At 38.9% G+C, this 115,343-nt stretch carries 78 protein-coding genes, 1 tRNA gene and 1 pseudogene (2 of these 80 running past the window's edge); 55 read left to right on the forward strand and 25 right to left on the reverse strand.

The window, feature by feature from the left end; translation table 11 throughout:
* The 7 genes from G0Q07_RS01760 to mnmA form a co-directional block, all read left to right on the forward strand.
* Positions 1 to 1,458 carry the final stretch of a DUF4175 family protein gene (locus G0Q07_RS01760; RefSeq protein ID WP_163344464.1) on the forward strand. The gene continues 1,830 nt to the left of window position 1, outside the view, so only the last 1,458 of its 3,288 coding nucleotides appear in the window; the start codon falls outside the window, past its left edge; the stop codon is at positions 1,456 to 1,458.
* Positions 1,448 to 1,858, forward strand: a complete 411-nt coding sequence (locus G0Q07_RS01765) for an ATP-binding protein (RefSeq protein ID WP_163344465.1) — start codon at positions 1,448 to 1,450, stop codon at positions 1,856 to 1,858. The genes G0Q07_RS01760 and G0Q07_RS01765 overlap by 11 nt, the downstream gene beginning before the upstream one ends.
* 92 nt (positions 1,859 to 1,950) lie before the next feature.
* Positions 1,951 to 2,388: an rRNA maturation RNase YbeY gene (gene ybeY / locus G0Q07_RS01770; RefSeq protein ID WP_163344466.1), complete on the forward strand. Its 438-nt coding sequence runs from the start codon at positions 1,951 to 1,953 to the stop codon at positions 2,386 to 2,388.
* Positions 2,385 to 4,265, forward strand: a complete 1,881-nt coding sequence (mnmG, locus tag G0Q07_RS01775) for a tRNA uridine-5-carboxymethylaminomethyl(34) synthesis enzyme MnmG (RefSeq protein ID WP_163344467.1) — start codon at positions 2,385 to 2,387, stop codon at positions 4,263 to 4,265. The genes ybeY and mnmG overlap by 4 nt, the downstream gene beginning before the upstream one ends.
* A gap of 27 nt (positions 4,266 to 4,292) precedes the next feature.
* Complete coding sequence (locus tag G0Q07_RS01780; protein ID WP_163344468.1) at positions 4,293 to 4,814, forward strand: adenine phosphoribosyltransferase; 522 nt, start codon at positions 4,293 to 4,295, stop codon at positions 4,812 to 4,814.
* Positions 4,815 to 6,641, forward strand: a complete 1,827-nt coding sequence (gene uvrC, locus G0Q07_RS01785) for an excinuclease ABC subunit UvrC (protein WP_203532650.1) — start codon at positions 4,815 to 4,817, stop codon at positions 6,639 to 6,641.
* On the forward strand, positions 6,634 to 7,683 hold the full coding sequence (mnmA, locus tag G0Q07_RS01790; protein ID WP_163344469.1) for a tRNA 2-thiouridine(34) synthase MnmA: 1,050 nt from the start codon (positions 6,634 to 6,636) through the stop codon (positions 7,681 to 7,683). The genes uvrC and mnmA overlap by 8 nt, the downstream gene beginning before the upstream one ends.
* Before the next feature lie 81 nt (positions 7,684 to 7,764).
* On the opposite strand, the gene rsgA is transcribed toward mnmA, so the two are convergent.
* The 8 genes from rsgA to G0Q07_RS01830 form a co-directional block, all read right to left on the reverse strand.
* Positions 7,765 to 8,715, reverse strand: a complete 951-nt coding sequence (rsgA, locus tag G0Q07_RS01795) for a ribosome small subunit-dependent GTPase A (protein ID WP_163344470.1) — start codon at positions 8,713 to 8,715, stop codon at positions 7,765 to 7,767.
* A gap of 177 nt (positions 8,716 to 8,892) precedes the next feature.
* Positions 8,893 to 9,921, reverse strand: a complete 1,029-nt coding sequence (tdh, locus tag G0Q07_RS01800; RefSeq protein ID WP_163344471.1) for an L-threonine 3-dehydrogenase — start codon at positions 9,919 to 9,921, stop codon at positions 8,893 to 8,895.
* A 198-nt stretch (positions 9,922 to 10,119) separates the two neighbouring features.
* The gene (locus tag G0Q07_RS01805) at positions 10,120 to 11,250 is read right to left on the reverse strand and encodes an ABC transporter permease (RefSeq protein ID WP_163344472.1); all 1,131 of its coding nucleotides are present in this window, start codon (positions 11,248 to 11,250) and stop codon (positions 10,120 to 10,122) included.
* A 123-nt stretch (positions 11,251 to 11,373) separates the two neighbouring features.
* Positions 11,374 to 11,718: a 30S ribosome-binding factor RbfA gene (gene rbfA, locus G0Q07_RS01810; protein WP_163344473.1), complete on the reverse strand. Its 345-nt coding sequence runs from the start codon at positions 11,716 to 11,718 to the stop codon at positions 11,374 to 11,376.
* Positions 11,719 to 11,914: 196 nt separating this feature from the next.
* Positions 11,915 to 13,435, reverse strand: coding sequence for an STN and carboxypeptidase regulatory-like domain-containing protein (locus G0Q07_RS01815; protein ID WP_163344474.1), 1,521 nt, complete (start codon positions 13,433 to 13,435; stop codon positions 11,915 to 11,917).
* Complete coding sequence (locus G0Q07_RS01820; protein WP_163344475.1) at positions 13,435 to 15,003, reverse strand: aspartyl protease family protein; 1,569 nt, start codon at positions 15,001 to 15,003, stop codon at positions 13,435 to 13,437. Before G0Q07_RS01820 ends, G0Q07_RS01815 begins: the two co-directional genes overlap by 1 nt.
* Positions 15,004 to 15,015: 12 nt before the next feature.
* Positions 15,016 to 16,059 (reverse strand): FecR family protein, encoded by a 1,044-nt coding sequence (locus G0Q07_RS01825; protein ID WP_163344476.1) that lies wholly within the window; start codon positions 16,057 to 16,059, stop codon positions 15,016 to 15,018.
* Between the two features lie 219 nt (positions 16,060 to 16,278).
* A complete protein-coding gene (locus tag G0Q07_RS01830) occupies positions 16,279 to 16,860 on the reverse strand; it encodes an RNA polymerase sigma-70 factor (RefSeq protein ID WP_163344477.1) in 582 nt (193 codons plus the stop codon).
* 144 nt (positions 16,861 to 17,004) lie between these two features.
* Here G0Q07_RS01830 and G0Q07_RS01835 point away from each other — a divergent pair, with 144 nt between their 5' ends.
* The 24 genes and pseudogenes from G0Q07_RS01835 (at position 17,005) to G0Q07_RS20175 (ending at position 42,464) form a co-directional block, all read left to right on the forward strand.
* Positions 17,005 to 18,384: an MFS transporter gene (locus tag G0Q07_RS01835; protein WP_163344478.1), complete on the forward strand. Its 1,380-nt coding sequence runs from the start codon at positions 17,005 to 17,007 to the stop codon at positions 18,382 to 18,384.
* Positions 18,385 to 18,445: 61 nt separating this feature from the next.
* Positions 18,446 to 18,529 (forward strand) — tRNA-Leu (locus G0Q07_RS01840).
* A gap of 282 nt (positions 18,530 to 18,811) precedes the next feature.
* Positions 18,812 to 19,648 (forward strand): site-specific integrase, encoded by an 837-nt coding sequence (locus G0Q07_RS01845; protein WP_163344479.1) that lies wholly within the window; start codon positions 18,812 to 18,814, stop codon positions 19,646 to 19,648.
* Positions 19,649 to 19,686: 38 nt separating this feature from the next.
* Entirely contained in the window at positions 19,687 to 20,007 is a 321-nt protein-coding gene (locus tag G0Q07_RS01850) for a site-specific integrase (RefSeq protein ID WP_246222963.1), read from the forward strand.
* Between the two features lie 75 nt (positions 20,008 to 20,082).
* Complete coding sequence (locus G0Q07_RS01855) at positions 20,083 to 21,234, forward strand: efflux RND transporter periplasmic adaptor subunit (RefSeq protein ID WP_163344480.1); 1,152 nt, start codon at positions 20,083 to 20,085, stop codon at positions 21,232 to 21,234.
* Positions 21,235 to 21,248: 14 nt separating this feature from the next.
* The gene (locus tag G0Q07_RS01860; protein WP_163344481.1) at positions 21,249 to 24,275 is read left to right on the forward strand and encodes an efflux RND transporter permease subunit; all 3,027 of its coding nucleotides are present in this window, start codon (positions 21,249 to 21,251) and stop codon (positions 24,273 to 24,275) included.
* 37 nt (positions 24,276 to 24,312) lie between these two features.
* Positions 24,313 to 25,566 carry a 6-bladed beta-propeller gene (locus tag G0Q07_RS01865; protein WP_163344482.1) on the forward strand — a complete coding sequence of 418 codons (1,254 nt, stop codon included), beginning with the start codon at positions 24,313 to 24,315 and terminating at the stop codon, positions 25,564 to 25,566.
* Between the two features lie 132 nt (positions 25,567 to 25,698).
* Complete coding sequence (locus G0Q07_RS01870; protein WP_163344483.1) at positions 25,699 to 26,841, forward strand: 6-bladed beta-propeller; 1,143 nt, start codon at positions 25,699 to 25,701, stop codon at positions 26,839 to 26,841.
* Positions 26,842 to 26,855: 14 nt separating this feature from the next.
* Complete coding sequence (locus G0Q07_RS01875; RefSeq protein ID WP_163344484.1) at positions 26,856 to 28,130, forward strand: 6-bladed beta-propeller; 1,275 nt, start codon at positions 26,856 to 26,858, stop codon at positions 28,128 to 28,130.
* 648 nt (positions 28,131 to 28,778) lie between these two features.
* The gene (locus G0Q07_RS01880) at positions 28,779 to 29,111 is read left to right on the forward strand and encodes a hypothetical protein (RefSeq protein WP_163344485.1); all 333 of its coding nucleotides are present in this window, start codon (positions 28,779 to 28,781) and stop codon (positions 29,109 to 29,111) included.
* Positions 29,112 to 29,168: 57 nt separating this feature from the next.
* Positions 29,169 to 30,308 carry a 6-bladed beta-propeller gene (locus G0Q07_RS01885; RefSeq protein ID WP_163344486.1) on the forward strand — a complete coding sequence of 380 codons (1,140 nt, stop codon included), beginning with the start codon at positions 29,169 to 29,171 and terminating at the stop codon, positions 30,306 to 30,308.
* A complete protein-coding gene (locus G0Q07_RS01890) occupies positions 30,301 to 30,882 on the forward strand; it encodes a hypothetical protein (RefSeq protein ID WP_163344487.1) in 582 nt (193 codons plus the stop codon). The genes G0Q07_RS01885 and G0Q07_RS01890 overlap by 8 nt, the downstream gene beginning before the upstream one ends.
* A gap of 182 nt (positions 30,883 to 31,064) precedes the next feature.
* The gene (locus tag G0Q07_RS01895) at positions 31,065 to 31,283 is read left to right on the forward strand and encodes an efflux RND transporter permease subunit (RefSeq protein WP_163344488.1); all 219 of its coding nucleotides are present in this window, start codon (positions 31,065 to 31,067) and stop codon (positions 31,281 to 31,283) included.
* A 427-nt stretch (positions 31,284 to 31,710) separates the two neighbouring features.
* Complete coding sequence (locus tag G0Q07_RS01900) at positions 31,711 to 31,908, forward strand: hypothetical protein (RefSeq protein WP_163344489.1); 198 nt, start codon at positions 31,711 to 31,713, stop codon at positions 31,906 to 31,908.
* 69 nt (positions 31,909 to 31,977) lie between these two features.
* Positions 31,978 to 33,141: a 6-bladed beta-propeller gene (locus G0Q07_RS01905; protein WP_163344490.1), complete on the forward strand. Its 1,164-nt coding sequence runs from the start codon at positions 31,978 to 31,980 to the stop codon at positions 33,139 to 33,141.
* 902 nt (positions 33,142 to 34,043) lie between these two features.
* The gene (locus tag G0Q07_RS01910) at positions 34,044 to 34,841 is read left to right on the forward strand and encodes an IS982 family transposase (RefSeq protein WP_163344491.1); all 798 of its coding nucleotides are present in this window, start codon (positions 34,044 to 34,046) and stop codon (positions 34,839 to 34,841) included.
* 60 nt (positions 34,842 to 34,901) lie between these two features.
* Positions 34,902 to 35,120, forward strand: a complete 219-nt coding sequence (locus tag G0Q07_RS01915) for an efflux RND transporter permease subunit (protein WP_163344488.1) — start codon at positions 34,902 to 34,904, stop codon at positions 35,118 to 35,120.
* 411 nt (positions 35,121 to 35,531) lie between these two features.
* Positions 35,532 to 35,729 (forward strand): hypothetical protein, encoded by a 198-nt coding sequence (locus G0Q07_RS01920; RefSeq protein WP_163344492.1) that lies wholly within the window; start codon positions 35,532 to 35,534, stop codon positions 35,727 to 35,729.
* 79 nt (positions 35,730 to 35,808) lie between these two features.
* Positions 35,809 to 36,852 carry a BF3164 family lipoprotein gene (locus G0Q07_RS01925; protein WP_163344493.1) on the forward strand — a complete coding sequence of 348 codons (1,044 nt, stop codon included), beginning with the start codon at positions 35,809 to 35,811 and terminating at the stop codon, positions 36,850 to 36,852.
* 251 nt (positions 36,853 to 37,103) lie between these two features.
* The gene (locus G0Q07_RS01930) at positions 37,104 to 37,613 is read left to right on the forward strand and encodes a hypothetical protein (RefSeq protein ID WP_163344494.1); all 510 of its coding nucleotides are present in this window, start codon (positions 37,104 to 37,106) and stop codon (positions 37,611 to 37,613) included.
* Between the two features lie 266 nt (positions 37,614 to 37,879).
* On the forward strand, positions 37,880 to 41,011 hold the full coding sequence (locus tag G0Q07_RS01935; RefSeq protein ID WP_163344495.1) for an efflux RND transporter permease subunit: 3,132 nt from the start codon (positions 37,880 to 37,882) through the stop codon (positions 41,009 to 41,011).
* Positions 41,012 to 41,225: 214 nt separating this feature from the next.
* Positions 41,226 to 41,570, forward strand: a complete 345-nt coding sequence (locus G0Q07_RS01940; protein WP_163344496.1) for a plasmid mobilization protein — start codon at positions 41,226 to 41,228, stop codon at positions 41,568 to 41,570.
* Between the two features lie 98 nt (positions 41,571 to 41,668).
* Positions 41,669 to 42,030 (forward strand): annotated as a pseudogene (locus G0Q07_RS20165) (relaxase/mobilization nuclease domain-containing protein).
* A gap of 83 nt (positions 42,031 to 42,113) precedes the next feature.
* On the forward strand, positions 42,114 to 42,464 hold the full coding sequence (locus tag G0Q07_RS20175; RefSeq protein ID WP_394366529.1) for a hypothetical protein: 351 nt from the start codon (positions 42,114 to 42,116) through the stop codon (positions 42,462 to 42,464).
* Positions 42,465 to 42,729: 265 nt separating this feature from the next.
* Here the strand turns inward: G0Q07_RS20175 and G0Q07_RS01950 are convergent, their stop codons facing one another.
* The 15 genes from G0Q07_RS01950 to G0Q07_RS02020 all read right to left on the reverse strand — a co-directional run bounded on the left by G0Q07_RS01950 (position 42,730) and on the right by G0Q07_RS02020 (position 71,343).
* On the reverse strand, positions 42,730 to 43,800 hold the full coding sequence (locus G0Q07_RS01950) for a sugar phosphate isomerase/epimerase family protein (RefSeq protein ID WP_163344497.1): 1,071 nt from the start codon (positions 43,798 to 43,800) through the stop codon (positions 42,730 to 42,732).
* 160 nt (positions 43,801 to 43,960) lie between these two features.
* Positions 43,961 to 45,577, reverse strand: coding sequence for a glycoside hydrolase family 43 protein (locus tag G0Q07_RS01955; RefSeq protein ID WP_246222964.1), 1,617 nt, complete (start codon positions 45,575 to 45,577; stop codon positions 43,961 to 43,963).
* 58 nt (positions 45,578 to 45,635) lie between these two features.
* On the reverse strand, positions 45,636 to 47,864 hold the full coding sequence (locus G0Q07_RS01960) for a DUF5916 domain-containing protein (protein ID WP_163344498.1): 2,229 nt from the start codon (positions 47,862 to 47,864) through the stop codon (positions 45,636 to 45,638).
* A gap of 190 nt (positions 47,865 to 48,054) precedes the next feature.
* Positions 48,055 to 50,394 carry a glycoside hydrolase family 3 protein gene (locus tag G0Q07_RS01965; RefSeq protein WP_163344499.1) on the reverse strand — a complete coding sequence of 780 codons (2,340 nt, stop codon included), beginning with the start codon at positions 50,392 to 50,394 and terminating at the stop codon, positions 48,055 to 48,057.
* 201 nt (positions 50,395 to 50,595) lie between these two features.
* Positions 50,596 to 53,097 (reverse strand): glycoside hydrolase family 3 N-terminal domain-containing protein, encoded by a 2,502-nt coding sequence (locus G0Q07_RS01970; protein ID WP_163344500.1) that lies wholly within the window; start codon positions 53,095 to 53,097, stop codon positions 50,596 to 50,598.
* Positions 53,098 to 53,254: 157 nt separating this feature from the next.
* Entirely contained in the window at positions 53,255 to 54,685 is a 1,431-nt protein-coding gene (locus tag G0Q07_RS01975) for a DUF1593 domain-containing protein (protein WP_163344501.1), read from the reverse strand.
* 701 nt (positions 54,686 to 55,386) lie between these two features.
* Positions 55,387 to 56,919, reverse strand: a complete 1,533-nt coding sequence (locus tag G0Q07_RS01980; RefSeq protein ID WP_163344502.1) for an alpha-N-arabinofuranosidase — start codon at positions 56,917 to 56,919, stop codon at positions 55,387 to 55,389.
* Between the two features lie 26 nt (positions 56,920 to 56,945).
* On the reverse strand, positions 56,946 to 58,556 hold the full coding sequence (locus G0Q07_RS01985) for an arabinan endo-1,5-alpha-L-arabinosidase (protein ID WP_246222965.1): 1,611 nt from the start codon (positions 58,554 to 58,556) through the stop codon (positions 56,946 to 56,948).
* 6 nt (positions 58,557 to 58,562) lie between these two features.
* A complete protein-coding gene (locus G0Q07_RS01990) occupies positions 58,563 to 60,128 on the reverse strand; it encodes an alpha-N-arabinofuranosidase (RefSeq protein ID WP_246222966.1) in 1,566 nt (521 codons plus the stop codon).
* A 47-nt stretch (positions 60,129 to 60,175) separates the two neighbouring features.
* Entirely contained in the window at positions 60,176 to 61,183 is a 1,008-nt protein-coding gene (locus tag G0Q07_RS01995; protein WP_163344504.1) for an arabinan endo-1,5-alpha-L-arabinosidase, read from the reverse strand.
* A gap of 13 nt (positions 61,184 to 61,196) precedes the next feature.
* Positions 61,197 to 62,195, reverse strand: a complete 999-nt coding sequence (locus G0Q07_RS02000; RefSeq protein WP_163344505.1) for a glycoside hydrolase family 43 protein — start codon at positions 62,193 to 62,195, stop codon at positions 61,197 to 61,199.
* A 69-nt stretch (positions 62,196 to 62,264) separates the two neighbouring features.
* Complete coding sequence (locus G0Q07_RS02005; protein WP_163344506.1) at positions 62,265 to 63,806, reverse strand: RagB/SusD family nutrient uptake outer membrane protein; 1,542 nt, start codon at positions 63,804 to 63,806, stop codon at positions 62,265 to 62,267.
* A gap of 21 nt (positions 63,807 to 63,827) precedes the next feature.
* Positions 63,828 to 66,917, reverse strand: coding sequence for a SusC/RagA family TonB-linked outer membrane protein (locus tag G0Q07_RS02010; protein WP_163344507.1), 3,090 nt, complete (start codon positions 66,915 to 66,917; stop codon positions 63,828 to 63,830).
* Between the two features lie 137 nt (positions 66,918 to 67,054).
* A complete protein-coding gene (locus G0Q07_RS02015) occupies positions 67,055 to 68,857 on the reverse strand; it encodes a hybrid sensor histidine kinase/response regulator transcription factor (protein ID WP_163344508.1) in 1,803 nt (600 codons plus the stop codon).
* 2 nt (positions 68,858 to 68,859) lie between these two features.
* Positions 68,860 to 71,343, reverse strand: coding sequence for a ligand-binding sensor domain-containing protein (locus G0Q07_RS02020; protein WP_163344509.1), 2,484 nt, complete (start codon positions 71,341 to 71,343; stop codon positions 68,860 to 68,862).
* Positions 71,344 to 71,517: 174 nt separating this feature from the next.
* Between G0Q07_RS02020 and G0Q07_RS02025 the strand changes: the two genes are divergently transcribed.
* The 9 genes from G0Q07_RS02025 to G0Q07_RS02065 all read left to right on the forward strand — a co-directional run bounded on the left by G0Q07_RS02025 (position 71,518) and on the right by G0Q07_RS02065 (position 86,015).
* Entirely contained in the window at positions 71,518 to 72,066 is a 549-nt protein-coding gene (locus tag G0Q07_RS02025) for an RNA polymerase sigma factor (RefSeq protein WP_163344510.1), read from the forward strand.
* Positions 72,067 to 72,204: 138 nt separating this feature from the next.
* Positions 72,205 to 73,200 (forward strand): FecR family protein, encoded by a 996-nt coding sequence (locus G0Q07_RS02030; RefSeq protein ID WP_163344511.1) that lies wholly within the window; start codon positions 72,205 to 72,207, stop codon positions 73,198 to 73,200.
* Positions 73,201 to 73,305: 105 nt separating this feature from the next.
* On the forward strand, positions 73,306 to 76,596 hold the full coding sequence (locus G0Q07_RS02035) for a TonB-dependent receptor (RefSeq protein ID WP_246222967.1): 3,291 nt from the start codon (positions 73,306 to 73,308) through the stop codon (positions 76,594 to 76,596).
* Positions 76,597 to 76,614: 18 nt separating this feature from the next.
* Positions 76,615 to 78,243, forward strand: a complete 1,629-nt coding sequence (locus G0Q07_RS02040) for a RagB/SusD family nutrient uptake outer membrane protein (RefSeq protein WP_163344512.1) — start codon at positions 76,615 to 76,617, stop codon at positions 78,241 to 78,243.
* A gap of 82 nt (positions 78,244 to 78,325) precedes the next feature.
* Positions 78,326 to 78,868, forward strand: a complete 543-nt coding sequence (locus tag G0Q07_RS02045) for a DUF6144 family protein (RefSeq protein ID WP_163344513.1) — start codon at positions 78,326 to 78,328, stop codon at positions 78,866 to 78,868.
* 143 nt (positions 78,869 to 79,011) lie between these two features.
* On the forward strand, positions 79,012 to 80,379 hold the full coding sequence (locus tag G0Q07_RS02050) for a glycoside hydrolase family 27 protein (protein WP_163344514.1): 1,368 nt from the start codon (positions 79,012 to 79,014) through the stop codon (positions 80,377 to 80,379).
* Positions 80,380 to 80,389: 10 nt separating this feature from the next.
* Positions 80,390 to 82,774, forward strand: coding sequence for a glycoside hydrolase family 127 protein (locus G0Q07_RS02055; RefSeq protein WP_163344515.1), 2,385 nt, complete (start codon positions 80,390 to 80,392; stop codon positions 82,772 to 82,774).
* Between the two features lie 81 nt (positions 82,775 to 82,855).
* Complete coding sequence (locus tag G0Q07_RS02060; RefSeq protein WP_163344516.1) at positions 82,856 to 85,441, forward strand: alpha-L-arabinofuranosidase C-terminal domain-containing protein; 2,586 nt, start codon at positions 82,856 to 82,858, stop codon at positions 85,439 to 85,441.
* Between the two features lie 163 nt (positions 85,442 to 85,604).
* The gene (locus G0Q07_RS02065) at positions 85,605 to 86,015 is read left to right on the forward strand and encodes a DoxX family protein (RefSeq protein ID WP_163344517.1); all 411 of its coding nucleotides are present in this window, start codon (positions 85,605 to 85,607) and stop codon (positions 86,013 to 86,015) included.
* Positions 86,016 to 86,030: 15 nt separating this feature from the next.
* Here the strand turns inward: G0Q07_RS02065 and G0Q07_RS02070 are convergent, their stop codons facing one another.
* Positions 86,031 to 87,383, reverse strand: coding sequence for a sensor histidine kinase (locus G0Q07_RS02070; protein WP_163344518.1), 1,353 nt, complete (start codon positions 87,381 to 87,383; stop codon positions 86,031 to 86,033).
* On the reverse strand, positions 87,380 to 88,765 hold the full coding sequence (locus G0Q07_RS02075) for a sigma-54-dependent transcriptional regulator (RefSeq protein WP_246222968.1): 1,386 nt from the start codon (positions 88,763 to 88,765) through the stop codon (positions 87,380 to 87,382). The genes G0Q07_RS02070 and G0Q07_RS02075 overlap by 4 nt, the downstream gene beginning before the upstream one ends.
* Before the next feature lie 268 nt (positions 88,766 to 89,033).
* On the opposite strand from G0Q07_RS02075, the gene G0Q07_RS02080 reads away from it, so the two are divergent.
* The 15 genes from G0Q07_RS02080 to G0Q07_RS02150 all read left to right on the forward strand — a co-directional run.
* Positions 89,034 to 90,401 (forward strand): TolC family protein, encoded by a 1,368-nt coding sequence (locus G0Q07_RS02080; protein ID WP_163344519.1) that lies wholly within the window; start codon positions 89,034 to 89,036, stop codon positions 90,399 to 90,401.
* 98 nt (positions 90,402 to 90,499) lie between these two features.
* Positions 90,500 to 91,750 (forward strand): efflux RND transporter periplasmic adaptor subunit, encoded by a 1,251-nt coding sequence (locus G0Q07_RS02085; protein WP_163344520.1) that lies wholly within the window; start codon positions 90,500 to 90,502, stop codon positions 91,748 to 91,750.
* Positions 91,751 to 91,920: 170 nt separating this feature from the next.
* Complete coding sequence (locus G0Q07_RS02090) at positions 91,921 to 92,619, forward strand: ABC transporter ATP-binding protein (RefSeq protein WP_163344521.1); 699 nt, start codon at positions 91,921 to 91,923, stop codon at positions 92,617 to 92,619.
* Between the two features lie 111 nt (positions 92,620 to 92,730).
* The gene (locus tag G0Q07_RS02095; RefSeq protein WP_163344522.1) at positions 92,731 to 95,091 is read left to right on the forward strand and encodes an ABC transporter permease; all 2,361 of its coding nucleotides are present in this window, start codon (positions 92,731 to 92,733) and stop codon (positions 95,089 to 95,091) included.
* A gap of 63 nt (positions 95,092 to 95,154) precedes the next feature.
* Complete coding sequence (locus G0Q07_RS02100) at positions 95,155 to 97,503, forward strand: ABC transporter permease (protein WP_163344523.1); 2,349 nt, start codon at positions 95,155 to 95,157, stop codon at positions 97,501 to 97,503.
* Between the two features lie 18 nt (positions 97,504 to 97,521).
* A complete protein-coding gene (locus G0Q07_RS02105; protein ID WP_163344524.1) occupies positions 97,522 to 99,921 on the forward strand; it encodes an ABC transporter permease in 2,400 nt (799 codons plus the stop codon).
* Positions 99,922 to 99,984: 63 nt separating this feature from the next.
* Positions 99,985 to 102,354 carry an ABC transporter permease gene (locus tag G0Q07_RS02110; protein ID WP_163344525.1) on the forward strand — a complete coding sequence of 790 codons (2,370 nt, stop codon included), beginning with the start codon at positions 99,985 to 99,987 and terminating at the stop codon, positions 102,352 to 102,354.
* Positions 102,355 to 102,629: 275 nt separating this feature from the next.
* A complete protein-coding gene (locus tag G0Q07_RS02115; RefSeq protein WP_163344526.1) occupies positions 102,630 to 105,038 on the forward strand; it encodes an ABC transporter permease in 2,409 nt (802 codons plus the stop codon).
* A gap of 77 nt (positions 105,039 to 105,115) precedes the next feature.
* Positions 105,116 to 107,440, forward strand: a complete 2,325-nt coding sequence (locus G0Q07_RS02120; RefSeq protein WP_163344527.1) for an ABC transporter permease — start codon at positions 105,116 to 105,118, stop codon at positions 107,438 to 107,440.
* Between the two features lie 20 nt (positions 107,441 to 107,460).
* Entirely contained in the window at positions 107,461 to 109,572 is a 2,112-nt protein-coding gene (locus G0Q07_RS02125; RefSeq protein WP_163344528.1) for an ABC transporter permease, read from the forward strand.
* Positions 109,530 to 109,835, forward strand: coding sequence for an ABC transporter permease (locus tag G0Q07_RS02130; RefSeq protein ID WP_163344529.1), 306 nt, complete (start codon positions 109,530 to 109,532; stop codon positions 109,833 to 109,835). Before G0Q07_RS02125 ends, G0Q07_RS02130 begins: the two co-directional genes overlap by 43 nt.
* Positions 109,836 to 109,993: 158 nt before the next feature.
* Positions 109,994 to 110,992: an SMP-30/gluconolactonase/LRE family protein gene (locus G0Q07_RS02135; protein ID WP_163344530.1), complete on the forward strand. Its 999-nt coding sequence runs from the start codon at positions 109,994 to 109,996 to the stop codon at positions 110,990 to 110,992.
* 350 nt (positions 110,993 to 111,342) lie between these two features.
* Positions 111,343 to 111,696 (forward strand): endonuclease domain-containing protein, encoded by a 354-nt coding sequence (locus G0Q07_RS02140; RefSeq protein WP_163344531.1) that lies wholly within the window; start codon positions 111,343 to 111,345, stop codon positions 111,694 to 111,696.
* A gap of 70 nt (positions 111,697 to 111,766) precedes the next feature.
* Positions 111,767 to 112,768, forward strand: coding sequence for a DUF4097 family beta strand repeat-containing protein (locus tag G0Q07_RS02145; RefSeq protein WP_163344532.1), 1,002 nt, complete (start codon positions 111,767 to 111,769; stop codon positions 112,766 to 112,768).
* Positions 112,769 to 113,103: 335 nt separating this feature from the next.
* Positions 113,104 to 115,343 carry the 5' portion of an ABC transporter permease gene (locus G0Q07_RS02150; RefSeq protein WP_163344533.1) on the forward strand. Its footprint extends 136 nt past the window's final position, so 2,240 of the gene's 2,376 nt are visible here — the first part of the coding sequence; it begins with the start codon at positions 113,104 to 113,106; the stop codon falls past the right edge of the window.

A 115,343-nucleotide genomic window follows, 5' to 3' on the forward strand; every position in this document is an offset into this window, starting at 1 on the left:
GCTGAAGAGTTTGACAGTAAAAAGTTGAACGAGTTGACGCGTGATATGAACGTGACAATGGATGATTTGCAGAAACAACTGGACAGAAATCTGGAGATGCTTAAAAAGTTCAAGGTAGAACAAAAATTACAGGAACTTGCGGACGAAATGAGCGAAATGGCCATGGAAGAAGAAAATATGGCTCAAGAGGTGAGCGAAGAGAAAAATTACGAAGAAACCAGCGAAAAAGTAAGTGAGCATCAGGAAAACATCAAGGATATTGAGAAGCGTTTAAAAGAAGCGCTGGAAATGAATAAGGAATTGGAGGAACCAATTGGTTTTGATGATTTTGACGAAGAATTTGATGAACTGGAAAAAAGTACTGAAGACAGTAAGGAAAATCTTGAAAAAAAGAATCGAAAAAAATCGAGTCAAAGCATTCAGAAAACCTCAGAGCAAATGAAAAATGCGGCTTTTGCCATGCAGCAGATGCTCGACATGAACAGTATGCAACAAAACCAGGAGAACATTCAAAACCTGAGACAGATTTTGAGTAACCTGGTATTGTTATCATTTAATCAGGAGGATGTTTTAAGGGGCTTAAGTGGAATAAGTGCAAAAGACCCGCGATTAACAGAACTGAATAGAGAACAAAAAAGGATTGAAGATCAGAGTAAAATTGTGAGAGACTCACTGTATACACTGGCTATGCGTACTCCACAAATTTCAAGTATGATTAATAACGAATTGGTGGATATGGAAATAAATCTTGCCAAATCGGGTGAACAACTGGAAGAGGCGCTATTTCCGCAAGCCAGAAGTAGTCAGCAATTTGTAATTACCGCAACAAATAATCTGGCACTTTTATTAAACGAATCATTGGAGCAGCTGGAGAAACAACAGGCCAACGCGCAACCGGGTGATCAGCAATGCGAAAATCCCGGACAGGGGAGTAGTGGTATGGGGGATTTAAAGGAATCATCTGAAAGTATAAAACAACAGTTGCAAAAGATGATTGAACAGATGAAAAACGGAAACTCGCAGGGTTTAAGCAAACAAATGGGACAGAGCCTTATGCAGCACGAAATGATGCAGCAAATGCTCCGCGATTTAATGAATAACGGCAATGTCGGAAGCCAGGCGCAGGAGACATTCAAACAAATTGACCAGATGCTGGAGGAAAACCGCAGAGAGTTGATGAATAAATCAATAAATGCGGAAACAATTGCACGTCAAAACCTTATAACTACCCGCTTACTGGAAGCTGAAAAGGCTGAAAATGAACGCGAATTTGAAGATAAACGCGAGTCGGAAAGTGCTGAAGATTTTTATAGTAACCCTGTTACGTTTTTTGAGTATAAAGAAAAGGAGAACTTTTCTATAGAATATTTGAATCGTAATTCGAATACATTAAATAATTTTTACAATAAAAAATATAAAAATTATCTAAACAAAATTGAACGCCAGAGTGAAGAATAAACCAACTAACATATTGGTAATAAAATCGATAAGCACAGAAATTAATAATGTTGAAAAATTTGTAAAGGCCATTTTCAATTATCATAATATACCAAAATCATGCTTTAATCCGGTCTTTTTATGTATTTCTGAGGCGATGACAAATTCTATTGTTCATGGAAACAAAGAAGATCATCAGAAAACAGTGGAGCTTAATATCGATTGTAAAAGTCACTTGATACAGGTACGAGTTACCGATGAAGGCGAAGGATTTGATATTGAAAAAGTTCCGGATCCAACACATACAGATAATCTGTTAAAAGAAACAGGACGAGGATTGCATATTATCAAAAGCATCGCACAAAATGTTAAATTTAATAGTAAGGGTAATAGCTTAAGTTTCGAAATTAGCTGTGATTGAAACGACTATTAAATATTTTTCTCAATTTTGCACATCATTAAAAAATACGGGAGTTAAATGTTACAAAACAGGACACTCTCAATTCTAATACGATGAAATCAATAGAATTTTATTTTGAAGATATTGAGCCAGTATCATTCCATGAACACTTTTTAAAAGAACAGGTTGAATCACTTATAATAAACGAAACATATAAGGTAGGAGAGCTAACAATTGTGTTTTGCTCCGATAAGTTTTTATTGGAGATGAATAAACAATATCTCGATCATGATTATTATACAGATATAATAACTTTTGATTACGTGGAGAAAAATGTAATTTCGGGCGATTTATTTATAAGTATAGACAGGGTGAATGAAAATGCAGAATACTATAAAATAGCGCAACTTAAAGAGTTGTATCGTGTTGTATTACATGGAGTTCTGCATTTAGTAGGGTACAAAGATAAAACGGATGATGAACAAGAGGAGATGACCAAAATGGAAGAGTTTTATCTTTCAAAAATTGATTTTAAAGAACTGAAGGTATGATGGAGAAATATGATGTAATTGTTGTTGGGGGAGGACATGCCGGATGCGAAGCAGCAACTGCAGCTGCAAACCTAGGATCAAAGACATTACTTATTACAATGGATATGACCAAGTATGGTCAGATGTCGTGTAATCCTGCTATGGGTGGAATTGCAAAGGGACAAATCGTACGCGAAATTGATGCATTGGGTGGTTATTCAGGTATTTTGGCCGATAAAACCACTATCCAGTTTCGAATGCTAAATAAGTCGAAGGGTCCTGCTATGTGGAGTCCACGCGCCCAAAACGACCGATTCAGGTTTGTTGAAGAATGGAGAAGTATTCTGGAAAATACCAACAATCTTGATTTATGGCAAGATGCGGTTATTCAATTGATAATAAAAGATAATAAGGTTAAAGGCGTTAAAACGAAAATAGGCATCGAATTTGAATCGAATACGGTTATATTGACAAATGGAACCTTTTTAAACGGTTTAATGCATATAGGGCAGGAAAAGCTTGCCGGAGGACGTATTGGAGAGGCGGCTTCATATAATATTTCTGAACAGTTGTTGGAGGCAGGTTTTACAACCGGAAGAATGAAAACCGGAACACCTGTACGTATTGATGGAAGAACCATTGATTTTTCAAAACTAACGGAACAAAAGGGCGATACAGAACATTATAAATTCTCGTATTTACCCGGTACAGAAACTCGGTTGAAACAGCGTTCCTGCTGGATTACACATACAAACTCAGAAGTACATAGCGAATTGCAAAAAGGTTTTGAACAGTCACCAATGTTCGATGGTACCATAGAAAGTACCGGGCCACGCTATTGTCCGAGTATCGAATCGAAATTGGTAACTTTTGCTGAAAAAGAAAAGCATCAGTTGTTTTTGGAACCGGAAGGTGAAAATACCATTGAATATTATCTTAATGGGTTTTCATCGTCATTACCATGGCAGATTCAGTTACAGGGATTACACAAAATTGCTGGACTGGAGAAGGCAAAAATATTTCGGCCGGGTTATGCAATTGAATATGATTATTTTGATCCGACGCAGTTAAATCATACCCTTGAAACAAAACTCATTGGTAATTTATTTTTCGCCGGCCAGATAAATGGAACAACCGGATATGAAGAAGCAGGTGCACAAGGAATAGTTGCCGGAATTAATGCGCATTTAAAAAGTGAAGGAAATAACGATACTTTTATTTTAAAACGGAACGAGGCTTATATTGGAGTTCTGATTGATGATCTTGTAACAAAAGGAGTGGACGAACCATACCGGATGTTTACAAGTAGGGCAGAATTTAGAATTCTGTTGAGACAAGACAATGCAGACATCCGTTTAACCGAAAAATCCCATAAATTGGGTCTTGCTTCGCTGGAACGTGTAAAATTACTGAAACAAAAAACGGGGCTAATTCATGAAATTATTGAATTCGGTAAAAACTTTTCAGTTAAGCCACGCTTTGTAAATCAGTTACTTACCGATAAAGGAACAACAGAATTAAAGCAAGGAGTAAAATTATACGACCTTATTTTGCGTCCTCAGATTTCAATATTTGATTTGATTGAAGTGATTACCCCGTTTAAAACGTTTCTCGAAAAGGTTCCTGTGGATAGAAAAATAGAAATTATTGAAGGAGCCGAAATTGTTATCAAATATGAAGGATATATTTCAAGAGAAAAATTATTGGCTGAAAAGTTAGATAAATTTGAAAATATAAATATTGAGGATAAGTTTAATTATAACGAATTGAAATCGATTTCTACTGAAGCACGTCAAAAGTTGGAAAAAATCAATCCAAAAACAATAGGACAGGCAAAACGAATTTCTGGCGTATCGCCATCCGATATAAACGTATTACTGGTGCTTTTAGGACGTTAGTGTTTCACGTGGAACAATTTTATAAAAATGAATTTAAAAAAAGAAATACGCGAAATTCCGGATTACCCAAAAGTTGGAATAAGCTTTAAAGATGTTACTTCGCTTTTTAAGAATAAAGAAGCATTACAGTTTGTTACTAATTCTATAGTGGATAATTTTAAAGAGAAGGGAATTACAAAGGTGGTGGGTCTTGAAGCAAGAGGCTTTGTTTTTGGTGGAGCAATTGCAAATAAGCTCGATGCCGGTTTTATTCCAATCAGGAAAAAAGGAAAATTGCCAGGTGCAGTTATAAGTGAGTCATATGAACTGGAGTATGGTATGGACAGCGTGGAAATGCATAGTGATGCGCTTGAGAAAGACGATGTAATATTGATTCATGATGATTTGTTGGCTACGGGAGGAACTGCTGTTGCTGCTCTTAACCTGGCAAAAAAATGTGGTGTTAAAACAATTTATTTCAGTTTTATTTGTGATCTCGAATTTATTGATACGCCAAACAAAACGATATTAAAAGAATACGAAACTCAGGTATTAGTAAAATATCAGTAATTGAAATACAAAACGGTAAATAAAAACATTGATCACTTAAAAACGCTTATTTCGGTGTTGCCGAATAAGCCCGGTATTTATCAGTATTTTGATCAGTCGAATACAATAATTTATATCGGAAAAGCAAAAAACCTGCGAAAGCGGGTTTCTTCGTATTTCACAAAAAATCACGATCACCGGAAAACAGCTTTATTGGTGCGGAACATTGCCGATATAAAGCACATGGTAGTTGAGAGTGAACAGGATGCTTTGTTGTTGGAAAATAACCTGATTAAAAAGTATCAGCCCCGCTATAATATTCGATTAAAGGATGACAAAAGCTATCCGTGGATATGTATAAAAAACGAGCCATTTCCACGCGTTTTTAAGACCAGAGATTTGATTCGTGACGGATCTAAATATTTTGGTCCGTACACATCTGTTTATACGGTAAGAACACTGCTCGATTTGTTTAAATCGGAATATAAATTGCGAACGTGTAATTACAATTTATCGCATGAAAATATTGCCTCCGGAAAGTATAAAGTGTGTCTGGAATATCATATTGGTAACTGTAAAGGACCTTGTGAAGGGCATATTTCAAATGAAGAATATGACCAGGGAATTGCCGATATAACTGATATTTTAAAAGGAAACATTACAGGTGTAATTAAGCACTTAGAGGGTATTATGGCTCAAATGTCGGATAATTTAAATTTTGAAGATGCACACGCCATTAAAGAGAAATACGATTCTTTGAAGCGATATCAGAGCCGCTCTACTGTTGTTTCGCCTGTAATAACAGATGTTGATGTTTATTCGATAGAAGAGGATGAAAACTTTGCCTTTATTAATTACTTGAAAATTATTAAAGGAGCCGTTATTCAGACCTTTACTTTAGAAATAAAAAAGGGTTTGGATGAGACTACTGAAGAACTCCTTTTAGCAGGAATTATTGAAATAAGGCAAAAGATATTTAGTAACGCCCGTGAGATTCTGGTGCCTTTTAAGCTAGAAAACGTTATAGATAATGTCAAGTTTAGAGTGCCACAAAGAGGGGAGAAGAAGCAGCTTTTAGATCTCTCAAAAAGAAATGCCAAGTATTTCAGGCTTGAAAAGGAGAAACAAGCGGTAATTAAAAACCCCAATATAAGAACAGATCGAATACTAAATACCATTAAAAATGACCTCCAGTTAAAGGAATTACCCGAGCGTATTGAATGTTTCGACAACAGTAATCTGCAAGGGACAAACCCTGTGGCGGCTTGTGTTGTTTTTAAAAACGCGAAACCTTTAAAGAAAGAATACCGACATTTTAATATTAAAACGGTAGAGGGACCTAACGATTTTGCTTCAATGGAGGAGGTGGTTTTCCGCCGTTATAAGCGCCTTAAAGAAGAAAACAAATCATTGCCACAGCTTATAGTTGTTGATGGCGGAAAAGGCCAACTATCGTCAACAATGAAAGCTATTGATAAACTGGAGCTGCGTGGAAAAATTTCCGTTATTGGAATTGCAAAACGTTTGGAAGAAATTTATTTTCCAGGAGATTCTGTACCCATTTATATCAATAAAAATTCTGAAACATTAAAGATTATTCAGCATTTAAGAGATGAAGCACATCGTTTTGGAATTACATTTCACAGGGATAAACGATCGAAAGTATTTATTTCTTCTGAATTGGGAAATATAAATGGAATAGGGGAGAAGACAACAGAGAAACTTTTAAAGGATTTCAAGTCAGTAAAACAGATAAAACTAAAAAAACTTGAAGCTTTAGAAGCATCGATTGGAAAAGCAAAAGCACGGGTTGTTTACGATTATTTCCAAAAACAAAAAGATGAATAAACGAGTTTTGCTTGGAATGAGCGGAGGAATCGATAGCTCTGTTTCTGCTATGTTATTGCAAGAGCAAAGTTATACTGTAATCGGAATTACTTTTCTTTTTAGCGGAACCGACGATCAAAATCATCATTTTTTGAAAGACGCAATCGCCTTAGCAGAGAGTTTAAAAATTAAACACATTACGGTTGATTTACGCAAGGAATTTGAAGAGCAGGTTGTAAGTTATTTTATCGATGAATATATAAAAGGGCGCACTCCATTTCCGTGTGCTTATTGCAATCCAAATCTAAAATTTAACTACCTCAATAAATACGCAATTGCAAACAATTGTGAAAATATTGCCACAGGACATTACGTGAAGACTGGATTTTATAAGCATAAAAAATATCTGTTTCAGGGTGAAGATCCGGAAAAAGATCAGTCATTTTTCTTATGGGGATTGCCACGAGAGATCGTCTATAAATTGATTTTTCCACTGGGAAATTATGAAAAAACTATGATTCGAGAAATAGCAAAGGAAAAAGGTTTTCTGTCGTTGTCGGAAAAAAAAGACAGTCTGGGAATATGTTTTATTGATGGTAATGACTACCGGAATTTTTTAAAAAACAGAGGCATAAAATCGCAACCCGGAAATTTTGTAGATGAAAATGGGAACGTTTTAGGACAGCATAAGGGAATTTTCAATTATACCATCGGACAACGACGCGGATTGGGTTTAAATATGAATTTTCCACTATTTGTGGCAGAATTTCGTCTAGATGACAATGAAATTGTGTTAGCAAAATATGATGATTTGTACTGTATTAAACTGCATATAGAAAATTATTATATTATTGATAATGAGGTTATTAAGTTGGGTATTGAATTAGTTGTTAAGGTACGTTACAGACTTCAGCAAACCCGCTGTAATTTGCATATTTTAAGCGACACTGTGGCTGAGGTCGAATTATTAGAACCTGAAGCAATGATAGCACCGGGTCAAACAGCAGTTTTTTATCATAATGACCGTTTGGTAGGAGGTGGATTTATTAAATCGGCAGAATAAATAAAATCTATCAAATTGTCAGATTCGATATCAAATACACGAATAGCTTAATTTTACGTTTTTAAGAAGCGTAAAAAGAAATTAAAATGCCGGACGATGTTTATCATCCTTTTCTAATAATCCCAAATAACTTCTGAAGCGGGAAGGAGCGATTTGATAATTTTCTACAGCCTCTTTTACGGCACAACCGGGTTCATGTGTGTGCGAACAATTATTGTATTGGCAGTGTTCCGAAAATTTAAATATCTCAACAAAATAGTGCGAAATTTCCCACGGTTCCATTTCTAAAACACCAAAGGCTTTTATTCCGGGAGTATCAATAATATAACCGCCAAAATCTAGCTTGAACAATTGGGAATGTGTAGTGGTATGTTTGCCGGTTTTGTGAGAATTGGAAACCTCCATCGTTTTCAAATTCAACCCCGGTTGAATAAGGTTGATGAGTGTTGATTTTCCAACACCACTATGGCCGTTTATAACATTGGTTTTATCTTTTAAAGCTTCTTTCAACGCATCAATACCGGTTCCTTCTTTTGCCGATGTTTTAAGACATTTATAGCCAATATTACGGTATATCTGCATCAAGAGGTCCATCTCTTCCGTTTCATTTTCATTGTAGCGATCTGCCTTGTTAAAAACTATCATTACCGGAATGCGATATGCCTCAGCCGAAGCCAGGTAGCGATCGATAAATGTTGTGGTGGTAACGGGGTATTGCATGGTTACCACCAGCACCGCCTGATCGATGTTGGCAGCAATAATGTGAGCCTGTTTTGAAAGATTAATGGAGCGGCGAATAATATAGTTTTTTCGCTCATGAATTGTTGTGATCAATCCAACCTGTGCTATGTTTTGGTCGGCAGACACGTTTTGGAGGGTAAATCCCACACGATCACCCACAGCAACAGGATTTGTATTCCTAATCCCCTCAATACGAAATTTGCCCTTTATTTTGCATTCGTAGGTATTTCCGTTTTCATCTTCCACGGTATACCAGCTGCCGGTCGATTTTATTACTAATCCTTCGTTCAAACTATTAAATTTTCTGCAAAGGTAGTTTTTCTGCTGTTTATCAGGAAATTTAGTGAAGAGCAAGCGAATTTTTCACGTGGAACAATGGTGAAACAGGTTGAAAAGTATGGCCAAAACAAACTTGGTGCTTTGAATAGTGATAACCTCACTCCTAGTGAGGTTATCACTAAAAGTTATTTATTCCCAGTCTAAGATTATCTTTCCACAATCACCGGATTCCATAATTTCGAAGGCTTTCTGATAATCGTTGGCTTTAAAACGGTGCGTAATGATGGGTGAAATATCGAGTCCCGAGGTAAGCATCATTTCCATGTGATACCAGGTTTCGTACATTTCGCGGCCATAAATTCCTTTAAGGGTTAATCCCTTAAAAATGAGTTTACTCCAATTAATTTGCGTACGTTTCGGTAACAGTCCGAGCAAGCTGATTTTGCCACCGTTGTACATGTGATTTACCATGTCGTTAAAGGCAACCGGCGATCCGGAGCATTCCAAACCAATATCGAAACCACTAACCATGTGATGTACTTTCATGGCTTCTTTTATGCTTTCTTTTGTAGGATCGATAACACGCGTAGCACCCATTTTTCGGGCCATATCGCGGCGGTATTTACTCAAATCGGTACCGATAATGTTGCGGGCTCCGGCAAACTTGCAAATAGCAGCAGCCATAGATCCAATTGGTCCACCAATTCCCGTAATTAGTACATCTTCGCCTAACATAGGAAAGGATAAAGCGGTGTGTGTGGCGTTTCCCAGCGGATCCATAATAGCCATCATTTCATCAGAAATTCGTGGATCGATGTGCAGCACATTTTTTGCCGGAACGGAAATATATTCAGCAAAACCACCATCACGGTTTACCCCAATTCCAATCGTATTATCGCAAATGTGTTGGCGCCCGCGGCGGCAATTTCTACAAAATCCACAAGAAATATGGCCCTCAACGGTAACACGTTCACCCACTTTTACACGGTCAACTTCCGAACCTACTTCTACCACAGTTCCCATGTATTCGTGCCCAATAGTCACCGGTGTTTTAATGGTTTGTTGTGCCCATTCGTCCCACTTGTAAATGTGCAAATCGGTGCCGCAAATAGCAGATTTTTGTACTTTTAAAAGAATATCGTTTGCTCCTGGTTTGGGCATCGGAACGTCTTCCATCCAAATGCCTTTTTCGGGTTTACTCTTTACAATTGCTTTCATTTGTTAGTATTTACATTTTTTAGCGATAACTCATGTAACTCGCTATAATCAAACCTTTGAGCACAAAATATTTTATAAGCTCGTTTCATCCAAATTAAACTTGTTGGTTGTTATCTGGTGCAAGTTAAAACAAAAATATTAGCGAAAATCTAAGGAAAGTCAGTTTTGAAACTTCATCAATTAGTTGATGTTTGAAGGTTATAACTGTTTGTTAGACATGAATTTAACGGGGTACCATGAAGCAATAAATCCAATAATTAAAACTGCAGAGAAAGCTAAAATGATATCGGTAAAAACGATGTGAACCGGGTAAGCAGAAATAACAAAAGAACCACCTGCTCCGGGCAATTTTACCAGCGTGAAAGTAATCTGTAGCCAGCAAACAAATACGCCTAAAATAGTGCCTAAAATACCACCGGCCAGTGAAATCAACCAGCCTTCGTAAAGAAAAATACGATTGATTTGTTTTATAGGAAGTCCCATACTACTAAGGATTGAAATGTCCTCTTTTTTATCAATATAAAGCATGGTTAAATTTCCGATCATATTCCCGGAAGCCAGCAGTAATATAAAAACCAGTATAAAATAAACGGCCCACTTTTCCGATTTCATGGTTTTAAAAACCAGGTCGTGTTGCTGTTCTTTGTTTTTCACGTGGAACCCGGTTCCCAGAATTTCCTTCAGTTTATTCTGGATATCGTAAACATCTGCTCCATCAGCAAGGGCAAGTTCAATTGCCGATATGTTATTTTCATTGTCAAAAAGTTCGGTTGCAAATTCTTTTGATACCAGCATATATTTGGCATCCACATCTTCAAGCACAGCAAAAACTGCCGATGGGAAAAGATAGTTGTGGTTAAAAGCTCGAGACGGATTCAGTGAAAGCTGTTTCCCCTTTTTGGGTACATAAACATGCAAGGGATCGAGAAAAGAAACTCCTACGCCAAGGTTATTGGCAATACCACGACCAACAACAGCGTAATCAATACCATCTTTTTCCAGATAGTATTCGCCTTCTATCAGCAGCTTATCAATATTGGTATAATCCGGGTAGTTATCGGGAACACCTTTTATTGTAGCTGCAAACTGGCGTTTTCCATAGCGTAACAAGGCAACCTCTTCAATTACCTCGGCATACGAAACCACATCCGGTAACGATTTAATCTGTTCAATATCAATGCTATCAGGATCAAACATTTTCCCTTCAACTGATGAGATTTTAATGTCGGGGTCAAAGTCGCTGTAGAACATTCCTATCAGATCAGTAAAGCCGTTTAATACCGAAACAATAATAATAATAGCCATGGTACCTACCACAATTCCGGACATCGAAATCCAAGAAATTATGTTAATTATGTTCTGCTTTTTTTTGGAGAACAAGTAACGTTTTGCTATGAAAAATGGTAAGTTCAAACGCTGTTGTTTTGTTTGAAAAACGAAAAATTTCGGAAACTATTTTTTCAGCAGCTGATCAATGTTGTCGATATAATCGAGGCTGTCGTCCAGGTAGAATTCCAGGTCAGGAATAACACGCAGGCTTTTTCCTGTTTTCCGGCCCAGTTCGCCACGCAGCAGTTTACTTGAAAGTTTTATTTCTTCAAGAATTTCGTTTCCAAATTCCGAAGGGAAAATACTTAGGTGAACACGTGCTATACCAAGATCTTTTGTAACACGAACGTTTGTTACACTAATGAGTTTGCCCGGGAAGCGTTCTTTATTTACTTTTAAAAGAATATCGGCCATTTCGCGTTGAATGAGCCTCGATATTTTATTCTGTCTTGTGCTGTATTGTTCCATTGTTTCTGATTATAAGCTTCAAAATTACTCAAAAACCTTGAAACAGAAAGATTAATACGAAAACTACATCAAAATGAGCCATATTCTTCGTTTCAAAATTTTACCGTAGCTCACGCTATGCCTCAACTTTTGGCCTTGTCAAAGCACAAAGCATCTAAAACAATTTAAGACTCATTTCGAAATAGAATTGGTATAATCAGTTGAACAGCGATTTTTTAAAAGCATTTCGCAGGCTTTCGTTGGGTTTAATGATATTGTAGTTTTCCCAGAAATCTTCGTCGTAGGTTCCCAGTACTTCCACAAAAATATCGTTTCGCTTAAAACGTTCGTTTTTGTTAAAACGCTTTAAATCGGTGGGTTGAATGTTGGTTATCAAGAGGTCGGAAACGCTGTGAAACTCCGAATTTATTCGGTCTCTTCTACTTCGAACCTTAAATTTAACCGATGCTTTTGCAGATGCCAAATGCCATTTTCCCTGGTATTGGCGGTAATTTACCTGGTAATGTACGTATGTTGGCCGCGCCTTAACTTTGCGGGGTTTCTTTTTTATCATAATCTCTTCAGCCTTTTTTAGGCCCGCCTTATTTAAATGATAATTGGCATGTACAAGTGCAAATGTTTCACGGTGAACATACATTTCTCCTTCAAAAGGAGGGTAAAATTCGTTGGACTCAGGTTTAAATTCGACTACGTAAACCGGTTGGTTTTCATACCAAATCACATCGCTTATCTGGTACTCATAAGCCTGCTCGTATTCTGGATTAATAAAGGTTTCAATGGTTTTTACGGCATCCAGCTCAGTGATAGTAAACGGCCCCCCCATTAATTTAAAATTCAGCCATTTAAAGGGTTGAACATCACGGCTTTTTCGGCCTTTTATCAATCGTACCAAATCGCCACGCGTAGTTCCAATATAAGGTGCTTTTAACACTTCCATTACTGCTTCTGAAACGCTTATATAGTTTTTATCCTGTTGAACAGTTTCGCGGTAAAAGGCGGTCATTAATTTGGTTGAAGGAGTGTAATTTTTCTTATAATTTGCCCGCATATTCACCAGAAGTTTTTCGGTGGTAACGGCCGTAACTTTTACTTCCTTTATTTTAATTGAAGCGGGATCAAGGATAAAAAGATCTTCATCGAGCAATTGATTAGCCGGAAACATTTTTTGCTCGTAACCCATGCACGAAATAACAATGGTATCGCGGATGTAGGACGGATGAACTTTTAGCAAAAACTCGCCATCAGTATTACTGATGGTACCAATTGGTTCTTTGAGTATGGAAACCGAGGCAAAAGGAACGGCGCGTCCTTTTCGGTTTTCAATTAATTTACCCGAAAGAAAAAAATATTTTACCGGCACTGTATCTTGTGCTGCCGTTAATACTTTTTCATCCGATTTGCGGGTAATTATTACCTGATTTTGCAACTCGTTAAAACGATAGTGAGTTGTATCGAGAAGTTGATTAAGAATAGTGTATAACGACTTGTTTTGTGCCGATATACTAACTTTTTGTTCGGTATTGATAATGGTAGCATCGTACGAAAAAAATACATTAGCCTGCCAACTGATCTGTTCTAAAATAAAATCGAGCGACTGATTGGTTTGATAAATGCTGATGCGGCGCTCGAAAATAGAGCCATCCTGCTGCTGGCCTTTTGTAGTAAAGGATAGCAACAGGATGGTTGATAATATGATCAGTAGCTTTACCGGCTGCATTAAAACATCTTTTTCAGATGAAAAGAAGTTTTAAATTCTTCTCCGTCTCGTAGTACTGTAAGTCTAATTTTTTTATTCTCGCGGCTTTGAAGCAGTAGATTAATATCGTTTAATTCGAGCGACTGGTGGTTACTGCTGTTAATACGAATAATCTGGTCGTTTTCCTGTAATCCGGCAATGTGTGCGGGCGAATTTTCACGTATATCGGCAATGGTGAAAATGGGTAATCCGGGCATTGGATTGGTAACTTCCATTCCGCTCATGTTGTAATTAAAATCTTCTTTAATATCATTATTTGGGCGCAATGTTAAACGCTTATTCCGGTAATCGATTGTAACATAGAATCGTCGTAAAATTTCTGCGCCAATTGTTCCGTTTCTGTCGTTTACCGAAATCAGGCTATCGATTTGTTTTGAATTTGGAAAGGCTACAATTGGTTTTGTCAATAAGCGCGGCCCAATCCAAATGGCATCAATTCTTCCTTTTGTTCCGTACAGGTCGCCGTTTAAACCACGGCCTAAAAATGTTTCAACATTCTTTTGTGGTAAATTAATTCGCTCGTCCGAATTTTCTGATAACCAAAGTGCATCGCTGGCACCGGTGTCAACCAGTAGTTTTACCGGAACTTCTTTCATTTCGTCGGTAACAATTGTTGTACGCACAAACGGTTTGTTTCCATCAAAATGCAATGGCATAATAATATCTTTTCGTCGGTCGCGGTATTTAAAATATTCCGGTTTGTACAAAGTCAGCTTTTCATTCAGGTAATCAACTTTTACAATGTAATCTTTAAACAGATTAAAGCCAATTAATCCGTGAACCGGAACTCCCAACATATGCGAAATCTGGAAGTTCTCGTCAATAATCATCTGCACCTCCTGGTTACGGGCTGTTAATCCGTCAATGTGCATAACGTTATTCCCTGAACGGTAGGCAGTTATCGATTCTCCTTCACCAAGTCCTTTTACCTTAACCGGCATCATGTAGTTCAAATTCAGTTTGTTAATAAACGGAAGCTCGGTAATTATAGGCTGGCGAACGCCGGTGTCGAGAATAAAATTCAGGGTATCTGAGTTGTTAATATTAACCGGAATGATAATTAAATTACTTGCCGATTTAAAGTTGATCGTGATGCGTTTATCGCGTGGGTTATCGAACAAAAAACCGCGGTTTGTGCTGGCAAATTGTTGCGTGGTATTTTCGTATTCCATACTTTCATCTATAGGAACGTAATCGCGCACTACCAGCAAGTTGTCTTCAATTTCAAAAAGCAAATAGAAATCTTTCATCAGTTTATCGAGCACATATTTTAAAGGCTTGTTCGATACGTTTAAACTGATTTTTTTATCTGCAACCATATCGGCGTTGTACGAGTAATCAATGTCCAGGTATTTACATATCTTTTCAATAACATCTGAAAGTGGCTCGTCTTCAGCATAAATACTGATGTTTTGATCGAGCGCCTGGCTCTTTGTATCCTGGGCAAAACTGGTGTTAGGTACCACTAACAAAGCCAGCAAGGCCATTAGAACGATAATTTTTATTTTATTCCATTTTATAGGTTTCATGACTTTTAAGCTTTACTGTTTGTTTGTACGGCTCATTAAAGTGTAATGTTTGCCTTCTACCGATAAATCCAGATCAAATGTGAGCCGAATTACATTTAGAACGAAATTAACCGGTTTTTGATCAAAATGACCTTCATATAGCAAGTCGTTTAGCTCCGGTTCCATCACGTCGATATCAATGTGGTAAGCTTTTTCAAGACATTCAACCACTTCGTGTAACGGAACAGTGTTAAAAATGAGGTCGTGTGTTTTCCAGGCCAGGAAATTAGGATCGCTGTTCACTGTTTTCATCAAATCAAGATTCGACAGATGCAGTGTTCCTTTTTCGCCCGGAGTTAAAAATACCTCGCGGCTTTCCATTTCAGGATTTTCGTTTTTACTGATTACCTGAACTTTACCTGTTTCAACAATAACCTCAACGGTTTCTGCCTCCGGGTATGCACTAACGTTAAAAGAGGTACCTAAAACTTTAACTTGTGCATTGCCGGCATTAATTACAAACGGTTTTTCGGGATTACGCTGAACATCGAAAAATGCTTCGCCAATGATGGTAACTTCGCGGGTACTGCCTTTAAACTTTTTCGGAAACAGCAGTTTCGAATCGTTGTTTAAAGTAACCACCGAGCCATCGGGTAAAACATATTCATTCAGCACCTGATCTTTGGCCGAGATCACCTCGCTGTAATAGGCCTTGTCCGAATTGCGGAAACCAAGGTAATATGCAACTGAACCCAATAAAAGCGCGATAACAACTATTGCAGCATATTTGTAGAATTTTGCAATAACCTCCTTTCTTGTTTTTTGTAGCTGAATAGATCGAGCTTTAGCAGGGCGTAATTGTGTATAAACAGATTTCCAGGCCGTTTCGTGATCAAACTTTTTTGCCTGGTAATGGGAATCCACTTTTTTGAGCATGTTTTTATACTGCTCAAACTCTGCCTGGTTTTTATCAGATTGACTGATCCAGGTCTCCACCTCGTCATTTTCCTGCGAACTGGTTTCGTTGTTTAAATATTTGGTAACCAGTTCCCAATCAAATTTTTCTATGTTCTCCATTTTTCCCATCTCGCTTTAATGACAATACACAATTAATTTACCCCTAAGTCGAAAATTAAAAAATTGTTCTATTCCGAATGAAAACTATTTTGACAAAAGGAAATGCTCTGATTTTCAGATCTTAAAATAGTTCACTATTCTCGCGTCCTAAAAATCCTGCGCTTTCCTTTTCTCTTTATATTTTTCATTCTCATAACGAAAATTTATTGAATTAATCGACTAAACTTTTTTTGTCCTGCTAACAAAAAAGTAGAAGATGAAGGTGTTATATTTGTTTAATTTATCTCGTAATGATTTGATTGCCAAACTCATTTGTGCCTCCACAGTTTTTATAGAAATATTTAGTTTTTCGGCAATTTCGCGGTATTTTAATCCTTCTTCGCGGCTAAGCCGGAATATTTCGCGACGTTTTTCCGGCAGTTCTTCAATGCTTTTGGCAATGTCGGCTGCCAGATTAACTTCTATATAATCGTTATTAAAGTTGCTCGATTCCGATTCGGAAATTACTTTTTGAGCATGTTGTAGCCTAATAATACTATGTTTAATATAATTCAGGCAAAGGTTTTTTACTGATCGGAACAGGTAGTTTTTCAGCGACGATTCAACAGAAAGCTCGGTCCGGCGTTCCCAAAACTTCACGAAAAAATCCTGAACGATTTCTTCGGCAGCAATATCGTCTTCAATAATTTTCGAGGCAAAGTTGCAAAGGTATCTGTAATACATTTTGAATAGCTTTTCAAAAGCTTTTTCATCGCCCTGCTGAATATTTTCGAATAGTTTGTTTTCTTCGAATGACTTCATGTACAAATAGTTCTATCGGTAGTTGCGAAGGTATGAAAAAGAAATTCTTTGCAAAAGATTAAAATTATGTTTACGAAATTAATATCATTTTGTGCTTTGGTTTAAGCTGCTATTTTTGCTGACCTTAATTATCATAGAACAAGCATGAAAAAGAAAGTAAAAGTGAAGTTCCCAAAAGCATTTTGGGTGGCTAATGCAGTGGAATTATTAGAGCGGGCTGCCTATTATGGAGTGTTTATTGTTATCACACTGTATTTGTCGCGTATATTAGGATTTAACGATTTTCAGGCGGCAATTCTGGCCGGATCGTTTTCTGCGGGGCTGTACCTGCTACCTACCTTTGCCGGTGCAATTGCCGATAAAATTGGTTTTAAAAAATCTTTGCTGATTGCTTTTTCGTTGCTTTCGATTGGTTACCTGTCGATGGGTGTATTGCCAACCATGCTCGAATCTTCAGGCTTGGTAGAATATACGAAAACTACACAGTTTAACGGACTCCGCGAGAGCAACTTAAAGTGGATTATTATTCCGATAATGCTTGTGATAATGATTGGCGGATCGTTTATCAAGTCGTGTATTACCGGAACAGTTGCCCGCGAAACTACCATAAAGACACGCGCCCAGGGCTATTCTATTTTTTATATGATGGTAAATATTGGTGCATTTTCGGGAAAAACCATTGTAAAGCCATTGCGCGATGCCATGGGAAATGAGGGGCTGGTAACGCTGAATTACTTTGCTGCAGGAATTACATTTTTAGCGGTAATTTTGGTAGCTATTTTTTATAAAGCCAGCCGGTCGCAGGGCGAAACGAAGAGTTTTACACAGATTCTTGATGCGCTGGTTAAGGTACTTTCCAATGCACGTTTAATAATTCTTATCCTTATTATTACCGGCTTTTGGATGGTACAGCATCAGTTGTATGCCACCATGCCTAAGTATGTATTACGGCTTGCGGGGGAAGGCAGTGCTATTTCGTGGTTTGCCAACGTAAACCCGCTGGTGGTTTTTCTTACCGTAGGTTTTGTAACTCAGCTTATGCGTAATAAAACCTCGCTGTTTTCGATGACCGTCGGGATGTTTATTATGCCTGTTTCTGCACTGTGCATGGCATCAGGACATTTAATGGGCAGCGAATTCATTTTAGGCTTGCACCCCGTTGCTTTTATGATGATTGTGGGGATCATTTTCCAGGGACTGGCTGAAACATTTATTTCTCCCCGCTACCTGGAGTATTTTTCGTTGCAGGCACCATCAGGTGAAGAAGGTTTGTATCTTGGTTTTAGTCACTTACACTCCTTTCTTTCTTCTATTCTTGGTTTTGGATTGTCGGGCTGGTTGCTTACCAAATATTGCCCCGATCCGTTGTTGTTTGATACACATGCCGAGTGGGAAGCTGCTTCAGTAAATGCACATTATATCTGGTTTTATTTTGTGGGAATTGCCTCGGTATCAGCTATTTCGTTAATTGTTTATGGGAAAGTGGTAAAACATATTGATCGTAACAAACAAATTTCAGCATAATATTTTGCTGATTCAGGTGAAATAATTAGTTTTGCACACCAATTTTCCACAAAGGAAGTTTGCCCGGGTGGCGGAATTGGTAGACGCGCTGGATTCAAAATCCAGTTCTGGCAACGGAGTGCGGGTTCGATTCCCGCCCCGGGTACTTGGTGAAACACCAAAAAACATTAAAAGCGCTTAAAATCAATGATTTAAGCGCTTTTTTATTTAGCATAAATATCAAAAAAAGTGCTTTAAAACCATCTAAAATGCGACAAAATCGAGACCTATGGTTAAATAGACTCGATAGGTCTCGCTAAACGATGTAACTCGCTGATTCATTTCATTTTAATTGGTTTAATTTGGTTCGTTTTACTGTTTCAAAAGTGGCATTTATAATGTATTTTTAGACAGTGAGCGAGACCTAAATTGTTAAAATTTATGGATTATGAGGATTACAATTGCATTTTTACTTAAAAAATCAAAGAAGCGGGAAGACAGAACTTACCCCGTTTATGTCAGGTTTACGTTCAATGGAAAACGTGCTGAATTATCGACAAAGCTATTTGTTGATCAGAATTCCTGGGATATATCAAAAGAAAGAATGACTGGCTCATCAAGTTTAGCGAAGACAACTAATAATCGTCTTGATAAAGTAGCTTCTAATATTCTTGATATTTATAATCAGTTTGAAGCCGGGAACAAAAAGTTTGATGTAGTTGATATTAAAAACAAACTTTGCGGCATAGAAGAAGAGCATGGAATAGTTGAAATGTTTGGTGTTTATATGAACACGATTGAATCAAATATTGGCAAAGGATTTTCAGCTACAACGCTCAAACATTATAAAACCTCAAAAAACCGGCTTTTAAACTTTTTATCTGACGTCTATGGGAAGAAGGAGTGGAACCTTAGCAACATAGGTTATAAGTTTATTAATGATTTTGATGTATACCTAAAATCAAAATACAACAACAGTGTAAATACTGCCTGGTGTTACCATAAGCACATGAAGAAAGTATTGAATATTGCAGTTGCCATGGATTATCTTTCAACGAATCCGTATGTAAAGTTTCAAGTAAAAACAGAACAACCTAAACGCGAATTTTTAACTCAAAAGGAATTAAAAAGAATAAGGAAAAAGAAGATTGAGATTGAACGGCTTGCCATTGTGAGAGATATTTTTCTATTTGCCTGCTATACAGGATTATCTTATGCTGATATATCGAAGTTGGCAAAACAGCATATCAGAATAGGGAATGATGGAAAAAATGGATTATTATAGACCGAACAAAAAATGGATCAAGATGTAGAGTTCCATTGTTGGCTGTTGCTAAAAACATTTTAAAGCGCTATAAAAACTATCCAATAAATGATTCAAAAGGGCTATTGCTACCTGTAAACTCAAACCAAAAAATGAATGCTTATTTAAAGGAGATTGCTGATATATGCGGAATTAAAAAGAATTTATCAATGCACGTAGCCAGGCATACATTTGCTACAACAATAACATTAACAAATGGCGTACCAATTGAAACGGTTTCTAAAATACTTGGGCATAGCTCACTGAAAACAACACAGATTTATGCTCGGATTTTGGACTGTAAGATTTCAGAAGATATGCAGAAAGTAAAGATTGGTTAGGCATGGCGTATTTTTATTTGAAGCCAACTTATTTATCATAAAAAATTATTGTGATAGACATTAATTCAAGAATAAATGTTAAAAGTTATTGGATATAATAATCTGTTTGTTAAGTTTATAGTCTCAACAAAAAACCTGTATACCGTGAATACGCACAAATTTCCTTCCATAAAACTTGTCATCTTGTTTTTTCACTTATTCGCTTTGTTTTCAGCATGCACAAACAAACCCAATGCTACTGCCGAGGTAAATAAAGAGGCTCTTCCTGAAGAAAAAAACAGAGTGGAGGTAGTTACACTCGAAAAAAACGATTTTCTAAAAGAGATTGTGAGCAATGGTAAATTATCTGCCTCGCAGCAAGCTGAACTTTATTTCAAAGTTTCCGGCTCGTTGGCTACCATTGATGTGAAGAACGGGAATACCATAAATAAAAATGATGTTATTGCCAGTCTTGATAATGAGACATACCGTCTTAATATGAAGAAGGCCGACATTACCCTGGAGCAGGCCAATATTGACAAGTTGGATGCTTTGATTGGCATGGGGTACACCATTACCGACACGCTTTATGCAGCAGATCATGAAGCGATTGCCGATATCCGGTCGGGCTATAACCAGGCACAGGTAACTTTTGAAGAAGCCCGGCTGCAATTGTCAAAAACAGAACTAAAAGCACCGTTTTCCGGGAAAATTTCGGGAATTAAACAAAAACCTTTCGAGCAAGCCAATGTTTCAGAACCATTTTGTACACTTATTAATGATCGTAGTTTTTACATTGATTTTCCATTGCTTGAAACCGAAATCTCAAAAGTAAAACTAGGGCAAGATGTAACTATTACTCCTATTTCCGGCGCCCAAAATACTACCGGTATAATTTGTGAAATTGATCCGAACATCGATGAAAACGGATTAATCTGGTTAAAGGCTGAGGTGCAAAATCCCGGTGAGTATATGCAGGGAATGAATGTAAAAGTAAGCATAAAACAAGCTATATCCGATCAATTGGTTGTACCTAAAGAGGCTGTGGTATTACGTCAGAACCGTGAAGTGCTTTTCCGCTACACCAATGGAATTGCTTACTGGACCTACATAAACGTACTTAACGAAAACGAAAATGAATATGCAGTGATGGCTGCTGAAGGTGCAACGCTTTCAGCCGGCGATACGGTAATTGTTTCGAATAATCTAAACCTGGCGCACGAATCGGAAGTGGAAATTACTAACTAAACAAACCTCCGAAAATGGTAAAATTCCTGATTCACCGACCAATAGCTGTAACAATGGCATTTCTGGCTTTCCTGCTTGTAGGAATTGCTACGACCGTACAAATTCCGGTGTCGTTAATGCCCGATATCGATATTCCTGTTATCTCCATACGGGTGCCATCGAATGAAATGCCGGCCCGCCAGCTGGAAAATTCGGTAGTGAAACAAATCCGCAGTGTACTAAAAGAAGTGAACCACATTGAGGAGATGAAAAGCGAAACACGTGATGGAACAGCCTGGATCGAACTGCGCTTTAAACACGGAACTTCCATCGATCTAGCTTCCATTGAGGTGAACGAAAAAGTGGATAAGGCCATGAACTATCTTCCTCGCAATATGAGCCGCCCGGAAGTGATAAGAGCCAGCGCTTCGGATATACCCGTTTTTTACCTGATGGTGAATAAAAAGCAGGAACTAATAACCGGCAACAAAGAGGAATTTCTGCAACTAAGTAATTTCACCAGCCAGGTAATAAGAAAACGCCTGGAGCAGCTTCCTGAAGTTGCATTGGTCGACATGAGCGGTCTGCAATACCCCGAAATTAAAATCACACCACACACCGCCTACCTGCAAAACGGTACTTTTACCATTTCGCAACTGGAGCAGGAACTAAATAACAACAATATTGATTTGGGAAACCTTTTAATACGCGATGGCCAATACCAATACAACATTCGCTTTAACACCCGGCTTCGTGATGTTTCAGAGATTGCCGAGATTCCGGTAAACCTGAACGGAAAAGTGGTGTCGCTATCGGAAATTGCCGATGTGAGTCTTCAGCCACAAAAACCACAGGGAAACATAAAGATCAACTCAGAAAGTGCAATTAGCCTGGCAGTGATTAAACAATCGGATGCAAAAATGGCAGACTTAAAGGACAAGCTTAATGAGTTGGTCAGCTATTTTAAAGAAGATTACCCCGAACTGGAATTTACGATCACCCGCGATCAATCCAAACTATTGGAGTACTCGATCAATAACCTGGGGCAAAGTCTGCTAATCGGCGGAATGCTTGCGTTTCTGATACTATTTGTATTTCTGCGCGAACGAAAAGCTCCCTGGCTAATCGGTATCAGCATCCCGGTTTCGCTGTTGCTGTCCCTCTTTTTCTTTTACCTCTTTAAACTCTCCATCAACATTATTTCGCTTTCAGGATTGATACTTGGCGTTGGAATGATGATCGATAATTCGATTATTGTTATCGACAATATTACGCAATACCGCGACCGGCATTTTACCTTGTCACGGGCGTGCGAAGTGGGAACAAACGAAGTTATCCGGCCCTTAATCAGTTCGGTACTTACCACCTGCGCTGTTTTTATTCCTTTAATATTTATGAAAGGAATGGCCGGTGCCTTGTTTTTCGATCAGGCCATTGCAGTAACCACCGGCTTAAGTATTTCGTTGCTGGTTTCAATCACCCTCCTCCCTACCCTTTACAGGCTGTTTTATTCAAAAGCGAAACAGGAAAAACAAAAGCGCCGCAAAGATCCCGGTTATTATCGCTGGTACGAACGCGGATTAAAAGTTGTGCTCCGAAATCAGGGACTTACTCTTGTTTTTGTCCTCTTGCTATTAGCCGGTGCGGCGGTTTTAGGGCGAATGTTAACAACCTCGCGATTCCCGGAAGTAAGCCAGGATGAAATGGTTTTAAAAATTGACTGGAATGAACCGCTTACGCTCGAAGAAAATAACAAACGGGTAAATGAATTAATGGCTTCTTTAACTACAAAACCACTTTATTTTATTGAAGAAGCAGGAAAACAACAATACCTGTTAAACAGCGGAGAAGATGCCGGAACAACAGAAAACAAGCTGATAATAAAAGCAGAATCACCGGCACATTTATCAAAAATGATTAAAGAGTTTAGCACGTATTTTGCCGGGAATTTCCCCGCTGTCGATTTTAGTTTTGCGGAAGCCGACAACCTGTTTAACCTGGCCTTTGGCAAATCGGATGCCCCGCTAATTGCACGTTTTTCGCACTTTAACCCGGGCAATAAAAATTACCTCGATGAGCTTTCGGCCTTGTTGGCCGATCTGGATAAAAACTACCCCAACAGTTTGCAATCGAAACTGATAACACGACAATTGATTTTGCTGGAAACCGATCCGGAGAAACTGATGTTTTACGAGGTTGACAATGACGAACTTTACCGCGAAGTAAAAAGTGCTTTTAACGTGAATACGGTGTTTACCATCAACAACAACAATATGTTTGTTCCGGTGAGCATCGGCAACTCCTACCAATCGGTTTATCAAATCATTCAAAATATACAGGTAAGAAATCAGAACAATGAGGAAATTCCTCTGTCGGGATTGGTAAAAGTAAATAGTGGTTCAGGCTTAAAATCCATTGTTGCCGGTAAGGAAAACGAATATTTCCCGGTGGAATTTGAGATCAACCCGGGTGATTTTAAAACGGTTTCAGAAGATATTAAAACCATTGCGGCAAATCACTCCTCTTTCGACCTTATGTTTGGGGGCTCCATACTTTCGAACCGAGCCATGCTTACAGAATTACTGATGATTATTGGAGTTAGTTTACTCCTGCTCTATTTCATTCTGGCTGCACAGTTCGAATCGTTTGTTCTACCCGTAATTGTATTGCTTGAAGTTCCGATCGACCTGTTTGGCGCATTTCTGGCGCTAAAACTTTTTGGTGCCGGAATCAATATTATGTCGGCCATCGGAATTATTGTAATGGCCGGGATTATCATCAACGATTCCATCCTGAAAATCGATACCATGAACAAGTTACACGATTCAGGTTATTCCTTGATCCGTTCGGTTATGGAAGCCGGACACCGGCGTTTAAAACCAATTATAATGACCAGTTTAACCACTATTCTTGCAATGCTTCCTTTCCTTTTTCAGAAAGGTATGGGCGCCGAATTGCAACAACCACTGGCACTGGCAATTATAGGAGGAATGCTGCTGGGCACACTGGTAAGTTTATACTTTATTCCGATGATGTATTATTTGCTGAAGAAAGGGAAATAGTCATCTGAATAATGCTAGTCAACTGAACAAATTTATCATGAAATTAAAACATAATTCTTTTCAAATTTTTGGAATTTTATTCCTGGTTTCATTGCTTTCTTGCGCGTGTCAAGAGAAAAAAGGACAAAAGGTAAGTTTACAAGAAACCGCTTCTTTTTACACCATTCCCTTCGACCAGATTGTAAAGAACAAACGAGAAGTTAAATTATCGGAGTTTGCATCTGAAGCTAAAATTATCCAGTTTGAGAATATTCCTGAAGCAATGCTGGGAGACGTTGAGGACATTGAGCTAACAAAGGATTACATCTTTGTAAAATTCTGGGAACATCCTGTGTTGCAATTCTCGCACGATGGAAAATTTATCAGAGACATCGGAAAAAGAGGAAAAGGACCGGGTGAATATGGCACTTGTATGAAATTGTCGATAGATGAAAAAAATGAAAAAGTTTATATTCATACAGGAGAGCTTGACGTGAAGGTTTTTAATTTTAAGGGAGACTACCTGAAAACCTATAATTATGAAGCCCTTGAGAATTTCATGTGTTTCTGGATATGGGGCCGCGATAGTTGTTTAATCAGTTATTTTGAACCGATGAGAGGAACAGAACCTTTTGTTTTTATTGAGCACAATGCAAAAGGAGATACGTTACAAACTATTGCTAATCATATATTTTGGGATTCAAAAGGAGAATTCGGAAGTATAACTCCATTCTTTGGCGTACAGAATTTCTATTATTGTTTTAATGGTAAAACTCATTTAAAAGGTGCTTATAACGACACCGTCTATACGTATAATAACAGTAATAAGTTAGTTCCGAAATATTGTATAGACTTAGGTCGTTATAAGCTCCCGGATGATTTAATTTACGAACGCAAACGAACCCGACCTGTTCCTGACAATTTAATTTGGACTGGCGTGCACGAAACCTCCGATAACATTTTTATTCCTTATGGCTACCATTACGATATTGAGAAACCGGAGTTGCGGAATGAAAAGCAAGGATTGGTTTTGTATAATAAAAATACAAAGGAAGGCCTGGCCATAAAAGAAACAAAACAAGGCGGACTTATTGATGACTTTACCGGAGGCCCCGATTTCAGACCAATAAGGATAAACGGAAATACCGCTATAATGTTGGTAACAGCCCTTGATATGAAATTGTACCTCGAATCGGATGCCTTCAGAAACAAAGCGGTAAAATTCCCGGAGGAAAAGGAAAAACTAATTCAGTTGAATAAAACACTTAACGAAAACGACAACCACTTTTTTGTATTGGCAAAACTCAACTAAGCGGCTTTCCTTGTTTCATGGTAAGCAGGGCAACTACTCTCCTGTTTTTCAAGACAGTGAAAAACCAACTAACTTTTTAGGTATAGTTTTTGCTGGTTAACAAAAAATCAAAAAACTAATAAAACTTTACCCATGAAAAAACTAAATTTCACTCCCTTTCTAATGGTACTTGTGATTGTACTTTTTACCCAGTGCCAACCCCGCGAAAAAGGTTCGCAGGCTAGGCTGATTACGGTAAACGGCAGCGAGGTAATTGATTGTAACATCAGCGAAGTTACTGATACAATTGATTTACCTCTTAGTGAGATTATCACAGAATGCGAAGTAATCCCTCTCGAAACCAACGAAAAATCCTTATTCGAAAGTGTGTATCACATCGGAATTTCAAAAAATTACATTGCCATTCACAGCCGTGGGCAGTATCCTATAAAGTTATTTAACCGGGAAGGAAAGTTTATCCGTGACATTGGTAAAATAGGGAGAGGCCCGGGCGAGTTTAATTCGCTTTACGGAATCCAGTTGGACGAAGCAGCCAGTAAGGTTTATTTAACGCCTTTCGCCAATGCCAGAGAATTGATAGTTTACAGTTTGGACAATGAAAATCTGCCTCCAATTCCGTTGACGTACAAACAATCAAAATGCCAAACCTTTGTCGAAAATAATACGGTTACGGTTTTGTCGATGCCCTTTGAAGGCAGCGGTATTCCGGTAGCATATCAGCAGGATTTAGCCGGGAAAGTTATTCAGGAAGTACAACCTATGCCACATCAGATTTTACGTCCTGATTTTAGTAGTGAAGTTTCGTCAACAAGGAATGCCGGAGCTAACGATATTTTTATTTTGGCTTACGGATCAAAAACTCCGGATACCCTATATTATTATAACACCAAGACCAACAGGCTTGACCCGAAATTTGTGGCAACTTTTAGCGGCGAGAACCAGGGAACCTGGTTATACGACTGGAAAAGTTACTATCGGACATGGGTGTTCGGAAAATACAACGGGAAAAAAGTTCTGGTTGATAAAAAAACGCTGAAATCTGATTTTTTCCGGATAAAGAATGATTTTTACGGAGGAATTGAGCTGTACAAGTTTTTTATGAGTAACAACGGCTGGTTTGTAGCTTCAATGCCGGCACATGAGCTTAAAACCAAATTTACCGAATTGCTGGAAAACGGAGATCTGAAAACTACCGAAAAAGAGAAAATCAAAGGTATTACGGCTCAACTGGATGAAAACGACAATGAAGTTCTTTTTGTGGGAAAGATGAAATAACCAATAGTAAACACATGAAAAACCAATACTCCCTTTATTATTCGAAACTTGTTGGCATTTGCGGTCTGCTTATCTTTTTCGCCTGCCAGTCAAAAGTTAAAACCGATCAAAACGAGGAAACTACCAACGAACAAGCGGTTGAAACCGATGCCTTTTACACCATTCCCTTTGCTGAGATCATAAAAAACAAACGTGACATTAATTTGTCCGAATTTGCATCGGAAGTCGAAATTATTCAGTTTGAGAATACACCCAAAGCCCTACTTGGAAGAGTTCAGGATATTCAACTTACCAACGATTATATTTTTGTTAAACACTCGGGAAACAAGCTCATCACACAATTTTCACGCGACGGGAAATATATCCGACACATTGGAACATTAGGACGAGGCCCGAAAGAATATGCCCTTTGCCGTTTATTTTCCATCGATGAAAAAAACCAACGTATTTATATTCATACCAACTGGACACGTAAAATTTTGGTTTATAATTTTGATGGCGAATACATTAAAACCATAAAATACCCGGCTGTTGAGCGTTTGTATAATGTGTGGAGCAGAGATAGTTTGCTGGTCAGTTTTAGCGACCAGCATTCCGGTTCCGATCCTTTTGTTTTTATCGAACACAATGAAAATGGAGATACCTTGCAAACCATTGCCCAGCATCTGTTCTGGGATAGAGATGAAACGAGTCATTCAATGGTTAGTTTTTGGGGACAAAACAGTTTTTACCGCTTGAATAACAAACTGCATATGAAAGCCTGGTACAACGATACCGTGTACACTTATGATGCCACCAACAAGCTTGTACCCAAATATTTTATCGACTTAAAAAACCACAAAATACCCGAAGACCTGATTTACGAACGAAAGTCGACACGCCCCATGCCCGAAGATGCCTGTTGGGTTGGGATTCACGAAACTGAAAATTTCATTTTTATTCCATACGGATACCATTACAACATACAAACCCGCGAGGTTATGAAAGAGGAAGAAGGTTGTGTATTGTATGATAAAAAGGCCAAACAGGGAGTGGCGGTTAAAGAATCCAAATTGGGAGGTTTTATAAACGACATTAATGGTGGACCTGATTTTAAGCCAACTTACACAAACGACACGCTGGCTGTAATGACTGTTTCAGCGCTGGATATGAAACTCTTTCTTGATTCGGATGAGTTTAAAAACAGGGAGGTAAAATTCCCTGAACAGAAAAAAAAAATAAACCAAATTAATAGTACACTGAAAGAAGATGATAACTCATTTTTAGTGATGGCGATGCTGAAAGATTAAACATTGGCTTGTTTAAAGTGGTAAGGAGCGGTAAAAGATTGGGGTTGCTAATGAAAACAGAAAGAAGTTGGTTTTGGCAATCCAGAATATCGTCAACCAATTGCATTTTCAATTCTTGGTAAAATGGTTCTGAGCAAACTAGTTAGTTCGTACTTTATTCCGTTGATGTATTATGCTTTAAAACGCAATCCTATTAGTCCTAAACAATATTATGTAGAATGGTTTTAAATTAAAGCAAAAATGGGCAAACACTTTTTTTTTTTTTTACAAAAAACATTAAATTGTTGACAGTTAATACAAAATGAAAACCCGGAATTTCATACAAACCTAAAATTCAAATGAAGTAGATTAAAAAATAATCCCGGTTATAAGAATAACTTTTGGCTGTAATATGTAACTGGTGTGTTTTGCAAAAAGACATACCCGTATAAATATATTGTATAACACGGTACAAAAAGGGGCGGCAAACTTTTACCCGCTAAAGTAATTTCAGTTTGCTGCCCGGTGTACCACCAATCCCGAATATTCGGGAGAAAGGAGGTGATGTGACAAAGATAATCAAATAACCCTATCGAGAAACTACGGTTTCTGTTCTGTGAAATGATAGATCAGAACAATTATTAGTTATATATTTTTAAAGTTTAAAAGATGAAAAAAATAACTTTTTACATTTTCGCAACTCTTACAGCTATTTTATTAGAAGTATTTGTCGCTAGCACTCCAAAGGATTCTAATTTATCAATATTGTTAGCTGATTTTACAATTTCATCAGTTAATGCCCAAGATCATGAATTGAAGAAAAAAGGAGAAGACCCTACTGGTGGAGGAGTAACTGTTGAATGTTCTAGTGGTACCTATGGGAAGTGTCGTGAAATCAGAGCTTATGATTGTGGTGGGCTGTTCCCAAATTATTATACTAGATGTATTATAACAGATGATACGTCCAAATCGTGTTATGAATACGATGAAGTTGAATGTTAAACGAATAGAAAAAGGGTTACTTGTTTTTCTATAACCCTTTTCTTAAAAAGAAGAAAAATGAACTACTTTAAAATTATAGGTATATTGTTTTTTATAATTGTATTATTTGGATGCAAAAAAAGTAAACAAGAAAAGTTTTCTTATTCTATTGATTTAGATAAACAATTAGAAAACGAAATTCCATTTTCAGACGTTTTTGAAGACATACAGATTATTCAGTTGGAAACTAATAAAGAAAGCTTGATTCAGAGAGTTGGCAAAGTTCAAATACTAAATTCTAAATTCTATGTTTTTGATCAAGATCAAAGTGCTTTATTGATATTTGATTCTGATGGTAATTTTATAAAAAAAATACGAGAAATTGGAAGAGGGCCAGAAGAGTATTCGGAAATTACCGATTTTAATTTAAACAAAAATCGAGAACAAATTGAGCTTTTGTCCCCTCGCGGAATTATTATTTCGTATGATTTGGATGGTAATTTTATTGGGAAACAAAAAGCTAATCTCAATGGAAGAGTAGTGCATTACTTTACAAACTTAACGGACGATTTAATATGTTTTTATTCTTTATTTTCAGATACTAAAATCGCAATATATTCAAAATCACAAAAAAAAGTGGTATGTGAAACTTTAACGGTACCATCAGAAATTGAACAGACTACTTTAATGCCAGGCTGTTCTCCTTTTTTTGAAATGGGAGGGACTAATTTATTTTTTGATGAGTTAGATAGAGAAGTATCACTTCTAACAAAAGGCGGATTAAATAGGATTAGTAAAATTGATTTTGGACAGTATAATTTAGATGTTAAATCTTTACAATTAGCTGGTGATCTTCGAGAAAAGCAAGAGCAACTAATTAATTTATCCTCAAAATTTGTAATAACATTTCCCTTTTATTTGGAAAATGAGAGTTTTATTATCGCCTCTTTTGTTTTTAAGCAAAAATATACCCATCTAATTTTAAATAAAAGAACTCAAAAAGAAACCGTGTTCCATACATTTAAAAACAAAATTCTTTTTCCTTTTTCGCCATTAAATCTACATAATGATACTCTTATAACTATTGTCGAGCCAAGTAAATTGTATCACTATATTCCCGAAAATGATTCAATGTTAAACGCCAATTTTCAACTGGGGGATATCAATATAGAAGACAATCCTATTTTAGTTAAATACAAAATGAAAAGTAATGACTAAGAATAAAACGGCACTTTTTTGTTTAGCAATATTTTTACTAATGGCAGCAGGGATTGTTTCATATATTATCATCTCCACAAAAAAGGAGCAAAATACCTGCCAACAAATTATAGAACCAACGGATATTGAATTGTTAAATTTATCACTGAGAGATGATTATTCTCCAATTGATGATATTCAAATATACTTAGGTAATGATGCTACAAACATAAAAAAACTATACGATATAATAGATAAGCCGTCAATTGTCTATCGATTCTCAGGAAGAGCATGTAATATATGTATTGATTTTGTTTTTAAAGAGTTGGTGAAAATTTTTCCAGATTTTGATCAAAACAATAACATTATAGTACTATGCAATGATACAAATCCTCGAATAAAAGAATCATATTTTGGGAAACAACTATATAGCGTTAAAGATTCATCGTTTAATTTGGTAATTGAGCATTTTGAAATTCCTTTTATTTTTATTTTAGATAATGAACAAAGATGTAAACATCTTTTTATTCCAGACTATGCTTTCCCTGAACGTACAGATACTTATCTTGAGACGATTAAACAAAAGTATTTTTAGTATTTAGATACTGTTTAGAAATAAAGAGAAATATGTTTGGTAAATATGGCGTGGAAATCAATTCTTATTTTATTAAATAATTGTTTTAGAATTTTTTAGAATAATAGGCTATTAAAAAGATTAAGTATCGTTTATTTAATGGCCTGTTTTTTTGTTAAATTGCAACAAACAAAATCAAACACGTGCAACAAACTACACCAAAACATAAAGCCTTTTCATCCTTCTCCATAATAGTGGTGTTTCTTGCATTTATTATTATCGGCATGGCATTTATCCCACAGCTGGATATCCGGTTTAAACCCAGCCGTAGTTTGCCGCAGCTAAACATCAGCTTTTACTGGCCCAATGCATCGCCCAAAGTTATTGAGCAGGAAATAATAAACCCAAATATTATTATGTAGAATGGCTTTAAATTAAAGCTAAATTTTGCAAACACTTTCTTTTTTTTTAGAAAAACATTAAATTGTTGACAGTTAATACAAAATGAAAACCCGGAATTTCATACAAACCTAAAATTCAAATGAAGTAGATTAAAAAATAATCCCGGTTATAAGAATAACTTTTGGCTGTAATATGTAACTGGTGTGTTTTGTAAAAAGACATACCGGAATAAATATATTGTATAATACGGTACAAAAAAGGGCGGCAAACTTTTACCCGCTAAAGTAATTTCAGTTTGCTGCCCGCTGTACCACCAATCCCGAATACTCGGGAGAAAGGAGGTGATGTGACAAAGATAATGAAATAACCCTTTTTTGAAACCACGGTTTCTGTTCTGTGAAATGATAAATCAGAATGAACTATTATGTATCATTAAAAAATTTTGTCATGAAACTTAAATCTTTTTTTCTAGCAACAGTAATTATCGGAATTGTCGTTCTTTGCTCAATATCACCAACTGCCAAAGCAGAAAAATATTATGATAATAGGGATGACGAGTGGGATGAAGATGCACAATGTTATAGGCAATGTGTTGCTGATGGCACCAGTTGTTATTATATGGATGATTATCCTTATGATTGCTAAAATTTATGATAAAATTGCTCCTTTTTAAAAGGAGCAATTTTTGTTCTTAAACGATAAAAACCAAACAATATGCGAATTAAACTGATTACTATTGCCATCCTCTTTCTTGTTTTTCTTTCTTGTCACAACAATAATTACAAGGAGACGGAAAAAGTAAAATCTATCAAAATTAACCCATCAAAAGGGCAAAGCATTTCAATTGAAGAATTTGCAACCGAATTAACTTTTTTGAAGTTAGAAACCTCCCAAAGGTCACTATTTTCGAATATCAACAAAATAGTTGTTAACAAATTGGGAATATTTATTTTAGATAAATATGATACGCGAAAAGTTTTTCATTTCAGTTCCAATGGGAAATTTATCAATAGCATTGGAATGGCTGGAAAAGGTAATGGTGAATATATATTGCCAACCGACTTTTTAGTTAATGAAAAAAATCAACATGTCGAAATCGTTGACAACTTTACCAGAAGTAATTATTTTTATGATATAGATGGTAATTTTATTAAACGAATACACTATAAAGACTATAGAATAACCTCATTTATCCATATTCCAAACAGTTATTATTTAATAAAACTAGGTGATAACAAGGGGCTAAGTTTTGAGAATAGTCATTTCATTATCACAAATGACCAAATGAACAAAGCCAAGGTTGAGTTCTGTCCTGTTGAGTATGATTGTGACTTGATCAACATAAATCCATTTAGCAATTCATTCAAAAATAAGTTATTCTTCACATATGGATTTGATAATATGATTTACGAATTTATGGATAATACCGCAACTCCACGATACAAAGTAGATTTTGGAGAAAAAGAACTAAATCATGAAGATTTAAATCATGGAGACAAATATGTTATAAGCAGATTAATGTCCCAAGACAGATCAGGGTACATCAATAACCTTATATATACTGGTAATGAATTATTTTTCAATTTTTTGTATAACAAAGACAACTTTCTATATGTATTCAACATAAATTCTGAAAATTCAGTTTTGATTTCAAAACTTAGATTAAACAATGAATTCCAATTGCAAAACCGACTCCTCGCTATTTATGATGGATATATTATTATGAAAATAGATGCATCACAACTATGCAAACAAGGGCATGAAGGAGCTCCAATTACTCAAAATAAATCTTACGGATTCCTAACCATTGACGAACTTAAAGAAAATGTTAAACCTGGAGACAATCCCATTTTAATCCTATTTAAAACTGAAATATGATTTATAAAATCGTCTATAAAATTCTAATAACTCTTCTTATTCTTATTAGTTTATTTCTTGGCTACAAGAACTACACTCTTAGATCAAATCTATCATCATGTATAAAATCCAGGGATTTTAGTTTTGATAATTCTGTCTATACAGAAGACATGGTTGAGTCTAATATTTTTCGTTTTCAGTTAGAGAAAACATTCAGTAAAGTCTCCTGCCTTGATTCTATTTTCCCTTACGAAGGCAAAAACACAATTTTATTTCTTTTTCACGAATATGATTGTGATATTTGCATATCAAAAGTATTTAACGATTTAAAAACCATTAATTATCCTGTATTAATTGGAGGTGACTTTTCTTCAAGGAAAGCTTTTTTATCATTCAAGGAGAGATATAACCTTAACGATAATTTTTACAACTTTAATTATTTAAACAAAATCAATTTAGATATGAATATACACAAACCTTTCTTGTGTATTCTTTCAGAAAATAGAATTAATAATTTTTTTATAATAGATAAGAAATTTAACAAAGACTATTATCATTACCTAAAACAATTTAATTAACAAGCATTCCTATTTTTGATTATTTTGCCCTATTAAGTCCGGTGCAGTTTTTGAATAATATCGGTACAATTATCTTCTAATGCATCAGAAAGACGTTTAGTAAAATATTATCATAACCCGTTGTGCGGTTTAATTTGTTAATAACCTTATTAATATCTATAACTAAAAAAAGTTATGCATAATCATGATATTCAATATCTTAGAAGTATAAAACACCACATTTTTACTTCTGTTATGCATAACTTGAAATCAAATTACGACAGATTCTTTCTCATTACCAAATCTGTATTTAAAAATCGCATCAACTCTTTCGATAATTTCTATTCGTATAGAAACCGCCCAAAGATGTCTGATTGTCAAATTATTGCGTTCTCTATTACTGGCGAGTCACTCGGAATCGACAGCGAAGCTTTTTTGTGGGCTAAAATCAAAAGCGAACATGCTGATGATTTTCCCAACCTAATCGACCGAAGCAACTTTAACCGCAGAAGAAAACGCCTTTATCCTTTTATCGAAGAATTGAACAAGACTGTAGCCGGCTTTCTCAATGCAGGAGAAGACTGTTTCCTGGTTGATTCGATTCCCATCCCTGTTTGCAAGAACGCCCGTGAACAACGCAGCAGGATTTGCAAAGAAAACTTTGAGACAGCACCAAACAAAGGCTATTCTGCTGTTAATAAAACCTGGTATTACGGCTACAAGCTTCATTTGCTTACCTCTGCAAACGGGGTTTTTCATAGTATGGACTTAAGCAAGGCTAGTGTCCATGATGTTCATTACCTGTCGCAGGTAAAGCATTCTGGGCTAAACAATTGTATCCTGCTGGGAGATAAAGGATATTTATCCAGTTCTCAGCAAATTGACCTGTTTTCTTCCTGCAACGTTAAACTGGAAACCCCCATGCGGGCTAATCAAAAAGCTTACACTTTGTACCCACCTGTTTTTAAAAAGTTTAGAAAAAGGATCGAAACATTGTTTTCTCAACTTTGCGACCAGTTCATGCTTAAACGTAATTACGCCAAAACACTTATTGGATTGTCAGTCAGAATACTCACAAAAGTTACTTCGGTGACTTTACTGCAATACATTAATTTAAAGAACGGTAAACCAATTAATAATTTAAAATATGCCCTGGCAGTTTAAACCGCACAACGGGTTATCATAATATATTCTTACTAAATTGCAACAAGCAAAATCAGACAAATGCAGCAAACTACACCAAAACATAAAGCCTTTTCATCCTTCTCCATAATAGTGGTGTTTCTTGCATTTATTATTATCGGCATGGCATTTATCCCACAGCTGGATATCCGGTTTAAACCCAGCCGTAGTTTGCCGCAGCTAAACATCAGCTTTTACTGGCCCAATGCATCGCCCAAAGTTATTGAGCAGGAAATAATAAACCCAAATATTATTATGTAGAATGGTTTTAAATTAAAGCAAAAATGGGCAAACACTTTTTTTTTTTTTACAAAAAACATTAAATTGTTGACAGTTAATACAAAATGAAAACCCGGAATTTCATACAAACCTAAAATTCAAATGAAGTAGATTAAAAACGAACCCCGGAAATAAAGATAACTTTTGGCTGTAACCTATAAATGGTGTGTTTTGATAAAGACAACCCGGAACAAATATATTGTACAATACGGTACAAAAAAGGGCGGCAAACTTTTACCCGCTAAAGTAAATCCAGTTTGCTGCCCGCTGTACCACCAATCCCGAATATTCGGGAGAAAGGAGGTGATGTGACAAAGATATAAAAGAGAAATGATATTACCCTAATGTAGCTTCTAAACAAATTATTCAAATTAATAATTAAAATAATTAAAGATGAAAAAAGTATTATTTATAGGAGGAATATTATTGATTACGGTATTGGGAACGACATTGAATTCATATGCAGATAGATGCAGTGATGTATGTGTTCCAGAAGCAAATGGCACATGTGCTCTGCCAGATGGTGAAGGTGGGGTATTGGTTTGTGGTGCATCAGATAATTATCATGAATTGAAACCGATAGAACCATAATTAAAAGATCAAGGGTAGGAATCCTACCCTTGATCTCATAAAAGGGCATTCCAAATAGTTATTTATTTAAATAATTAAAATGATAGATTTAAAAAATTTTATAAAAATTATACCTACAATACTGATTGTAATTTCTTTCAAATGTTTCTCGCAGAATGAAGTTGAATTTGTATTGAGTGATTTCAGAAAAACAATTGAATTAAAAGGAGAAGCACTTAAATTTGTCGATCCTTTTTTAGATCCAAGTAGAATACTTCTTCAGGACAGTTTGCTATTTGTGAGTAATTCCAATGTTACGCCATCAGTCGATGTTTTTAGTATTAATACAGGAAAAAGAATTGCACGCTTTTGTAAAAGAGGAAGAGGTCCTGGTGAATTGGTCTTTCCTTTTTCAACTCAAATTGTTGACTTAAACAATGAATTTATGGTTCATGACCTAAATGGAAAAAAGATTGTACTATATTCTTTAGACTTAATTCTTAGTGATAACGATAAGAAATTTACTGAAATAATAAATGTAAGTGATATATATCCAAGAAAAATAGTCCAGATCAATAGTAATAGATATTTCTGTGGGCTAATTGGACATGAAGATGGATTTATGAATTGTATTATTGACTCAACGGGAAGTGTGGTCAAGTTTTTAAATAAATTTCCAGATGTTGGCTTACAATACAATACTACCATTGCATCAAATATATTTAGTACAAATATTGGTATTTCAGACAATAATGAAAATATTATTGTCCCTTATAATTATTGGGACAGAATTGATTTATTCCAAAATAATGGAGATTTTAGACTTATATTGAAAGGTCCTAATTATAAAAAGCTTGATGTTATAAAAAAAAATGGGAGGGTCGTAAAAACCTCCAATAATAATAGATCTTATAATTATCCTGTTGCTAATGATAAATTTTTTATTATTCCTTATTCTGGTAAGAAACGTGATCATCGAGGCCCAAGCTATACAAATTTATTTCAATTTGATTTCAAAGGGTCTCCCCTTGTTCATTACACATTAGATGTTCCAATATTTGATATTGCGGTGGATTGGGGAAATAGGATAATTTATGGTTTGAATATTGAATCAGAACCAATATTATATAAATTTAGTTTCTAATAATTAGTAAAACACGTAATTATAAAAGTTCTTTGAGCATTTATTCGAACTCATTAGTATCCATAAAAGACTAAACTTTCAGCGGTCGAAATGTTTTCGATTTTTAGGAATGTCATTTTGGAAGTGCGCTCTTTTAGATGAGCTTTTAAGAAAACAAATTACGAAAACTCAAAAAACTAATTATAACCCGTGACTCCTCTCCGTATTTTAGAAAATATTAGTGTTTTTAACTTAGTTCGAAAACGTAGTAAATGAAAAACAAGTTATATCTGTCAATTATATTTATTTTAACTGTATTTAACCTCTATTCTCAGTCAAATCAATTGTTTTCATACAGTGAGAAAGAAAACATCACAACCTATTTGAAACCTCTGACGCAACTAGATTCAACGCAAGTTCAATACCTTAATTCTTATAAATACATAAATATTATGTATGGAAATGGGGATTGTGCTTTTTGTATAAAAAAATTGAAAGAGGCTCAAAATTTCTATAACCAATTTGATTCTGAATTTGTAAAAACTTTTTTTATTGTCGACATAAAAGATACGTTAATGTTTAACTTCCACAGGGAACAACTAAACATTACAGTTCCCATACTTAAAGATTTTAATGACTTTTTTAGCAAGAAGGATAAAAGCATCGAAGTAAATGACATGATCTTACTTAATAGCGATGGTTTAATAATATTAAAAGGAGACTTTTTAAATGACACTAATTTGAGTATCAGGTATGAAGACTATATTCTTTCAAAAGATTGAGTATTTACTTGAATCTCATTTCTTCTTCGAAAGATGAAATGTCGTAAGCAAAATAGAATATTTGCTTTCAATTATGAGTACCTGAGTCCGAGTATTACAAAAACAAACTCATGCAAGTGGGAAACTAAAATCCAAGATTTTCATCCTCTCCATGATTGTGATCTTTCTTGTATTTATCAGTGTTGGCACGGGCTAATAGGAAGATTAAATTTCGACTATTAATGCTCAGTTTTTTGGGTTAAATTGCAACAAACAAAATCAAACACGTGCAACAAGCTACACCAAAACAAAAAGCCTTTTCCTCCTTCTCCATAATTGTGGTGTTTCTTGCATTTATAATTATCGGCATGGCTTTTATTCCACAGTTGGATATTCGGTTTAAACCCAGCCGTAGTTTGCCGCAGCTAAACATTAGTTTTTACTGGCCCAATGCATCGCCAAAAGTTATTGAGCAGGAAACATCAAAAATTGAAGGTGTTTTGGGGAAAGTTAGCCGGATTAAATCCATAGAATCCACTTCTTCGGTTGGTTCAGGCCGTGTAGTTATTGAGTTTGATAAATCAGTTAATTTGAACCAAAAACGTTACGAGGTGTCAACGCTTATCCGGCAACTGCGCAGTAACCTACCTGCCGAAATGAGCTATCCGGAAATTACCACCAACGCAACTGATGTCGATGACCAGGTTTCGTTTATGGTGCTTACACTTAACGCCAACTCATCCACTTATTACATAAAAAACAAAGCCGAGCAGCTGGTTATTCCCGAGCTGCTTAAAATTCAAGGCATTGCCGATATTTCGCTTTATGGAGCATCGCCCAATCAATGGGAAATTTGTTACAATCCTGAGTTGCTAAAACTTTACGGAATAACACCTGCCGAAATCAGCACCGTTATCAACCGTTTGGGTGATCAAAACTTTTTAGGCAACCAAAACGATGGAGCCAATGTTTCGGTGCCGGTTTTAGCTTCCACGCAGTTTATCGAACCTTCGCAATGGATTAGTTTGCCGGTAGCCAATAAAAATGGCCGAATTATCCGCCTCTCCGACATTGCCACGGTTAAATTGCAGGAAAAACCACCTACCTCCTACTACCGCATAAACGGCAAAAACACCATCAACCTGGTGGTTTATGCTGCACAGGGAGAAAACCAGCTAAAACTGGCCGGCGAAATAAAAGACCAGCTTCTGCTAATTCAGGAAAAACTCCCGATGGGTTATTCCGTAATGATCGCTTCCGATTCAACCGAATACATCAAAGAAGAACTGGAAAAAATCGGGTATCGCACCCTTTTTTCGTTGCTCATTCTTTTACTTTTTGTATTAGTTGCCAACCGGTCGTTTCGAGTTTTGGCGGTGTTATCCATTTCACTGGCCGCCAACCTGCTTATAGCTGCAGTTTTTTATTACCTTTTTAAAGTTGAAATTCATATTTATTCACTCGCAGGAATCACCGTTTCGTTTGGTATTATTATCGACAACAGCATAATAATGGTGAGTCACCTGCAGCGGCAAAAAGGATTGCGTGTTTTTATTTCCTTACTGGCTGCCACGCTCACTACGCTTGGGGCTTTATCGGTAGTATTTTTTTTGAAAGAAAACCAGAAGTTGATGCTTATTGATTTTACCTATGTAATGCTTATCAACCTGAGTGTTTCGCTGGTTATAGCTTTGTTCCTGGTTCCGGCATTAATGGAGCAGCTTTATCACACCAAACCCAAACCGATACCAGTAAAAACACTAAAAAGAATAAGCCGCTCAAACCACTTTTATCTTCGTTTTATTCGTTTCGAAAAACGTTTCCGCTGGGCCTTTTTTATACTGGCCATACTTGGTTTTGGCATTCCTATCGGGAAATTACCTGATGAAATAGACAGCACTAAAAAAACAGCTGAATTTTACAATAAAACCTTGGGTGGCGACCTGTTTAAATCGGAAATTAAACCTATTCTCAGCAAGGTAATGGGCGGAAGTTTACGCCTGTTTACCGAGCACGTTTTTGAGGGAAGCTTTTATTCCGATCCGGGGAAAACCACGTTATACGTAAGAGGGCAAATGCCGGAAGGTTGCACCATTCATCAGTTGAATGATGCTGTACGGAAAATGGAACAATACATTAGCCTTTTTGATGAAGTGGCGCAGTTTGAAACACGAATAACGGGTTACAAGAACTCGTCGGTTACCATACAGTTTACCGATGAAGCAGAAAGATCATCGTTCCCGTATTTGCTCAAAAGTCAGATTGAATCGAAAGCAATTTCCTTAGGTGGAATGGATTGGGCTGTTTACGGCGTGGGAAAAGGTTTTTCAAATTCGCTGAACATGGATTACAAAAACAGCCATATTTTGCTTACCGGATACAACTACGACCAGTTGTATAAATATGCTGAACAACTTGAAGCAAAACTGCTTGAAAATCCGCGGGTGGAGAAAACGGAAATAACCAGTTCCGACAGCTGGGGCTCGAACGCGCGTTACGAATACAGATTGAACGTAGATAAAGAGTTGCTGGCTGCTTATAATCTGCGTTACTCGGATTATACGGGGTCGTTGTTTACCCAGCTTTATTCGCGCAACCTTGATGCCTTTTACAACCAAACAGAGTTACAGCCCGTGGTGCTGGTTTCATCGAAAAACAGCGAGTACAACAACTGGGATTTTTACAACATTCCGGTTCAAACCAGCCGGGGGCAGAAAAAACTGTCGCAAGCCGGAGACATCGAAAAACGGCTGAGCGGAAAATCAATTTTCAAAAAGAACCAGGTTTACCAGATGTATCTGAATTACAATTTTATTGGTCCCGGGCCGCTTGCCGAAATGGTTCAGGAACGCGAAATTGAAGCTATTAACCAAATACTACCACTGGGGTATAAAACCCAAAAACCGGAGCGTAACTGGTGGAGCTGGGACAAAAACGATAAAAAACAATACGGACTGTTATTGCTTATTATCCTGATCATTTATTTTGTTACTGCTATTTTATTCGAATCGCTATTAAAACCGTTGGCAGTAATCAGCCTGATTCCCATTTCGTTTATCGGCGTTTTCCTTACTTTTTACCTCTTCGATTTTAATTTCGACCAGGGAGGATTTGCTTCGTTTATTCTTTTAAGCGGATTGGTGGTAAATGCAGCCATCTACATTATCAACGACTTTAATAACCTGGTAAGAGGGAAAAACAAAACCTACAGCATTGAAAATTACCTGAAAGCTTTTAACAACAAAATTGTGGCCATTGCCTTAACCATACTTTCTACGGTTTTAGGGTTGATTCCATTTATCTGGGGCGGACAAAAAGAAGTTTTCTGGTTTGCCTTTGCCGTTGGTGCAATGGGCGGACTGTTATTTTCAATGGTGGCGATATTGATTTATTTGCCCTTGTTTCTAAAAACTGAATAATTAAATTCTTCCTCTATAAAAGGCCTTTTCGATAAAACACTATAACTCATTTTATTTGGTTGATATTGAGCTTTTTTGCTGTTTTCTTTCTGTGTTCTGTTACCTAACTTTATTTCCATAAAAAGACCCTTTCGAGGTAGGATAGCAAGTTTATGTTTTGGTAAGACCAAAACCCATGTTAGCATCCCGTTGGTCTAAAAAATGGTAATAAAATATGGTGCAATTTAACAAAGGCGGACGTCCACGAAAATTGGATGATGAGAAGATGAAATATAAGGTAACGGTAAAACTGTCGACCGTAGGATATTACTCCCTTATTGGCAAATCGAAAGAAGCCGGGATTTCACAAAGTGAGTTCGTCAGGCAGTCAATAATGAATACAACAGTTGTTCAACGCCTTACACCCGAACTGAATGCTGAGATAAGAAAACTCTCAGGAATGGCCAATAACCTCAATCAGATTGCACGTAAGGCCAATGCCCTTGGCTACGATCACATTCGACGCGAATATCTGTTTCTTGCGTGTAAAATTGACCGAATCATAAACAAAATGCTATGATCGCCAAGATTACAACAGGTGGAGACTTTGCCGGAGCATTAAATTATATCCTTGATCCCAAAAAAGCGGCTGAGCTGTTAATAGGAGAGGGCGTACGTATGAAAAATACCAATTCGATTACAAAAAGTTTTGTTGCTCAAACAGAACTCAATTCGAGGGTAAGCAAGCCAGTAGGTCATATTTCATTGGATTTCTCCGTTCAGGATAAAGCAAAGTTGAATAATGGGTTCCTATTAAAAATTGCAGATGATTACCTAAACAAAATGGGAGTCATAAAAACACAGTTTATAATAGCCCGCATTACGATAAGGAGCATCCCCATATTCACATTGTGTATAACAGGGTGAACAACCTGGGAAAACGATATCCAATAAAAACGATCGTTACCGTAGTGAAAAGATATGTAAAGAGCTTCCACGAAAAAATGACTTGTATTTTGCCAAAGGAAAAGAAAATGTAAAAGTTCACCGATTAAAAAAACCGGACAAAACAAAATATGAGATTTATAGCTGCCTGAAAGAACTTGTTCCAAAATGCAAAGACATGGATGAACTGGAAGCTAAACTGAAAAAAGAAGGGATAACAGTACACTCCAAATGCCGGGGAAATACAAATGTTGTACAGGGGATTTCGTTTACCAAAAATGATTTAAAATTTAACGGTTCCAAAATTGACAGGCAGTTCAACTATTCAAAAATTAAGTACAGCTTGGATGAGAATAGGAGACAGGAATACTTTGCTGTTATTGATAATCCATCACTGGACCAGGCTTTCTATCAGTTGATAAAAGAAGGTCTGCTTCAGGCAGAGAAGGACGAAGAAAGACAACGAAAGAGGGAGTCATATCAACGCATAAAGCCCATGAAGAAAAAGAACAGAGGGTACCGGATGTAGGTCATAAGGTTTTCCCAAATCTTCAACAAATTGATTTCAATTCAGTCAACCGTCAAAAGCTTACGGCATAAACGCAGCCAGCAAATTGACAAGAGTTTTGGAATTGTTCGAACCCTTTGCTGCCAATACACCTTCCTCATACTTCGAAAGGAGACTCGGCATCAAAGTATTGGAAAAACACTTGCCAATTTACTGTCCTGTTTTTGGGGAAGCTTACATCTATACGATGACGGGTAAGTTTTAATCTAAACTAAACTATTTGATTTTACATCAAAATCTGACGGGCGTAATTCACACAGTTTTTTACTTCTTTAACGGCATTCGACCATGGTTTTACGTTGTATTCCAACTCAATGTCGCAATAGATTGGCCACTTTTCTTTTTTAATCAGAAGCAGCACTTCCTCAAGTGGCGTTTGTCCTTGTCCCCAAACCTGGTTCTGGTTAGGCGGATCGGTATCCGGTCCGGTTTTATCTTTAATATGAATACTAAAAATCCGGTTGTGATATTTTCGGAGTATATCGCAAGGATTTTTACCGGTTGAGCCAAAATAGTGACCTGAATCGAAGTTGAACATTACGGCAGGAGATATTCCCACGAAATTATCGTAGCTAAAACCATCCACCTCGGCAAACTGCATGTGCTGATGGAAAACTGCATACATACTGTGTTTCTCGGCAATTGGCCCCAATTTTTTAGCGGCTTCTTCACTTATTTCTTCGCTAACACCTTTTGCGCCCAATGCTTTGGCTACTTTAAACGCGTAATCTATTTCTTCGTCCGACCATCGTGAGGGTGAGAACTTGACAATGTGTGGTTTTATTCCGGCATCATCCAGCAGTTTTTGGGCTGCTGCTACTTTCTTCATGTCTACATTCAAACGAAATTCACGAACTTCCTCGTTGTATTTATCCATCCTGGCTTGCTGTTCCGGTGAAAGTTCAGGACGGCCTCTTCTTTGTGGTTGTTGTTCTTCTTTGCCTTCAGCTTGTTGAGCTTGCTGCTGCCTGCGTATCTCCATAAAAATCTCCATCATCGGACTTTCGGGTGCGCCTAAATAAGTTTCCAAGTCGCCGCTCATCAATTCGATTGAACTGATGCCGCATTCTTTGCAATATTTTACAATGTTCTCCAGTCCTCCGGGCATTGTGCGCCAGCTGTAAGTGATGGCACCAATGTGCACGCCTCCAAAGTTCGAGTTTGGATTGTCTCCTTTACTTGCCGGACTTGCCATGGCAAAGTTCACCGGAATTGCAGCAGCAGTTAAAGCGGCCGCCGATGTTCCAATAAAGGATCTTCTGGAAAAACTTCCGGAATTTTGATTTTTTGATTTCATTATTTGTGGTTTAGTTAATAAAATGTTTTATTCTGACTACTGTTCAGATTGTCAGAAACTTATTAGGTTTAATCGTCGACATATGTTATTGAGCATCGCAAGTAAAAGAGAATGCCCTGTTGCTGCGAAGCGGCCCTTTCCGTTTAGAAAAATATTTCGTTTAATTTTTCAGGTATTCAATCCAGTCGAAATCGGCGTTGGTTTCCGAAGCTTTGCCATTCCCTGTGGCATACAGACCAACATAAATACCGGTAAAGAAGCCAACTGTTTCGGTGGCCAGGAATTTAGCATCGGCGGTTTCAACTTCGGTAAATTCGTCGTTTCCTTGTGCAAACGAAAAGGTAAAAGTGGTTTTATCGCCACTAACCCGCAGTTTTACCGGACCGGATTTTAAGGTGTACTCTTTTGATGTGTAAACGGTTTGCCCAAATTGCAATTTTACGGTCAGAATTCGGTCGTTTCCTTTTTTGCTTACCAAAATATCAAAGTGCGAACCGTTATTTAGGAGGATCAACCCAGCTTCTTCATTTTCATTTTTCGGATCAAATTCAAGTTGAGTAGTTGCTGTAAAATAATGGTGTTTTAGCCGGCGGCCAACAAAGGTTGACGGTTTGTTGGTACTGATGGTTTCGGCAGCTCCTCTTAAACGTAAAAATCCATCCCTTTCAGTCAGCGAAAAGTTACTTTTTACAGGTGCCTGAATGTAGTTCCAGTCTAAGCCAAGTTCGTTATTATCGAACTCAACTTTCGATGGTGGTTCAGCAACTGGTTTCAGTGGCAGGGTAGGGCAGGTCATATCAACGTCAACTGTTCCGTTGCCGTTTACCACAGGCCAACCGTTTTTGGGCCAGGTTACCGGTGCCAAACAGGTTTCGCGACCCAAGGTGTGATGTTCTTTATCCGATACGCTTCGGTAGCCATGAAAAACAATCCACCACGAATTGTCGTGCGCCTGAATAATATCGGCATGGCCAACTCCCTGAATAGGATTTCCCTGTCCCGCTGCATTGGCATGCGCCAGAATTGGATTTGCCGGATTGTCAGTGTAGGGCCCCAAAATGTTGTGGCTACGTGCTATTGTTTGGTGATGTGCTGCTTCCGTTCCGCCTTCGGCTGCCATCAGATAGTACCAACCGTCTTTTTTGTAAATATGTGGTCCTTCGGCATATCTGCCACCGGTGCCGTTCCATACTTTTCTACCTTCCGACAGTTCGCCGGTTTTTAAATCAATTTCATACAAAATGAAAGGAGAGCTGATTACATAAGCTTTCCCATCATCATCCCAAAACAGGTCGGGATCAATTCCCGGAACATCTACCCAAACCGGGTCAGACCACGGACCTGCCGGATCAGTTGCCGTCACAAAAAAGTTGCCGCCACCGGTAATGTTGGTAGTAATCATATAAAATGTTCCGTTGTGGTGGCGGAGTGTTGCTGCAAATATATTCAGCCCGTTTGGAATCTGTTCTTTCCGGTGAATACAATGTCCTATTTGTTCCCAGTTTACAAGGTCTTTACTGTGAAAAACCGGAACTCCGGGAAAGTATTCAAAAGTGCTGGTGATGAGGTAATAATCGTCGCCAACACGGCAAACACTCGGATCAGAATAAAAGCCCGGCAAAATGGGATTATTGTATGTTACTGATGTATTGGGCTCGGGTGCTGCTGCAAACGGATTTGGCGGGACTTGCCCAAACAAATTGGAACTGATAAAAAGAGCCAGCATAACTACCTTGCATTTTATAAGCATTGGCAATTTCATTTTAGTATTTTTCATGATTGATCTGATACGATTCATCAATAAAGTTTTGTTCCAAATTAATATATTCTTTTAATCACAACCTAAAAGTATGTGTGTATTTCAACATTACGGTTCGGCTGAGGTATTTTGGTAATTTCGGATTAGCTCCTGATTTGTCGGCATTTCTTAAATCGTTAAATACAAAATAGAAATCGTTTCCATCGCGTGGATTATACCTCAATCTGAGATTTGTGAGGATAATATTGTCTAACTCGTTGTACTGAACAAATGAGCTAACCGAAACTTTTGTATTCAGCATATAAGTGGCTTTAACACGGGCAATATTATTGGTAAACTTTTGATTGCGCGTTGAAAACTCAATCTTGTCGAGCTGATAGGTGGCAGAAAGCTGCAAACTTGCTGATACGTTAAGTTCAGGTTCTAATTCAAGAGAAAACTTGTTACCATCGTAGAATTCGCCCAATCCGAGTCCCATGCTGGTAACCAGTTTTTTGGTTCTCGGGCTGAATAACATTCCTCTGAAATTCCAGTATGTATAATCACCAGCCGGAACAAATGCCTCTTCGCCCAGATGAAAATCCCACAGCAAGCTTTCTTTTTTAAAACCCAGTGAAGTAAAGAAACCATATCCGTTTTTAAAGTCCATCTTGAATTCGGGTGATATTTCCATATTTTCAATTTCACCATCTTCAATCCGGCTTGTCATTTCAAAATCAACACCCAAATAGCCGTTAAACACCGGCGATTTTTCGGCAGGAAACCAACCATAGCCCAGTTGTCCACGGGTTTCGTGAATGTTATTCAAAAACATAAAACCGGCTTTCGGATCGAAACTCTTGCCCCAATAAGCATACTTACCCTGGTAAATAATTCCTTTTTCAGAGCGTCGTTCAATACCAATTGCCATATAGGTTGGATCTAGAGACATGGTTTCGGCATCGGTATTTTTATCTTGTGTTTGGGCAATTTTTACATCCAGATAATCCACATCGGTAAGTTTAAAAATACCGTCGAGACCATAGGCAACATTGTAGTTTCCATCAAAATCAATGCGCGATGTTACTATACCACCCACGTATGAATTTTCATTGATTACTTGTTTTCTAAGCCGTGCTACTCCAAAATTTTCTGCCGGACTGCCGTTATATTTCTGAGTGTTCATATTTAAAAAGCCTATATCCCATTTTCCCGCTCGCCCAACCAGACGGGCACCTCCTAATATATCTACCACATCGCCTTGGGGCGAAATACCAATGTTGCGGCTGTAGAACAGGTCTTGCGGGCCTCCAAGGTCGAAACTAAAAACTCCGGATCGTTCTTGGAAAAAGAGTCTTTTCTCAGGGAAAAACAAGGAATAGCGGGTCAGGTTTACCATCTCATCATCGGCTTCAACCTGGGCAAAATCGGTATTTACAGTAAAGTCGAGCGTAAGATTGTTGTTCAGGTTGTATTTTACATCAAGCCCGCCAGTGAATTCAGGATCGTTGTTGCTGACATATTCCGTTCCGTTCTCGTTCAGTTCGTAGTTTTTTGATGTACCTCCCAAAACATACGGTGAAATATAAACCGGATTACGCGATTTAATTCCTTCGAAAACGATGGTCTGGCTTAACGAAGGACGTAAGTTTGCATCGCGGCCGTATTTGGTGTCGATTGCTGGATAAGTGGCTATTTCGTTGCGATGACTAATATTCCTGTTAATAATCAGCCCCATTTTTGTAATGTCGTTTACGCTTTGAAACCGTAAACTTGAAAATGGGATACGCATTTCAACGTGCCAGGCATTTTCGGTAGTTACTGTTTTAACATCCCAATACGAGTTCCAGGTATAATTTTTACTTCCACCCGGTCCTGGGCCTCCACCCTGGCCGTCATTCGAAATGGCATAGTCGATCTTTAGTCCTGATGGCATGGTAAAAAATGCCAGCCCGTTTTCGTTGTCGTTATACGAGTCGAGCACAATTCCAAAAGCATCAGAGTTTTCCGAAACTTCATCGCGTTTTTTACTTGTTGATACTACGTTGTTAATATCATTATAGTGAAGCACGGCCCCAATCCACAGATAGGTATCATCAAAAGTAATGTATACCTCACTCTTTTCTGTTGGAGTATTATTATATACCGGGTAATGCATCATCATTTGGAAATCCTGACTTAGTTTCCATTCGGGTTCGGACACTTGTCCATCAAAATTCAGTTCGCCAGAGAGGGGTTTAATGGCTATTTCATTCTGGGCAGTTACGCTTAATCCGGCCAATAAAAAGGCCAATACGCAAAGAGCGTTAAGTTTTTTTCTATTCATCGTTAAATAGTTTAATGGTAACAGTAAACGTTTGGGGAAATGCACGATCTCTAAGAAGTTGGTCGCTAAAATATTGTAAATCGGTAAAACAAATATTATCAACCCCGCATTCCGAAAAACAACTTCCTGCAATCGTAAAGAGAAATGTTTACTGTAGAGTTAGCTACTTTTTTGGTTTATTTTCAGTTGTTTATTTGTATTTTGATACACGTTCATCGTTAATTACTCCGCTCCAGTTCAATCCAAAAGCAAAATCGTAGGTGTTGCCCTGTGCATCAACGTAACATTCCATATCGTGGGGAACATCTTCAAACTGTTCTTCAATGGTTTTCATATTTGCCGGCATTTGCATAGGCAGCAGCCCCGAGGGTTCTGCTTTTCCACTAAGAATATCCATTATTGCCTGATCCTGAACGCCAAAACTAACAACAATGGCATCGGCAGCTTTTTCAAATTCGGCAAAAACCATTGGATTTGAAACATTTACGACCACAATTACCGGCTTGTCGCCCATTGCTTTTTTTGTTTCCAAAACAAGATCGAGATCGGCTGTATTTGTTGCAGTGGTAGTTTTTCCTTTGTACGACCGGTTGGTAAAGTCTTCCAGCGGATCACCACCTGCGATACTTACTTCGCGGGCATGTGTGGCAGTATATTCGCTGTACTGCAGACTAATAGGTACATACCCATTTCCACCTGCTTCCACATCGTCGGTGCTGTAACCACTTCCTCCATTCGGGCTGTTGATAAATAACAGGGCGTAATCGGCATCGGTAGCAGTTTCAGTAACCGAGGCATATTTATTTACAATATCCAGGCTAACCGGATAATCCCAACGAGCTTCAGAGCCACCAAATCCAAACATCCCCTGGCTGGCGGGATAATATTTTTTGGGAACATAGACTTTAGCCTCTGGTTGAATTGGCAGACTGTTTTGTGCGTTCTTAAGCATCACCACCGACTTCAGTTGTGCCTGGTAACCGGCAGCCATAAATTCAGCATTACCAACAGTTCTTTCTGTTTCTGCACTATCGAGGTAAGGATTTTCAAACAGTCCTGTGTGGAATATATTTCTTAGTAAACGTACTGCAGATTTTTCAAAACGATTGCGCATAAATTCTTCGCCATGTTCTTCTACTCCCATGTTATAGGCTTCTATCACAGGTCCCATATCGTTGTTCCCGCCAAACTGATCAACTCCGGCCATAATAATTTTATAATGCCTTTCAGCTACAGTTAATTTTTCGGCTCCCCACGGTGTTGTGCCAAAAGAAGTGATGTTGTTGTAATCTTTTGTTACTCCCCAATCGGTGCATAAAACACCGTCGTAACCATACTTATCTCTTAATAAATCCTGGATGATGTAGTTATTATAGCTGTTTCCTACGTTCTCCCCATTCCCCTGATCTATTCCAAATGAGATGGTATAGTAAGGCATTACTGCCGATGCCATTCCTGTTGCACCATCAAGTTTGAAGGCACCTTCGGTAAAAGGGATCAGGTGTTCATCAAAATTATTACCCGGGTAAACGGCATATTTTCCGTAGGAAAAATGTGCATCGCGTCCTCCTTCTTCAGGACCGCCGCTGGGCCAGTGTTTTACCATGGCATTTACACTGTTGTATCCCCAGCCGCCTTCAATTTCGGCATCGCCTTCTGATGTTTGAAATCCATCAACATAGGCGCGGGCCATATCGCGGTCGAGTTGTGGATCTTCCCCAAAGGTTCCACTGAAACGTCCCCAGCGAGGTTCGGTTGCCAGGTCGATTTGAGGAGAAAGTGCGGTAGCGATTCCCAGTGCCCGGTATTCTGTTGCAGCAATATCTCCAAAATTCTCTACCAATTCAGGATTGAATGTAGCGGCCATACCCAGAGAAGTAGGCCACATTGAAATTTGTCCGCCGGCGCCTTCATTAAATTCCGCATCTGCTGAGGTGCGGTGACGAGGATCGGAACTGTTATTACCGGGAATCCCCAGACCGATACTTTCAACCAACGCCTGCATATTGTTGTTCCATTTTGCAGCTACCGCCGGTGATTCCACTGAGGTAATTAATACATGCCGCAGATTGTCTTCAGTAAGGAATTTTATTTGTTGATCGTAAAGATCACTCGATTCGGCACCACTTTCGGCCAGTGACTTGCCATTGTATGTTGCACCGCCAAAACCTCTTCGGCCACCACTTCTTCCGGGAATAGATTGATGGGCACTGTACAGCATGAGCCCTGCAATTTGCTCAACCGACATTTGCGAAGCAAGATTCTGAGCTCTTTCGTCAAAGGTTAAACGCCAGTCTTCATACTTATCAAGTTCACCGTTTTTATTCAGGTCTTTAAATGCAAAACCTTTATTTTCGATGATACTTACACCTGATGACGGAGAATAACCCAAAGTCAGACCTCCTTCGTTATACACCAGATTGAATCCTTCTTTTTGCTCCTCGGACCATTTTGCTCCACAGCCAAACAGCAAGAATGGAACGACAAATATTAAAATTTTGGTGAATGTAGTTTTAGTACAAGTTTTCATAGAATTGGTTAGTTATTAAATGATTAGTTACAAATTATGAGACCCTATAATGAATGAATAGTTTAAATGCAGGTAAAATATTTTCCTGAATAATTTCAACTAAACTATTTTCAATAGAAATTAATGCTATCAATACTTTTTTATGAGAGCCGGGTTTAGTTAAGGATCAAAATACCAGCCTTGTTGGCATACCGTCAATTCTTAGTTAGGTGCTTCTCCAACAATAGGCGGAACATCATACTTCGCAGTACGGTTGTCTTTTATTACACCCCACCAGTTTAGTCCAAATGCAAAGTCGTAGGTGTTACCATCGCTGTCAATATAACATTCCATATCCCGGGGTACATCTTCAAATTGCGCCTCTACAGTTTCCATATTTGCAGGCATCTGAAGTGGCAAAAGTCCTGTTGGCTCAACTTGTCCGGTAATAACCTCAAGGAAGGTTTTATCGGGCAAATTGGCAGACCGGTTACCGCCAAATCCTACTATTATTGCATCTACCTCGCTCTCAAATTCATCAAAAACCATTGGATTCGACATATCCACCACTACAATTGTTTTTTTGGCTGCAGATGCGGTGTTCAGCACTAGATCCAGGTGACTTTCATTGGTAATGATTCCGGTCTCGCCAAAATACGATCGATTCTCTTTCACTAGTTTTGTTGTTCCGTTTTCAGTTTCCTCAATCCTGTCTCCACCGAGCGACTCACGGCGCACGAATTCTGAGTTTGCAGTGTAAGGTCGATATTGCAACGAAATTGGTAGGTAGGTATACTCCTCTCGATCGGTTATACTTCCTGCAGAACCAGGGCCATCTCTCATGCCACCGGACTCCATAAATGTTGGGTTTCCGTTTTTGGGATTACTGATTCTAACAATTGCAAAATCGCAATTAGTTATTTCATCTTTTGATGCATGTATAATATCATTTGGAGAAAGCGTTGGATTTCCTTCATTATCTGCAGAACCTGTGTACTCATCAGCAAAATTATCGGTTACAACGTTAAAATATTCACCAGCTACTTCGAGGTCGAATCCTGGCTTCGCAGATGCCGGAGTCCTTGTCCACCCACCGGTTGCTGGTACAAAAACCCGAGGAATATACACTTTTGGCTTTTGCGCGCCTGTTGTTGCCTTTTGAATAATGCCATTGCTGTTTTTCAACATTACAATTGATTTAAGGTGCGCCTGATATCCTGCTGCTTCATGCTCCGGTTTTAAAGAGGTAGATTTGGCCACTTCAAGATCAAGGTATGGATTATCAACAATACCAATATTGAAGTGAGTTGTGAGTATACGCTCAGTAGATTTTTTCATAATCTTATCCATTTCGGCTTTACCCAGTTTGGCAACTCCCAATTCATGAGCTTCCATTGCTAAATCAACACTTTCCTGCCCGTCTCCGCCTTCGCCTCCAAAGGCATCACATCCGGCTTCCAGGGTCGCCAACCTCTTTTCAACCGGGGTAAGATCTTCTACACCATAATTTTTGCTGGTTAGAATACCAAAATCGGTGAGTATGTAGCCATCCCAGTTATACTTGTCTCTTAACAAATGTTTGATTTTGTACGAGCTGTAACTTGTGGCTAAACGCTCATCTCCTATTGGCGAACCATCTGCTTTAATTCCTATGGAATAGTTGGTCATGGCAGCCGATACCGTTTGGGTTTCTCCCGGCAAATCCATACAGGCAATAAATGGCAGAATATGCGTAAAAAATTGTCCGCCGGGAAATACGTTATAAGCTCCATCGCGTGTATGCGATTCGCGGCCTCCTTCGGCGGCGCCGTCTCCCGGAAAATGTTTCATCTGGTTGTTTACACTGTGTTTGCCCCAGCCCAAATCATTTCCTTGTTCATCGTAGGTAGATTGCCATCCGTTGATTACGGCTCTGGCTAAATCCATTGATAAGGCCGGGTCCTCACCAAATGTGCCGGGAATTCGTTTCCAGCGTGGTTCGGTTGCCAGGTCCATTTGTGTTGCCACCTGCATTGATATTCCCATGGCACGCCACTCTTCCGACATCATTCTGCCGTACTGAGCTCCAATTTCAGGATCAAATGTTGCCGCTAAACCAAGATTGCTTGGCCAGTTTGACACGTCACCCGACCGTGGATCATCGATCCAAACTGCAGGTAAACAGACTATACTTTCAAGGCCTTCAATGTATTCCTGCACCATGTTATTCCAATTCACCTTTGTTCGTGAGTCATTTGCACCACCACGCGGCGCCCGCAGCTGACGGTAAGCCAGGCCCAATGACTCCTTAATGATGGTATCAAGTGTATCTGGATTTACCTTCCAAGCGCCAAAGGGGTTCATTTTCATCCCCATCATCTGTTCAACCGTAAATTCATCGGCCATGGCTTTTGCCCTTGTTTCATAGTCGAGTCGCCAATCTTCAAACTTATCGAGCAGATTGTTTCTATTGAGATCTTTAAACGCATATCCATCAACCTGAATGAGTTTTAGTCCGGAACTCTTTGAATAACCCAGGGTAGTTCCTGCTTCATTTTCAACATTTATCCAGCCGTCCGGAGTTTGTGATTCAGACCACTTTACCTTGCCTGATCCCAGCGGATCTGATTCCCGTGGATAATCTTCAACTTTATTACAGCTAAAAAACAGGGTTGTAAGACTTGAAAACAGAATCAGAATTAACAGGTTTTTTACTTCGGAAGCATAGGTTTTAAATAAGTTCATGGTTATTTCCTTTTACTGGTTTAATAAATCGTTTATGGCCGGTTCAATCGTTAGTTTCTATTTTTTATCTTCTTTCAATTCAATATCCAATTTTAATATTTTAGTCAAATTATCGTGATTCTCAAACAGGCTTTAGCATGTGATAAAAATTCCTAATTTATTCAGGATCTATCGTTACAATAACGCGCTTATATCTTGACAAAGCTGGTGTTCCCTTGTCTGAAACTTTCAATATAAAATGTATGGTTTCAGGCTTTTCAACTGAAGGAGCTTCAATTGTATGTACATTATAAAGGTTCTCGGCAAGTCTAAAACGTATTTCTTTATCGTAAGAACCAACTTCGGGATATTGAAACCACAAGTAGCTTAAATTATCTCCATCAGGATCTGTTGTTCCACTGGCATCGAGGCTAAATATTTCACCTGATTTCACAGTAAACTCATCCGGAGTACCTAATGCAGGAACCGGCGGGTGGTTGGCCTCTTCAAACGATTTTATACACCAATCCATTCTTGCGGCAAAATCATTTTGAAAGTCATCGCGCCAGCGCCACAACGTAACCTGATTATCTGTAAATGTAAGCGTATCTTTTCGAATGGCACGACCATATTCATTAGGTACATATGGAGTAAAAGTATCATCAGTATCCGTCCATATCGGCCTGGTTTCCTCTGTGTTCGGTATATCGCCAAAACCTGCCTGAACATCTGGCAGATAAAGTTCATAGCGGCCACCCCAGCCGCCCCAGTCAGGGTGTTCGGGATTATTTAAGCCGTTTAATATCAGGTTTAACCATGATGGTGTATCGCCTTCCATGCCATAAGCAACATCGGGGTACATTGCCCCAAGTGGCCCGTGTCCTTGCTGAATATTATCGGCCAGCCACTGGTTACTTACAACCGTGTTATCTATTCCCGGCACAACCATTTTTACAGCCCACCAGGTTGCAGTAAAATAACTACCCGGAGAAACGATATAAAATAAGTCAGGATATGTTTTTCTAATCCACGAACCAGTATCATCCTGATCAGAAATCGTGTAAACTCTTAGTTTGGAAATAAGTCTGCTAGCCTCTATTTTACTTTTTGTATTTTCTATTTTCCAAAGTGCCTGTGCCAATGTATTTGTTCCGCCCCAAACTGAGATCCACAAGGGACGATCATCATCTGCTTCAAGTTTTTTGATTATCCATTCTGATCCTTCCGAATCCTTGTCTTCACCAACACCTTCCATACCATATAACGGTAGTCCCTGTTTTACCAAACTGTGTAATTGATCTGCCGGAGGAAAACCCGCTTCATGTTTTTTCAGATTTGGCTGCACCTTGTTATAAGCTTCCAAAATACTATGAATTGTGCCGGGAGCCACACGTTCTTTCTGATGTGTAGAAGTTGTGGCAATAAGCCCCTCAATATCAATTTGGTTTGAATACAATAGTAAACGTACCAATGTTTGAGAATCGTCGGGATCGGCCTCAATATCTGTTAATACGATTAGTCGGTGTTTTTCTTGCGCCAAGGTAAAAACGGGCACAACAAGAATTAATACAAACAGTACGCGTTTGAGTTGATGATAATAGTTTTTCATTTTGGCTAGTTTTATTGTATTTCATTAGTGGGTTTTAAACGCCCACGAATGAAACTGTTTGATTACTAAAAATTATAAATAGTTTAAAAAGGAAAAGATAAAATTCCCTTTTTTATGCGTTTATCGGTTTTTTAAAGCAAGCAACAAATAGAATATTAATCTAATAATTCCCCTTGGCTTCGCCATGGGGTTCCGCTTTTTCTCCCCGTTTGAGGGGAGATGTCAGCCTTTATGGCTGACAGAGGGGTGAAATAAAGAAAATTCGAGTTTCAGCGATTTAGCTGAAATAAAGTTGGCGTAATACCCCGTGGCTTTGCCACGGGGATAGTCAACTTTAAGAATTTTCTTTATTCTGTAAGGATCAGCAGAGTTGGAATTTCGTTTCAGGTACAAATCAAGAAAAACTTCCTGAATGGCATCTTTAACCGAATCTTCATCGGCTATAATTTTAATGCCTTATTGAAAAAGTGCATCAATATGTAGGTTGAAAAAGTACGCAAATGACTCCTTGTTGCCTGCTCGAAAAGTGTTCCATTCGAGATCATGTAGATTTTTATCACTATACTTCATACAACGTTTATTCACTGATTCTCAGGATAGCCCAAAAAAAATATAGAAATATAGCGATTGCAAATAATTTTTTCCGGGCACAAAAAAAGGAAGCAACTGCTTCCTTTTCTATTTTGTAAAACGATAATCGCTTATTGTAGTTGTACTAATACAACTGATTTTGATGGTAGCTCAACGGTTAACTTACCGTCTTTTGGTGTTGCCACATCAAAGTCTTTTAAGCTTACCGTTTCCTGCCTGCCAAAATCGTTATAGTTATTCATTTTATCCGAAGTAATGATCTGTCCGTTTGCCGATGCAAAATCATCTCCGGTTACATTAATTTCAATCGATTCGCTTTCGTTTGGATTCAGGTTACAAAGTGTTATTGAAACAACGCCGTCTTTTGTTGAAGCCGATGCATGTATATTCGGAACCGATTTTCCGTCGAGTTTGTATTTTCCTGTTTTCAGGTTCGATGGAATAAGTGTTGCATCCTGGTGAACGCTGTACATTTTAAACACATAGTAAGTTGGTGTTAACACCATTTCGTCTTCTTTGGTAAGAATAACCGATTGTAAAACGTTAACGGTTTGTGCAATGTTACTCATTTTTACACGGTCGGCATGGTTGTTAAAAATATTCAGATTGATACCTGCAACTAACGCGTCGCGTAAGGTATTTTGCTGGTAAAGGAAACCTGGGTTTGTACCCTCTTCCACATTAAACCAGTTGCCCCATTCGTCAACGATCAAACCAACTCGTTTATTAGGATCGTATTTGTCCATAATGGTTGAATGACGGTTAACCAGTGTTTCCATATTCAAGGTGTTGTTCAGTACCGAAATCCACTCTTTTTCGCCAAAATCGGTAGCGTGTCCTTTATTTTCCCACGAAGTGGTAAAGGTATAGGCGTGCAACGAAACTCCCTGAACCAGGTGCGGGTGACGCATGGTCTTTTGCATTAATACTTCCATCCAGTTGTAATCAGCGATATTTGGTCCGCCCGCAATTTTATATCGGGCACCACCGCAATAACTGGCAAAACGATTGTATAAATCAGAATAATATTCCGGTGTCATGTTTCCTCCACATCCCCAGTTTTCGTTTCCAATTCCCCAGTATTTAACATCCCAGGGTTCTTCACGGCCATTCTTTTTACGCAAATCTGTCATTGGACTAACGTTTGATGAGGTAACGTATTCTACCCACTCCGAAGCTTCCTGTACGGTTCCCGATCCAACATTAATGTTGATATATGGTTCGGCGCCAATTATGTCACAAAAATCGAGGAATTCGTGTGTTCCAAAGCTATTGTCTTCGGTAACTCCACCCCAGTGAATATTTACCATTGAAGGGCGCTCGTCTTTCGGGCCAATCCCGTCTTTCCAGTGGTAGGTATCTCCAAAACATCCTCCGGGCCAGCGCAATATCGGAATATCCATATCCTGAAGTGCAACAATTACATCATCGCGGAAACCACGGGTATTCGAGATATCGGAATTTTCACCTACGTAAATACCACCGTAAATACAGCGGCCAAGGTGCTCGGCAAAATGACCATAAATTTCTTTGTTGATTTTTGTATCTGCCTGATCGGTGTGCAGATGAAGCGTGCTTTGAGCAAAAGACACCGATGCGGCAAGAATAAGAATGGCAGATAAAGTGATTTTTAAATTTGACATGATTAAGTTATTTAATGTTTGTTTTACTATAATTTTTTACCCCACATAGGCTGGCCTTGAGCGGTTAATCCAGACAGCACTAAAGTAGCTTTTCTGGGCGAAGTTTCCCAATCGTAGCCATCCCGAACAATAAATTTCAGGTTGCCAATTGTTAGAATTCCTTCTTCGGTATTGAGCGACCACTGCCCTGACATTGTACCACTTACCGAACCATCAGAATTCAGTTTAAAAGTTGTAGATGTTTGCTGGGTTTGATATTCGTAATTCATGGTAATCAGCTCGTAAGTTCCCCACATGGCATCGTCGGCCAATTCAAGTTGCGGAACAGCGGCATAGCGTTCGGGCATAACCACCGGCCAGCCGTCTTCTGTCCATTCAATGGCACGAACCTGTCCCATCATTACTGCATTTGAAGCATTAATTCCGGCAACTCCTTCAGGCAGTCTTCCCTGCGACGAAAAGTACCACTGACCGGTTTCCGTATCCCGGAAAATGCAACAATGCGAAATTCCTACCCATCCGTTGCTTCCCGAAAATTTATATGGATGTGTGAGCATCGGCCAGCATTCGTCGCCGTTTGTGATGTTTGCACCATTGATTCCGTAATATGGTCCGGTAATATTTTCTGATCGGGCAACACGTGTATTGTATGCTACTGAAAGCTCATCGTAAGCCAGAAATAAGTAATAATAACCCGTTTCTTCGTTGTAAATAATTTCGGGTGCTTCCAATGCCTGCCAGCGGTTTGTAGCTACATTTCCACGACCGGCAATTCGTACGCCGTAATCTTCCAGCTCTTCCAATTTGAATGGTTTTCCGGTTTCAGGATCGAGTTGAACAGCAGCAATACCACTATGCCATGAGCCGTAAATTAGCCAATGTTCACCCTCGGGCGTAACAATAAAACTGGGATCGATGGCATTAAACTTAAAATAGCCACTCCAGTCATTGCCATTTGTGCGGGTATAGGTTTCCAGGCCATCAGGCACTGAACAAACAACCATGCCTTTGTCTTCCCACACGTTAGATTCCAGGTCATCCGATTCAGCCAAACCAATAAACGCACGTTCTGTCCACGATGTTTCGGTAGAACTGCCAACAATTGGATTGGTTACAACGATGCTGTAATAAAAGCGGTATTTATTCCCCACTTTACGAATGCACGGTGCCCAATATCCATAATCAGGATTATCAATTGGCGATAAGGGTGGAGTCATTTGTGCCCGTTTGCTGTTGAGCGAATCTTTTACCCAGGCCGGAACGGTTTCGAAAGCTGTTCCCAGGAATTCCCAGTTCACCAGATCTTGCGAGCGGCGATAAGGAAAATGTCCATGTCCATCGTGTGCATTACCATACGATGCATCGGTTTGGTACATGTAATAGTAATCGCCACTTTTCGCTATTGTTGGATCGTGTACATTGGCAAGATTCCACTGATCGCGTTGTGCCCAACTTGAAATCGATGTATAATTATCGGAATAGCCTGGGCCGACAAAATGCTCATTTCGTGGTGGTGATTCTTTTTCTTCCGGCTTGGGTTCCGGCTCGGGATCAACCACCGAGTCTGAGTCGCAAGCGACTACAAACAAGGCAATTGCGATCAGATATATTATATGTTTATAAATTGATTGATTCAAAGTACTTTATTTTACAATTTTACCTTTAAGCAAAGTAAACGAGTGCGGTGGAAATGCGTAAGTAAACTGTTCTGATTTTTTTACTTTCAACGTGTCTTTTTGTTCGGTTTCAACGTTTGTTTTATCAAAATCATTTTCAGCTTTAATGTCAGAACCGTTTACTTCGAATACTTCAAATTCGCCGTCGAACAAGCCTTCCTGCGAAATAATATCGGTAGAAATGGCTTTGTCGAGGTGACGGTTGACAACACCGATCACTACTTCGCCATTCTGGTAGGCAGCCGATACATCGAGGTAGGGAACGTTACTTTGTTGAGTGGCTTGCTCTGCCAGTCCCAGAAAAAACTCGTCGGTATCGTAGGTTTCGCAATCCACATAAGCATCCAATGCCGTTCCAAACATGTTGTTGGCAAAAAGTTGCAGAGGATAATAAATGGTTTGCTTGAACATTGCATCTTTTTCGGCAAAAATTGGTGCGATAACATTTACCAATTGTGCCATATTAGCCATTTTTACAATATCGGCGTTACGGATAAATGCATTTAGAAAACCTGCGATTACCAGTGCATCTTCCAGGTTGTAACGTTCTTCAAGCGCGCGTTCGCCAGACATGGTTTCATCTTGTCGCCAGCGGTACCAAATGTTGTATTCGTCCCAGGCAATGTAAATCGGATCGCGATCTCCACGGTTGGCTTTTTCCATTTCACGCTGAATCATTCCTTTTACCACCTGTGTTCGTTCTTCCAATACAAGTGGGGAAGAAACGAAATTATAATAATTGTCCTGGTGATTTCCAACGTACATATGCAATGCAATGTAATCAACCACATCACGTAGTTCGGCCAAAACAGTTGCATTCCATTCGTGCGGATCGCTACCGGGTCTGAAATTAGATGCACCTGCCGCAATCAACTCAATGTTGGGATCGGTTAATCGCATAAGTTTGGCAGCTTCGCGGGCTTTTTTGCTGTAGTCTTCAGCATTCAGGTGCCCCATTTGCCAAAAGCCGTCCATTTCGTTACCAAGGCTCCAATATTTTATGTTGTGTGGTTCCGGGTAGCCATGTTTTTTTCGTAACTCGGCATAGTATGGACCCTCTTTTACGTTGCAGTATTCCACCCATTCCTGGGCTTCTTTAATGGTTCCTGTTCCCAGGTTTACGGCAAAGTAAGGTTCGGTGCCCAATTGTTTGGCGTAGTCGATAAACTCGTTGGTGCCAAACTGGTTGGTTTCCAAACGCTCCCAGGCCAGCTCCATTCGTGGCGGGCGATCTTGTTTTGGCCCTACACCATCTTTCCAGTGGTAGTTCGATACAAAGTTTCCTCCCGGATAGCGCGTTAATGGAATATTCAGTCCTTTTGCGGCTTCCAGTACATCGGTGCGAATCCCGTTTTCATCTGAAAGTGGCGAATCAGGATCATAAATACCACCGTATACGCATCGGCCAAGGTGCTCAACAAAATTTCCGTAAATATTCTCGTTTATAGTTCCAATCTGACGATCGATATCAATTTTTATCCGTGCATTTTCCTGAGCCGATAATTTTCCCGAGAATAATGCTGCTAGTATCATTACATGTAAGCTTATAAGTTTTAATTGGCTGATCATTAGGTTAAATATTAATTAGTTTCTTTTACAGCAGGCCAGTCATTGCTGTCCCATTCCAATTCTTTTATCTGTAGCTTTGGTGCTCCGTTATCATTCGCATCGTAGGCATGATAAACAAGGTAGTCTTTTCCGTTAAAGGTATAAGCAGAGTTGTGTCCAACGCCGTGCCAGTTTTTATTGCCCTGAAGTATAATGTTGCCACCTCCGGTTGCCATATCTTTTCCTTCTTTATCGAGATACGGGCCTGGAATTTCTTTCGATCTTCCTACAATCATTTTATAAGTACTTTCCACTCCTTTGCAGCAATAATCTATAGATGCAAAAAGGTAGTAGTAATCGCCTTTTTTAAAGATAAACGGTGCTTCAATAGCATTTGCTCCGGCATCAACCGGGTTGTCGTCAACAGATGTTGGATTGGGTTCGTATGAAGATGATTTGCGCGAAGCAATGGTTGGAATATCGTTCAAATTTTCAGCAACGGTTTTAGCATCGGGTGTCAGTTTTACAAGTTTTAAACCATCCCAAAATGAGCCAAAACTCATGTAAGGTGTACCATCTTTGTCAACAATTAAATTGGGGTCGATGGCATTCCAGTTTGTTTTCCCGGGAAAAGACTGAATCACTTTTCCGTGGTCTATCCATTCAAAATCAGGATCGTTTGGATCGAGCGTTTTGTTAGTTGCCAAGCCAATACACGAAGTATTTTTTCCGAACGATGAAACAGAATAATAGAGGTAGTACTGGTCGTTTAAAAAAGCGATATCCGGAGCCCAGATGTGACCTTTAAAACCTTCCACCGCTTCGAGTGCCCATTTCGGAGTATCTTTAAACACGGGTTTTTCTTCGGTCCAGTTAACCATGTCGGTTGATGACCAAACGCTAACTCCCCATCCTGTGCAAAATAGGTAGTAGGTGTCGTTTTCCTTAATCATTACAGGATCGTGTACAACAATGTTTTGGGCCAATACTTTTCCGGAAAGAACAAGTATTATGGCCAGTAAAGTAATTATCTGTTTCATTTTTCAGTATTTTTTATTGAATGCCTTCAGAGGTCATAATAACCCGCTGCATCGTTCCATCTTCGTTATAATAAAGTCTGTCGATACAAACCGACCGGCGAAAACTTCCGCCGTTGGGTTGAATACCACCGGTGTGATAAATAAAATACCACTGATTATTAAATTCGATGATAGCCTGATGGTTTGTATTTGAATTGCCTGCCAATTCATTTAAAATGCCTTTGTATTCCCATGGGCCGGTAATCGACTTGCTCATGGCATAAGCCGTTTTCTCGGGAAACTGATAGGCGTATGACAGGTAATACCAGTCGCCACGTTTATGAATCCATGGAGCTTCGGTAAAATTAGGAAGGTCGACGGAGTGGATCTCTCCATCCAGTTCTATCATATTTTCTTTTAGTTTGGCCCAGTAGCAAGCGGTATTTCCCCAGTATAAGTAAGCCTGACCATCGTCGTCGATAAAAACCGTCGGGTCAATGTCGTCCCAGCTGATCCGTGTTTGATCAGTGGTCATATCGTTTGTTATTAAAGCTTTTCCCAATGCATCTTGAAACGGACCTACCGGGCTGTCGGCAACGGCTACCCCGATTGATTTTCCCGGAATACTTCCGTGTTCAACCGTTACATACCAGTAAAATTTTCCGTTGCGCTCGATTACCTCAGCAGCCCAGGCACTGTGTGCCGCCCACTCAAAATCGGCAGGTTTTAACGGAACCGGGTGTTCTTTCCAGTTTACCAAATCTGTAGAGGAATACACTAACCACTCATTCATCTCGTAGAAATTTTTTCCTACCGGAGCCTGATCATGACCTGCATACAGATAAACGGTATCGTTATAAACCAGCGCAGCCGGGTCGGCGGTGTATTTATCCGTTATAATGGGATTATTGATCTGCTTTGGAGTAGTATCTCTGGCAGTGGTCTTTTCTACCTCATTTTTAACGCTTTGCGTGCAGCTAAAATTTAGTGCTAAAAAGAGAAGCGATAGAGTTGTTGTAAATAATGTCCGCATGCTATTGAGTAATTAAAAAAAAGAAAAGGCAAGTTAAAGGAAACCTGCCCTTTCTAATTTTTCTATTTATTAAATACCCCAACCTGGGTTTTGTGTATAATTCGGATTCTTATCGCGTTCTGCAGGTGGAATAGGGAAGTATTCACGACCTTCGATAAATCCTGAAAACTCTGAATCGTGATCTTTCAGTTCCTGAAGTCTTGCTGAGTCGTATAACCAACCCCAGCGAACGATATCTTCAAAACGGATTCCTTCGAAAGCAAACTCCAGCACTTTATCGTGCGAAAGCTGGTTGTAGAATTCCTGGCTTCCCATTGCAGCTATATCAGCTGAGATATCAGGCAAATTCGATCTGTCGCGAACCATTTGGATGTATTGTCCGGCTACGGCAGCATTTCCAAGTTCGTACTGACACTCTGCATACATCATTAATACTTCGGCATAACGAATTACTCTTTCGTTGATATCCGAACGCCAGTCGAACTCATTTTCTACATCTGTAGAAAAAGCGTTTGTGTATTTTCGAATATAAACATCATCCCATCTCGACTCATCAAAAGCTTCTCTGAATGGAATTCCGTACATGGTAGTTGCAGTTGTATCGTAGCTCATGCTTACAACAGCACGTGGGTCAACTTCACCATCAACAGTTTTTTCGGCCATGTATTCATCAAAAATCCATCGTGTTGCAGCAGCATCACCAAAACCAAAGCCAGTTGGAGCAAAAGTAATGGCGTGAGCTGTTGTTTTCGACCAGTCGGCAGCAGGTTGGCTTACCCATCCAAGTACTGTTCCACCTACACTGCGGTCGAGCTGAATTTCGAAGATCGATTCAGAATTGTTCTCGTTTGAAGTGGTGAAATTATCAGCGTAATTTGGTACCAAATCATAAATGCCAAGGTCAATTACCTGTTTCAAATAATTAGAAGCATTTTCGTAGTCGTGGTTCATTAAATATGATTTTCCAACAAATGCAAGTGCGGCACCTTTTGTAGCACGTCCCAAATCCGATTCAGGATAAGTTGTTGGCAATAAATCAGCTGCTGCTTTAAAATCATCAATTACTGCAGCCCATGCAACCTCAGGACTTACTTGTTCAGGATACAGATCTTCTTCGCTTTGGTACGTATTCATTACCAAAGGAATATTTCTGAAAAATGAAACAAGGTAATAGTTTGATAAACCTCTTAGAAATAAAGCTTCTCCTTTGTATTGATCGTAAGTTGCCTGGTTGGCAAACTCAACGTTATCGATATTTTCAAGAACCTGGTTGGCTCTGTTTATTACACCGTAGAATGCAGTCCATGGCCATTGTGCCATAATCGGATCTTCATCAAGGTTAAATTTACCGGTTAAACTTAATACGCGCCACGGGCTGAAACTTTGAATGTCATCGCCTTTCAGGCTTAATGCGAAAGGTACAAAACGTAGCCACGTACCATCGTAAAGTAATCCCATGTATGTGGCGCTTACGCCGGCTTTTACATCAGCTTCTGATTGCCAGTAGGTTTCGGTAGTTTGCAGGTTTGGGTTGCTTAGCTCCAACCACTCTTCGTTACATGATGCCATGAACAAAGTTAAGAAGGCAAGAAAAATATATTTTAATTTCATGATAATTCTTTTTAGTTATTATTAAAATCCAACCTTTACGCCGAACAGAATTGTTCTTGGTGTAGGTAATCCACCTGAAAAAGCGGTAAATCCTCTGTTCGCTGCTGCACCATTGTCTGTTCCGCGGCTAAATAATCCGTCGTTATTAAATTCAGGATCGTAACCCGAGTAACTGGTAATTGTAATAGCGTTTTGAAGCGAACCATATATGCGAACTGATGAGAGATTTAAGAAATCGAGTGCTGATGCAGGAAGTGTGTATCCTAACTCGATGTTCGAGAATCTTAGGTAATCACCATCTTCCAACCAGAAATCCGATGCTCTTGTGTTACGGTTCGGGTCATCTCTAATAATTCTTGGTCTTCCGGTATCGGTGTTATTAGGTGTCCATCTGTCCATCAAATCAGTGCTCATATTTTCTAAACCGGCACCGGCACGAAGACCGTTTCCTATTGCATTAACTACTTTGTTTCCGGCAGCACCCTGAGCTGAAATAGTAAGGTCGAAATTCCGATATTCAGCATTGAAGTTAAAACCGTAATAAAAATTTGGTAATGCACTACCCATGTGTGTACGGTCGTCTTCAGTAATTTCGTTATCACCGTTAAGATCTTTGAACATGAAGTCACCGGCATCGGTTAGACTTTCCTGGTAAAGGCCGTCAGGAGCATTGGCATCCAAGGCTTGAACTTCTGCTTTGCTCTGGAATACTTTTTCCACAACATAACCATACAATTCACCAACTTCGGTACCAACATCGGTACGACTCCAGTTTCCGTCAATTGGGTTAATACCTTCACCAAGGCTCAACACCTCGTTTTTAAGGGTAGAAAAGTTAGCATTTAGGCTGTATTTAAATTCACCTTCAGCTTTACGGTAGGTTGCATTAAATTCAAATCCCTGGTTTTTAACCGACAAAGCGTTTTGTACAGGCGATTCCCAATCGTACCAACCCAGGTGAGTTGGAGTTGGAACAGTTCCTAACAGATCGTCAACTCTTTTTACGTAGTATTCTGTTGTAAACAGGATTCTGTTTTCAAGAAGACCGAAATCCAAACCAATATTGGTAGTTTTAGATTGCTCCCATTTAATGTCTGTTGAAGCAGGAATAAATTGAGCTCCACCAGCTACTGCGCTACCATTTAATACATAAGTTGCGTATGGGTTAATATAACCCTGATAGAGGTAATCACCAATGTTTTGGTTACCTAATACACCGTAACTGGCACGAACTTTTAATTGACTGATAAATTCGCTTGAAGCTAAAAAGTCTTCTTTATGGGCTTTCCAGGCCACTGCTACTGATGGGAAGTTTCCCCATTTGTTCTGCGGACTGAATCGTGATGAACCATCGCGACGTATTGTTGCTGTCATCAAGTATTTATCGTCGTATCCAACAATTACCCGACCGAAATAAGAAGCCAAACGTGACTGAAATTCGTCGCCACTGCTGGTTCTGTCTTCTCCGTTACTCAATTGTTTGAAATACGGTTCTGAAAAACCTTCTGCATGGCCATTAGATCTTGTAACGAAAGTGTTAAGAGCACTTTGTCCGAGCAATGCATTCACTGTAAACTTGTCGATTGTTGTATTGTACGACAAGGTGTTTTCAATAGTACCTGTTGAGCCGTAACCACGGTTGTCATCCATTTTTGCAATGGTGTTTGAAAAACCGGCAAACCATCCCAGGTCGTAAAGTGGTTCGAAGTGGTAATCGCGCCAATCGGTGCGCTCATAACTTAAGCTAAGCTTGTATTTTAATCCTTTTATAATTTCATACTCACCATAAATATTACCAATCAAACGGTATCTTTTAGTGTTACTCTCAATCAAATTATTCATACCAACAACGTTAGCAGAATAGGCTCCGTGCAAATCGGCACTGGCCGAAGAGTAACCATTCATTTTTGTTTCGTCGTAAACCGGCAGTGTAGGAATAGCAGAAGCCGTGTAACCTAACATTGTTCCATCATGCAGGAACGACATCAAATCACGATCAGCATAAGTGTAATGTAACGATTCGCCAACTTTTAGTTTACCCAGTTTGTGATCGGAGTTAACCATTATACCATATCTTGTGTAATTTGGTCCGTTTCCTTCAACCGTACCGGTTTGGTCAAAATAGTTCAAACTCATACTAAAATTCGAAACTTCGTTTCCTCCGCTAACCGAAACAGTTTGGTTGTTAATATGACCTGTTTTAAACAATTCGTCTTGCCAGTTGGTGTTTACATTGTCAACATAGTATGGGCTCGATGGGTCGTTTGCAGGAAAAATATACAGTTCGCTATATTCAGGATATGCTTTTGCATTATTGGTTGACTCGTTAACCAGTGTTTGATACTGTTCGCGTTCAAGTACATCCATTCTTTCTGTAATTTCCTGAAAACCGTAATACCCACTGTACGAAACTTTCATCTCGCCTTTTGTACCACGTTTTGTTGTAATAATGATTACTCCGTTTGCAGCACGCGAACCATAAATTGCAGCAGCCGATGCATCTTTTAATACCTGAATTGACTCGATGTTTTCGGTTGGGATATCATTTGCAGGAGCAAAAACACCATCGATAACATAAAGCGGATCGTTATTGGTAAACGAAGTAATACCGCGGATTTTTACTTTTGGAGCAGAACCCGGATCACCGGAACTTTGAATGGAAACACCAGCCACTTTACCTTGTAAAGCTTTGGTAACATCGTTTGTTGCGGTTTTTGCCATTTCATCAGTTTCAACAATTGAAATAGAACCGGTAAGATCCGATTTCTTTTGAGTACCATAACCAATGGCAACTACTTCTTCAATTCCAAATACGTCTTGCTGAAGTTGCACCTCAATATTTGATCTTCCATCAAGTTGAACTTCTTGCGCAATAAAACCTATAAATGAAAACTGAAGTGCAGCATTGTCGTCTGAAACACTAATCGTGAAGTTACCGTCTACATCGGTAATGGTTCCGTTTGTGGTTCCCTTTTCAACTACATTTACACCGGGAAGGGTGGTATTGTTCCCAGCGTCGAACACAACACCGGTAACAGAGTGTTGTGCGAAACTTATTCCTGAAGTGAATAGGAATAAGCACACTAATAGATAAGTTAAGTTTCTCTTCATAATTAATAAAATTGGTTTACACTTTAAATTCTGGTTGTAAAATTACGAAGGGAAGGTGCAGAAGGGGGTGGACAATTTAATATGGATAGTGGACGATTGTGGAAATCTTATCGCCAGGGAGTGTAAGGGGCAGAAAATCAGTTATCAACGTGCTTTTTGGCAAAGTCGCTAGGACTTGATCCGTAGAACTTTTTAAAGATCCGGCTGAAGTATTTAGGATCGTTAAAACCGGTTTTAAAGGCGATTTCGGATATGGATAGATCGGTTGTTCTAATCATTTCAACCGACTTTTTTAGTTTGTATGAGTTTATAAAATCGGTAATGTTCAGATCGGTGAGTGCCTTAATTTTTTTGTACAACAAACTTCGGCTTACAAACATTTCGCGGGCAAATTGTTCTACCGAAAAATCCGATTCGCGGTAATTCTCTTCCAGCACTTTATAGGCTTTTGTCACAAACTCCTCATCCAGTTTGTTGGATGAAAATTGATCGGGAGACACGGTTTCCGGGCTACTAAAAATGTTTTTGATCTTTCTGCGCGACTCGATGATATTGCGCATTTTTATTTGCAGAATTTGCAGGTTAAAAGGTTTTGGAATGTAATCGTCGGCACCGGTTTCAAGGCCTTCAATCCAGCTTTCCACCATGTTTTTTGCGGTGAGCAGAATAATTGGAATATGGCTGGTTTGGATGTTCTTTTTCATACGGCTACACAATTCAATACCGTCCATAACAGGCATCATCACATCGCTGATAATCAACTCGGGTGAATATTTTTTAGCCATTCCAAGGCCAATTTTTCCGTTTTCGGCACCAAGTACACGGTATTCTGATCGTAGTGTTTGCAGAAGGAAACTACGCAGATCGAAATTGTCTTCAACAATTAAAATGGTTGGTTTTGTTTTATTATCGGGTGCTTCTTCTTCCAATTCATAATCGGTGTTGCGGGCAACAATGTGCTCCGACAGTACATTTACACGCCCCTCCAGGTTGATTTCGGTTGGTATACCGGTTTCGTTAATAGCATCACTTTCAAAACGGTTTTTTGAATAGGGCATACAAACCGTAAAAGTGCTGCCTTTTTTAGGTTCGCTTTTCACCTTTATTTCGCCATTTAGTGCTTGAACAATCTCGTGGGTGAGTGCCAAACCAATACCCGAGCTGGTAAAATCGGTTTGTTTTCCCGATTCGGCATCTTTATAAAACCGGTTAAAGATGTGTGGCAGATGGTCTTTCGAAATTCCTCTTCCTGTATCGATTACGCTAATGGCTACAAACGGAACTGCAATACAGTCTTCCCGATCTTCAGCGAATTTTTCCACTTTTAAGGTTATTGAACCAGATGGCGGGGTGTTTTTAAATGCATTGGAAAGCAGGTTGTAAAAAACATTTTCAACTTTTTCGGCGTCGAACCACGTTTCGTCGGTGAATTTGGTTTTTATAAAATGGTAATCTATATGCTGATGCTCTGCCAGGTCTTTAAACGACTCGAAAATACCATATAAAAATTCCTGCAAGTTGCCTTTGCTCACATTTAGTTTTAGTTTGCCGGTTTCAATTCGGCGGAAATACAGCAACTGGTTAATAAGGTGCAACAGGCGCTGTGCATTTCGATTAATAATATTTAGCGTGTTTTGTGTATTAACGTCGCCTTTCATGTTTCTCATTAACTGTTCCAGGGGGTCGATAATGAGTGTTAATGGTGTACGGAATTCGTGCGAAATATTGGTGAAAAATCGTAAGCGTAACTGGTTTACCAGCTTTACTTTCTCGTTCAGTTCGATTACCTCGTCGCGTTGTTGAGCAATTTGCTGGTTTTGTTTTTCAAGCTCTTCTTTTTGTTCCTCAATTTTAAAAGTGCGTTCGCGAACCTGTTGTTCCAGTTTACGTTTTTGTTCTTTTAGAAATTGAGTTCGGTAGCGAATATATATTAAAACCATTGTTACAAAGAAAACCACCGCCAATATCTGAAACCAAGCGGTTTCCCAAAAAGGTGGAACAATGGTAATAGTAAGTGCAGTAGATTTTTCAGACCAGATACCATCGCTGTTGGCCGCTTTAACTTTAAACACATACTCGCCCCCGACAGGTTGGTGTAATTGGCAAAACGCCGGTTCGACGACACTTCAACCCAGTTTTGATCTACGCCCTCCATTTGGTAAGCATATTTTATTTTGCCCGGTTGAAAATAGTCCAGTGCTGAAAACTCGATGGAGAAAACAGCATCTTTATAAGAAAGCTCTATCTCATTTGTTTCGCTTATTGGCGAATTCAGTATGATTTTTGAATGGTACTTTTCGCCAATAATTACCGGTTCGCTGAAAACGGAGAACTGTGTAAATACGGGCTGCGGAATATTGGGGTACGAATCAAACTCTGCTGGATTAAAGTAGTTGAGTCCCTGTATTCCTCCAAAATACAAATTCCCCTGATCGTCGGAACACGAAGCCGACCAGTAAAACTGATCGCTTAAAAGACCATCGCTTGAATAGTAGTTCTGAAACGTTTCGGTCTCGGGATTAAATTTTGATAACCCGTTGTCGGTCGATATCCATAAATTGCCCTGTGCGTCTTCTTCAATGGCGTAGGTTACGTTATTGCATAAACCGTCTTGCTGGTTGTAATTAATAAAGCCGCCATTTCCTTTTTCGGTGTATTTACAAATTCCGTTACCGTAGGTTCCAATCCAAATGGTACCGTCGTGCGCCTCAAAAAGCGAAATAATGTAATTTCCTTTGAGCGATGTTGAATCAGACGGATCGCTAACAAATTTGGTGAAATTGATTTGCCCTGTATTTTCGTTGAAAGTTAGTAATTGCGAGCGGTTAAATCGGTAAAGACCATTCTCGGTTCCTACCCAAACTCTGTTTTGGCTGTCGGTTAACAGACACCCGATTTCAAGGGTTTGGTTGATGTCCATTTTTTCGTGAATACGCAAAAAAGAATCATCTTCAGGATCATAGATGTCGAGTCCTCCACGTGTGCCAACTAAAATGTGTTTGTTGTCGAGGTATTCAAGACTGGAAATAAAGTTACTGCTCAAACTTCTGTTGTCGCCGGGAATGTATTCTAGGGTTTCAAAACGATTTTGCTGTTCGGCCAGTAATTTGTTTAATCCACCGCCCCAGGTACCCACAAGCAAATGGTTTTGATGATTGCGAATAAACGAGGTAACAAAATTGCTGTTTATACTTTGGTCGTTTTCGTCTGATTGCTGGAAATGGATTGTTTTTCTGCCGTTGTTGCTAATGCGGCTAATTCCACCGCCGGCTGTTCCTACCCAGAAAACGTCATCTTCGGTAAAAATTGAGTTAACAGTATTGTGGCTTATGGAATTTGGATTGCCAGCTTCGTGGGTAAGTGCATTAAATGGTTTTTGGTAGGAATTGTAATGGTTGATTCCTCCTTTTTCTGTACCAATCCAAATGTTACCCAATTCGTCGGCATAAAGCGAGTTTACAAAGGGGTTGTTCAGGTATTCTCTTTCCTCGGTGCTTGCCGGTAAACTCGAAAAATTTTGGGTGGCAGGATTATAAAAGTTTAAACCTCCCAGAGTTCCAACTATTATTATGCCGTTTCGGTCTTCAATAATATCATAAACCGACGGGTGATTCAAATCGTTTGGATTGTTGTTGTTGGCACCGTAGTAGGTAAGATTGAGCGTGCTGGTGCTGTAATGGTATAGACCAACATCGATTGTGCCCAGCCAAATGTCGCCTCTTCGATCGGCAAGAATGGTTAGTATGTTTAGACCTTCAATATCGTCGTAGTCATAAAGTTTTTCCCACAGCGGTTTGAGCTTTCCGCCCGATAAATTTATAACCGATAATCCATTATTGGTGCCGACCAGCAAATAATTATCGGGTAAAAGGCATAAATGATTTACATTTTTATCGGGAAGCTGATCTTCAAAAACCGATTCCACTGTTGTTACTGTCTCTTCTTTATTTTCAATTTTCCAGATGCCGTTTCCGGCGGTGGCCACCCATATGTTATTGTTGTTGTCGTTTATAATATGAGTGATCGAAACAGCTCCAAGTTTTTCATTTAAAAGGGGGATCTCAATAAACTTCAGTAAAGAATAATCAAAAAAAGCAAGTCCTTTATTGGTACCCACCCAGAGGTTTCCGTTTTGGTCTTCGGAAAGTGTTTGTATAAAATTTCCGGGAAGCCACTCCTCCTGCTGGCTCTGGAAAATCTGAAAAGTATACCCATCGAAACGGCAGAGTCCGTTCCAGGTGCCAAACCACATAAATCCCTTACTGTCTTTTAAAATACAGTCGATGGTGTTTTGTGGCAGACCTTCATTTGTAGTGAGGTAATTCAGTCGGGGTTGTTCAAGTAAAGTGCTGTTTTGCGCACTGGTAGTAATGCAAATACGAATGGCCAGGAGGAATAGAAAAGCGTATTTCAATACTTTTTGCATAAGTGCCGACTGTATTAATTGTTGCCTACAAAACTATGTATTTAAATGAGATTGGACAAGGAGCTACTTCTCAGTTGAATATGAAAAATACAGGAGCTTTTGAGAAGTGGATTTCGGGGTGGTTTGGTTTTTAACTTTAAACTATGCTATTTTTGTTTCAATAAACGAATGTAAGTGAATCGGCTAAAGATGTGGACAGATATTCAGAATGGAGATGTAAACGCCCTACACGATTTACACAAACGGTATTTCCATCCGATGTGCTTATTTGCGTTTAAATCAATTAATGATCATCAGCAAGTTGAGCACATTGTTTCCGATTGTTTTGTAAAACTTTGGAAAAACAGAAAGCGCATTACGATAAAATCTTCGCTGGAGTCATACCTGTATCAAATCTTGAGGAATTCAATTATCGATTACCACCGCGCTAAACATGACAATACGATTTCTTTTGATCAGATTCCTGATATTCCTGATGTGACAGAGCTTAACAACGAACAGCGATATGCAAAACTATATGCAGCCATATCGCGATTACCCGAAAAACGCCGACAAATTTTAGAACTGGCAATTTTTGAATCGTGCACTTACCAGGAAATAGCAGAAAAGCTGGGCATTACAAAGAATACGGTAAAAACGCAGATGGTTCGTGCGTATAAATTTTTAAAAGAATCGTTAGATCCCGGCGACTTCTTCTTTTTCTGTTTTTTGAAGAAATATTAAAATATTCACGATTCCTGTCACCCTCTTACAATCTTTTTTTCGTCACTAAATTACAAACGGTTTTTTATAGATTAATTTGGTTAGTTAGGATTTATAAGGGCAACTGTCAGGTGGCGGTTGCTCTTTAAAAAAAGTTAGATGAAGGAACACAACGAAGATAGATTTTGGGAATTGGCAACGCTAAAAATTCATAAGGAGGCAAACGCCAATGAGTTAAGTGAGCTGAGTTCGTATCTGACGGATAAAAAATATGCTAAAAAGTACGCCGAAATAGCGTATTTGAATGAGGATATTAAAGCAACTCAACAGCTTTCGCATGTTTCGCAGCAAAATTCATGGACATATATTAAAGGAAATCTACAAAACAAAACCATGCAGCTCTTCCGGAAAGTTTCGGGTTATGCTGCCGTTTTTGTAGTTGCCTTGTTGTTGGGTGGTTTGGTGGTTCAGCTTTGGGGTGAAAGGGCAAACGTAGAGCAGTTTGCAGAAGTAAAAGTGCCGTTGGGGCAAATGTCGGAAATAACATTGTGTGATGGAACACACGTGTGGCTCAACTCGGGTACTACACTGCGTTACAGCAATTCTTTTGACCGAAAAAGCCGAAATGTAATACTTGATGGAGAAGCTTATTTTGATGTGGAAAAATCAGATATTCCATTTCGGGTGAACTTAAAGCACTCGGTAGTTGAGGTTTTAGGAACTGAATTCAATGTAATTTCATATGAGAAGGATAACAGCAGTGAAATAACTCTTGTTGAAGGAAGTGTTCGTGTTAATAGTCCTGAAGGAGAAAAAATAGCACAACTCAAACCATCGCAACGACTAAAGATTGATGATCACTCAAATATAAAACTAACGACAGTCGATACTGAATTTTATGTATCATGGACTGAAGGTAAAATTGTATTCCGCGACGAAAAACTCACAGAAATATGTGATCGCCTGGAAAGGTGGTATAATGTAGATATAACACTGGAAGACAAAGAAGTAGAAGAGCTGAATTTTTCAGGAACCATACTTAAGGATAAACCATTCAATCAGATTATAACCGCATTTGAACTGTTATTGCCGGTTGAAATAGATTTTAAGCATATGCCGGGTGCAAAAGACAAAATAACCATTACAAAAAAATAATGCCTATGTAAAATCGCTTATGAATTAAAAACGGTAAAGATGCTGCAACATCTCTACCGCTAATCGATTTAAATATTTCAGTAATAAATTAAACCATGTAAATGTATGAAAAAACTAATTAAAGCGATTGGTAGAAACCGGTCGTTAAACCAAATTTTATTGAAAATGAAACTTACTTGCACTTTTTTGTTGGTTGGGTTGATTGCAGTTAGTGCATCAACATATTCGCAAAATACGCGGCTTGATGTATCATTAAAAAACAACACTTTTGTTGAGTTATTCAAACAGATTGAAGAAAAGAGTGAATTTTACTTCTTTTTCAAAAACGAAGATCTACAGGAATTAAGCGAGGTATCGGTATCAAAAAAAGATGCCACTATTAACGAGATTCTTGATGATGTATTGGAAGGAACGGATATGACCTACGAAGTTGTAGACCGTTACATTATTGTTCGTAAAGGAGGAGATTCTTTTAGCAGATCGGATGCCGAAGCGGTACAACCAAACCGGATAACCGGTAAAGTGGTAGATGAATTTGGGGATCCAATGCCCGGGGTAACAGTAGTTATTAAAGGAACTGCCCGGGGTACGGTTACCGATGTAAATGGTGCATATAGCCTTGAAGTTCCTTCTCCGGATGCCATATTACAGTATTCGTTTGTAGGAATGCGCACACAGGAAATTGCCGTTGGCGATCAGAGTACAATTGATGTAACGCTGATTGTTGATGCCATTGGAATTGAAGAAGTAGTGGCTATTGGTTACGGAACAGTAAAAAAAGCCGATGTTACCAGTGCTGTATCTTCGGTAAAGTCGGAAGACTTTGTAAAGGGTAGCGTAAAAGACGTGGGGCAGCTGATTCAGGGAAAAGTAGCCGGTTTAACCATTACATCAAGTAGTGGCGACCCGTTGGCCGGAACCTCAATTACTTTAAGGGGTAATACTACGCTGTTCGGAACCAGCAGCAGCCCGTTGGTGTTGATCGATGGTGTGCCTGGCGATTTTAACGCTGTAGCACCCGAAGATATTGAATCAATTGATGTACTGAAAGATGGTTCGGCGGCCGCAATTTACGGTACCCGCGGTACAAATGGTGTAATTTTGATTACAACAAAACGGGCCAGTGGCGAATACGATGGAAACGTAGAATACACGGCATATATTTCAACACAGCAAATTACCCAAAAAGCCGAAATGCTTACCGCGGCTGATTATCGCAGGCAAATAGCCGATGGTATTCGCGACGCCAGTGACGATCTTGGTGCAACAACTGATTGGATCGACGAAATTACTCAAACACCATTATCGCAAGTTCACAACTTAACGTTTCGTGGCGGAAATAGTAAGACAAATTATTTAGCCAGCATAAATTACAACGATACAGAAGGTATTTTCCTGAAAACAGGTAAAAAAACCTTCACTGCACGTACTGATATTAACCACAGTATGTTTGATGATCTGATCAAATTTAATCTGGGTATTTTATCGCGTAATATTTATCACGACAATGTGGCCAGTACTAACTATACGTACCGCCAGGCAAAAATTTACAACCCAACTGCGCCAATAACAACTCCTGATGGAACATGGTACGAAAACCCGGGAGCTTTCAACTACGATAACCCTGTTGCCCGTATTAAAGAAAGTAACGGTGAGAATCGTTCGCAGTGGTCGCGATTGAACGGAACAGTTATCGTTAATCCATTTGAAGGACTTACGTTAAAAGGATTGTTTAGCTATTCAAAATACAATTCGCGTGGAAGTTACTACGAAACAAAAAATCATATTTCAACCGTTCGTAACGGATTGAATGGTTATGCTTCAAATTCATCGGTTGAATCGATCGACCGTTTGGTTGAATTAACGGCCGAATACCTGAAAATTATTGGTGAACACCGCTTTACAGTTTTAGGTGGTTACAGTTATCAGGATAATGACTGGCATGATCTGTTGATGACAAACCAGGATTTCCCTACCGATTTATTTGGTGCCGATCAAATTCAGCTGGGTACCGGAATTCTTGAAGGTGGAACTTCATCGGGTATCAGAAGCAGAAGAACCAAAACCAACCTTATTGGTTTCTTCGGACGTTTAAATTATAACTACAAAAACCGCTATTTGTTAATGGCCAGTTTGCGTCACGAGGCAGCAAGTCAGTTATTCGGAACCGAAGAGCCATGGGGTACTTTCCCATCAGTTTCTGTTGGTTGGCGTATTTCCGAAGAATCATTCATGGAAAATGTTTCTTTTGTTGATGACCTAAAATTCAGAGCCGGTTATGGTGTAACCGGAACACAGCCAAGCAGTTTGTTCCTGGGTGTTGCTACCATCGGTTATTCCGGTTCGGTTTATTCAAACGGACAGTGGATGCAAACATTGGCACCAACACGAAATCCAAATCCATACCTGCGCTGGGAGGAGAAAAAGGAAACCAACCTTGGTGTTGATTTTGTTTTGGCCGAAAGCCGTGTAAGCGGTAGTGTTGATGTGTATAAACGTACCATCGACGGATTGTTATACGATTTCACTGTTCCGGTACCACCAAATTTAGTTTCAACTACCCGTGCCAATGTTGGTAAAATGGAAAACAAGGGATTGGAAGTATTGGTAAATGTAGTACCGGTGCGAACACGTGATTTTGAGTGGGTAAGTAGTTTTAATTTCTCTACCAACTCCAATAAACTGGTTAGTTTATCGAACGATTTGTACCAGGCAACCCAGGAGTATTTTACTACCGGAGGAACAGGCGAACCTATTCAAACATTCACCCATCGTGTTGATATTGGCGATGAGATCGGTAATTTCTACGGATTTAAAGTTATTGATGTTGATGAAGACGGAAAGTGGATTTACGAAGACGCCGAAGGAAATGCAGTTCCTTTAGATGAGTTCTCGCGTGCGTTTGAGGACAAACATGTTCTTGGAAACGGTTTGCCAAAATTCTATGCAGGTTGGAACAACAATTTCCGTTATAAGAATTTTGATCTGGGTGTAACCATGCGTGGTGCTTTTGGTTACCAGATTCTGAATTTCGAGCGTATGTACCTCGAAAATACAATGTCTGTTCAGTATAATCGTTTACAATCAGCTTACGATCCGATATTCGGAAAAGCAGTATTGAGCGATGAAATGGATCTGGAGTACAACTCGTACTACATTGAAGACGGTGATTACTGGAAAATTGACAACGTTACATTGGGATACACTTTTGATCTCGACAATGAATACATTAAAGGAGCTCGCGTTTATGTATCTTCTCTGAACACTTTCACCTTCACAGGTTATAAAGGTGTCGATCCGGAAGTATCCCGGGGCGGCCTTTCTCCGGGGAACGATGGTCGTGATAAGTATCCTACAACACGGACATTTACTTTGGGTGTAAACGTTAACTTTTAATTCTAAAACTGATCAGAAATGAAAAAAATAAAATATAGCAATCAATTCGGTATATTATTTCTAATTCTGGCTTTGGTCATTTCATCATGTACCGAGTTGGAAGACACGAGTTACGGAGAAATTATTGCCGAACAATTCGAACCAACAGAAGAAGATATTGTAGCCATTGTTGGCTCGGCATACGGAAATTGGAGACAAATATTATTGGAGTGGAATGGTTACTGGCGTGCACAGGAAGTAGGCGCCGACGAGGTCGTAATTCCGGGGCGTCCAAACGGTTGGGTTGATGGAGGTATTTACCGTCGTATCCACGAACACACCTGGACTACCGATGATGATAATGTATATCAGACCTGGGACAGAACATTCTCAGGTATTGCCAACTGTAATCGTGTAATTTACCAGGTAGAATCAGGTTTTCTTCCACTTGAAGAGACCGAAGAGGAAGTGCTTGCAGAGCTGAAAGTATTACGTGCAAGTTACTATTACATACTTATCGATTTATATGGAAATGTTCCGTTGGTAACCCAATTCGATGTTGAGGAAGGTTTTTTGCCCGAGCAAAGTTCAAGAAGCGAAGTATTCAACTTTATTGTTACCGAAATTACGGATAACCTTCAGTACCTGTCATCCGATTTTAACGCGCTTACCTACGGTCGTTTTAACGAATGGGCAGCACGTACGCTGTTGGCAAAAATGTATTTAAATGCCGAAGTTTATACCGGCACTGCAATGTGGAATGAATGTATTGAGCAATGTAACGCAATAATTAATTCGGGGGCAGGTTACGTGTTGGAAAGTAACCAGAAGAATGTATTTGTTACCGAAAATCAAAATTCGAAGGAGATTATTTTCGGATTGTCTATAGACGATCAATACACAACTGCATGGAATGCGTTTGATATACACATGCAAACTTGTCAGCCATCAATGCAGGCAAAATACAATTTGCAGGGAACACCATGGGGTGGTATGTGTGCTATTCCTCAATTTATAGACACATTCGATCCGGAAGACAAACGTCTTACCAATAACTTTATGATGGGGCCACAATATTCGGCCGCCGGCGATCCGCTTTATGTAACAATGGGTAGTTTGGTTGGAGAACCATTGGCCTTGATTAACGAACTGCCTGGAGTTCATACTTCTGAAGAAATTCATGGCTATCGATTCGAGAAATTTGAAATCGCACTCGGCTCTTCAAACATTCTGAATAACGATTACCCTTTGTTCCGTTATGCCGATGTGTTGATGATGAAGGCCGAATGTTTACTTCGTACAGGAGATGCAGATGAAGCAGCAACAATTGTTTCTGAAGTTAGAGCACGTGCCTTCGATGATGCGGCAAAAGCAACAGTAACAGGCGCTGAATTGATGGAAGGAAGTGTGTATGACTATGGTCTTCGTAACGAATTCGATACCACACAAGAAGGTGGTAGCGATATTCAGTACGGTCGTTTCCTTGATGAGTTGGGTTGGGAATTTAACCAGGAAGGACGCCGTCGGCAGGATATGATTAGGTTTGGAGTTTACACAACAAAGTCATATTTATCGCACTCTCCAAACGGCGATTATCGCTCAATATATCCAATTCCTCGCGGAAGGCTGGAAACAAACACGAATTTGAGCCAGAACCCGGGATATTAGTCAATTAATTCACATCTATAAAAGGAGCCTGACTTCATGATGAGGTCAGGCTCCTTCTTCAAATTTTATTGAGGTGGAAGACATGAATACAAATAACAGTCGTAGGAGTTTTATAAAAAAGTCGTGCCTTGCGGGTTCGTGTTTTTGTGGATTTCTGGCTATTGCAAATGACGGTCGTGCAGAAGAACAAACCGATTCAGGGAAATTACTTATGCAGGAGTGGATTTCAACCCTTTTAAAAAGTATCGATGATAACACCGAGGCATCGCAACAAATTCTGAAGAATTGTGCACAGGTGCATTTTCAACATTTAGAAATGGAAAAAGTGCTGAAACCATACAAAGGCGATATCGGAAAGTTCATCACATTTTTAGAAAAAGAGTGGGGCTGGAAAATCGATTACGATAAAAATACCGGAGTACTATTAGCCAATGAAAATAAGGGCTATTGTGTTTGTCCGATGGTAGATAAAGAAAAGGGAGTTGACTCGTCAATTTTGTGTTACTGCTCCGAAGGATTTGCCGAACTCATGTTTTCATTTGTTTCGGAAAAAAAGGTAAAGGCAGAAGTCATATCATCAATTCATCGGGGAAACGATACCTGTATTTATAAAGTGCAATTGTAAAAATCCGGGAAATCGGGCAAATTTTTAGATATGTGCAAGTTTTAGATGAATTTGTCCACTTTATAATAAAAATTGTGCGCCTGTTTAAATGCAGTTTCTTATATTTTTGTGTTTGGTGTTTAGTCAATAAAATAAAACCTTATATGAAGAACTTAAAACTACTATCCGTTGCCATTCTTATTGCATTATTTGCATGTACCAATCAAAAACAACCGGAAGCATTTGCCAAAGGCGAATTTAAAAACTGGGCCGAAACGCCGCCAATGGGTTGGAACAGTTGGGACTGCTACGGGCCAACCGTTGAAGAACACGAGGTAAAAGCCAATGCCGATTACATGGCCGAGAATCTGAAAGATTACGGGTGGGAATACATTGTTGTTGATATTCGCTGGTTTGTGGAGAACGACAAAGCCGGTGGCTACAACCAAACCGATCCGCGTTATGTAATTGATGAGTACGGGCGTTACCAGCCTGCGGTAAATCGTTTCCCTTCGGCAGCCAATGAAAAAGGATTTAAAAAGCTGGCCGATTATGTGCACGGCAAAGGATTAAAATTTGGTATCCACATAATGCGTGGTATTCCGAAAGTGGCAGTTGAAAACAAATTACCGATTTTAGGAACTGACGGTATTACTGCCGATCAGGTTTATTCCACCGAATTGCAGTGCCCGTGGTTAAGAGATAACTACACTATTGTTGCCGATAAACCCGGTGCACAGGAATATTACAACTCAATAATGAATATGTACGCCGGATGGGGTGTTGATTTTATTAAGATCGACGACTTGTCGCGCCCATACCACCAGGGAGAAATAGAGCTGATCAGGAATGCCATCGATAATTGTGGGCGCCCGATCGTATTAAGCACATCGCCAGGAGCAACACCAATTACAGCTGCCGACCACGTAAAAGAACATGCCAACATGTGGCGAATGGTTGACGATGTTTGGGATACCTGGCATCATTTCGATCACCTGATTAAAGTGTGTGAACAATGGTACCCACACATTGCTCCCGGTACCTGGCCCGATTGCGATATGATTCCGCTGGGACGTATTTCAATTCGCGGCGAACGTGGCGAAGAGCGAATGACACGTCTAACTCCAGACGAACAATATTCGCTAATGACCTTGTTTACCATCTTTAAATCGCCACTTATGTTTGGCGGCGATCTGCCAAGTAACGATGCATTCACGCTATCGTTGCTTACCAACAAAGAAGTGTTGAAAATGCACCACGAAAGCACCGGTGTAAAACAACTTTTTCAGGATGAAAATAAAGTGGCCATCACTTCAAAAAATCCGAAAACGGGAGAAGTTTACCTGGCTTTATTCAATATTTCAGAAGGGGAAGATCCGCTAAATGTAGGTGTTGAACTTTCTGAACTGGGTATTGATGGCGAATGTTCAGTAATTAATATGTGGTCGGGAGAAAACCTTGGAAAATTCTCTGGGTTCATTGATCAAAATCTTTCGGCGCACGAAAGTACATTGTTAAAAATCCAACAGTAATTATAAACGAATGAAATATACAGCATTATTACTATTGTTATTTTTTGCCCTGAATTCATGTGTAAAAGAAATAGATAACACGCCGGTAGAGTATTTTAATTTAAGCGATGTAGAATTGCTCGACAGCGAATTTAAAAACGCGCAGATACAGGACGTTGCCTATCTGATGGCACTCGATCCTGATCGTTTGCTGGCTCCTTTTTTACGTGAAGCCGGTTTGGAACCAAAAGCCGAAAGTTATCCCAATTGGGAAAATACAGGCCTCGATGGGCATATTGGCGGTCACTATCTTACAGCATTGGCGTTGATGTACGCGTCAACCGGCGATACGGAACTGAAGGAACGACTCGACTATATGATTTCCGAATTGAAACGCTGCCAGGATGCCAACGGAAACGGTTATATTGGCGGTGTTCCCGGTGGCGAAGAAATGTGGGAAGAAGTAAAAAGTGGTGAAATTCGTGCTGGAGGATTTGATCTGAACGGCAGTTGGGTGCCACTTTATAACATTCATAAAACGTATGCTGGTTTGCGCGATGCATGGATTTATGCCGGAAACGAAACAGCCAAAACCATGTTAATCGGCTTGACTGACTGGATGCTGGATCTTGTGTCGGATTTAAGCGACGAACAGATTCAGACCATGCTGCACAGCGAACATGGTGGGTTGAATGAAACATTTGCCGATGTAGCAGAAATTACCGGCGAAGAGAAATACCTTGAGTTGGCTAAAAAATTCTCACATCGCGAAATTCTCGATCCTTTAATCGAACATCACGATGAACTAAATGGAAAACATGCCAATACTCAAATACCAAAAGTTATCGGTTACCAGCGTATTGCCGAATTGGGTGGCGATCCGGCCTGGTCGGATGCAGCCCTCTTTTTTTGGGATGTGGTGGTAAACGGCCGCAGCGTAGCTATTGGCGGAAACAGTGTTCGCGAACATTTTCATCCAAAAGACGATTTCTCGGAAATGATATCATCGGTTGAAGGACCGGAAACCTGCAACTCGTACAACATGTTAAAACTGACTAAAATGTTGTACCCCACTTTCGGCAACAATAGCAAGTTTATCGACTATTACGAAAGAACACTTTACAATCATATTTTAGCATCGGTTAACCCCGACAATGGCGGCCTGGTTTATTTTACGCCCATGCGCCCCAACCACTACCGTGTTTATTCGCAACCTGAAACCAGTTTTTGGTGTTGTGTGGGTTCCGGTATCGAAAATCCGGGGAAATATGGTGAGATGATTTATGCACACAGCGATAAATCCTTGTACGTAAATCTATTTATTCCGTCGGTGCTCAACTGGGAAGCAAAAAGTACTGAAGTGGTTTTGGAAACTCAATTTCCTGATGAGGACAAAGTTTATCTTACCATCAATCCAAAAGAAAATACGGAATTTGAATTGCATCTTCGTTACCCATCGTGGGTGGAAGAAGGAGCAATGAAAGTACTGGTGAACGGAAGTGAAGCAAAATACCAGCAGTCGGAAAATGGTTATGCTGTTGTTATTCGGGAATGGGAAAAAGGCGATAAAGTAGAATTGGTTTTACCTATGAAAATTACGGTAGAACAGTTGGAGGATGGCAGCAATAATTATGCTTTTGAATATGGACCGATTGTGCTGGCAGCAAAAACCGGTACCGAAGATCTGAAAGGTTTGTATGCCGATGCCAGCCGAATGGGACACGTAGCGAAAGGTAAAATGATCCCGCTAAAAGATCGCCCGATAGTTGTGGCTTCGGCTGATAAATTACCGTCGATGCTGGAAAAAGAAGCCGGAGACGAGTTGGCATTTAAACTTAATGGATTATACCCGGAACAATACGAAAGCGGATTGGAACTGATGCCGTTTTACCGGATACACGAGTCGCGCTACAATATTTACTGGTCGCAGGCAAGCGAGGATGAATTAAACGAAATGATTCGTCAGGTTGAAGAAGAGGAAAAAGCCAGAATTGCCTTAGACGAAATTACGGTTGATAAGGTTGAAAGTGGAGAGCAGCAGCCCGAATCGGATCACTTTGTGAAATTTGAGGGATCAAGAACCGGATACGCAAATGATTATCACTACCGCGAAACACGCCGGTTTTTTAGTTATAACCTAAAAAATACCGACAATACAGGTCGCTTTTTATACCTGAAATATTTTGATTCAGCATATCCGCGTTCGGCAGAAATACTTGTGAACAACAATTCTCTAGGTACTATAGAACTGAATGGAGATGGAGAAGATGATATTCTGGAAAAAGTTATTCCATTACCTGCCAGTGAGCATGCAAAACAAGAATTGATATTTAAGGTGCAGGCTTCGAACAATCAATCCAGCATGCGGCTTATTGAAGTTCGCTTACTGAGTAAAGACGAAATTCCTGAATTGTAAAAATATTTCAAAAGAAAGCTGTCATAAATTGATGGCTTTCTTTTGCTTACAGCTATATTAAACCAATATTTATTAAAACCTATGAAACCGTATATTCTGACTTTTGTACTACTTCTATTTACATCAATAACTTTAAAAGCCAATGAGCCCGATTCGGCCTATGTTTTTTCGTATACAAGCGGAAATAACCGCAATACTGCAGGTTTGAATTTGGCATGGAGTATCGATCGTGAAAACTGGCATGCCATCGGTCCTGAATTCCGGTTTCTGGCAAGCGATTTTGGAACCTGGGGAGGGCAAAAGAAAATGTTCGATCCTTTTTTGTTTCAGGATGACGATAGTTTGTGGCATTGCCTGTGGACATTGAACGAAGACGTACAACAGTTTGCGCACGCCGCTTCAACCGATTTGTATAACTGGAAACGGCAGTCGTATCCCAAGGTAGTTGAAGAAGGAAATGTGACCAACATTGAAGTTGCTTTTGATGAGCAAAACAAAGTGTATACAATCACCTGGATCAATGAAAATAAAGGCCTTGAAACGATCTTCAAGACCACCACAAACGATTTCAAAACCTATTCTGTAACAGAAGAAGCAACAGAAGCTGATCGGCTGAATTTGCGCAAAACTGTTCGCATTGATGGTGAAGTGCAGACCGGTGTTATCAATAAATTGTCGTGGAATGAAATTGATGCCCTGATTAAATGGAATGAATGGAACCGTTTTCATCAACAGCAAAGGGCGGATAATACTTCGTTGGATGCAGAGCGGTTTATGGATTTGGAAACTGTGAAAGCAGAAATCGCTGTTTTCCCCGAAAAAAGTAAAGCCATCAGCGATATGCTGATCGGGATATTTTTCGAGGATATTAATTACGCGGCAGACGGTGGTCTATATGCTGAGTTGATTCAAAATCGTGGTTTTGAATACCAGCTTTCGGACAGAAAAGGAAACGACCCAACATGGACAGCTAAAAAAGCTTGGAGTTTATCGGGTGAGGAAGCCAGTTTTTCCATTGATACCGTTGCACCAATTCATACCAACAATAAACATTTTGCAGTACTTGATATTGAAAAGCCCGGAGTTGCATTGGTAAACGACGGCTTTAACGGAATTGCTGTTGAAAAAGGTGAAAAATACAACTTTTCAGTTTTTGCCAGGATGTTGGATGGAGTGAAAAGTAATTTGCTTGTAAGACTGGTTGACGGAAACGGAGAAGTGTTGGCAGAGGCTAAAACAAAAGCTTTTTCCAGCGATTGGAAAAAGCTGGAAGCACAATTGACAGCAACAAAAACCACGGCAAAAGCAAAACTACAAGTCATCCCACAGGATGCAGAGAAAGTAGCTTTAGACATGATTTCTCTTTTCCCGGAAAACACTTTTATGAATCGTAAAAATGGTTTGCGTGCCGATCTGGCGCAGGCAATCGCCGATATGAAACCCCGCTTTGTGCGTTTCCCCGGTGGTTGTGTGGCGCATGGCGATGGATTAGAAAATATCTATCGCTGGAACAACACGGTAGGACCATTGGAAGCTCGTGTTCCGCAGCGAAACATTTGGAATTACCACCAGTCTGCCGGACTGGGTTATTTCGAGTATTTTCAGTTTTGCGAGGATATTGATGCTGAACCGATCCCCGTTTTAGCTGCCGGTGTTCCCTGCCAAAATTCGTCGTGTGGAGGGCACGGTCAACAGGGCGGAATTCCGATGTGCGACATGGGGGATTACATTCAGGAAGTGCTCGATTTGATTGAATGGGCAAACGGCGATAAAAGCACCAAATGGGGAAAAGTACGGGCCGAAGCCGGACACCCGGAACCTTTCAACTTAAAATATCTTGGTATTGGAAACGAAGACCTGATTACCGATGTTTTTGAAGAACGTTTTACCATGATCTACGATGCCGTTCGCGAGAAATATCCTGAAATTACGGTGATCGGAACCGTTGGTCCTTTTTACACCGGCACCGATTATGTTGAAGGCTGGGAATTGGCAACAAAACTCGAAGTTCCAATGGTTGACGAACACTATTATCAGCCTCCGGGTTGGTTTATTCATAATCAGGATTTTTACGACCGCTACGACCGAAGCAAATCGAAAGTTTACCTCGGAGAATATGCAGCACACCTACCGGGCCGACCAAATAATATTGAAACGGCACTGTCTGAAGCGCTTTATATGACTTCGGTTGAGCGAAATGCCGATGTAGTAACCATGACGTCGTACGCACCACTGCTGGCCAAAGAAGGTTTTACTCAGTGGACTCCTGATTTGATCTATTTCAACAATACCGAAATACATCCAACGGTAGGTTATTATGTGCAGAAACTATATGGAAACAATGCTGGCGATTCATACATTCCGTCCGAAATTAAACTTTCGGACAATAGTGAGGACGTGAAAAAACGAGTGGCGATTTCGGTAGTGGAAGACAGCAAAACCAACGATCTTATCGTTAAACTGGTAAACTTGCTTCCTGCAGAAGTTGATGCTTCAGTCGATTTGTCCGGGTTTGATATTGCTGATTCAGAAGCTGTATTATCGGTATTAAAAGGAAAACCGGACTCCAAAACCGCAAAACCGGAGGACAGCAAAATTAGTGTGTCAGAGAAATTTGATTATTCGTTACCAGCCTATTCTTTTTCGGTCATACGGATTAATCCATAAACTGAATGTTTTGCTTTCGAAAATCGATTAGATTAAGTTGATTTATATCAAGTTAAAAAGCCCGCTAGTCTTATGGTTCTCGGGCTTTTTATTTCTAATTTCGAGAGCTTGTGCCAACAATTTTAATTTATAGTTGTTTGGAGTAAAATAAAATTTAGAAACTATGAAGAGCTTATTTCGAACAAAATTAAACAATACAAGTGTTCACTTTTCGCTGCTGCTGCTTCGTTTGGCTGCAGGAGGTTTTATGCTTACGCACGGGTTTCCAAAACTACAACGCCTTTTAGCCGGCGAAATGCAATTTGGCGATCCACTTGGCTTGGGAGCTGAAGTATCTTTGGTATTGGCAGTTTTTGCCGAGTTTTTCTGCTCCATTCTTATCATGCTTGGATTGGGAACTCGTCTGGCTGTAATTCCATTAATTGTTACCATGGCTGTTGCTGCGTTTATTGTTCATGGTGCCGATCCATTTGGTCGCAAAGAAATGGCTTTATTCTATCTGGTAAGTTATATTGTTTTACTACTGTCGGGTAGTGGTAAAATTTCAGTTGATCGTTTCATCAGCAGAAAATAGAAGGCTTTTTTCGGATTAAAATACCAAAACTGCCGAAGTATATTTTCCGGGAACGGAACTCATTTTCAGGCTGCCACCGTGCAATTGCATGATCTGCCGGGAAATACTGAGTCCGATTCCCGAACCATTTTCTTTGGTGGTAAAAAACGGAACAAAAATTTTGTCCATCAATTCATCCGAAATTCCGGGGCCGTTGTCTGTAACCAAAATGCTTGGGTGACCTGTTTCGTTAACCGTCGCTTTGATCGTGATTTTTGCATTTTTATTGTCTTCATTGGCCTGATATGCATTTTTCACAAGGTTGATCAACACCTGCGAAATTTGCTTTTCATCGGCATGCAATTCCAGTTCAGGAGGCGTAACATTACACGATAACTCAACATGTTCGGCATTCTCAAACGAAGACGATAAGATCCGTATATGATCGATAAGGTTTTTCACCTGGAAGATTTTCTTTTCAGGAGCCGGTAGTCGCGTAATCTTTCGATACGACTCCACAAAATTGATCAGTCCTTTACCTTGTTCGCGAATGACTTCCAGCCCGCGAATGGTTGTCTCAATCGTTTTAGTATTAATATCTTCAGGCGATACCATTGCCCCGTTTTGGTAGAAATATCCGGCCAGACTTTCCGATAACGAGGTAACCGGAGTAATGGAATTCATGATCTCGTGCATCATTACCCGTATCAGTTTCCGCCACGAATCCAACTCCTTTTCATCCAGCTGGTTTTTAATGTCATGCACCGAAATAAGCATCAACTCATCTTTGTCAGAAATAAATGAATTCGACTTGATGAGTAATTGAAAGATGCCGCTTTTTAAATGTAAAGTGATCAGTCTTTGCTCGGAGGGTTGTATTTCTTTTATAGTCTGAAAAAGTTTGGGATCAATTCGTTCCAACTGGTTAGTATGCGTAAGCACATCCACTTCAAAAAGTTGTTTGGCAAGTTTATTCGAATGCAGAATAAAACCTTTCTTATTGAAAGTGAACATACCGGTGGCAGCGTGCTCCAGCAGGGCCTGAAAATATTGTTCCTGCTTTTGGTTGTCGAGATAGATTTGCTGAATTTGTGAGTTTACTTTTTGCAGGCTTTGGTTGAGGTCGTTTATAACTTTGTTGTCGATGTTATTCGGGAATCGCAGGGTTGAGTCTTCGTTTTTAATAGCATCGAAAAAGTAAAATATCCGGCGGTTAATGCGGTTCAAGAAATAGATGAGGTTAATGGTGACTCCTAAAATAAACAGTGTCGGAATAATGGCAAAAATGTAAGCTTGCCTGTCGAAGATTATCCACCCAAGAAATAGGGCACCGGCCAGTAAAAGCAAGACTCTGACCAGGATTTTAAAATATAAGTTTTTACTGATCATAGCCCGTATTTTTTTATTTTGTTGTACAGTGTTTGGCGTGTAATTCCCAGTTTATCGGCAGCCAGACTCATGTTCCTGGTATTTTTGTCAATGGCCGAAACGATCATGCGTTTCTCCATCTCTTCAATGGTAAGGTGTTCGTCTTCAAACTTCGAAGATAGCAACTGTTTAAAAAAGAAATCCTCGGGTTTTAATACCGTTGAATCGCTTAAAATCACAGCCTTTTCAATAGTGTGTTGCAATTCGCGAATGTTGCCGGGCCAATTGTATTTTAGCAGTTTTTCTTGTGCAGGCTGGTTAATTTTTAATCCGTGTTTTTCATACTTGGCAGCAAATTTCTTAAGAAAGAAATCGGCCAGAATGATAATGTCGTTTCCTCTTTCCCGTAGCGGAGGAACTTCTATTTGAATGGTGTTAATACGGTACAACAAATCTTCGCGAAACAAACCTTCAACTACCATATTCTCCAGTTTTTTGTTGGTGGCACAAACCAGGCGGATATCCACCGGAATGGACTTGTCGGAGCCCAACCGCATAAACTCGTGGTTTTGAATGGCTGCCAGTAGCTTGGCCTGCAAATGAAACGAAAGGTTCCCGATTTCGTCGAGAAAGAGTGTTCCTTTGTGTGCTGTCTCAAATTTCCCTGCTCGGTTTTCACGGGCATCAGTAAAAGCGCCTTTTACATGGCCAAAAAGTTCGCTTTCAAAAAGTGTTTCGCTAATTGCTCCCATATCAACACTTACCATCACTTCGTTGCGACGTTGCGAGAGGCGGTGTATTTCGCGGGCAATCAGTTCTTTTCCCGTTCCGTTTTCTCCGGTAATCAGAATGTTAGCATTGGTTTTTGCCACTTTGCGCACCATGTTCATCACCTGCGTAAGTTGTGGCGACGAACCAATAATAAATTTCTGATCACGGTTGAGTTCCTGTTTTAATCCGGCCTCTTTCTGTCTCAGTTTTCCAACTTCAGTTTTCGAGAAATTAAGTTGAACAGCAGCTTTAACAGTAGCCAGAAGTTTGCTATTGTCCCAGGGTTTGGGCACAAAATCGGTGGCCCCCTGCTTCAGTGCTTTTACAGCCAGTTCCACTTCGCTGTAGGCAGTAATCAGCACCACCGAGATATTGGGATAACTCTTTTTTATCTGTTCAAGCCAGTACAAACCTTCGTTTCCGGTGTTTATTCCGGCCTGAAAATTCATGTCGAGAATTACAACATTGTAGTTGCCGGTGCGGAGTTCGTTCGGAATGAGGTTCGGGTTGGTAATTCCTTTCACGGCATCGAATTCCTGCCCCAGCAAAATCTCCAGGGTGCTGATAATGCTTTTGTTGTCGTCAACTATTAAGATGTTTCCTTTTGGCATGGTGCGCATTATTGTTGTCATTTCGAAGGAAGAATGACTGAGAAATCTCTTTCAAATTACTCCGAAAAATAGATTTCTCACTGCGTTCGAAATGACAATTGGTTTTCGAAATGACAAATCAAAATTAGACTAAGCCCAAACCATTTCCAATCAACTGTAAAAATATTTTACAATATTCTGTAAATATTTTTAACGATTCAAAGTGAGCTGAATTGGTAAGTTGCACTAAATCAATGTGTAGGCTTTGTGGCATTATAATGGCACGGATAGTAAAAACAATTTTTATACGATGATCAAGAAGCGAATAGTTTTTATAATAGTTTTATATTTAATAATTGGAAATACGATTCAGGCTCAACAAAAGTGGAGTTTGAACCAATGTATTTCTTATGCCATTGAAAACAACATCAATTTAAAAGAGTACGAGATTCTTGAAAAACTGTCGCTGGAAGACGCGCAACAAGCCAAGCGCAACATGTTGCCGGATTTAAATGCATCAACCAGTGCGGGATTGAACTTTGGTCGCTCAGTCGATCCAAATACGAACGCTTATATCAATACCGAGTTTTTTAACAACACTTATAATTTGTCATCGTCTATTGCCGTTTTTGATGGATTTCGTATTCAGAACCGGATAAAATATCAGCAATTCAGAAAACAGGCCTCGGAATACAATCGTTTAAACGCAACCGATGATTTGGCTTTTAACGTGATGGTGGCCTTTTTCGATGTGGTTTATTACAAGGGAATGCTCGAAATTGCCAATGAGCAGGTAGAAGCCTCGAAGCTAAGTTTGAAAACAACAGAAAAGAAAGTGGAAGTGGGTTTAAAAGCTAAAACCGACTTACTGGACATGCGGGCTAATCTGGAAGAGGAAGAACTAAACAAAATTAAGATTGAAAACACAGTGGAAACAGCCACCTTAAAACTGAAACAACTGATGAATTATGTGTCAGCTGATGAAATGGAACTGGTAGATGATTCGTCGATTGTAGTTAATGAAAAAGTAGCCCAGCCGCAACAACTTTTTGAGCAATACACCAGTTGGTCACCTTATTACCAATCGATTGAAGCCAATGTAAACGCCACCGAAAAAGGCCTTGCTTTGAGTCGCTCGGCACTCTATCCTTCGCTTTATGCCAATGGATCGTATAACACCGGTTTTTACGAAACCAATACCGATGCCGATGGTAATACGGTGGCTTTTGGCGATCAATGGAAAAACAACAAAAATCAGTATTTGGGAGCCCGGTTAAGTATTCCAATTTTTAATAAATGGGCGATTCGCTCCGATGTGAAAAAAGCAAAACTCGAACTGCAACAGGCCAAAAATAACCTCGATAATGAAAGGCAAAAACTGTTTTTCGAGATGGTAAATAACCTCACCGAATTGGAAGCTTTGTACAAAGAACACAGTCAGTATGTAAAACGTACCGAGGTTGACCAGTTGGCCTTTCAGGCTGCCGAAAAGAAATTCGACCAGGGCTTGATTGATATCAACGATTACTACATTGCTAAAAACCGGTTGGCAACTACTCAGAGTTCGGTTTTACGCTCGCGCACGCTGTGGGAGATAAAAATGAAAGTACTGCAGTTTTACAGAGGACAGCGTTTTTGGGAAGGTGCCCCCTCTAACTCCCCCAGGGGGGAGAATTAAAAAACGGATGAGAATGATAAACATAGTTCTAAAATAAATGCTCAAAACTCCTCCCCTTGGGGAGGTTGGGTGGGGCTTAAAGTACCATCGATATGGGAATGGATAAACAAATAGAAAAGAAAAAAGGCTTAAAAGCCAAACACATTATTTGGATTGTTGGTGGATTGGCATTTGCCTTTCTGTTGTATAAAGTGGTGATGGGAAGCAGCGGCTCGGTGTTTCGTGCCGAGAAAGATAAGCTAACGATTAGCACAGTTACCGACGGCGAGTTTAACGACTACATTACCGTAATTGGCCAGGTGGAACCCATTACAACAATTTTCCTTGATGTGGAAGAAGGGGGAAAAGTGGAAGAGATTTTCATTGAAGAAGGAGCGATGATAAAAAAGGGGGATGTGATTCTGAGATTGAAAAACAACGACCTGAATACCACCATTATGAACAGCGAGTCGAATATGGCTTACCATTCCAACGAGCTACGGAATACACAAATTGCCATTGAACAACAACAGATCGGTAATCAACGAGCCAAGCTGCAGATTGATCTTCAGGTAACTCAGGCAGAGCGCAAATACAAACAATATAAAGCATTGTACGACGATGAACTGATTGCCCGGGAGGAATACCTGCGGGCAAAGGAAGACTATGAGCTGACGTTAAAAGAAAAGGAGTTAACATACCTGAAGTTTGAGCAGGATTCGATTTTCCGCACTAACCAGAAGAAAAATATGGACGAGAGTCTGGAAAACATGAGGGATAACCTGAAAATGGCTCGCCTAAGGCTGGATAACCTGAATGTAAAAGCGCCAGAGGATGGTCAGCTGGGATTATTAAATGCCGAGATAGGTGAGTCTATTGGGCGAGGTCAGCGCATTGGGATGGTAAATATTTTAACCAATTTTAAAATCAATGCACTCATCGACGAGCACTACATCGACCGGGTTCGTCGCGGACTGAATTCCTCATTCGATCGTGGTGGCGACAATTATAAGCTTACAGTTAAAAAAGTATATCCCGAAGTTCGCGAAGGCCAGTTTGAAATTGATATGATTTTTGAAGGAGCCAAACCGGATAACATCCGAACCGGGCAAACCTACCACACAAAATTGCAGCTGGGGCAACCGGAAAAAGCAGTGCTCATTCCAAAAGGTGGTTTCTTCCAAAGTACAGGTGGGCAATGGGTGTATGTGTTAAACGATAACGAAACAGAAGCTGAAAAACGCAGTATCCGAATTGGAAAGCAAAATCCACAGTATTACGAGGTTTTGGAAGGTTTGAAAGCAGGAGAAAAAGTAATTACGTCGAGTTACGACTTGTTTGGCGACAACGACAAGATCGTTTTTAAGTAAGAGCCCCTCCCAACCTCCCCAAGGGGAGGAGGAAGCAGGCCTCTCCCTAACCCGCTCCAACGGAAAGGGAACAAGAAGAGAGAACAAAGACATTAAAATGAACAACAAATAATTGAAATATAAATTTTTAAAATCCTCCCCCCTCGGGGGAGTTAGAGGGGGCTTCTATCATGATAAAAACAACAGAACTAACAAAAGTATTTCGCACAGAAGAAATTGAAACCAGTGCCTTGAATAAGGTTAATCTGCACATTAAAAAGGGCGAATTTGTGGCCATTATGGGACCATCGGGTTGTGGAAAATCAACCTTGCTGAATATTATTGGCTTGCTCGACAACCCAACTGGCGGAGAATATTACTTTGATGGCGAGGAAGTTGGCGGACTAAAAGAACGTAATCGCACATTACTGCGCAAAGGAAACATCGGCTTTGTTTTCCAAAGTTTCAATTTAATCGACGAATTGAATGTGTATGAAAACGTGGAACTTCCTTTAATTTATTTGAAGTTAAAAGCCCGCGAACGTAAAGAAATGGTTGAAAAAGTATTGGAACGCATGAAAATTGCTCACCGTAAAAAACACTTTCCGCAGCAATTGTCGGGTGGCCAGCAACAACGTGTGGCCATTGCCCGTGCGGTAGTTGCCAATCCAAAATTAATATTGGCCGATGAGCCAACCGGAAACCTTGACTCTAAAAACGGACTCGAAGTAATGAATCTGTTAACCGAACTCAACCGCGAAGGTACAACCATTGTAATGGTAACTCACTCGATGCACGATTCAGAATTTGCTCACCGCGTTGTAAACCTGTTCGATGGACAAATTATTACTGAGGAAGTGAAAAAGGAGATGGGAGAAGTGCTGCTATAATCTTATTTATACAGTACAAAATGGTACTCGTAGGTACGAAACTATTAATTGTTCACCTAAAAAATCAGATTCATGTTTAAAAATTACCTAAAAACCGCACTCCGAAATCTGATGAGGAACAAATTTTATTCCTTAATAAATATTGTTGGTTTGGCCATTGGTATTTCTGCATGTATTCTAATTCTTTTGTATGTACAATCCGAAATCAGTTACGATAAATTTCACGATAAAGCCGACCGCATTTATCGGGTAAATTTATTTGCTGTATTAAGTGATGACAACATTAATCAACCGGTAACCAATCCGCCTTTGGCAAGGGTAATGCAAAATGAAATTCCTGAAGTTGAAGAAGCTGTTCGAATAACTAATTTTTCGCAACCTGTTATCCGACATAATGATGATGTATTTAACGAAACAGAGTGGTATTTTGCTGATGCCAATTTTTTCAAAATCTTTACTGCACCTTTTATTATCGGCAATCCTGAAAATGCTTTGGCACAACCTAACTCAGTGGTTTTAACCGAATCAACTGCGAAACGCTATTTTGGAGAAAACAATCCTGTCGGGCAATTTCTCACCTGGGAAAACGACCGCGATTATCTGATAACAGGAGTGATACATGACTTCCCTCAAAACTCACATATTAAACCCGACTTTCTGGCCTCAATAAAGGGACAGAAGGTTGATAATAATATGGAATGGATAAACAACATGGTTTATACTTATTTCCTGATGAAAGAAGGATTTACCAAACAGGATGTAGATGCCAAACTTGAAGGGCTGGTGACAAAATATGTTGGACCAACCGTAAAACAATACATGGGTGTTTCGTTTGAAGATTTTCTGGCGCAGGGAGCAAAATACCGCTGGTATGCACAACCAATAAGCGAAATTCATTTCGACAGAGATGTATCGCAGGGGCCTGAACCTTTGGGCAATAAAAGCTACATGTTAATATTCTCGATTATTGCAGTTTTTATACTTGTAATCGCTTGTATAAATTACATGAATATGTCTACTGCACGCTCGGCCAAACGGGCAAAAGAGGTTGGAATAAAAAAAGCATTGGGTTCAAACCATAAATCTCTTGTAATCCAATTTTTGTCCGAATCAATTTTTGTTACCCTAATTGCATTGGTACTTGCATTGGTACTCATAAAATTAATGCTTCAGGGTTTTAATAGTTTAATCGATAAACAACTTGTTTTTTATTACTTCAACAATTTCAAAACGATTCCATTAATGATCCTTTTTGGAATTGGAATTGGAATAATTGCCGGCAGTTACCCCGCCTTCTTTTTGGCATCGTTTAATCCTGTAAAAGTTATAAAAGGAGTTCACAAATCTGAAGGATCGCAGGGGAAATTGCGCAGCGGATTAGTTATTTTTCAATTAATAGTGTCCATTATTCTCTTTTCAGGAGCCTTTTTGATAAGCAAACAATTGAGTTTTCTTCAGAATAAAGAATTGGGCTTTAACAAAGAAAATCTTGTTGTAATAAACAAAGCCAATTACCTTGGAAACCGAATGTCATCTTTTAAAAATGAATTACTTGCTCAGTCTGGAATTCTGCAAATTACAAACACTTCTTCAGTTCCGGGGCGAATTAACACCAGCAGCACATTTTTTCATCATTCGGCAAACGATCCCCGTGGAATGAATAACATCTGGACCGATTGTGATTTTATAAAAACTTACGAGGTAGAATTAAAAGAAGGTCGTTTTTTTGAAGAAGGTAATCCATCAAATGCCAGATCGGTTGTACTAAACGAATTGGCTGTTAAAAGACTGGATATTGAGGATCCGATTGGTAAAAAACTTTACCAGCAGGAAAAAACGGATGAGGACGCCTACACAATTATAGGTGTCATGAAAGACTTTAATTGCGAATCGCTACATCAGGAAATGAGCTCTTTGGTAATATTCAACGGAAATGGTGAAAACTTAACTGTAAGAATTGCAGGAGGTGAACTTCAGCAAAGTCTTAAAACAATTCAACAGACCTGGGATAAATTTGCCAACGGACAAAGTTTAGACTTTGTGTTTTTCGATGAAGATTTTGGCCGTTTATACAATGCCGAAGTGCGAACCAGAAAAATAGTTACCATATTCTCTGGACTCGCAATTTTAATTGCCTGTTTAGGACTTCTTGCTTTAGCCGCTTTTGTTGCCGAACAACGTACAAAAGAAATTGGAGTTCGAAAAGTAAACGGTGCCCGCATCGGAGAAATTCTTCTTTCGCTTAACCGTAATTTTATGAAATGGGTGGGAATTGCATTTGTAATTGCTGTTCCCGGAGCCTGGTATTTATTAAATAACTGGCTCGAAAATTTTGCTTACAAAACAAATCTGAGCTGGTGGGTATTTGCTCTGGCCGGACTTGCAGCACTCATTCTAACAATTATTACCGTTAGTTGGATCAGTTGGAAAGCAGCCACCAAAAATCCGGTGGAGGCCTTGAGGTACGAATAATAATAAACAATTTAGAAACTGGTTACCAGATAATAGAAGTCAGAAATAAAACTAAATGTTACAATGAATACAGTTAGAACAGCAATACGTACTTTTTTAAGATATCGCATCTACACCCTAGTAAATTTAACAGGATTAGTATTGGCCTTTTCGTTTGCCATTGCTCTTTTAATGCATGTCCAATTCGAATTTTCTTTCGATAAATTCCATCGCGATAAAAATCAAATATTCAGGGTAAATGAAATTTCAACAAACCCTAAAAGCACAGAAATTTCGCCTGCTATTCGAGCACCGTATGGGCCAGCATTAGAAGCGGAAATTCCAGAAATTCAAAATTATGTCAGAATAAAACCAGCAAGAGAAGAACTGGCGTGGGGAGAAAACAAGATGAGGTTCGACAAAGTGTTGTATGCTGATAATAATTTCTTTCAATTCTTTACCTTCTCTCTGCTTACAGGCAATCCTTCAAATGTTTTAAATGACAATGAAATTGTTATTACCGAAGAAACTGCCGACAAGTTATTTGGAGAGCTAGATGCGATTGGTAAATCCCTTTTATTGAAAAACAAATTATACACTGTTTCTGCTATTGCCAAAAATCCTCCGCATAATTCACACATTCAATTCGATGCAATTGTTCCGATCAACACCCTCCTTAATTCTCCCGACATTTATGTGGGCTGGGATGGTGGAATGTCAACACATACTTTTGTTCAGGTAACTGAAAAAGCTAAACAAAAAACTATTAAAGATAAATTGGTTCCCTTTTTATGGTCGAAGGTTAATGAGAAAAATGAAGACAGTGGTTTTTTCTCCGAGTTTACGCTCGAACCCTTGACCAGGATCCACCTTTTTTCTGATGTGGATTATGATAATTTTAAAAAATCCGATATCAAAAGTGTACTGATTTTATTATTAATCAGTTGTATAATTCTGTTTGTTGCCATTCTAAATTTTATTTTTATTTCAACCGGAATTCTGTCATACCGTGGTAAAGAGTTCCAGATTAAAAATTATTTAGGCTCTGGCAGGTTTGAAGTTTTCAAACAATTGTTTGTCGAAAATAGTTTGCAATTTTCAGTTGCAGTTCTGTTCTCCATGCTGTTGGTAGTTACTTCCGAAAACTTTATTTGTTCTTTATTCGGCTACAGCTTTAATTTTCTTACCGGAAAGATTTTCTCCACTACCCTTTTTCTACTTATTTTTTGTGTGCTAGTGAGTCTTCTAATTAGCTTCATGGCATCATATAATTATTTCAAAAATATTGGAACAGGTTCTTCAGTCCAAATAACTAGTGTGGGGTTTCGGAATAAGAAATTAATTTCTGTATCGGCAATCCAGATTGGTTTATCTATTGTTTTAATATCTTCTGTTATTGTTACCTCCAAGCAGTTGAATTACGCACTTAATAAAGATTTGGGTTTTACACAAGAAAACATTATTCAAATTTCGCATTCTGAAATTGGACAAAAAAAGGACGCATTAATTAATGAAATTGGGAAATTGCCAGGCGTTAGAAACGTTACTGCCAGCTTTGGAATTCCTGGACTTGAAACTACAGCAAACGGTTATAGACCGGAAGGTGGAGACCAATGGTACATCTATAGTGCATTGTATGCTGATGAAAACTTTTTAGCTACTTACGACATAAAACTTCAGGAAGGAAGAAATTTTCACACTGGAAAATCAGGCGAGAATGAACCTTTTCTTATCAACCGAACTCTGGCAACATCGCTTGGTTGGGATAATCCAATCGGGAAAACACTTTTTAGAAATGGAACTCACGAAATAATTGGTATAGTAGAGGATTTTCATGTGGGTTTAATCTACTCCAAAATTCCGCCTCTTATTATTTCGAAAGAAATGCAGGAAAATTTTTATTCACTTTCGGTAGCCATTCAAACAGATAACACCAAACAAACACTAGCAAATATCGAAAAACGCTGGAAGAATGTAATGCCCGGTGTTCCTTTTGAGTATTCTTTTTATGATGAAAAATTTGAAAAATTGTACGCAAATATTCAGCGAACAACTAACATATTGTTACTATTTACAGCCATTGCCATCATTATCTCGATGTTGGGATTATTTGGTATTTCGTTGATGCTTGTGAATAGCAAAACCAAAGAAATTGGCATTAGAAGAGTAAACGGCGCAAGAGTATCAGAAATACTAACGATGCTCAACCGCGACTTTATAAAATGGGTAGCCATATCTTTTGTGGTAGCCTGCCCAATTTCGTACTACGCCATGAATAAATGGCTCGAAAACTTTGCTTACAAAACCAATTTGAGCTGGTGGATTTTTGCTTTGGCAGGAGTGCTGGCATTGGGAATTGCATTACTAACAGTGAGTTGGCAGAGTTGGCGGGCAGCTACCAGAAACCCTGTTGAGGCACTCAGATATGAGTAAACAATAAAATACGATGAAATGAAATTTATTGAAACAAAACAGATTATCAGGAGAATATTGAGAAATAAGGTTTATTCAGCAATAAGCATTGTTAGCTTATCAATAGGATTGGTTTGTGCAATTCTGGCTTTTTTATACGTAAAGTATGAGTTTAATGTGGACAAATGCTTTACGAATACTGAAAATGTATATCGACTCACAATCAATAATGTCCCGCCGGCCACATTCCACATAGGGCAACCTCCCCGCTTTTTTGATGAAATAAAAAAAGATATTCCGGAGATTGAAGATGGTTCAAGAATTTACCTGGATCCGGTAAATATTAAAATGGAGGAAAATCGATTTAACAGTTATTTTCTGGGTGTTGATCCTTCATTCATCAATCTGATAGGTTGGGAAATGATTGCTGGCAATCCGGCCACAGTGCTTTCATCTCCATTTTCAGTAATAATATCAGAAAGCAAAGCCAAACAATTCTTCAATGATAAAAATCCGATAGGCGAAACGATAGAGATTGACAATCAGTTTGAATATAACATTACCGGAATTTTTAAAGACATTCCGGAACATGCACATATCAAGGGCGATTTTTTTGCGTCAATTTCATCAATGGAAAAAAGAAATGATGGTTTCTTTTATTCATGGGGAAATCATTCAACAGCGTTTTATTTCAGAATACCGGAAAGTGTCGATATAGAAGCAGTAAATAACAAAATTGCAGAAATATGGAATGCTTCATCCACAGACACAGCTTGTAAAGGGGACTTTGTTCAAGCTAAATTACAAAAGTTTTCAGATGTTTATTTGAGGTCGGGATACCTGGAGAATAGTCCCGGAAATATCATATACACTTTGGGTGTAGCGATAATTGCTGCATTGATACTGTTAATCTCGTGTTTTAATTTTATCAACCTGACCATTGCAGTAAAAAGCAAACGAAATACAGAAACAGGAATAAAAAAGGTACTTGGCGCTAATCTAAAAACATTCATGCCGCAAATTCTTATCGAGATTCTTGCTTACTTATTCATTGCTTTATTGATAAGCATTATATCCGCGAAGCTATTGTTACCTTCATTGAGCCAAATCATCAATAAGGATTTAGGAATCCTATTTACCGATTTCATCCCACTTACTGGATTCATTATTATAGTATGCTTTGTAATCGTCTTATTATCCGGTATATTTCCACTTATTCAAACATTTCGTGTGGATACCTCAAATGCACTAAAAGGAGTTGTACTATCCACATCTAAAAAATCACCTAAAACAATTTCACAATTCCGTTTTAGTAATATTCTGGTCGTTTCACAGTTTGTAGTAAGTATTTTGCTAATCCTTTGTGCTTTTGTTATTAACAACCAACTTCGGTTGATCCGCCATCACGATCTGGGGTTTGACAAAGAACAGGTATTAGTGCTTCGAAACGATTTGGGAAACACCTATCAGCGGTTTCAAATTCTTAAGAATGATCTGGAAAGTTATCCTGAAGTAATTTCGATAAGTAGTGCCAGTCATGTACCTGCAAATAATTTAACAAACTGGGGAGGCCCTTCGGTTGCCGGAGATGAAGAAAAGAGTTCGCAACAATGCGGTCTTGTATCAATAGACAATAAATACTTTCAAACAATTGGTGCAGAGTTTGTTAGTGGTGCTGATTTTGAACAGTCCAACACCTCATATAAAGACAAGATTATTATCAATGAAGCCCTTCAAAAAGAGCTGGGATTAGTGAACCCGATAGGACAAAGACTTATAACCATAAGGGACAGAAAGGAAAAAGAAATTATTGGTGTAGTAAAGGATATTGAATATGCCACTATTCATTCAAAGAACTTACCGGTAATGTTCTTCTTTAAAGAGAATGGATTTGACACATTTAGCCGGTATATTGTTATAAAATTAAAGTCGGCAGATTTAACAAAAACCGTTAGCAATATAACAGAGAAGTGGAATAAAGTATCACCTGAATATCCAATGGGGTATTTCTTTTTAGATGAGTTATTCGATCAAAACTACAGGGGCGAATCACAAACCGCAACCTTAATGAATGCTTTGACAATTTTAGCCATCTTTCTCAGTTGTCTTGGCTTGTTTGGCCTGGCAATTTTCAATATAAATGGAAGGATCAAAGAAATCGGCATCCGTAAAGTAAATGGTGCTAAAGTTTCGGAGATACTTGCCATGCTTAATAAAGACTTTATAAAATGGGTAGTTATCGCGTTTATTGTAGCTACTCCCATCGCTTATTATACCATGAATAAATGGCTCGAAAATTTTGCTTACAAAACCAACTTAAGCTGGTGGATATTTGCCCTTGCCGGAGTACTGGCTTTGGGAATTGCATTGCTAACCGTTAGCTGGCAAAGCTGGAGGGCGGCAACGAGGAATCCGGTTGAAGCCTTACGGTATGAGTAAGGCGAAGATCCTTGATTGTAGCATTGGTGATGGAATTTCAAATTACAATAAAAACATTCGGTTATGTTTAAACAAGAAATGAAACAGATAGTTAGGGGGTTAAGACGGCAAGTTGCTACTTCTACCATGAATATTTTCGGATTAGTAATTGGTTTCACATTTGTTATTCTTGTTGGGATTTACGCTTTCTCGGAAATGAACTTCGATCGCTTTCACGAAAACCGGGAAGCAATTTATAGGGTAGAGTTAAGTTTACCAGATTTGGATTTATGCACAACGCCGGGCATCATGAGTTCGTGGATTAAGGGAAATATACCCGGAGTGGTTCATTCGACAAGGATTTTGAACGATGAAGAAGGTGGCATGACAGAGCGAAATATTGTCTACAATCAAACAAAATACAAAGTTGATAATCCTTTGGTGGTCGATGCCGACTTCTTCTCAATGTTCTCTTTCGGAATTTTATCAGGTGAGGTAAGATCATTTTATACCGATAAATATTCGGTGGCGCTTTCCAAATCTTTAGCTGGAAGAGTTTTTGGGAAAGAAAATCCCATTGGAAAAACTATTGAATACAAAGGAGAAATGTTTACTGTAAGGGCGATAATGGACGAAATACCCCAAAATTCATCCATTCGTTTTGATATGCTTTTGCCTGCTGCAAATATGCCGGGTTATGTTACAACGGGTTGGGGAAATAATACGGTGCATACTTTTTTTCAAGCCGATGAATTTTCCACTTACGATCAGCTACAACAAAAACTGAGCAACGGGATGATTGCTGTATTCAATTCACTTGGAGCCCCGGAAGTGGCTAAAAGCAGAAGTTACCATCTTAATCCGCTGGCTAAAATTTATTATTCCCCAAATTCTCACGACAATTTATGTGCACACGGAAACAGGAAAATAACCCTGATGCTGCTAACCCTGGTTTTGATTGTTCTTTTGATAGCCTTACTTAACTATGCAAACACTATTTTATCACGGGCAACCGAAAGTATAAAGAAAATTGGTATCCGTTCTGTAAACGGTTCGTCACGGGCAAACAACGTCCGTTTTCTGGTTTATCAGGCCATTGTTCCGAGTACGATTGCCGTGATTTTTGCATTTATTATTAGCTACCTGTTAAAGAATATATTGGGCAACTTTTTGAATATTTCTATCCCTGATTTAAAATTCTCATATTTTCTGATTGCGCTTTCAGTAGGTATATTGACCGGCATCGTTGTTGGCTTGTTTCCGGCATTAAAATTTACTTCGTATAAAATTACCAGTTCACTAAAAGAAAGCAATAATGCTGGCAGGAAGCTAAACCGACTGGGGAATGTTTTTTCAATCGCCCAGTTTGCAGCTTCAATTGTATTGATAATTTCAGTTTTTACTATCTACAAACAGATGAATTTTGTTTTTTCTGAAAGTCGCAAAAACCTGGCTGGTGGAGCAGTTATTTATATGCCAGTGGCAAACCGCAGCCCACAAACTGCCCCCAATATCAAATTAATTGAAGAGACATTAAAACAGCTGCCTGAAATTAAAAATGTTAGTACTAGTTTGCATATGCCCGGAGATGAACATTATTCTGATTTTAGGATACCACTTTTAAAAAATGGGGAGGAAATGGTCATTTCTACTTATCGGAACATGGTTGGAGTTGATTATCCGGACGTCATGGATTTTGAAATTGCAGAAGGCCGTTTTTTTGACTCTGATATAAAGTCAGACTACATGTCGTACATTGTAAATGAGTCATTAATTAACAAGTATAACATCGATGATATTTCGAAAGTAACACTTGATGGTGCGCCAATAATTGGGGTGATAAAAGATTTTCACTATAATTCGTTACATAACACAATCGAGCCTTTGGCTATTTGTTATGAAGAATCATACCAGTCAAGGATTGTTATAAAATTGGCATCTGCCAATACCTCCTTAACCGAAACGATTAAAAAAATTATCAATACAACAGATAAAATAGACAACGCAGCAATTACAGATGTTTATTTCCTCGACCAGCATATTGCCAAACTATACGAAAAAGAAATACAGGTTTCAAATATCTTATTTGCTTTAGCATTGTTTTCAATACTCATTTCGGGTATGGGACTTTTTTCCATGTCGATGTTAATTTCAAAAATGAGAACCAAAGAAATCGGCATCCGTAAAGTAAACGGCGCCAAAATCTCAGAAATACTCGCAATGCTCAATAAAGACTTTATAAAATGGGTAGCCATTGCTTTTGTAGTTGCCTGCCCAATTGCATATTACGCCATGAATAAATGGCTCGAAAACTTCGCTTATAAAACCACTTTAAGTTGGTGGATTTTTGCATTGGCAGGGGTACTGGCTTTGGGAATTGCATTACTAACGGTGAGCTGGCAGAGTTGGCGGGCTGCAACAAGGAATCCTGTGGAGGCACTCAGATATGAGTGACGAAATCCCGATTGCCCGGGATGTAGCCCTGGGCATAAATAGCTTTTCTGACAAATATTCATACACTCAATGTCAATAATTTTGACAAAAACAAATCGAGTTAATAACGCAACAAGCTAATCAACTGAAACTTACAAAAGAGGCATTGTTATTGAAAAAACATTTACAAAAGAACAAGCGTAAAAATTGAAAATCAGATTTTACAAAATCATTTTCACAGTATGGCATGATTACAAGACATTACTGAATTTGAAAACAAACTAAATAAAACAGCCATGATAAAACTATTTTTTAAAACAGCCATTTATCATTTGCGGAAAGATTTGTTCCACTCTTTTTTAAATATTGGTGGATTATCATTGGGACTGGTTGCATTTTTATACATCGCCACCTATACTTTTCATGAAATAAGTTACGATAGTTTTCACTCAAAAGCTGATCGGATTTACCGATGTGTTGCTCATGTAAAAATGGGCGAAACAGCTCAAAACATTCCAAGGTCTGAAATCCCTTTGGCTGCTGCCGCTAAAAACGATTTTCCAGAAGTAGAAGAGGCTGTAAGATTGTATCCTCTTTCTGAAATAATCACCCGGTATAAAGAGAAAAAATTTGTTGAAAGTGAAATATGTTATGCCGACGCTGAATTGTTTGATGTATTTGATTTTAAATTGCTTGAGGGAGATCATAAAACAGCACTCCTTGAACCCAACTCAATTATACTCGAAAAGGAGGTGGCTCTTAAATACTTTGGAGATGAAAACCCCATGGGCAAATCAATTTTACTACACAGTGAAAAAGATCCGTACGTGGTAACTGGCATTCTCGATAAAATCCCTAAAAACTCAAATTTACAAAGCAATATATATGCGTCGTTTTGTACGTTACAGGAAAGTAAGCGCATGGATTCCTGGGGTAATTTTGGCAATACCTATACTTACATTGTCACAAAAAAAGGCACCAATATTGAAGAATTTGAAGTAAAATTTGACGCATCAATACGAAAATACGAAGATGCCATGATACAAAAAGAAATGGGCATCTCTCTCGCCGAATTTGAAAGCCAGGGTAATTTATTCATTCATAAACTTCAACCCTTAAAAGACATACATCTTAATTCAACTTATGCCGAAGAGTTGTCAACCTATGGAAATAAGCGTTTCCTTTTCATATTCGGTATAACCGGAATAATAATACTAATTATCGCTTGTTTTAACTTTGTCAATCTCACTACTTCAAGAGCATCGTTAAGGGCAAAAGAAATTGGGGTGAAAAAAATTATAGGCTCACCACGGAAATCAATTATTTTTCAAATTCTTATCGAAACATTTATTCAGTGCCTGATTGCACTTCTCCTATCAATTCTAATTCTTTTGCTTATTCTTCCATTTCTTAATCAATTTTCGGGAATAATTATTCTGCCCGAATATTTACTAAATCCCTTAACACTAATAACCATCATTTTTATACCACTAATCATTACAATCTTAGCAGGTAGTTATCCTGCGTTCATTATCACGGCTTTTAAACCGGTTGATGTGTTAAAAAGGAAATTCAAAGAAGGAAATTCTAAATCGCTAACCAGAGGTGGATTGGTGACACTTCAATTTGTAGTATTTATTGCACTGGTATTTTGTACACTAATTATCCGACGACAAATTAATTATCTGCACTCACAGAACCCCGGATTCGAAAAAGAAAATGTATTGGTTGTTAAAAATATGGGGTATTTAGGGAACAATCGAAATAGTTTCAAGATGGAACTGCTTAAAAATCCATCTGTCCTTTCGGCGTCATATTCATCAACATTGCCCTCGGTTGATGATAATTCCGGCAACATATTTTGTGAACAGGGAAGTGACAAAACCCATTTAATGAACAGGATGCAAGTTGACGGTGATTTTCAGAAGACACTGGGGGTTCAACTAAAAGATGGCCGGTTTTTTTCCGAAAATGTGGCTTCGGAGAAAGACAATGCAATTATAAATGAAGCAGCAGCCAGGTTGCTGGGATGGAGCGATTGTACTGACAAATACATTCATGACTATAACTACGAACAGGATTTTAAGGTTGTTGGCATCATGAAAGATTTTCACATGAAGTCGATGCGGGATGAAACACTTCCCCTTGTTTTAAAATGTAGTGATGCAAGTAGTTTTCTTTCAATAAGTGTACGGTCGGATAATTTACCGGGAATGATAAAATCGCTAAAATTGAATTGGGAAAATTTTAACAAAGAAGCTCCATTTGAATACTTCTTTCTGGATCAGTCATTTAACGCTCAATACAAATCGGAAGACCGTTTGGTAAAAGTAATTGGTGTTTTTACCCTTTTTGCAATCATGATAGCTTGCATTGGTCTGCTAGGTTTGGTATCATATGCTGCAATCCAAAAACAAAAAGAAATAGGTATCCGCAAAGTCAATGGAGCCAAAATTTCTGAGATATTAACCATGCTAAACAGAGACTTTGTAAAATGGGTAGTCGTTGCATTTGTTGTTGCAGTTCCTGTTTCGTATTACGCTATGAGCAAATGGCTCGAAGGTTTCGCATATCGAACAAGTTTAAGCTGGTGGATTTTCGCTTTGGCAGGCTTGCTGGCTTTGGGAATTGCGTTGTTGACAGTTTCATTTCAATCGTGGAAAGCGGCTACTAAAAATCCTGTCGAGAGTTTGAGGTATGAATAGTTTGAATGAATAATTTTTTCGATGAAAAGTGAGTATTCTGTTTTTAACAAGTACCAAAACTAATTTAAACACCAAAAATGATGAAAGAAAAAATAAGACAATCGTTTAAAAATATGAGAGGTAGTAAATCATATCTTTTCATAAATATCGGTGGACTATCCATTGCATTTGCAGTTTTTATACTCATCATGTTGTTCGTGGTTAATGAATTTAATTTCGACAAATTCAATACAAACGGAGACCGGGTTTACCGAATTGAGCAAGGTGAATACAACCAGGTACCAATATCTATTAGCAGAATATCAAAAGAAACTTTTCCTGAAGTTGAAAATTCTGTAATGATTAAATCAACTAATAATCATTGGATTAGTTACGAAAAGAACTTTTTTGAAATAAAGGACTTCTGTTTTGCCGAGAACTCATTTTTCGAAATATTTTCCGTTCCATTTGAAACAGGCGACCCTAAAACGGCACTTAACGAACCTTTCACAATTGTACTCGCAGAATCGCTGGCAAAAAAAATATTTGGTGATAAAAATCCAATCGGGGAGCAGGTTAACTTCAAGAATCAGAATGATTATACGGTTACCGGTGTAATAAAAGATTTGCCCGATTTTCATTTGCCGGCAAAAGCTATTGCTTCGTTTAAATCGGTTGAAGTCAGTTTTAACCTTACGGATGAAAACTGGAGTTGGAATTTGGTTTCATACATCATGCTTTCCGAAAATCACGACAAGGAATTGCTTGAAAAAAAGATGGATAAACAATTCCGAAATATCGAACAATGGGATGTAAAAGAACCGGAATTTTCATTACGCTCATTTAACGATATTTATCTTGCTTCCGATACCGAGGCAAACGACGAAACAAAACACGGGAGCATGACGCTTTTAATCATTTTAATGGTGGTTGGTGCATTTATTATTCTTATTGCAAGCATCAATTTTATTAACCTGACTATTTCCAGAGGACTTAAAAAAACTAACGAAATTCATATTCGTAGAATTCTTGGAAGTTCAAAAACGGCAATCATTTTTCAATACATGCTCGACTCCGTTATTTTATGTACAATTTCAATTTTAATTGCTTTCGCGATAGTGTTCCTTTCCCTTCATTCTTATGAAAATTTAATAGGCAAAGAGTTGAATATTCTCAACGTGCTGGACCTCAAATATATTCTTTTAATTGGTGTCGGAATAGTAAGTCTTGGAATTATCTACGGTGTATTTCCTTCCTATTATTTAACTAAAGTGAGTACAAGGCAAGGCACTAATGGAGGTCAAACAGGAGCAAAACAATCCGGATTTAATGTGGGTTTAATTACTTTTCAGTATATAATATCTATTATCCTGATTTGCGGTACAGTTATTACTTACAAACAGTTGCTGTTTACATCGAACAGCAATCTCGGCTTCAACAAAGAACAAGTATTGAGTGTTGATTTGGGGCCTTCGTTTACGGATAATTTAAGCACTTTTAAATCGAAATTACTTGAAAATCCAAACATTAGCGGAGTATCTTTTATTTCGGATGATATTACGATGCTTAAACAATATGGCACCGTAGTTAATGTTGATGAAGAGGGATATGTGTTCAAATTTGCTGTTATCGACCCTGAGTTTATCCCGATGATGGATATTGAACTTCTACAGGGAGATAATTTTTCGAAGGATATCCAAAGTCAAATGGGCAAAAGTTATATTGTTAACGAGGCGGGATGGGATATTCTAAAAAACTCAAAAACAAAAGATGCCGGTTATAAAATAAATGACGGGACCTTACTTGGGGTAATAAAAAATTTCCATTTTGAATCGTTTCACAATAAAATTGAACCCATGATTTTTTATTGGGCGAATAACAACTACTACAACAAAGCATTGTTAAAACTAACTGCAGGAAACACTGCTCAAACCATCAATTATATTGATAAAGTATATAAAGAAATGGCTCCCGAAAGTTTATGCAAGTATCAATTTGTTGATGAAGAATTTAATTATTTATACAATACTGAAAGGATGATGGTGAGGCTGCTGGGCATTTTCTCATTGTTAGCCATATTTATTGCTACGCTTGGTATTATTTCACTTTCAACCATGGCGGCAGAAACCCGAACCAAGGAAATTGGCATACGAAAAGTAAACGGCGCTAAAATATCAGAAATATTAAGCATGCTAAATAAAGACTTTGTAAAATGGGTGGCACTTGCATTTGTTGTAGCAACCCCAATTGCCTATTTCGTCATGAATAAATGGCTAGAAAGCTTCGCCTACAAAACCAGTTTAAGTTGGTGGATTTTTGCCCTGGCCGGATTACTGGCGTTAGGAATTGCATTGTTAACAGTTAGCTGGCAGAGTTGGAGGGCAGCTACGAGGAATCCGGTTGAAGCACTTCGATATGAATAAAACAATTAAATTATAATTCCATGTTTAAACATTTTATTAAAATAAGTTTACGAAACATTCTTAAAAACAAGGTAAATACTACACTGAATGTAACAAGTTTAGCCTTAGGAATTACTATTTCGTTGTTGATAGCAACTTATGCAATTAATGAATTAAATACAGATAAATTCCATTCGCAAGAAGAACACATTTATAAAGTAAGTTATGGCAATTCAAGTTTAACTCCGGGACCATTAAATGAGTTTCTAAAAAATCAATTCCCAGAAATTGAGCAGACTGCTCATATTGAAACGCGACAATTAAATATGTTTTCACCGGTGGTTCAGTTTAGAAACAAATCGTTCGAAATTGAGAGGTATTATTCTGCGAACCCGGGATTTTTCGAAATATTTGACTTTGAAGTTCTACAGGGCGATATTCAATCAGCCATGGAATCGCCATTTTCGATGATACTTACCGAAAGTGAGGCAGCCCGGATTTTTGGCGAAACAAATCCAATTGGCGAAACAGTAACATGGAAAAGCAGACAAGACGATACATTTACCGTAAGGGCAATTGTAAAAGATTTGCCTTCAAATTCATCCATTCAATTTAATGGTTTGGTTTCCGACGCATCGATTAATGGAATGAGAGGCAACTATTATTCTGAAAATTGGGGTCACACGGTTTACGAAAGTTATCTGCTTGTAAAGCCTAACATTGTTGTGGCTGAGTTTGAAGAAAAACTTCAAAAAAATCTTATTGCCCATTACGCCAGTCAATTATCAAATAATGAAAGCGCCAACGACGCCGAATTAAATCCACTTTCGCTGCATCGTTTAAGGGATGTTTATTTTGATAAAAGCCTAAGTAACGACACTACTAACCGTGGAAATATAATGTTGGTGAATATTCTTTTAGTTATTGGTGGAATTGTAATGTTGCTGTCGGTTATTAACTATGTAAACCTTACCACAGCCCGCGCATCCAACAGGCATAAAGAAATTGGCGTTCAAAAACTAATCGGATCAAGCCGTAGAAATCTCATTTTCCAATACCTGTCGGAAACTACAATCGTTAGTTTTCTTGCTGTAGTTGCAGGTGCATTTTTTGCCTTGATTTTAGTTAAACGATATGGTGTTTTTATGAATGTCACCAACGGATTAACATTTCAACCCAGAATGTTTCTGATGCTTATTCCTACAATTCTACTCTTGGGTTTTGTTGCAGGAATTTACCCCGCACTTTTGCTTTCGTCGAAAAAAGCCATCGAGATAATTAAAATGAAAACCGGTAATAATAGCGGTGGAGGCAACCTGCGACGCGCACTTATTATTTTTCAATTCTCGGTTACAATCGTTCTTATTACTGCTACTTTTTTAATCTTCAAACAAGTTAATTACATAAAGGATAAAGACCTTGGAATACCTAGCGAGCAAGTTGTTTACGCAAAACTGCCTTTCCAGATTTTAGCAGGAAAAAAAGAGACTCTTCGAGAGCGTTTACACACATTGCCTGAAGTACAAGAAATCGCTTTCTCGAGTAATATGTTCGGAGGGATTGAGGGATTGAACAGCCAGGAGATTGATGGAAAAATGCTAAACTTTGCTACAACTTGGGTGGATGCCGAATTTATTGAACTCTACAATTTACAACTTGCTGATGGACGATTTTTCTCAAAAAACCTAAAGACCGATGAAAATGCCACTGCACTTTTAAATGAAGCAGCGGTAAGAGAGTTTGGAGTTGAAGATCCTTTTCAATTAAATATTCGCATACCGGGAGGAAAAGCTAAAGTGGTTGGTATTGTTAAAGATTTCAATTATAAATCGTTACACAATCGTATCGAGCCGCTTGCAATAATTTATTTGCCAGGGCAGGGACAATATGTAAATCTGAAAATTGCTGGAAACGATCTAGTCAAAACCTTAGCAAAAATCAGTTCAGTTTGGGATGAACTAGCTCCGGGGTTTCCTTTCAGCTACCATTTTCTCGACCAAAGTTTTGAAAAGCTATACAAAAAAGATGAGCAAATGGCCAAAGCAGTTTCGCTGTTTTCTCTCATAGCAATTGCAATTGCAGTGCTGGGTATACTTGGCCTTTCCTTTTTTTGGCAGAAAATCGCACCAAAGAAATCGGTATCCGAAAAGTAAATGGTGCTCGTATATCAGAAATACTTACAATGCTAAATCGCGACTTTATAAAATGGGTAGCCATAGCTTTTGTAATAGCCACCCCGGTTGCTTACTATTCAATGAATAAATGGCTCGAAAACTTTGCTTACAAAACTACTTTAAGCTGGTGGATTTTTGCACTGGCCGGATTACTGGCTTTGGGCATTGCATTGCTAACGGTGAGCTGGCAAAGTTGGCGTGCTGCAACGCGGAATCCTGTCGAAGCACTTCGATATGAGTAGTGAGAAGTGCGTAGATCATCGATAGCGAAGCGTATCGGGATTGAGGTACTGATGTATGAATAACCCCAAACTCCAACGTAGCTAAAAGCAGTTACCAAACAAATTACGAAGCTTATTCATACCTTTATAGGTATTACTCAAACTTAAAAGAGAACAAAATGCATCAAATTATTTACCTGGTTTTATCATTTATTTTGACGGTTCCAGCTTTCGCTCAAAATTATCAAACCACCGGAAAAATCATTGTCGATGATCCGAGCCTGGACGATTTGATCGATGTTTCTGCAGGCATAGAAATTCTGGCTGATGGCTTTGGTTGGTCAGAGGGACCGCTCTGGCTGACCTCTGTGAACAAACTTATTTTTTCAGATATTCCTGACAATTCGATTTATGAATGGAGTGAATCCGATGGACTGCAGTTGTATCTTAAACCATCGGGATATACCGGGGAACAAGCCAGAGGGGGAGAGCTTGGTTCCAATGCCTTACTTTTGGCTTCGGATGGGAGTCTGGTTCTCTGTCAGCATGGCGATCGCAGGATAGCTAAAATGTTAGCACCGTTGAGTGATCCGTTGCCAAAATTTGAAACCCTGGCTGACAGCTATCTGGGAAAGAAACTAAACAGCCCCAACGATGCAGTTTTCAGTAAAACCGATGAATTGTATTTTACCGATCCTCCATACGGTCTTGAGAAAAATGTGGATGACCCGGCAAAAGAATTGGATTTTCAGGGGGTTTACAAACTTTCAAAATCGGGCGAAATTAAGTTGCTCACAAAAGCATTGACCCGCCCAAATGGAATTGCTTTTTCGCCTGATGGAACAAAATTATATGTGGCCAATTCAGATCCGAAGAGGGCCATATGGATGGTTTACGATGTGAAAAAGAATGGAGGCATTGGGAATGGAAAAGTTTTTTATGACGCAACAAACCTGGTTTTAGCGAATAATGGACTTCCCGATGGAATGAAAGTTCACAGGAATGGGACTGTCTTTGCTACAGGGCCAGGCGGAATTTTTATTTTCTCTCCGGACGGGAAAATCCTGGGAAAAATAGAAACAGGGAAAGAGACGGCAAACTGCACATTTAATGATGACTATTCGGCTTTGTATGTAACAGCTGATAATTATCTCATGCGCGTTCACCTTAAAAAATGAATTCATTAAAGCAGAAAGCTGCTAAAAATTCAGTTACAACATTAGGATACGAGTTGTGAGAGTGCGAAGATTCCGGCCGTAGCATCGGGGTAGAAGTTTTGAGCTGAATAGTTTTGTTTCACCCCAAACCCCTAAAGGGGCTTTTGGCAGTGAGCGATGAATAATTTTTTGAGAAGAATATGAAAAGTTAAAATTCAAAATAAGTTAAAATTCAAACGGAGATGAAAACAAGTCCCCTTCAGGGGATATAGGGGTAAATACAAACAATAGATGGCTATAAGCGATAATGTTTCAATGTAAATGGGGCAAAAGCTCATATTTTCGAGAAAGCTAAACTTTTACGAAATAACATGACTGAGGCTGAACTTTTGTTGTGGGAGCAACTAAAAGGAAAGAAAGTATTGGGATTCCGTTTTCGCCCTCAGCATCCAATAGACATTTTTATCGCGGATTTTTATTGTCATCCATTAAAACTTGTAATTGAGGTTGATGGAGGGATTCATAAATCAAGAGATCAAAAAGAATATGAAATTGGAAGAACCGGCGAATTAAATTATTGGGGTATTGAGGTTGTCCGATTCACAAATGAAGAAGTCGAAAAAGATATGATCAAGCTAATTGAAACTATAAAGAAGAAATGTTTGATACGCCAATCGGAGATACGAAAAAGTCCCTTCAGGGGATTTAGGGGTACAAAAAAATAATAGTAACTATTCCAAAACTTTGTCGTCCTATAACTAATAATCGGTATTAAACAATTAAATCAAATGCATTATGAAAACTCAAAAGAACATCAAATTATTTACGATAATAGCAGTGCTGACCGCTGTGCTTTCGTTGAATGGATTGGCAAAAGACGGCCAGCCAACCATTACCAAAACCTTTGATTTAAACCAGCCGGGGCAACTCAATGCTTCATCATCGGGAGGTGGTGTAACAGTACAAACACATGATCAGCCAAAAGTTATTATCCAGGCTTTTGTGCGAAAAAACGGAAGTCTTTTATCGCCGTCCGACAAATCTTTGGATGAGGTTTTAGACGATTTCGATATCGATTTCTCAAAAAGCGGATCAACAATTACTGCAGTTGTAAAACGCAGGGGTCAGATGAATTTCTGGAGAAACAATGTGGGTATTTCGCTCACCATTATTGTTCCGGAAGAAATGTCGTGCGATGTGTCATCCAGCGGCGGTGGCCTGAAAATTTCGGGCGTAAAAGGAACACATGATTTCTCAAGCAGTGGCGGTGGAGTTAAGCTGGAGAATACAAGCGGCAGCACAAAAGCCAGCTCATCTGGCGGCGGTGTTCACGTGTACAAACATAAGGGAGATATTAAACTGAGTTCGAGTGGCGGTGGCGTAACGCTTGAAAAAGCTAAAGGAAGTGTCTATGCACGCAGTTCTGGTGGCAGTGTAAAACTCGAAGAGATTAACGGCGACGTGGATGCCAGTAGCAGTGGTGGCGGTGTTTATGTGCAGGGTGAAGCAGGGATGGTTAAGGCCAAATCGAGTGGCGGATCTGTTAAGGTTAATATTAGCAATTTAAGCGATGAGTTATACCTGCAATCCAGCGGCGGAGGTGTTTCTGCTGTTATTCACGGTGGCGAGAAAATGGGCCTCGATCTTGATTTGCGTTCAGGCAGAGTGAATATCGAGCTCCATAACTTTAACGGTACTTCCGAAAAAGACCGCGTAAAAGGTAAGATGAACGGAGGTGGAATTCCGGTTTATGCACATGCATCAGGAGGTAACGTTAGCATCAGTTACGAGGATTAGTCGTCGTTTCCTTTTACATAAAATTAAAAGTAATAGTGAGGATTTCTCTTGATGTGAAATCCTCACTATTTTTTTGTCAAAAAGAAATCCGATCCGGAGTTTGTACAAAACGCATCTGGCATTTATATACAACGGCGTAAATCCGCTAAATTCTTATAATCAGCGTTCCGGTTGTGACAAGGAATTATACAGTTTTTGTCAAAAAAATTGACACAATAAAAATCGTATATTTGGTAAGTGGTTAGAATTCAGTCTTTAGTATTTAAGGCACAAGAGTTGGTTAATAAACTGATAAACAAAACTAACGGCAAATGCCGGATCTTAAATACGAATAAATGTACAATCTAAAAATTACCATACGGCGCCTTTTTAAAGACAAGGCTTTTTCGCTGATCAACATCTTCGGATTGGTGATTGGTATTTCGTCTTTCCTGATTTTGTTTATCCACGTTTCAAACGAAAAAAGCTTCGACAAGCATTTTTCAAATCATTCAACTATTTATCGTGTTACTTCAGTTCCCGGAGGATTAGATAATGCGGCGTGGGCGCGTAGTATGGGAATTGTTTATGCCGCTTCTGCAGAAATTCCTGAAGTGGAGCTGGCTACTCAGTTTTCGCATTGCGGGGAGGGGACCATAAAAATGGGCGAAACCTCCATCTCACAAAAGGATATTATGTCGGTTGATGAGGCATTTATGGAGCTATTTGAAGTAGTGCCTGTGGTTGGTGATTTGTCAGAAATTTCGAAACCCAATACCGTTTTTGTTACCGAAGATTTTGCCCGGAAATATTACGGCAACCTAAATCCTGTTGGGCAAGCTATAAAAATTGAAGCACTACAATATACAAGGGATTTGGGCGATTACGAAATTAGGGGAGTGGTCGAAAATACACATCCAAAAACTCATTTCAAATACGAATTGCTGATCTCTCAAAAAGGGGGATTGCAAGAACGTTTTGCTTCGCTGCCCGACCGAAAAATACAGTGGACTTATAACTATTTCAAACTTCAGAAAGACGCAGATCCAAAGCTCATAGCTGATAAGGTGACTACTTTTTACAATAGCAGCAGCCTGAAAACAACACCCGGTCCGCAGGAATATGGTTTCGCCTTGTTTCCTATGGATGATATTCACTTAAAATCGGATTACCGTTTTGAGTTACGCGAAAGTTCAAGCAAGATAAATATTGGCTTGTTTATCCCTATTTCATTTGTCATTCTAGCGATCTCGTTGCTGAATTTTACCAACCTTTCCATTGCCAAATTGATAAAACGATCAAAAGAGCTGGGCCTGAAAAAATCGATAGGAGCCACGAAACTTCAATTGGTTAGGCAAGTTTTAATGGAAGTGTTTTTGGTTTGTATGACGGCCATTGGCATTTCATTATTGGCGATTGAAAGTTTAAAGCCAATGATTAACCGTTTGTTCGAGATTGAATTCGCTATTTATTTTTCAGAGCCGGTTGTATATCTTACCATTATTGGAGTTTTAATCACTTGTCTATTGCTCACTGCCTTTTTTGTGGCAGTATTTTTACTGGCACGCAGTTCAGCCATCGATATTTTGGCAGGGCGTAACAATTTTTCGGGCAGTTATGTGCTGAAATCCTTGCTAGTTGTGCAGGTAACGATTGTGATTATTCTTGTTTCAGGAGCCTTGTTGGTAAATAAGCAGATCAGTTTTGTTTTAAATAAACCATTGGGTTTCGATAAGGAAAATGTGGTTGTGCTCTATCTGAAAGATTTCTCGAAGGACCCCGCTGTTTTTGCCCGCGAATTGGAAAAACAAAGCCAGGTGGTTTCAGTAGGAATGACGGCACAACATTTTGGTTATCCGGCGCAGGGAATGGATTTGGAAGGACTGGGAATTGAAGGTACTGCTGAATTTGTTTTTGCCAACTACGACTACCTCAAAACCATGAATATTAAACTCGTACATAACTGGGTTAAACCGGATGCCGATACCGTGCGGGGAATGGTAATAAACAATCATTTGTACGAACGATTGATGGAGAAACACGGAAGTATGGATAATCTTATTGCCTATTCAAATGCACAACCCTTAGAGCTGGGAGAAACACGCATTAATTTTGTTGGGGTTGCTGAAGATTTTAATTACAGTTCGGCACACCAAAGTATTGGCGATTTTGCGTTTTGGCTCGATGAAGGAGGAAGCAGGGCACGTTTTACACACGTACGAATTAATAATTTGCACGCCGGTATGGAGGCCATAAAAAACACCTGGAACGAATATTACCCCAATCAGGAACCCGACTACTTTTTTATCGATGAAAAAATTGCTCAACAATATAAAGCAGAAACCATTTTAAGTCGAATCCTTTTTGCTTTTTCAACCATCGGAGTACTTATTAGTATTATAGGAATCAGTGCGTTGGCCTTGTTTATTTCGCAGCAACGAACCAAAGAGATTGGTATCAGGAAAGTAAACGGTGCAACGGTTTCAGAAATACTGGGATTGTTGAATCAGAGTTTTGTAAAATGGGTGTTAATTGCATTTGTTATTGCTACTCCACTTTCTTTTTATGCCATGAGTAAGTGGCTTGAGAATTTTGC

Source organism: Draconibacterium halophilum (assembly GCF_010448835.1).
Classification (GTDB): domain Bacteria; phylum Bacteroidota; class Bacteroidia; order Bacteroidales; family Prolixibacteraceae; genus Draconibacterium; species Draconibacterium halophilum.

Excerpts from the sequence above, each read along its gene's own strand:
- ybeY (WP_163344466.1), top strand. The coding sequence starts at position 1,951 with ATGAAATCAATAGAATTTTATTTTGAAGATATTGAGCCAGTATCATTC.
- mnmG (WP_163344467.1), top strand. The coding sequence starts at position 2,385 with ATGATGGAGAAATATGATGTAATTGTTGTTGGGGGAGGACATGCCGGA.
- G0Q07_RS01780 (WP_163344468.1), top strand. The coding sequence starts at position 4,293 with ATGAATTTAAAAAAAGAAATACGCGAAATTCCGGATTACCCAAAAGTT.
- mnmA (WP_163344469.1), top strand. The coding sequence starts at position 6,634 with ATGAATAAACGAGTTTTGCTTGGAATGAGCGGAGGAATCGATAGCTCT.
- tdh (WP_163344471.1), bottom strand. The coding sequence starts at position 9,921 with ATGAAAGCAATTGTAAAGAGTAAACCCGAAAAAGGCATTTGGATGGAA.
- G0Q07_RS01805 (WP_163344472.1), bottom strand. The coding sequence starts at position 11,250 with ATGTCCGGAATTGTGGTAGGTACCATGGCTATTATTATTATTGTTTCG.
- rbfA (WP_163344473.1), bottom strand. The coding sequence starts at position 11,718 with ATGGAACAATACAGCACAAGACAGAATAAAATATCGAGGCTCATTCAA.
- G0Q07_RS01815 (WP_163344474.1), bottom strand. The coding sequence starts at position 13,435 with ATGCAGCCGGTAAAGCTACTGATCATATTATCAACCATCCTGTTGCTA.
- G0Q07_RS01820 (WP_163344475.1), bottom strand. The coding sequence starts at position 15,003 with ATGAAACCTATAAAATGGAATAAAATAAAAATTATCGTTCTAATGGCC.
- G0Q07_RS01825 (WP_163344476.1), bottom strand. The coding sequence starts at position 16,059 with ATGGAGAACATAGAAAAATTTGATTGGGAACTGGTTACCAAATATTTA.
- G0Q07_RS01830 (WP_163344477.1), bottom strand. The coding sequence starts at position 16,860 with ATGAAGTCATTCGAAGAAAACAAACTATTCGAAAATATTCAGCAGGGC.
- G0Q07_RS01835 (WP_163344478.1), top strand. The coding sequence starts at position 17,005 with ATGAAAAAGAAAGTAAAAGTGAAGTTCCCAAAAGCATTTTGGGTGGCT.
- G0Q07_RS01845 (WP_163344479.1), top strand. The coding sequence starts at position 18,812 with ATGAGGATTACAATTGCATTTTTACTTAAAAAATCAAAGAAGCGGGAA.
- G0Q07_RS01855 (WP_163344480.1), top strand. The coding sequence starts at position 20,083 with ATGTTAAAAGTTATTGGATATAATAATCTGTTTGTTAAGTTTATAGTC.
- G0Q07_RS01860 (WP_163344481.1), top strand. The coding sequence starts at position 21,249 with ATGGTAAAATTCCTGATTCACCGACCAATAGCTGTAACAATGGCATTT.
- G0Q07_RS01865 (WP_163344482.1), top strand. The coding sequence starts at position 24,313 with ATGAAATTAAAACATAATTCTTTTCAAATTTTTGGAATTTTATTCCTG.
- G0Q07_RS01870 (WP_163344483.1), top strand. The coding sequence starts at position 25,699 with ATGAAAAAACTAAATTTCACTCCCTTTCTAATGGTACTTGTGATTGTA.
- G0Q07_RS01875 (WP_163344484.1), top strand. The coding sequence starts at position 26,856 with ATGAAAAACCAATACTCCCTTTATTATTCGAAACTTGTTGGCATTTGC.
- G0Q07_RS01880 (WP_163344485.1), top strand. The coding sequence starts at position 28,779 with ATGAAAAAAATAACTTTTTACATTTTCGCAACTCTTACAGCTATTTTA.
- G0Q07_RS01885 (WP_163344486.1), top strand. The coding sequence starts at position 29,169 with ATGAACTACTTTAAAATTATAGGTATATTGTTTTTTATAATTGTATTA.
- G0Q07_RS01890 (WP_163344487.1), top strand. The coding sequence starts at position 30,301 with ATGACTAAGAATAAAACGGCACTTTTTTGTTTAGCAATATTTTTACTA.
- G0Q07_RS01900 (WP_163344489.1), top strand. The coding sequence starts at position 31,711 with ATGAAACTTAAATCTTTTTTTCTAGCAACAGTAATTATCGGAATTGTC.
- G0Q07_RS01905 (WP_163344490.1), top strand. The coding sequence starts at position 31,978 with ATGCGAATTAAACTGATTACTATTGCCATCCTCTTTCTTGTTTTTCTT.
- G0Q07_RS01910 (WP_163344491.1), top strand. The coding sequence starts at position 34,044 with ATGTCTGATTGTCAAATTATTGCGTTCTCTATTACTGGCGAGTCACTC.
- G0Q07_RS01915 (WP_163344488.1), top strand. The coding sequence starts at position 34,902 with ATGCAGCAAACTACACCAAAACATAAAGCCTTTTCATCCTTCTCCATA.
- G0Q07_RS01920 (WP_163344492.1), top strand. The coding sequence starts at position 35,532 with ATGAAAAAAGTATTATTTATAGGAGGAATATTATTGATTACGGTATTG.
- G0Q07_RS01925 (WP_163344493.1), top strand. The coding sequence starts at position 35,809 with ATGATAGATTTAAAAAATTTTATAAAAATTATACCTACAATACTGATT.
- G0Q07_RS01930 (WP_163344494.1), top strand. The coding sequence starts at position 37,104 with ATGAAAAACAAGTTATATCTGTCAATTATATTTATTTTAACTGTATTT.
- G0Q07_RS01940 (WP_163344496.1), top strand. The coding sequence starts at position 41,226 with ATGGTGCAATTTAACAAAGGCGGACGTCCACGAAAATTGGATGATGAG.
- G0Q07_RS20175 (WP_394366529.1), top strand. The coding sequence starts at position 42,114 with ATGGATGAACTGGAAGCTAAACTGAAAAAAGAAGGGATAACAGTACAC.
- G0Q07_RS01950 (WP_163344497.1), bottom strand. The coding sequence starts at position 43,800 with ATGAAATCAAAAAATCAAAATTCCGGAAGTTTTTCCAGAAGATCCTTT.
- G0Q07_RS01955 (WP_246222964.1), bottom strand. The coding sequence starts at position 45,577 with ATGAAAAATACTAAAATGAAATTGCCAATGCTTATAAAATGCAAGGTA.
- G0Q07_RS01960 (WP_163344498.1), bottom strand. The coding sequence starts at position 47,864 with ATGAATAGAAAAAAACTTAACGCTCTTTGCGTATTGGCCTTTTTATTG.
- G0Q07_RS01965 (WP_163344499.1), bottom strand. The coding sequence starts at position 50,394 with ATGAAAACTTGTACTAAAACTACATTCACCAAAATTTTAATATTTGTC.
- G0Q07_RS01970 (WP_163344500.1), bottom strand. The coding sequence starts at position 53,097 with ATGAACTTATTTAAAACCTATGCTTCCGAAGTAAAAAACCTGTTAATT.
- G0Q07_RS01975 (WP_163344501.1), bottom strand. The coding sequence starts at position 54,685 with ATGAAAAACTATTATCATCAACTCAAACGCGTACTGTTTGTATTAATT.
- G0Q07_RS01980 (WP_163344502.1), bottom strand. The coding sequence starts at position 56,919 with ATGTCAAATTTAAAAATCACTTTATCTGCCATTCTTATTCTTGCCGCA.
- G0Q07_RS01990 (WP_246222966.1), bottom strand. The coding sequence starts at position 60,128 with ATGATACTAGCAGCATTATTCTCGGGAAAATTATCGGCTCAGGAAAAT.
- G0Q07_RS01995 (WP_163344504.1), bottom strand. The coding sequence starts at position 61,183 with ATGAAACAGATAATTACTTTACTGGCCATAATACTTGTTCTTTCCGGA.
- G0Q07_RS02000 (WP_163344505.1), bottom strand. The coding sequence starts at position 62,195 with ATGCGGACATTATTTACAACAACTCTATCGCTTCTCTTTTTAGCACTA.
- G0Q07_RS02005 (WP_163344506.1), bottom strand. The coding sequence starts at position 63,806 with ATGAAATTAAAATATATTTTTCTTGCCTTCTTAACTTTGTTCATGGCA.
- G0Q07_RS02010 (WP_163344507.1), bottom strand. The coding sequence starts at position 66,917 with ATGAAGAGAAACTTAACTTATCTATTAGTGTGCTTATTCCTATTCACT.
- G0Q07_RS02015 (WP_163344508.1), bottom strand. The coding sequence starts at position 68,857 with ATGGTTTTAATATATATTCGCTACCGAACTCAATTTCTAAAAGAACAA.
- G0Q07_RS02020 (WP_163344509.1), bottom strand. The coding sequence starts at position 71,343 with ATGCAAAAAGTATTGAAATACGCTTTTCTATTCCTCCTGGCCATTCGT.
- G0Q07_RS02030 (WP_163344511.1), top strand. The coding sequence starts at position 72,205 with ATGAAGGAACACAACGAAGATAGATTTTGGGAATTGGCAACGCTAAAA.
- G0Q07_RS02035 (WP_246222967.1), top strand. The coding sequence starts at position 73,306 with ATGAAAAAACTAATTAAAGCGATTGGTAGAAACCGGTCGTTAAACCAA.
- G0Q07_RS02040 (WP_163344512.1), top strand. The coding sequence starts at position 76,615 with ATGAAAAAAATAAAATATAGCAATCAATTCGGTATATTATTTCTAATT.
- G0Q07_RS02045 (WP_163344513.1), top strand. The coding sequence starts at position 78,326 with ATGAATACAAATAACAGTCGTAGGAGTTTTATAAAAAAGTCGTGCCTT.
- G0Q07_RS02050 (WP_163344514.1), top strand. The coding sequence starts at position 79,012 with ATGAAGAACTTAAAACTACTATCCGTTGCCATTCTTATTGCATTATTT.
- G0Q07_RS02055 (WP_163344515.1), top strand. The coding sequence starts at position 80,390 with ATGAAATATACAGCATTATTACTATTGTTATTTTTTGCCCTGAATTCA.
- G0Q07_RS02060 (WP_163344516.1), top strand. The coding sequence starts at position 82,856 with ATGAAACCGTATATTCTGACTTTTGTACTACTTCTATTTACATCAATA.
- G0Q07_RS02065 (WP_163344517.1), top strand. The coding sequence starts at position 85,605 with ATGAAGAGCTTATTTCGAACAAAATTAAACAATACAAGTGTTCACTTT.
- G0Q07_RS02070 (WP_163344518.1), bottom strand. The coding sequence starts at position 87,383 with ATGATCAGTAAAAACTTATATTTTAAAATCCTGGTCAGAGTCTTGCTT.
- G0Q07_RS02075 (WP_246222968.1), bottom strand. The coding sequence starts at position 88,765 with ATGACAACAATAATGCGCACCATGCCAAAAGGAAACATCTTAATAGTT.
- G0Q07_RS02080 (WP_163344519.1), top strand. The coding sequence starts at position 89,034 with ATGATCAAGAAGCGAATAGTTTTTATAATAGTTTTATATTTAATAATT.
- G0Q07_RS02085 (WP_163344520.1), top strand. The coding sequence starts at position 90,500 with ATGGATAAACAAATAGAAAAGAAAAAAGGCTTAAAAGCCAAACACATT.
- G0Q07_RS02090 (WP_163344521.1), top strand. The coding sequence starts at position 91,921 with ATGATAAAAACAACAGAACTAACAAAAGTATTTCGCACAGAAGAAATT.
- G0Q07_RS02095 (WP_163344522.1), top strand. The coding sequence starts at position 92,731 with ATGAGGAACAAATTTTATTCCTTAATAAATATTGTTGGTTTGGCCATT.
- G0Q07_RS02100 (WP_163344523.1), top strand. The coding sequence starts at position 95,155 with ATGAATACAGTTAGAACAGCAATACGTACTTTTTTAAGATATCGCATC.
- G0Q07_RS02105 (WP_163344524.1), top strand. The coding sequence starts at position 97,522 with ATGAAATTTATTGAAACAAAACAGATTATCAGGAGAATATTGAGAAAT.
- G0Q07_RS02110 (WP_163344525.1), top strand. The coding sequence starts at position 99,985 with ATGTTTAAACAAGAAATGAAACAGATAGTTAGGGGGTTAAGACGGCAA.
- G0Q07_RS02115 (WP_163344526.1), top strand. The coding sequence starts at position 102,630 with ATGATAAAACTATTTTTTAAAACAGCCATTTATCATTTGCGGAAAGAT.
- G0Q07_RS02120 (WP_163344527.1), top strand. The coding sequence starts at position 105,116 with ATGATGAAAGAAAAAATAAGACAATCGTTTAAAAATATGAGAGGTAGT.
- G0Q07_RS02125 (WP_163344528.1), top strand. The coding sequence starts at position 107,461 with ATGTTTAAACATTTTATTAAAATAAGTTTACGAAACATTCTTAAAAAC.
- G0Q07_RS02135 (WP_163344530.1), top strand. The coding sequence starts at position 109,994 with ATGCATCAAATTATTTACCTGGTTTTATCATTTATTTTGACGGTTCCA.
- G0Q07_RS02140 (WP_163344531.1), top strand. The coding sequence starts at position 111,343 with ATGACTGAGGCTGAACTTTTGTTGTGGGAGCAACTAAAAGGAAAGAAA.
- G0Q07_RS02145 (WP_163344532.1), top strand. The coding sequence starts at position 111,767 with ATGAAAACTCAAAAGAACATCAAATTATTTACGATAATAGCAGTGCTG.